General features: G+C 69.7%; 117 protein-coding genes, 3 tRNA genes and 1 other RNA gene (2 of these 121 running past the window's edge). 64 read left to right on the top strand and 57 right to left on the bottom strand.

From position 1 onward, the window contains the following. The 3 genes in view from RN607_RS05820 to RN607_RS05810 are tightly spaced (at most 22 nt apart) and all read right to left on the bottom strand, a layout consistent with a single transcriptional unit that may run on beyond the window. Positions 1–461 carry the 5' portion of a hypothetical protein gene (locus RN607_RS05820; RefSeq protein WP_313544993.1) on the bottom strand. 412 nt of this gene lie to the left of the window's left edge, so only the first 461 of its 873 coding nucleotides appear in the window; the start codon lies at positions 459–461; its stop codon lies beyond the left edge, outside the window. Further along, positions 458–3,451, bottom strand: coding sequence for a bifunctional [glutamine synthetase] adenylyltransferase/[glutamine synthetase]-adenylyl-L-tyrosine phosphorylase (locus RN607_RS05815; RefSeq protein ID WP_313544991.1), 2,994 nt, complete (start codon positions 3,449–3,451; stop codon positions 458–460). Before RN607_RS05815 ends, RN607_RS05820 begins: the two co-directional genes overlap by 4 nt. Before the next feature lie 22 nt (positions 3,452–3,473). Then, entirely contained in the window at positions 3,474–4,808 is a 1,335-nt protein-coding gene (locus RN607_RS05810; RefSeq protein WP_313500835.1) for a glutamine synthetase family protein, read from the bottom strand. A 109-nt stretch (positions 4,809–4,917) separates the two neighbouring features. On the opposite strand from RN607_RS05810, the gene RN607_RS05805 reads away from it, so the two are divergent. The 4 genes from RN607_RS05805 to RN607_RS05790 all read left to right on the top strand — a co-directional run bounded on the left by RN607_RS05805 (position 4,918) and on the right by RN607_RS05790 (position 8,784). Beyond that, complete coding sequence (locus tag RN607_RS05805) at positions 4,918–6,564, top strand: NAD+ synthase (RefSeq protein WP_313544988.1); 1,647 nt, start codon at positions 4,918–4,920, stop codon at positions 6,562–6,564. A gap of 215 nt (positions 6,565–6,779) precedes the next feature. Further along, positions 6,780–7,070, top strand: coding sequence for a hypothetical protein (locus tag RN607_RS05800; protein WP_313544986.1), 291 nt, complete (start codon positions 6,780–6,782; stop codon positions 7,068–7,070). A 12-nt stretch (positions 7,071–7,082) separates the two neighbouring features. Continuing rightward, entirely contained in the window at positions 7,083–7,886 is an 804-nt protein-coding gene (gene panB, locus RN607_RS05795) for a 3-methyl-2-oxobutanoate hydroxymethyltransferase (protein WP_313544984.1), read from the top strand. Between the two features lie 43 nt (positions 7,887–7,929). Next, on the top strand, positions 7,930–8,784 hold the full coding sequence (locus RN607_RS05790) for an NAD-dependent epimerase/dehydratase family protein (RefSeq protein ID WP_313544982.1): 855 nt from the start codon (positions 7,930–7,932) through the stop codon (positions 8,782–8,784). A 10-nt stretch (positions 8,785–8,794) separates the two neighbouring features. On the opposite strand, the gene RN607_RS05785 is transcribed toward RN607_RS05790, so the two are convergent. Then, the gene (locus RN607_RS05785) at positions 8,795–8,998 is read right to left on the bottom strand and encodes an SPOR domain-containing protein (RefSeq protein ID WP_313544980.1); all 204 of its coding nucleotides are present in this window, start codon (positions 8,996–8,998) and stop codon (positions 8,795–8,797) included. A 31-nt stretch (positions 8,999–9,029) separates the two neighbouring features. Here RN607_RS05785 and map point away from each other — a divergent pair, with 31 nt between their 5' ends. The 3 genes from map to RN607_RS05770 all read left to right on the top strand — a co-directional run bounded on the left by map (position 9,030) and on the right by RN607_RS05770 (position 12,715). Continuing rightward, positions 9,030–9,911, top strand: a complete 882-nt coding sequence (gene map / locus RN607_RS05780; RefSeq protein WP_313500820.1) for a type I methionyl aminopeptidase — start codon at positions 9,030–9,032, stop codon at positions 9,909–9,911. Then, positions 9,908–10,756, top strand: a complete 849-nt coding sequence (gene ppgK, locus RN607_RS05775) for a polyphosphate--glucose phosphotransferase (protein WP_313544978.1) — start codon at positions 9,908–9,910, stop codon at positions 10,754–10,756. Before map ends, ppgK begins: the two co-directional genes overlap by 4 nt. A gap of 147 nt (positions 10,757–10,903) precedes the next feature. After that, the gene (locus tag RN607_RS05770) at positions 10,904–12,715 is read left to right on the top strand and encodes an AMP-dependent synthetase/ligase (protein WP_313544976.1); all 1,812 of its coding nucleotides are present in this window, start codon (positions 10,904–10,906) and stop codon (positions 12,713–12,715) included. Positions 12,716–12,934: 219 nt separating this feature from the next. Here RN607_RS05770 and RN607_RS05765 read toward each other — a convergent pair whose 3' ends face one another. Then, complete coding sequence (locus RN607_RS05765) at positions 12,935–13,564, bottom strand: PadR family transcriptional regulator (protein WP_313544974.1); 630 nt, start codon at positions 13,562–13,564, stop codon at positions 12,935–12,937. A gap of 200 nt (positions 13,565–13,764) precedes the next feature. Between RN607_RS05765 and RN607_RS05760 the strand changes: the two genes are divergently transcribed. The 3 genes from RN607_RS05760 to RN607_RS05750 all read left to right on the top strand — a co-directional run bounded on the left by RN607_RS05760 (position 13,765) and on the right by RN607_RS05750 (position 16,966). Then, positions 13,765–14,355, top strand: a complete 591-nt coding sequence (locus RN607_RS05760; RefSeq protein WP_313500810.1) for a GNAT family N-acetyltransferase — start codon at positions 13,765–13,767, stop codon at positions 14,353–14,355. A gap of 58 nt (positions 14,356–14,413) precedes the next feature. Next, on the top strand, positions 14,414–15,331 hold the full coding sequence (locus tag RN607_RS05755) for an oxygenase MpaB family protein (protein WP_313544971.1): 918 nt from the start codon (positions 14,414–14,416) through the stop codon (positions 15,329–15,331). 105 nt (positions 15,332–15,436) lie between these two features. Continuing rightward, positions 15,437–16,966, top strand: coding sequence for an FAD-dependent oxidoreductase (locus RN607_RS05750; protein WP_313544969.1), 1,530 nt, complete (start codon positions 15,437–15,439; stop codon positions 16,964–16,966). A 129-nt stretch (positions 16,967–17,095) separates the two neighbouring features. Here the strand turns inward: RN607_RS05750 and RN607_RS05745 are convergent, their stop codons facing one another. Beyond that, positions 17,096–18,226, bottom strand: coding sequence for an LCP family protein (locus RN607_RS05745; protein WP_313544967.1), 1,131 nt, complete (start codon positions 18,224–18,226; stop codon positions 17,096–17,098). A gap of 374 nt (positions 18,227–18,600) precedes the next feature. Here RN607_RS05745 and RN607_RS05740 point away from each other — a divergent pair, with 374 nt between their 5' ends. Continuing rightward, on the top strand, positions 18,601–19,077 hold the full coding sequence (locus tag RN607_RS05740; protein ID WP_313544965.1) for a CoA-binding protein: 477 nt from the start codon (positions 18,601–18,603) through the stop codon (positions 19,075–19,077). Positions 19,078–19,169: 92 nt separating this feature from the next. Here RN607_RS05740 and RN607_RS05735 read toward each other — a convergent pair whose 3' ends face one another. Beyond that, entirely contained in the window at positions 19,170–19,970 is an 801-nt protein-coding gene (locus RN607_RS05735) for an LLM class F420-dependent oxidoreductase (protein WP_313500797.1), read from the bottom strand. 185 nt (positions 19,971–20,155) lie between these two features. Between RN607_RS05735 and RN607_RS05730 the strand changes: the two genes are divergently transcribed. Together RN607_RS05730 and RN607_RS05725 are read left to right on the top strand one after the other, a co-directional pair. After that, complete coding sequence (locus tag RN607_RS05730) at positions 20,156–20,857, top strand: GTP pyrophosphokinase (protein WP_313544963.1); 702 nt, start codon at positions 20,156–20,158, stop codon at positions 20,855–20,857. Positions 20,858–20,902: 45 nt separating this feature from the next. Further along, positions 20,903–21,952, top strand: coding sequence for an alcohol dehydrogenase catalytic domain-containing protein (locus tag RN607_RS05725; RefSeq protein WP_313544961.1), 1,050 nt, complete (start codon positions 20,903–20,905; stop codon positions 21,950–21,952). 85 nt (positions 21,953–22,037) lie between these two features. On the opposite strand, the gene RN607_RS05720 is transcribed toward RN607_RS05725, so the two are convergent. Beyond that, a complete protein-coding gene (locus RN607_RS05720) occupies positions 22,038–22,922 on the bottom strand; it encodes a helix-turn-helix transcriptional regulator (protein ID WP_313544960.1) in 885 nt (294 codons plus the stop codon). 84 nt (positions 22,923–23,006) lie between these two features. Beyond that, a complete protein-coding gene (locus RN607_RS05715) occupies positions 23,007–23,501 on the bottom strand; it encodes a hypothetical protein (protein ID WP_313544959.1) in 495 nt (164 codons plus the stop codon). Positions 23,502–23,674: 173 nt separating this feature from the next. Here RN607_RS05715 and RN607_RS05710 point away from each other — a divergent pair, with 173 nt between their 5' ends. From RN607_RS05710 to RN607_RS05690, 5 genes are all read left to right on the top strand, one after another. Further along, positions 23,675–24,559, top strand: coding sequence for an aldo/keto reductase (locus RN607_RS05710; RefSeq protein WP_313544957.1), 885 nt, complete (start codon positions 23,675–23,677; stop codon positions 24,557–24,559). 97 nt (positions 24,560–24,656) lie between these two features. Beyond that, the gene (locus tag RN607_RS05705; RefSeq protein WP_313544955.1) at positions 24,657–25,625 is read left to right on the top strand and encodes an aldo/keto reductase; all 969 of its coding nucleotides are present in this window, start codon (positions 24,657–24,659) and stop codon (positions 25,623–25,625) included. 202 nt (positions 25,626–25,827) lie between these two features. Further along, entirely contained in the window at positions 25,828–26,886 is a 1,059-nt protein-coding gene (locus RN607_RS05700) for an LLM class flavin-dependent oxidoreductase (protein ID WP_313544953.1), read from the top strand. A gap of 194 nt (positions 26,887–27,080) precedes the next feature. After that, entirely contained in the window at positions 27,081–27,971 is an 891-nt protein-coding gene (locus tag RN607_RS05695; protein ID WP_313500776.1) for a formate/nitrite transporter family protein, read from the top strand. 229 nt (positions 27,972–28,200) lie between these two features. Beyond that, positions 28,201–29,151, top strand: coding sequence for a PLP-dependent cysteine synthase family protein (locus RN607_RS05690; RefSeq protein WP_313544951.1), 951 nt, complete (start codon positions 28,201–28,203; stop codon positions 29,149–29,151). Between the two features lie 74 nt (positions 29,152–29,225). Here the strand turns inward: RN607_RS05690 and RN607_RS05685 are convergent, their stop codons facing one another. The 4 genes from RN607_RS05685 to RN607_RS05670 form a co-directional block, all read right to left on the bottom strand. After that, positions 29,226–29,606 carry a DUF2255 family protein gene (locus RN607_RS05685; RefSeq protein WP_313544950.1) on the bottom strand — a complete coding sequence of 127 codons (381 nt, stop codon included), beginning with the start codon at positions 29,604–29,606 and terminating at the stop codon, positions 29,226–29,228. An 83-nt stretch (positions 29,607–29,689) separates the two neighbouring features. Continuing rightward, positions 29,690–30,745: a zinc-binding dehydrogenase gene (locus RN607_RS05680; RefSeq protein ID WP_313544948.1), complete on the bottom strand. Its 1,056-nt coding sequence runs from the start codon at positions 30,743–30,745 to the stop codon at positions 29,690–29,692. 53 nt (positions 30,746–30,798) lie between these two features. Then, positions 30,799–31,218 (bottom strand): cupin domain-containing protein, encoded by a 420-nt coding sequence (locus RN607_RS05675; protein ID WP_313544946.1) that lies wholly within the window; start codon positions 31,216–31,218, stop codon positions 30,799–30,801. Positions 31,219–31,229: 11 nt separating this feature from the next. After that, positions 31,230–31,553, bottom strand: a complete 324-nt coding sequence (locus RN607_RS05670) for a carboxymuconolactone decarboxylase family protein (RefSeq protein ID WP_313544944.1) — start codon at positions 31,551–31,553, stop codon at positions 31,230–31,232. Positions 31,554–31,654: 101 nt separating this feature from the next. On the opposite strand from RN607_RS05670, the gene RN607_RS05665 reads away from it, so the two are divergent. Then, a complete protein-coding gene (locus tag RN607_RS05665) occupies positions 31,655–32,536 on the top strand; it encodes a helix-turn-helix transcriptional regulator (RefSeq protein ID WP_313544941.1) in 882 nt (293 codons plus the stop codon). Here the strand turns inward: RN607_RS05665 and RN607_RS05660 are convergent. Genes RN607_RS05660 through RN607_RS05650 form a run of 3 tightly spaced genes read right to left on the bottom strand, consistent with a single transcriptional unit; the run spans position 32,503 to position 34,995 of the window. Then, complete coding sequence (locus RN607_RS05660; RefSeq protein ID WP_313544939.1) at positions 32,503–33,657, bottom strand: acetyl-CoA C-acyltransferase; 1,155 nt, start codon at positions 33,655–33,657, stop codon at positions 32,503–32,505. The genes RN607_RS05665 and RN607_RS05660 overlap by 34 nt on opposite strands. Continuing rightward, the gene (locus RN607_RS05655) at positions 33,654–34,298 is read right to left on the bottom strand and encodes a CoA transferase subunit B (protein ID WP_313544937.1); all 645 of its coding nucleotides are present in this window, start codon (positions 34,296–34,298) and stop codon (positions 33,654–33,656) included. Before RN607_RS05655 ends, RN607_RS05660 begins: the two co-directional genes overlap by 4 nt. 1 nt (position 34,299) lies before the next feature. Continuing rightward, the gene (locus RN607_RS05650) at positions 34,300–34,995 is read right to left on the bottom strand and encodes a CoA transferase subunit A (RefSeq protein ID WP_313544935.1); all 696 of its coding nucleotides are present in this window, start codon (positions 34,993–34,995) and stop codon (positions 34,300–34,302) included. 135 nt (positions 34,996–35,130) lie between these two features. Between RN607_RS05650 and RN607_RS05645 the strand changes: the two genes are divergently transcribed. The 4 genes from RN607_RS05645 (at position 35,131) to RN607_RS05630 (ending at position 38,389) form a co-directional block, all read left to right on the top strand. Continuing rightward, the gene (locus tag RN607_RS05645; protein ID WP_313544934.1) at positions 35,131–35,913 is read left to right on the top strand and encodes an IclR family transcriptional regulator; all 783 of its coding nucleotides are present in this window, start codon (positions 35,131–35,133) and stop codon (positions 35,911–35,913) included. Positions 35,914–36,000: 87 nt separating this feature from the next. Then, the gene (locus RN607_RS05640) at positions 36,001–36,921 is read left to right on the top strand and encodes a LysR family transcriptional regulator (protein WP_313544933.1); all 921 of its coding nucleotides are present in this window, start codon (positions 36,001–36,003) and stop codon (positions 36,919–36,921) included. Positions 36,922–37,038: 117 nt separating this feature from the next. Beyond that, on the top strand, positions 37,039–37,593 hold the full coding sequence (locus tag RN607_RS05635) for a quercetin 2,3-dioxygenase (RefSeq protein WP_313500745.1): 555 nt from the start codon (positions 37,039–37,041) through the stop codon (positions 37,591–37,593). A gap of 16 nt (positions 37,594–37,609) precedes the next feature. After that, entirely contained in the window at positions 37,610–38,389 is a 780-nt protein-coding gene (locus RN607_RS05630; RefSeq protein WP_313544931.1) for an alpha/beta hydrolase fold domain-containing protein, read from the top strand. Between the two features lie 8 nt (positions 38,390–38,397). Here RN607_RS05630 and RN607_RS05625 read toward each other — a convergent pair whose 3' ends face one another. Further along, positions 38,398–39,189 carry an IclR family transcriptional regulator gene (locus RN607_RS05625; RefSeq protein WP_313544929.1) on the bottom strand — a complete coding sequence of 264 codons (792 nt, stop codon included), beginning with the start codon at positions 39,187–39,189 and terminating at the stop codon, positions 38,398–38,400. A gap of 51 nt (positions 39,190–39,240) precedes the next feature. Then, complete coding sequence (locus RN607_RS05620; protein WP_313544926.1) at positions 39,241–39,795, bottom strand: carboxymuconolactone decarboxylase family protein; 555 nt, start codon at positions 39,793–39,795, stop codon at positions 39,241–39,243. 107 nt (positions 39,796–39,902) lie between these two features. Between RN607_RS05620 and RN607_RS05615 the strand changes: the two genes are divergently transcribed. The 12 genes from RN607_RS05615 (at position 39,903) to RN607_RS05560 (ending at position 49,939) form a co-directional block, all read left to right on the top strand. Then, positions 39,903–40,814: an alpha/beta hydrolase fold domain-containing protein gene (locus tag RN607_RS05615; protein ID WP_313544924.1), complete on the top strand. Its 912-nt coding sequence runs from the start codon at positions 39,903–39,905 to the stop codon at positions 40,812–40,814. A 22-nt stretch (positions 40,815–40,836) separates the two neighbouring features. Next, on the top strand, positions 40,837–41,616 hold the full coding sequence (locus RN607_RS05610; protein ID WP_313544922.1) for an SDR family NAD(P)-dependent oxidoreductase: 780 nt from the start codon (positions 40,837–40,839) through the stop codon (positions 41,614–41,616). Beyond that, complete coding sequence (locus RN607_RS05605; RefSeq protein WP_313544920.1) at positions 41,613–42,407, top strand: ABC transporter ATP-binding protein; 795 nt, start codon at positions 41,613–41,615, stop codon at positions 42,405–42,407. The genes RN607_RS05610 and RN607_RS05605 overlap by 4 nt, the downstream gene beginning before the upstream one ends. Further along, positions 42,404–43,162, top strand: coding sequence for an ABC transporter permease (locus RN607_RS05600; protein ID WP_313544918.1), 759 nt, complete (start codon positions 42,404–42,406; stop codon positions 43,160–43,162). The genes RN607_RS05605 and RN607_RS05600 overlap by 4 nt, the downstream gene beginning before the upstream one ends. Further along, on the top strand, positions 43,159–44,193 hold the full coding sequence (locus RN607_RS05595; protein ID WP_313544916.1) for an ABC transporter substrate-binding protein: 1,035 nt from the start codon (positions 43,159–43,161) through the stop codon (positions 44,191–44,193). Before RN607_RS05600 ends, RN607_RS05595 begins: the two co-directional genes overlap by 4 nt. 14 nt (positions 44,194–44,207) lie before the next feature. Then, a complete protein-coding gene (locus RN607_RS05590; protein ID WP_313544914.1) occupies positions 44,208–45,032 on the top strand; it encodes an ABC transporter permease in 825 nt (274 codons plus the stop codon). Between the two features lie 27 nt (positions 45,033–45,059). After that, positions 45,060–45,935, top strand: coding sequence for a fumarylacetoacetate hydrolase family protein (locus RN607_RS05585; RefSeq protein ID WP_313544912.1), 876 nt, complete (start codon positions 45,060–45,062; stop codon positions 45,933–45,935). After that, entirely contained in the window at positions 45,932–46,783 is an 852-nt protein-coding gene (locus RN607_RS05580) for a fumarylacetoacetate hydrolase family protein (RefSeq protein WP_313544910.1), read from the top strand. The genes RN607_RS05585 and RN607_RS05580 overlap by 4 nt, the downstream gene beginning before the upstream one ends. Before the next feature lie 197 nt (positions 46,784–46,980). Next, on the top strand, positions 46,981–47,883 hold the full coding sequence (locus RN607_RS05575) for a ketopantoate reductase family protein (RefSeq protein ID WP_313544907.1): 903 nt from the start codon (positions 46,981–46,983) through the stop codon (positions 47,881–47,883). Continuing rightward, a complete protein-coding gene (locus tag RN607_RS05570; protein ID WP_313544905.1) occupies positions 47,883–49,058 on the top strand; it encodes an aminotransferase class I/II-fold pyridoxal phosphate-dependent enzyme in 1,176 nt (391 codons plus the stop codon). The genes RN607_RS05575 and RN607_RS05570 overlap by 1 nt, the downstream gene beginning before the upstream one ends. Positions 49,059–49,167: 109 nt before the next feature. Beyond that, on the top strand, positions 49,168–49,446 hold the full coding sequence (locus tag RN607_RS05565) for a hypothetical protein (RefSeq protein WP_313500709.1): 279 nt from the start codon (positions 49,168–49,170) through the stop codon (positions 49,444–49,446). 211 nt (positions 49,447–49,657) lie between these two features. Beyond that, positions 49,658–49,939 (top strand): hypothetical protein, encoded by a 282-nt coding sequence (locus tag RN607_RS05560; RefSeq protein ID WP_313500707.1) that lies wholly within the window; start codon positions 49,658–49,660, stop codon positions 49,937–49,939. Between the two features lie 13 nt (positions 49,940–49,952). Here the strand turns inward: RN607_RS05560 and RN607_RS05555 are convergent, their stop codons facing one another. After that, positions 49,953–50,330, bottom strand: a complete 378-nt coding sequence (locus RN607_RS05555; RefSeq protein WP_313544903.1) for a hypothetical protein — start codon at positions 50,328–50,330, stop codon at positions 49,953–49,955. A gap of 221 nt (positions 50,331–50,551) precedes the next feature. Here RN607_RS05555 and RN607_RS05550 point away from each other — a divergent pair, with 221 nt between their 5' ends. Further along, the gene (locus RN607_RS05550) at positions 50,552–52,159 is read left to right on the top strand and encodes a methyl-accepting chemotaxis protein (RefSeq protein ID WP_313544901.1); all 1,608 of its coding nucleotides are present in this window, start codon (positions 50,552–50,554) and stop codon (positions 52,157–52,159) included. A 75-nt stretch (positions 52,160–52,234) separates the two neighbouring features. On the opposite strand, the gene RN607_RS05545 is transcribed toward RN607_RS05550, so the two are convergent. After that, on the bottom strand, positions 52,235–53,536 hold the full coding sequence (locus RN607_RS05545) for a S1C family serine protease (protein ID WP_313544899.1): 1,302 nt from the start codon (positions 53,534–53,536) through the stop codon (positions 52,235–52,237). Positions 53,537–53,773: 237 nt separating this feature from the next. Here RN607_RS05545 and RN607_RS05540 point away from each other — a divergent pair, with 237 nt between their 5' ends. Beyond that, positions 53,774–55,909 carry a sensor domain-containing protein gene (locus RN607_RS05540; protein ID WP_313544897.1) on the top strand — a complete coding sequence of 712 codons (2,136 nt, stop codon included), beginning with the start codon at positions 53,774–53,776 and terminating at the stop codon, positions 55,907–55,909. Here the strand turns inward: RN607_RS05540 and RN607_RS05535 are convergent. After that, positions 55,901–57,079, bottom strand: coding sequence for an alpha/beta hydrolase family protein (locus tag RN607_RS05535; RefSeq protein ID WP_313544895.1), 1,179 nt, complete (start codon positions 57,077–57,079; stop codon positions 55,901–55,903). The two genes, RN607_RS05540 and RN607_RS05535, sit on opposite strands and share 9 nt — an antisense overlap. A 235-nt stretch (positions 57,080–57,314) precedes the next feature. Here RN607_RS05535 and RN607_RS05530 point away from each other — a divergent pair, with 235 nt between their 5' ends. Beyond that, positions 57,315–58,331 (top strand): VOC family protein, encoded by a 1,017-nt coding sequence (locus RN607_RS05530; RefSeq protein ID WP_313544893.1) that lies wholly within the window; start codon positions 57,315–57,317, stop codon positions 58,329–58,331. 83 nt (positions 58,332–58,414) lie between these two features. Here RN607_RS05530 and RN607_RS05525 read toward each other — a convergent pair whose 3' ends face one another. After that, positions 58,415–59,350, bottom strand: coding sequence for a LysR family transcriptional regulator (locus RN607_RS05525; RefSeq protein ID WP_313544891.1), 936 nt, complete (start codon positions 59,348–59,350; stop codon positions 58,415–58,417). A 121-nt stretch (positions 59,351–59,471) separates the two neighbouring features. On the opposite strand from RN607_RS05525, the gene RN607_RS05520 reads away from it, so the two are divergent. The 8 genes from RN607_RS05520 (at position 59,472) to RN607_RS05485 (ending at position 65,710) form a co-directional block, all read left to right on the top strand. Further along, a complete protein-coding gene (locus tag RN607_RS05520) occupies positions 59,472–60,458 on the top strand; it encodes a cyclase family protein (RefSeq protein WP_313544889.1) in 987 nt (328 codons plus the stop codon). 42 nt (positions 60,459–60,500) lie between these two features. Next, positions 60,501–61,634 carry an FAD-dependent monooxygenase gene (locus RN607_RS05515; protein ID WP_313544888.1) on the top strand — a complete coding sequence of 378 codons (1,134 nt, stop codon included), beginning with the start codon at positions 60,501–60,503 and terminating at the stop codon, positions 61,632–61,634. After that, positions 61,631–62,605 carry a fumarylacetoacetate hydrolase family protein gene (locus RN607_RS05510; RefSeq protein WP_313544886.1) on the top strand — a complete coding sequence of 325 codons (975 nt, stop codon included), beginning with the start codon at positions 61,631–61,633 and terminating at the stop codon, positions 62,603–62,605. Before RN607_RS05515 ends, RN607_RS05510 begins: the two co-directional genes overlap by 4 nt. Positions 62,606–62,631: 26 nt before the next feature. After that, positions 62,632–63,870, top strand: coding sequence for an MFS transporter (locus tag RN607_RS05505; RefSeq protein WP_313544884.1), 1,239 nt, complete (start codon positions 62,632–62,634; stop codon positions 63,868–63,870). A gap of 412 nt (positions 63,871–64,282) precedes the next feature. Beyond that, positions 64,283–64,654 (top strand): hypothetical protein, encoded by a 372-nt coding sequence (locus RN607_RS05500; RefSeq protein WP_313544882.1) that lies wholly within the window; start codon positions 64,283–64,285, stop codon positions 64,652–64,654. Further along, positions 64,651–64,965, top strand: coding sequence for a hypothetical protein (locus RN607_RS05495; RefSeq protein ID WP_313544881.1), 315 nt, complete (start codon positions 64,651–64,653; stop codon positions 64,963–64,965). Before RN607_RS05500 ends, RN607_RS05495 begins: the two co-directional genes overlap by 4 nt. A gap of 44 nt (positions 64,966–65,009) precedes the next feature. Then, the gene (locus RN607_RS05490; RefSeq protein ID WP_313544879.1) at positions 65,010–65,294 is read left to right on the top strand and encodes a helix-turn-helix domain-containing protein; all 285 of its coding nucleotides are present in this window, start codon (positions 65,010–65,012) and stop codon (positions 65,292–65,294) included. A 173-nt stretch (positions 65,295–65,467) separates the two neighbouring features. Continuing rightward, a complete protein-coding gene (locus RN607_RS05485; RefSeq protein ID WP_313544878.1) occupies positions 65,468–65,710 on the top strand; it encodes a helix-turn-helix transcriptional regulator in 243 nt (80 codons plus the stop codon). Between the two features lie 85 nt (positions 65,711–65,795). Here RN607_RS05485 and RN607_RS05480 read toward each other — a convergent pair whose 3' ends face one another. From RN607_RS05480 to RN607_RS05440, 9 genes are all read right to left on the bottom strand, one after another. Then, positions 65,796–66,770 (bottom strand): hypothetical protein, encoded by a 975-nt coding sequence (locus RN607_RS05480; RefSeq protein ID WP_313544877.1) that lies wholly within the window; start codon positions 66,768–66,770, stop codon positions 65,796–65,798. Further along, entirely contained in the window at positions 66,767–67,258 is a 492-nt protein-coding gene (locus RN607_RS05475; protein ID WP_313544875.1) for a DUF6932 family protein, read from the bottom strand. The genes RN607_RS05480 and RN607_RS05475 overlap by 4 nt, the downstream gene beginning before the upstream one ends. Before the next feature lie 369 nt (positions 67,259–67,627). Further along, a complete protein-coding gene (locus RN607_RS05470) occupies positions 67,628–68,023 on the bottom strand; it encodes a hypothetical protein (protein WP_313544873.1) in 396 nt (131 codons plus the stop codon). 138 nt (positions 68,024–68,161) lie between these two features. After that, positions 68,162–68,947: a hypothetical protein gene (locus RN607_RS05465; RefSeq protein WP_313544871.1), complete on the bottom strand. Its 786-nt coding sequence runs from the start codon at positions 68,945–68,947 to the stop codon at positions 68,162–68,164. Positions 68,948–68,974: 27 nt separating this feature from the next. Further along, the gene (locus tag RN607_RS05460; protein WP_313544869.1) at positions 68,975–69,208 is read right to left on the bottom strand and encodes a hypothetical protein; all 234 of its coding nucleotides are present in this window, start codon (positions 69,206–69,208) and stop codon (positions 68,975–68,977) included. Between the two features lie 50 nt (positions 69,209–69,258). Next, on the bottom strand, positions 69,259–69,837 hold the full coding sequence (locus RN607_RS05455; RefSeq protein WP_313544868.1) for a hypothetical protein: 579 nt from the start codon (positions 69,835–69,837) through the stop codon (positions 69,259–69,261). Then, positions 69,834–70,142: a WhiB family transcriptional regulator gene (locus RN607_RS05450; RefSeq protein WP_313544867.1), complete on the bottom strand. Its 309-nt coding sequence runs from the start codon at positions 70,140–70,142 to the stop codon at positions 69,834–69,836. Before RN607_RS05450 ends, RN607_RS05455 begins: the two co-directional genes overlap by 4 nt. After that, complete coding sequence (locus RN607_RS05445; protein ID WP_313544865.1) at positions 70,139–71,287, bottom strand: AAA family ATPase; 1,149 nt, start codon at positions 71,285–71,287, stop codon at positions 70,139–70,141. Before RN607_RS05445 ends, RN607_RS05450 begins: the two co-directional genes overlap by 4 nt. A 292-nt stretch (positions 71,288–71,579) precedes the next feature. Continuing rightward, positions 71,580–71,780, bottom strand: coding sequence for a helix-turn-helix transcriptional regulator (locus RN607_RS05440; protein ID WP_313544863.1), 201 nt, complete (start codon positions 71,778–71,780; stop codon positions 71,580–71,582). 101 nt (positions 71,781–71,881) lie between these two features. On the opposite strand from RN607_RS05440, the gene RN607_RS05435 reads away from it, so the two are divergent. Together RN607_RS05435 and RN607_RS05430 are read left to right on the top strand one after the other, a co-directional pair. Then, positions 71,882–72,544 (top strand): hypothetical protein, encoded by a 663-nt coding sequence (locus RN607_RS05435; protein ID WP_313544862.1) that lies wholly within the window; start codon positions 71,882–71,884, stop codon positions 72,542–72,544. Further along, positions 72,537–73,667: a tyrosine-type recombinase/integrase gene (locus RN607_RS05430; protein WP_313544860.1), complete on the top strand. Its 1,131-nt coding sequence runs from the start codon at positions 72,537–72,539 to the stop codon at positions 73,665–73,667. Before RN607_RS05435 ends, RN607_RS05430 begins: the two co-directional genes overlap by 8 nt. A gap of 27 nt (positions 73,668–73,694) precedes the next feature. Here RN607_RS05430 and rnpB read toward each other — a convergent pair. Further along, positions 73,695–74,062: RNase P RNA component class A (gene rnpB / locus RN607_RS05425), an RNA gene on the bottom strand. Positions 74,063–74,116: 54 nt separating this feature from the next. Next, positions 74,117–74,995, bottom strand: coding sequence for an SMP-30/gluconolactonase/LRE family protein (locus tag RN607_RS05420; protein WP_313544858.1), 879 nt, complete (start codon positions 74,993–74,995; stop codon positions 74,117–74,119). A gap of 87 nt (positions 74,996–75,082) precedes the next feature. Between RN607_RS05420 and RN607_RS05415 the strand changes: the two genes are divergently transcribed. Continuing rightward, on the top strand, positions 75,083–75,853 hold the full coding sequence (locus tag RN607_RS05415; protein ID WP_313544856.1) for a YaaA family protein: 771 nt from the start codon (positions 75,083–75,085) through the stop codon (positions 75,851–75,853). 18 nt (positions 75,854–75,871) lie between these two features. Here RN607_RS05415 and RN607_RS05410 read toward each other — a convergent pair whose 3' ends face one another. The 5 genes from RN607_RS05410 to RN607_RS05390 all read right to left on the bottom strand — a co-directional run bounded on the left by RN607_RS05410 (position 75,872) and on the right by RN607_RS05390 (position 80,021). Further along, on the bottom strand, positions 75,872–76,633 hold the full coding sequence (locus tag RN607_RS05410; RefSeq protein WP_313544854.1) for an SDR family oxidoreductase: 762 nt from the start codon (positions 76,631–76,633) through the stop codon (positions 75,872–75,874). Between the two features lie 168 nt (positions 76,634–76,801). After that, positions 76,802–77,569 carry a histidine phosphatase family protein gene (locus RN607_RS05405; RefSeq protein WP_313544853.1) on the bottom strand — a complete coding sequence of 256 codons (768 nt, stop codon included), beginning with the start codon at positions 77,567–77,569 and terminating at the stop codon, positions 76,802–76,804. After that, the gene (locus RN607_RS05400; RefSeq protein WP_313544851.1) at positions 77,559–78,290 is read right to left on the bottom strand and encodes a zinc ribbon domain-containing protein; all 732 of its coding nucleotides are present in this window, start codon (positions 78,288–78,290) and stop codon (positions 77,559–77,561) included. The genes RN607_RS05405 and RN607_RS05400 overlap by 11 nt, the downstream gene beginning before the upstream one ends. Positions 78,291–78,308: 18 nt before the next feature. Further along, positions 78,309–79,136 (bottom strand): Nif3-like dinuclear metal center hexameric protein, encoded by an 828-nt coding sequence (locus RN607_RS05395; protein ID WP_313544849.1) that lies wholly within the window; start codon positions 79,134–79,136, stop codon positions 78,309–78,311. A 9-nt stretch (positions 79,137–79,145) separates the two neighbouring features. Then, complete coding sequence (locus tag RN607_RS05390; protein WP_313544847.1) at positions 79,146–80,021, bottom strand: potassium channel family protein; 876 nt, start codon at positions 80,019–80,021, stop codon at positions 79,146–79,148. Between the two features lie 211 nt (positions 80,022–80,232). Between RN607_RS05390 and RN607_RS05385 the strand changes: the two genes are divergently transcribed. Next, the gene (locus tag RN607_RS05385; RefSeq protein ID WP_313544845.1) at positions 80,233–80,532 is read left to right on the top strand and encodes a hypothetical protein; all 300 of its coding nucleotides are present in this window, start codon (positions 80,233–80,235) and stop codon (positions 80,530–80,532) included. Between the two features lie 12 nt (positions 80,533–80,544). On the opposite strand, the gene RN607_RS05380 is transcribed toward RN607_RS05385, so the two are convergent. From RN607_RS05380 to RN607_RS05370, 3 genes are all read right to left on the bottom strand, one after another. Next, positions 80,545–80,621: transfer RNA gene (locus RN607_RS05380), tRNA-Val, on the bottom strand. Between the two features lie 86 nt (positions 80,622–80,707). After that, positions 80,708–81,172, bottom strand: coding sequence for a redoxin domain-containing protein (locus tag RN607_RS05375; RefSeq protein ID WP_313500650.1), 465 nt, complete (start codon positions 81,170–81,172; stop codon positions 80,708–80,710). Further along, positions 81,169–81,597 carry a DUF3052 domain-containing protein gene (locus RN607_RS05370; protein ID WP_313500647.1) on the bottom strand — a complete coding sequence of 143 codons (429 nt, stop codon included), beginning with the start codon at positions 81,595–81,597 and terminating at the stop codon, positions 81,169–81,171. The genes RN607_RS05375 and RN607_RS05370 overlap by 4 nt, the downstream gene beginning before the upstream one ends. A 269-nt stretch (positions 81,598–81,866) precedes the next feature. On the opposite strand from RN607_RS05370, the gene aceE reads away from it, so the two are divergent. Continuing rightward, positions 81,867–84,578, top strand: a complete 2,712-nt coding sequence (aceE, locus tag RN607_RS05365) for a pyruvate dehydrogenase (acetyl-transferring), homodimeric type (RefSeq protein WP_313500644.1) — start codon at positions 81,867–81,869, stop codon at positions 84,576–84,578. A gap of 23 nt (positions 84,579–84,601) precedes the next feature. Here the strand turns inward: aceE and RN607_RS05360 are convergent, their stop codons facing one another. After that, positions 84,602–85,804: a hypothetical protein gene (locus RN607_RS05360; RefSeq protein WP_313544843.1), complete on the bottom strand. Its 1,203-nt coding sequence runs from the start codon at positions 85,802–85,804 to the stop codon at positions 84,602–84,604. A gap of 237 nt (positions 85,805–86,041) precedes the next feature. Between RN607_RS05360 and RN607_RS05355 the strand changes: the two genes are divergently transcribed. The 5 genes from RN607_RS05355 to fabF all read left to right on the top strand — a co-directional run bounded on the left by RN607_RS05355 (position 86,042) and on the right by fabF (position 90,818). Then, positions 86,042–87,211, top strand: a complete 1,170-nt coding sequence (locus tag RN607_RS05355) for a PucR family transcriptional regulator (protein WP_313500638.1) — start codon at positions 86,042–86,044, stop codon at positions 87,209–87,211. A 122-nt stretch (positions 87,212–87,333) separates the two neighbouring features. Then, positions 87,334–88,203, top strand: a complete 870-nt coding sequence (locus RN607_RS05350) for an ACP S-malonyltransferase (RefSeq protein ID WP_376784239.1) — start codon at positions 87,334–87,336, stop codon at positions 88,201–88,203. Further along, positions 88,200–89,201 (top strand): beta-ketoacyl-ACP synthase III, encoded by a 1,002-nt coding sequence (locus tag RN607_RS05345; RefSeq protein WP_313544841.1) that lies wholly within the window; start codon positions 88,200–88,202, stop codon positions 89,199–89,201. The genes RN607_RS05350 and RN607_RS05345 overlap by 4 nt, the downstream gene beginning before the upstream one ends. A gap of 74 nt (positions 89,202–89,275) precedes the next feature. Next, on the top strand, positions 89,276–89,524 hold the full coding sequence (locus tag RN607_RS05340) for an acyl carrier protein (RefSeq protein ID WP_313500629.1): 249 nt from the start codon (positions 89,276–89,278) through the stop codon (positions 89,522–89,524). Between the two features lie 58 nt (positions 89,525–89,582). Further along, the gene (gene fabF / locus RN607_RS05335) at positions 89,583–90,818 is read left to right on the top strand and encodes a beta-ketoacyl-ACP synthase II (RefSeq protein ID WP_313500626.1); all 1,236 of its coding nucleotides are present in this window, start codon (positions 89,583–89,585) and stop codon (positions 90,816–90,818) included. 175 nt (positions 90,819–90,993) lie between these two features. On the opposite strand, the gene RN607_RS05330 is transcribed toward fabF, so the two are convergent. Both RN607_RS05330 and RN607_RS05325 read right to left on the bottom strand, forming a co-directional pair. Next, on the bottom strand, positions 90,994–91,356 hold the full coding sequence (locus RN607_RS05330; protein WP_313500623.1) for a nuclear transport factor 2 family protein: 363 nt from the start codon (positions 91,354–91,356) through the stop codon (positions 90,994–90,996). A gap of 3 nt (positions 91,357–91,359) precedes the next feature. Continuing rightward, the gene (locus tag RN607_RS05325) at positions 91,360–91,857 is read right to left on the bottom strand and encodes a DUF3145 domain-containing protein (RefSeq protein ID WP_313500620.1); all 498 of its coding nucleotides are present in this window, start codon (positions 91,855–91,857) and stop codon (positions 91,360–91,362) included. A gap of 155 nt (positions 91,858–92,012) precedes the next feature. Here RN607_RS05325 and RN607_RS05320 point away from each other — a divergent pair, with 155 nt between their 5' ends. Beyond that, entirely contained in the window at positions 92,013–92,663 is a 651-nt protein-coding gene (locus tag RN607_RS05320) for an NAD(P)H-hydrate epimerase (protein WP_313500617.1), read from the top strand. Positions 92,664–92,712: 49 nt separating this feature from the next. On the opposite strand, the gene def is transcribed toward RN607_RS05320, so the two are convergent. Then, complete coding sequence (def, locus tag RN607_RS05315; protein WP_313500614.1) at positions 92,713–93,210, bottom strand: peptide deformylase; 498 nt, start codon at positions 93,208–93,210, stop codon at positions 92,713–92,715. A 42-nt stretch (positions 93,211–93,252) separates the two neighbouring features. On the opposite strand from def, the gene RN607_RS05310 reads away from it, so the two are divergent. Beyond that, positions 93,253–94,134, top strand: a complete 882-nt coding sequence (locus tag RN607_RS05310) for an NAD(P)H-hydrate dehydratase (RefSeq protein ID WP_313544839.1) — start codon at positions 93,253–93,255, stop codon at positions 94,132–94,134. Between the two features lie 24 nt (positions 94,135–94,158). Here RN607_RS05310 and RN607_RS05305 read toward each other — a convergent pair whose 3' ends face one another. Then, positions 94,159–94,725 carry a hypothetical protein gene (locus tag RN607_RS05305; protein WP_313544837.1) on the bottom strand — a complete coding sequence of 189 codons (567 nt, stop codon included), beginning with the start codon at positions 94,723–94,725 and terminating at the stop codon, positions 94,159–94,161. A gap of 103 nt (positions 94,726–94,828) precedes the next feature. After that, positions 94,829–95,125, bottom strand: coding sequence for a DUF1905 domain-containing protein (locus tag RN607_RS05300; RefSeq protein WP_313500604.1), 297 nt, complete (start codon positions 95,123–95,125; stop codon positions 94,829–94,831). Between the two features lie 167 nt (positions 95,126–95,292). Here RN607_RS05300 and RN607_RS05295 point away from each other — a divergent pair, with 167 nt between their 5' ends. Next, entirely contained in the window at positions 95,293–97,422 is a 2,130-nt protein-coding gene (locus RN607_RS05295; protein WP_313544835.1) for a hypothetical protein, read from the top strand. Positions 97,423–97,485: 63 nt separating this feature from the next. Here RN607_RS05295 and RN607_RS05290 read toward each other — a convergent pair. After that, positions 97,486–97,558 (bottom strand) — tRNA-Asn (locus RN607_RS05290). Positions 97,559–97,711: 153 nt separating this feature from the next. Between RN607_RS05290 and RN607_RS05285 the strand changes: the two genes are divergently transcribed. Then, positions 97,712–97,785, top strand: a tRNA-Ile gene (locus tag RN607_RS05285). A 78-nt stretch (positions 97,786–97,863) separates the two neighbouring features. Here RN607_RS05285 and phnE (RN607_RS05280) read toward each other — a convergent pair. The 5 genes from phnE (RN607_RS05280) to dnaG form a co-directional block, all read right to left on the bottom strand. Further along, the gene (gene phnE, locus RN607_RS05280; protein WP_313544833.1) at positions 97,864–98,745 is read right to left on the bottom strand and encodes a phosphonate ABC transporter, permease protein PhnE; all 882 of its coding nucleotides are present in this window, start codon (positions 98,743–98,745) and stop codon (positions 97,864–97,866) included. Beyond that, positions 98,742–99,548: a phosphonate ABC transporter, permease protein PhnE gene (phnE, locus tag RN607_RS05275; protein WP_313544831.1), complete on the bottom strand. Its 807-nt coding sequence runs from the start codon at positions 99,546–99,548 to the stop codon at positions 98,742–98,744. The genes phnE (RN607_RS05280) and phnE (RN607_RS05275) overlap by 4 nt, the downstream gene beginning before the upstream one ends. Further along, positions 99,545–100,315: a phosphonate ABC transporter ATP-binding protein gene (phnC, locus tag RN607_RS05270; RefSeq protein ID WP_313500594.1), complete on the bottom strand. Its 771-nt coding sequence runs from the start codon at positions 100,313–100,315 to the stop codon at positions 99,545–99,547. The genes phnE (RN607_RS05275) and phnC overlap by 4 nt, the downstream gene beginning before the upstream one ends. A 97-nt stretch (positions 100,316–100,412) precedes the next feature. After that, complete coding sequence (gene phnD / locus RN607_RS05265) at positions 100,413–101,441, bottom strand: phosphate/phosphite/phosphonate ABC transporter substrate-binding protein (protein WP_313500590.1); 1,029 nt, start codon at positions 101,439–101,441, stop codon at positions 100,413–100,415. Between the two features lie 199 nt (positions 101,442–101,640). After that, a complete protein-coding gene (dnaG, locus tag RN607_RS05260; RefSeq protein WP_313544829.1) occupies positions 101,641–103,629 on the bottom strand; it encodes a DNA primase in 1,989 nt (662 codons plus the stop codon). Positions 103,630–103,747: 118 nt separating this feature from the next. Between dnaG and RN607_RS05255 the strand changes: the two genes are divergently transcribed. The 3 genes from RN607_RS05255 to RN607_RS05245 are packed head-to-tail and all read left to right on the top strand — an operon-like array spanning position 103,748 to position 105,035. Beyond that, positions 103,748–104,200: a DUF6941 family protein gene (locus RN607_RS05255; RefSeq protein WP_313500585.1), complete on the top strand. Its 453-nt coding sequence runs from the start codon at positions 103,748–103,750 to the stop codon at positions 104,198–104,200. After that, positions 104,200–104,619 carry a hypothetical protein gene (locus tag RN607_RS05250; protein ID WP_313544827.1) on the top strand — a complete coding sequence of 140 codons (420 nt, stop codon included), beginning with the start codon at positions 104,200–104,202 and terminating at the stop codon, positions 104,617–104,619. Before RN607_RS05255 ends, RN607_RS05250 begins: the two co-directional genes overlap by 1 nt. Further along, on the top strand, positions 104,616–105,035 hold the full coding sequence (locus RN607_RS05245; protein WP_313500581.1) for a hypothetical protein: 420 nt from the start codon (positions 104,616–104,618) through the stop codon (positions 105,033–105,035). The genes RN607_RS05250 and RN607_RS05245 overlap by 4 nt, the downstream gene beginning before the upstream one ends. Positions 105,036–105,050: 15 nt before the next feature. Here the strand turns inward: RN607_RS05245 and RN607_RS05240 are convergent, their stop codons facing one another. The 4 genes from RN607_RS05240 to RN607_RS05225 all read right to left on the bottom strand — a co-directional run bounded on the left by RN607_RS05240 (position 105,051) and on the right by RN607_RS05225 (position 110,119). Beyond that, positions 105,051–106,334, bottom strand: coding sequence for a deoxyguanosinetriphosphate triphosphohydrolase (locus RN607_RS05240; protein WP_313544825.1), 1,284 nt, complete (start codon positions 106,332–106,334; stop codon positions 105,051–105,053). 190 nt (positions 106,335–106,524) lie between these two features. Beyond that, the gene (locus RN607_RS05235; RefSeq protein ID WP_313500576.1) at positions 106,525–106,857 is read right to left on the bottom strand and encodes a hypothetical protein; all 333 of its coding nucleotides are present in this window, start codon (positions 106,855–106,857) and stop codon (positions 106,525–106,527) included. A 215-nt stretch (positions 106,858–107,072) separates the two neighbouring features. Beyond that, the gene (locus RN607_RS05230) at positions 107,073–108,632 is read right to left on the bottom strand and encodes a sugar transferase (RefSeq protein WP_313500574.1); all 1,560 of its coding nucleotides are present in this window, start codon (positions 108,630–108,632) and stop codon (positions 107,073–107,075) included. A gap of 110 nt (positions 108,633–108,742) precedes the next feature. After that, positions 108,743–110,119 carry a hypothetical protein gene (locus tag RN607_RS05225; RefSeq protein ID WP_313500572.1) on the bottom strand — a complete coding sequence of 459 codons (1,377 nt, stop codon included), beginning with the start codon at positions 110,117–110,119 and terminating at the stop codon, positions 108,743–108,745. A gap of 100 nt (positions 110,120–110,219) precedes the next feature. Here RN607_RS05225 and RN607_RS05220 point away from each other — a divergent pair, with 100 nt between their 5' ends. Beyond that, positions 110,220–110,824: the start of a Wzz/FepE/Etk N-terminal domain-containing protein gene (locus RN607_RS05220; RefSeq protein ID WP_313544824.1), read on the top strand. Its footprint extends 844 nt past the window's final position; only the first 605 of its 1,449 coding nucleotides appear in the window; the start codon lies at positions 110,220–110,222; its stop codon lies beyond the right edge, outside the window.

Genomic DNA, 110,824 nt, shown 5'->3' with positions numbered 1-110,824 from the left:
TCCACCGCACTCGCCACTGAGCCCAGCACCGCGACGCCGTTCAGCTGGTCGGCGACCAGCGAGTCGACATCCACGACGACGACCAGAGGTGCAGCAGCGCGCGAGTCATCGGTGAGCGCCTCCGCGATCTGCTGCCGCGCGGCCTCCGCCTGATCGGCGACGAGAGTCTTGAACGCGTCGGAGCCCGCCACGTTCCGAAGAAGGTTCCCCACCACGTCCGACAGCCCGAGACCCTGCAGGTCGACGCCACGTCCGGCGAGCCAGTCGCCGACCTCACCGGTCATGGCGTCCGCGATCCGGCTCTGCACCGCTTCGGAGTCGAGCGCCCGCTCGGTGATCGTCACCACCGCAGTGCCGTCCTCCACCGCCCTCACCGCGACGGAGCTGATCGCCCAGCCGACGATGGACAGCGCGCCCGCGAGGATGCACAGCGCGGAGATGATCGTCCTCAACAGCTTCATCGACGTCCCTCATCCCATCCGAAGAAGACCCGCTCGCACACCGCTCGTGCGCGCCGTGCGGCCCGAGCGTACCGGTCGTCGAGCTCCGGACCCGTCTCCTCGGTGTCCATGATCTCCGCCAGCACCTTGAGCTCGCGCGCGTCGACAGGAAGCACGTCCGCGTCTCCCTGCCTACCGCGCAGCGCGATAGCGCCACGCAGATCCGTCGCGAGCGTCCAGGCTTCGCGAAGCGTCGAGGCGTCCTCGACGTCGAGCAGACCTTCCGCCTCCGCCACGTCCAACGCCGCGCGCGTCTCGGTGGTCCGCAGCCCCACCACGCGGTGCGCATGCTGCAGCTGCAGCAGCTGGACGGACCACTCGACATCCGACAGGCCGCCGGGCCCCAGCTTGAGATGCCGGCGAGGGTCCACTCCTCGCGGCAGGCGCTCGGACTCCATGCGAGCCTTGAGGCGTCGCATCTGCGCGAGCGCGTCCTCGGTGAGCCGCTCGGGGTAGCGCACGGGCTCCACGGCCGCGACGAACCTCGCCCGCAGCTCGGGGTCTCCCGCGCACGGCCGAGCCCTCAGCAGCGCCTGCGCCTCCCACGGGTCGGACCACCTCGCGTAGTAGCCGACGGTCGAATCGAAGGATCGTGCGAGCGGACCGTTGCGGCCCTCGGGACGCAGATCGGCGTCGATCTCAAGCGGCGGCTGAGCGCCGACCTTCTGGAGCAGGCCACGCAGCACTGTCGCGAGACGCTGCGCGTGGGCCGTCGCCTTGTCACCACCGCCCTCGAACACGAACTGCACGTCGGCGTCCGAGAGGTAACCCATCTCACGCCCGCCGTAACGCCCCATCGCGACCACGAGCAGCTCCGGTGGCTCCTCACCGATCTCGTCGCGCACCAGGCTCGTCGCAATGCGCAGCGCGCCCTCGATCAGCATGTCCGCCGTGTCGGTGACGGCTCCCGCCGCCGCCGACGCATTGATCATCCCCAGCGTGTCCGCCGCGGCCACCCGCGCGTTCTCTCGACGGCGCAGGCCTCGCATGGCGGTGATGGCCTGCTCCGCGTCGTCGCTCCGGCGCAGGATGGCGTCCGCCTCTGTCCACAGCCGCTCGTACGTGCGCGGCTTCAGATCCTCGTTCGTGCCGAGCCACCGCACCTGCTCACCGCTCGACAGCAGCGCGCGCGTCACGTACCCCGAGGTGGACAGCAGCCTCGCGAGCCGCTCCGCTGCGGCACCCGAGTCGCGCAGCAGCTTGAGGAACCACTGCTGGTCGCTGAGCTGCTCGGAGAGCTGACGGAAGGCGAGCAGGCCCGCGTCAGGCTCAGGCCCTTCGGCGAACCAGCCGATCATCGCGGGAAGCAGCTGCTGGCGGATCGCCGCGGATCGCGACACGCCTCGGGTGAGCGCGACGATGTGGCGCAGGGCGGCGTCGGCATCCTTGAACCCGACCGCCGCAAGACGGTCCCGCGCGGCGGTGCTGTCCAACCGCGCCTCGCCGGTGCTGAGCCTCGCCACGACGGGAAGGATCGGCCGGTAGAACATCTCCAGGTGCATCGCACGCACCCGCCGGCGGATGTCGTGCCACACCTCCTCCATGTACTCGACCGTGGCGAACCCCGACGCTCGCGCGAGGATGCGCCGGTCCTCCTCCTCGGCCGGCATGAGGTGGGTCCGGGAGAGCTTCCGCAGCTGCAGTCGGTGCTCCCACACGCGGAGCTGACGGTAGGCACGGTCCATGGCCGCAGCCTCGGGACGGCCGACGTATCCACCAGCCCGCAGCGCAGCGAGCGCGGTCAAGGTGGACCGCGAACGGAGGGTCTCGTCCGCACGGCCGTGGACCAGCTGGAGCAGCTGGATGGTGAACTCGACATCTCGCAGACCGCCAGGCCCCAGCTTGATCTGGCGATCCGCCTCATGCGCAGGGACATGCTGCTCGACCCTGCGCCGCATCGCCTGCGCGGCCTCGACGAAGCCCTCGCGAGCGCTCGCGGACCAGACGAGCGGCTGAAGCATCTCGACGTATCGGTCACCGATCTCAGGGTCGCCAGCGATCGGCCGGGCCTTGAGGAGCGCCTGGAACTCCCAGCTCTGTGCCCACCGCTCGTAGTAGGCCAGGTGCGACGCGAGCGGACGCACCAGGGCACCGTCCTTGCCCTCGGGCCGCAGGTTCGCGTCCACCTGCCACAGCGGGGGCTCCGCAGCGAAGCGGTCGCACGCGCGCGCGGCCGCCGCCGCCATGCGCGTCGCGACACGCAGAGCCGCCTGGTCGTCCGCGCCCTCCGCCGGCTCCGCGACATAGATGACATCGACGTCGGACACGTAGTTGAGCTCGCGCGCCCCGCACTTGCCCATGCCGATGATGGCGAGCCTCGTGAGCGCGTGGTCAGGCTCGGCGGCACGTGCGAGCGCCAGCCCCGCCTCGAGCGCCGCGCCGGCCAGGTCCGCGAGAGCGGTGCCGACGGTGGGCATGAGGCCGATCGGATCCGACTGCACCAGGTCGGTCGCCGCGACCCGCAGCAGCTGCCGGCGGTACGCGACGCGCATGGCCGTGATCCCCTCGTCGCCGGCAAGGGTGGCCACCGGCGCCATGGCAGCGGGGTCGGCGCCGACGGCCTCGAGCAGGCGGGCACGCACGTCGACCTCGTCGAGCGGCTCGTCCTCAGGCCAGCTGCTGAAGTCGCGCACCAGCTCGGGGTGACGGACCAGGAAGTCCCCCAGCGCCACCGAGCCGCCGAGCACCACGCCCAGCCGACGACCCGCGGGGGTGTCGATGATGGCCCGCAGCGGCTCCAGCACGCCCGCGTCGCGGGCGGACTCGCACAGCCGGAGCAGCTGCAGGAGCCCGACGTCCGGGTCAGCGTAGAACGACAGGGACACCGCCGGGTCGATGAACCGGATCCCGGCGACGTCCGCGATCTGCTCGATCAGCTGCTCGGCGCGCGTGGAGTCGACGACTCCCGCGCGCCGCAGCTGCGTGGAGAACGAGACCTCGCGTGAGCTCATGCGTCGGCTTCCGCCGCTGCTGTCACAGGACCGGCAGGTTGGTCTCGAGCTCGTAGGGCGTGACCTGCTCGCGGTACGCCTGCCACTCGGCGCGCTTGTTGCGCAGCACGAAGTCGAACACCCGCTCGCCGAGCGTCTCCGCCACGAGCTCCGAGCGCTCCATGGCGGCGATCGCCGCGCTCAGCGACTGGGGCAACGGCTCGTAGCCCATGGCCTTGCGCTCCGACTCCGACAGCTCCCAGACATCATCCTCGGCGCCAGGGGGAAGCTCGTAGCCCTCCTCGATGCCCTTGAGACCGGCCGCGAGCATCACAGAGAACGCCAGGTACGGGTTCGCCGCCGAGTCGAGACCGCGGTACTCGATGCGCGTCGACTGGCTCTTGCCAGGCTTGTGCACCGGGATGCGCACGAGCGCGGAACGGTTGTTCGAGCCCCAGCAGACGTAGCTGGGCGCCTCGGATCCGCCCCAGAGGCGCTTGTACGAGTTCACGTACTGGTTGGTGATCAGCGTGATCTCGGGCGCGTGCTTGAGCAGACCGGCCGCGAACTGACGCGCAGTCACCGAGAGGTCGTACTCGCTCCCCGGCTCGTAGAAGGCGTTGCGGTCGCCCTCGAACAGGCTCAGGTGCGTGTGCATCCCGGAGCCAGGCGATCCGGCGAGCGGCTTGGGCATGAACGACGCGAAGACGCCCTGCTGCAGCGCCACCTCCTTGATGACCGAGCGGAACGTCATGATGTTGTCCGCCATGGTCAGCGCGTCCGCATAGCGCAGGTCGATCTCGTTCTGGCCCGGACCGATCTCGTGATGCGAGAACTCGACGGAGATGCCCATCGCCTCGAGCATCGTGATCGCGTCGCGGCGGAAGCTGTGAGCCGCACCGCGCGGCACATTGTCGAAGTAGCCCGCCTGGTCCACCGGCACCGGCAGCTTGCCGTGCTCGAGCGACTCGAAGAGGTAGAACTCGATCTCGGGATGCGTGTAGAACGTGAAGCCCTTCTCGCTGGCCTTGTCGAGCGTGCGCTTGAGGACGTTGCGCGGGTCCGAGAGCGCCGACGCGCCGTCGGGCGTCTCGATGTCGCAGAACATGCGCGCCGCACCCTGACGCTCGCCCCGCCACGGCAGCACCTGGAACGTCGTGGGGTCGGGCCGGGCGATCATGTCAGCCTCGTACACGCGCGTGAGGCCCTCGACAGCCGAGCCGTCGAAGCCGATCCCCTCGCTGAAGGCGTTCTCAAGCTCGGCCGGCGCGATCGCGACCGACTTCAGGACTCCGAGAACGTCGGTGAACCAGAGTCGGACGAACCGGATGTCACGCTCCTCGACAGTGCGGAGCACGAATTCCTGCTGCTTATCCATAGACCTCATCCTGCCGTATCCCTGTGACGAACGTGTTTCCTTGCTGAGGGCGCGCCGTACCTGGCCGAACGCGCATCGGACGCCAAGCGTTCCGGCGTAGGCTTCCGCCATGACGGACCTGCGCATCGCGATGGCACAGATCAACACCTGCGTGGGCGACATCCCTGGTAATACGTCGCTGATCATGAGCAGCTGCCGGGCCGCCGCCGCGCGCGGCGCTCAGCTCGTCGCCTTCCCTGAGATGACGACCACCGGCTATCCGATCGAGGACCTCGCCCTGCGCGCCAGCTTCCAGCGCGCCGCAGAGCGCGCCGTCCACACGATCGCCACCGAGCTCGAGGCGACAGGCCTGGGCGACCTTACCGTCGTGCTCGGCACGCTCGGCACGAACGACCACGGTCGGCCCACGAACGAGGCCGTCGCCCTCCAGGGCGGCAGGGTCACCGCCCGCTACGCGAAGCACCACCTGCCCAACTACGGGGTGTTCGACGAGAGGCGCATCTTCGCCCCCGGCGACTCCCCCTGCGTCCTCACGCTCGGCGACGCCCGCGTCGGCCTGGTGGTGTGCGAGGACATCTGGCAGGACGGCGGACCGGTCGCCGCGCTCGCCGACGAGGCGATCGACCTGCTCCTCGTCCTCAACGGGTCACCCTTCGAGGAGGGCAAGGGCATCATCCGGACCGAGCTCGCCCGCAAGCGCGCCGCCGAGGTGGGTGCTCCCGTCGCCTACGTCAACCTGTGGGGCGGGCAGGACGACCTGGTCTTCGACGGTCACTCCTTCATAGTCGCCGCCGACGGTGCCTGGATGGCGAACGCCCCGGGGTTCGAGGACGCGCTCCTCGAATGGGAGGTGCCGACGGCCGGCGCTCCCCCCGTGCAGGGACAGGTCGTCGACTTCGCCTCGGACGACGAGCAGGTGTACCGCGCCGTCGTCACGGGTCTGCGCGACTACGTCGTGAAGAACGGGTTCCGATCGGTCGTGCTGGGGGTGTCGGGCGGGATCGACTCTGCCCTCACCGCCGCGATCGCAGCCGACGCGATCGGCGGGGAGAACGTCGTCGGGGTGTCGATGCCCTCCGAGTTCTCCTCCGACCACTCGAGGGACGACGCCGCAGACCTCTGCAGGCGGCTAGGCGCCGATTACAGGGTGCAGCCGATCGCCCCGCTCGTGGACGCATTCCAGGCGCAGCTGGCGCTCACCGGCGTGGCCGAGGAGAACCTGCAGGCGCGAGTGCGCGGCGTGGTGCTGATGGCCGTCTCCAACCGCGAGGGCCACCTCGTGATCGCGCCAGGCAACAAGTCCGAGCTCGCCACCGGCTACGCCACGATCTACGACGCCGGCAGCATCGGCGGCTTCGCTCCGCTGAAGGACCTGGACAAGACCCGCGTCTGGGACCTGGCGCGCTGGCGCAACGCGCAGGCGCGGCTGCACGGGGAGGTCGAGCCGATCCCCGTCAGCTCCATCGAGAAGCCTCCGAGCGCCGAGCTCCGCCCGGGGCAGACGGACCAGGACTCGCTCCCCGACTACGCGCTCCTCGACGAGGTGCTGGACGCATACGTGGAGCATAGGGAGGGCCGCGAGGAGCTGCTCGCACGCGGCTTCGACGAGGCGGTCGTGGAGAAGGTGCTCTCTCTTGTGGACCGCGCGGAGTGGAAGCGCCGTCAGTACCCGCTCGGGCCGAAGGTCACCGCGCTGGCATTCGGACGCGACCGACGTCTGCCGGTCACGTCGCGCTGGCGTGAGCGCGCCGAGTAGCCCCGCTGGCGTCTGGACCATCGCAGCCCAGCCGGTTGCGACAGTGCGTACCGAGACACCGTGACACCGAGGCAGCCAGGCGGCCAAGCGACCAAGCGACCAGGCAGCCAGGCAGCCAGGCAGCCAGGCACATCCTGCCCGCGCCTGCCCCCTCGCTCCACAGATCGACGATCGTGACGCCCCCAGCGACGTCGTGAACCCCGAGATCGACGATCATGACGGGACCCACGACCGCGTCACGCACGGCGGTCGCGGCGCAGACCGTGCGCGCCGACACCCACGCGGCCGTGCGCACCCGCGCGCACACCCACACGGCCGCGCGCACCGAGCACCGCGCATCGGCCACGCCCGAGCGGCCGCGCGCACCGAGCGCAAACGTCACAGATGTCTATGTGTCGCCACAGACTGCCGGTGAGACGTCACGCATGTCGATCCAGAGCACGAGCCGCCAGGGCGGACGGACCATCGACCACGCGCGCGCGTCGGCGGCGCCCGCCGCCCCGTGAGAAGGTAAATGCATGAGCAAGAAGGTGCGGATCCACCACTTCAAGGAGATGAAGCAGCGCGGCGAGAAGATCACCATGCTGACGGCCTACGACTACCCCACCGCGAAGGCGTTCGACGCTGCCGGGGTCGACATGCTGCTCGTGGGTGACAGCCTCGGCGACAACATGCTGGGCTACGACTCGACGGTGCCCTTGACGCTCGACGAGATGATCCCGTTCGCCCGCGCGGTGTCCCGCGCGGCGGAGCGCGCGTTTGTCGTGGCGGACCTCCCGTTCGGAACGTACGAGATCTCTCCCGAGCAGGCGGTCGAGTCGTCGATCAGGATGATGAAGCTGTCCGGCGCGCAGGCGATCAAGTTCGAGGGCGGTCGCAGGATCGCGCGCCAGGTGAAGGCGGTGACCGACGCCGGCATCCCGTTCTGCGGCCATCTGGGCTTCACGCCGCAGAGCGAGAACGCCCTGGGCGGACGCCGAATCCAGGGCCGCGGCGAACAGGGTCTGCAGGACCTCGTGGCCGATGCGCTCGCGCTTCAGGAGGCCGGCGCGTTCGCGGTCGTGCTGGAGATGGTGGTCGCGCCCGCCGCTGCGGCCGTCACGAAGGCGCTGGACATCCCGACGATCGGCATCGGCGCCGGGCCGGCCACGGACGGCCAGGTGCTCGTGTGGCTCGACATGGCGGGAGTGGGCGAGTGGCACCCCCGGTTCTCGCGCCAGTTCGGCGCGGTCGGCGCGGAGATGACGGGCGCGGCAGCGGGCTACGTGCAGGCGGTCAAGGACGTGGAGTTCCCCGCCGCAGCGCACACGTTCGACAGCTGATCCACTCCGCGTCCGCACGGGCGTGGGCCGAAAGGAGCGCTCGATGGCGAGCATCATCGTGACAGGCAGCAAGGGCAAGCTGGGGCGGGTCGTCGCCGACGTGCTCGCGTCGGAAGGGCATACGGTGCACGGGCTCGACGCCGTGCCGGCACCCCCCGCACTCGACTACACGCGAGTCGACCTGCGTGACTACGGCCAGACGATCGACGCGATGTTCGGTGTCCAGGACAGGTACGACGGGGTCGACGCCGTGGTCCATCTGGCAGCGATCCCCGCGCCGGGCCAGGCGTCCGATGTGGCGACGTTCGACAACAACATCCTGGCGACCTCGCACGTGTTCCAGGGCGCGTTGCGCGCCGGCGTGAGGAGGATCGTCTACGCCTCGTCCGAGACGGTCCTCGGTCTCCCGTTCACGCAGGATCCCCCGTACATCCCGGTCGATGAGGACTACGACGCGCGCCCCGAGTCGAACTACTCGCTGGTCAAGCACCTCGAGGAGCAGATGGCGATCCAGCTGTGCCGCTGGCACCCGGATCTGGCGATCACGGCGCTGCGCTTCTCGAACGTGATGTACGAGGACGAGTACCAGGGATTTCCCGCCTTCGACGACGATGTCACGCTCCGACGCTGGAACCTGTGGGGCTATATCGACGCTCGCGACGGAGCGCAGGCGGTGTCGCGTGCGCTCGCGCACGAGCGGCAAGGCTTCGAGCGGTTCGTGATCGCCAATGCGGACACCGTGATGTCGCGCTCGAGCGCCGACCTGGTGGCGGACCAGTTCCCGCACGTCACCGTGACGAAGGAGCTGGGCGAGCATGAGACGCTGCTGTCGATCGACAAGGCGCGCGCCGTGCTGGGCTACGAGCCGCAGCACTCGTGGCGCCGCTACGTTCGGTAGGCGGCCCGGGTCAGCCCTTGTCGCCGCTCCACCGAGCGTCGTCGTCGTCCCACGACGAGCTCCGCTCCTTGGCGATCTCGAACGCCCGCTCCGCCTCCTCACGCGTCGCGTACGGGCCCATCAGGTCGTCCCAGTTGCTCAGCCGGCCCTTCTCCACCATCCGGGTCCGCACGTTGTAGAAGTACTCGACCTTGTCGCGGCCATCAGTGGACATGTCTCTCGCCTCCGTGAATAGACTGCCAGGTATGGACCCGGTCCGCGAGAGCATCGTCAAGGGGGTCGTGTCGCCCATGCGCGACGTGCCCCGCAGCATCGGACGCCCGCCGTACGTGGGGCAGAGGCGCGCTCCTCGTTGGACGGGTGGAGACGTCTACGACGCCGAGACGGTCGAAAGGATCCGCATCAGCGGTCGCATCGCTGCGCAGGCGCTGGCGGAGGTGGGCAAGGCGGTCCGCCCTGGCGTGACGACGGACGAGCTCGACCGGATCGGGCATGAGTTCGTGCTCGATCACGGCGCGTATCCGTCGACGCTCGGGTATCCGGGTTCCGCGGGCCGGCCGCCTTTCCCCAAGGCGCTGTGCACGTCGGTGAACGAGGTGATCTGCCACGGCATCCCGGACTCGACGGTGGTGCGCGAGGGCGACATCGTGAAGGTGGACATCACCGCCTTCAAGAACGGCGTGCACGGCGACAACTGCGGCTCCTTCATCGCGGGCGAGGGCTCGGACCGCGCCAAGCAGCTCGTCGAGGTGGCGCATGAGGCGATGATGCGTGGCATCAAGGCCGCGATGCCGGGCCGCGAGGTCAACGTGATCGGCCGGGTGATCGAGAAGTACGCGGCGCGGTTCGGCTACGAGTCGGTGCGCAGCTACACCGGTCACGGCGTGGGTCCGTCGTTCCATACGGGACTGGTGATCCCCCACTACGACGCGGCGCCGCATCATGACGACGTGATCGTGCCCGGCATGGTCTTCACCGTGGAGCCGATGCTGGTGGACGGCTCCGAGGCGAATCACGAGTGGGACGACGGCTGGACCGTGGTCACCGACGACGGGAGCTGGGTGGCCCAGTTCGAGAACACCATCCTCGTCACCGAGGACGGCCCGGAGGTGTTGACCAAGCCATGAGCAAGCACATCGCCATCGGAGTGGACATCGGCGGGTCGGGGATCAAAGCCGCGCCCGTCGACATGAGGACCGGGCAGTTCACCGAGGACCGCTACCGCATCCCGACACCGCAGCCCGCGACGCCCGAGGCGATCGGCAAGACGGTTGCCAAGTGCATCCAGCGCTTCGAGCCGTCACGGAAGACGCCGATCGGGGTGGCGTTCCCCGGCGTGATCCAGCACGGCGTGGTGAAGACTGCGGCGAACGTGGACGACGCCTGGGTGGGCACGAACCTTCGCGAGCTGATCCGCGACTACGCGGGCCATGACGTGCACGTGCTCAACGACGCCGACGCCGCAGGCTACGGCGAGTACCGCTTCGGCGCCGCGCACGGGCAGGACGGGAGCGTCTTCCTCGCGACGCTGGGGACCGGTGTGGGCACAGCGATGATCGTCGACGGCACGCTGGTGCCGAATCTCGAGCTGGGCCACCTCACCATCGACGGTCACGACGCGGAGGACTATGCGGCCGAGTCCGCCCGTGCGCGCCACGACCTGGACTGGGACACGTGGATCCCACACCTGCAGCGCTACTTCTCCGAGATCGAACGGCTGTTCTGGCCGGATCTGATCATCGTCGGCGGCGGCGTGTCGAAGTCGAGCCACATGTTCCTCCCCCGTCTCACGCTGCGTGCGCCGATCGTGCCGGCCGAGCTGCTGAACGGTGCCGGCATCGTGGGCGCGGCCGCTGCGGCATGCGCCGAGGACTCCAAGGAGAAGGCTCGCGCGAAGGAGCACGCGAAGCGCGCCGACAAGGAGGCGAAGAAGTCCGCGAAGCGCGCGGAGAAGGCCTCCGGCGCCCGCTGAGCGGACCTCGAGACCGCGTGGGACCGGCCTCGTTCCTGGGACGAAGGGCCCTGAATCCCGACGTGGGAGCGCAAGGTTCCCGCAGAGTCGCGGCCGCTACGCCTCCGTAACCTACGCATGCGTAGGTATCGACCTAGACTCGTGGGCATGACCGAGTCCTCGCGCATGACGACCATCCCCCTGGCCGTGCAGACACCCCCCGACCTCACATTCATCGCGCTCCTGCGGCAGCGTGCGGCGGAGTCTCCGCAGCACGTCTACTGCGAGCACAAGGACCGGTCGGGGACCTGGGTGCCGACCACGCTCGCCGCCTTCCTCGCGGAGGCGGAGCAGACTGCCAAGGGCCTGATGGTGATGGGAGTCGGCAAGGGCGACACCGTGGGTCTGCAATGCAACACCCGCTACGAGTGGGTGGTGATGGACTTCGCGATCCAGGCCGCGGGCGCCATCACGGTGCCGATCTACCCCACCTCCTCGCAGTACCAGGTCGAGGGCATCGCGAACGATGCAGAGCTGTCGCTGATCGTCGTCGAGAACGACACGCATGCGACGGTCGCGCGAGCCATCGACGACGCGCCTCGCGTGCTGGTGATCGACGATGCGACGGCGCCCGCTCTCGCGACGCTCAAGGCTGCCGGGGCTCACATCTCGGACGACGAACTCGCCGCCCGCGCGGAGGGGATCACGGCCGAGGACATCGCGACGATCGTCTACACCTCGGGCACCACGGGCAGACCCAAGGGCGTCGCGCTCCCCCACCGTGCGTTCGTCCAGTGGCCCATCAACGGCGCCGCGGACAAGGACTTCGGCACGTTGGCCGACGGTGACGCTCGACTTCTGCTGTTCCTGCCGCTCGCTCACGTGCTCGCACGGCACGTGGAGTTCCTGGCGCTGGCCTGCGGCGCAGTGCTGGGCCTCTCCCCGAACCCGAAGACGCTTGCGGAGGATCTCGGCACGTTCAGGCCCACATGGATCATGGCCGTCCCTCGGGTGCTCGAGACCTTCTACAACGTGGTCGACGCACGCGCGGGCGGGCCGCTCAGGCAGCGCCTGTTCCGGTGGGCGGCAGAGGTGTCACGCGACATCGACCGGACACGCCAGACCGGCCGTCGAACGTTGGGCCTGCACGCACGCGCGTGGCTCGCGAAGCGCCTGGTGCTGAACAAGGTCCAGCACGCGCTCGGCGGCAACCTCAGGTACATCGTCTGCGGCGGCGCCAAGCTGTCGGAGAGGATCTCGCACTTCTACGGCGGCCTTGCGATCCACGTGATGGAGGGGTACGGCTCGACCGAGCTGGCCGGGCCGATGACCTGCAATCCGCCGTCGCACGTGAAGGTGGGTTCGGTGGGCCGCCCGTATCCGGGCGGAGCCATCAGGATCGCAGACGACGGAGAGGTGCTCGCCCAGGGATCCAACATGTTCGTGGGCTACTACCGCAACCCCGACGCGACGGCCGAGGCGATCAGGGACGGGTGGTTCCACACCGGCGATCTCGGGTCGCTCGACGAGGACGGCTACCTCACCATCACGGGTCGGAAGAAGGAGATCTTGGTGACGGCGAGCGGGAAGAACGTCCAGCCGGCCTGCCTGGAGGACGCGATCCGCCCGTACCCGCTGGTGCAGGAGGTGGTCGTCGTAGGTGACGGCAGGCCGTTCATCGGCGCGCTACTGTCGATCGACGAGACGATGCTCCCGTCCTGGCTCAAGACGAAGGGGCTGCCGACGATGTCGGTGACCGAGGCGGCCTCGCACCCCTTCGTGAAGGATCACGTCCAGGGCATCATCGACCAGGCGAACGCGCTGGTGTCCCGCGCGGAGGCGATCCGTGAGTGGCGGTTCCTGCCGCGCGAGCTGTCGGAGAAGCGTGAGGAGCTGTCCGCCTCGATGAAGGTGCGTCGCCAGCAGGTCGAGGAGCACTTCGCCGACGTTATCGCGAGCATCTACGGCGAGATGCGCTGACGCTCGGGCGCTTCGGAGCCGGCCCCTCGTGTCCGCAAGATCCTCGATTGCCGCAGCCGCGTCGTCCCCACGAGCATCGCGCCCCACCGCTTCCAGGCGCACGACGAGGGCCGCCGTCCCGGAGATCACCTCCAGGACGGCGGCCCTCGTCATTCCTGCGGGGCGCCTCTCGGCGTGCCTGCGGGGCGCCTCTCGGCGTGCCCTCGGGGCTCGGCGCCGTCAGTCCTGCTCGGCGAGCAGCCTGTAGAGACGCTTGCGCGCCTCGGCCAGGATCTCGATCGCCTGAGGCGCCAGGTCCCCGCCGGGGACCCGCGCCACGTGCACCGCCGCCTCCTTGAGCGCGCCGAGCTCGGCGCGGAGTGCGCCGAGCGACTCGGCGGCAGCCGACGCCTCGAAGATCCCCTCGTGCTCGGCGGCATGCCCCGCAACCCAGTCGCGGCCGCCGTCGGTGAGCGACGCGGACCTGCGACCGTCGACGGTGTCGATCGACACGAGACCCTCGTCCTCGAGCGACTGGAGCGTCGGGTAGATGGACCCCGGGCTGGGGGTCCAGGCTCCTCCGCTGCGCTCCTGGATCTCACGGATCAGGTCGTAGCCGTGGCGCGGCTGCTCGGCGAGCAGCACGAGGATCGCCGCTCGGACGTCGCCGCGGGGGCGGCCTCCTCCCGGGCCTCGTCGTCCGCCTCGACCGTGGCCGTGCATCGACCCGGGGCCCATGGGCCCCACGCCGTCGCCCTTGCCACCGAAACCACCGTGGCGGCGCCTGCGGCCGCCGTGGCCGCCCTTGCCACCGGGGCCGCGGTCCGGGCCGTCGAACAGTTCGTCATGCACGTGGTCGTGATCTCTCATCATGGACTCCTTTCATATCGCGACGTGTGCACGATATATCGCGATACACGTCGCGTCAACCCCGTTCCGAATCGCGACCCTGGAGCGCACACGACCCGGACGCGCGCAGCACCCGCGCGCAGCACCGGCCGCGTACGCCACGCGGCGCAGGACGGCGGCCTCGCGCAGCCGCCGTCCGCCCGTGGCCGTACGCTCGAAGCATGACCTTCGCCGATACCCCGGTGCTCGAGAACTCCCTGGTCAGGCTCGAGCCCCTGTCGCAAGAGCACCACGACGATCTGTGCGCCGCCACCGGGTCCCTGCCTGCCACCGCCTGGTACACGACCGTCCCCACCCCCGAGCAGATGGCGAAGGAGATCGAGCGGCGGCTCTCGTTGCAGTTCGAGGGCACGATGGCGCCGTGGGCGATCGTGCCGGTCACGACAGGACGCGCCGTGGGCATGACGACGTTCATGAACCTCGACCAGCCCAACCGGCGCCTTGAGATCGGCTCCACATGGATGGGCCCTGAGGCGCACGGCACGGGCATCAATCCGGCGGCCAAGCTGCTGCTGCTCACGCGGGCGTTCGACGAGCTCGGTTGCATCGCGGTCGAGCTGCGCACCCACTGGCACAACCACCAGTCGCGCGCGGCGATCGCGCGCCTGGGAGCCAAGCAGGACGGCGTGCTGCGCAACCACCAGGTGTGGCGCGACGGCACCCTGCGCGACACGGTCGTCTTCTCGATCATCCAGCACGAGTGGCCCGCGGTCCGCAGCGGTCTTGAGGCACGCATCGCGTCGCACGGATGACGCCCGGCCCGGCGTACGCCAGGAATCACCGTCGCAGCGCGCTCGTTCCCAGGGTGAGATGACAGTCCGTAACCCCGTGCACGCGCTCCGCTCCCGCGTCGGCCACCAGGTGTTCCTCAAGATCGCGGGACCCGATGGTGACGCCGCGCGTCTGCGCGTGCACGACACCCCGGGCCCGCGGTGGTTCCCGCCAGGAAGCCCGATCCGGCGCGTGCACGCGGATGTCACCACGTTCGTCGGGGGCCTCCGCGCGCTGCTCCTCCAGTCGTTGCACCCGCTGGCGATGGCCGGGGTGGCCGGCCACTCCGGGTATCGCGGCGACCCGTGGGGACGCCTGGCACGCACATCTACCTTCCTGGCCTTCACGACCTTCGGGGCAGAGTCCGACGCCCTACGCATGGTGCAGATGGTCCGCGACACTCATGAGAAGGTCCGCGGCACCGCCCCGGATGGCCGTGAGTACGACGCAGGCGACCCCCACCTGCTCACCTGGGTCCATATCGCTGAGGCCGACTCGTTCCTCGCGGCTCACCAGCGCTACGGCGAGCGGCCGCTGACTCCCGAGCAGGCCGACGAGTACGTCGCCCAGTCGGGCGAGGTGGCCCGCAGGCTCGGCGCCGTCGACGTTCCCACCACGACTGCGGAGCTGGCCACCGCGCTCGACGCATACCGGCCAGAGCTCCACGCCACCGCGGCCGCGCTCGACACCGCCCGTTTCCTGCTGCGCGAGCCGCCGCTGCCGCAGGTCGCCCGTCCTCCGTACGCTCTGCTCGCGTCGGGCGCGGTCGCACTGCTTCCTGCGTGGGCGCGCTCCGAGCTCGACCTCGATCGCTGGACCACGCGCAGCTTCGGGCCCACCGCCGGGGCGCTCGCGACGCACGGCATCCGATGGCTGATGGGTTCCGCCGACAGACGCGCGAGCACCGTGGACGATCAGTCGTCGGCGCGTGACCTGGATGAAACATCGTCACGCTAGCCTCGCGTCACGCCCCGGGTAATGCGCAGGACATGAGGGTTTCTCCCCGGAGCGCGATCGGTTGCGACCGCCTCCGATCGGCCGTCGCCTAGCTCAGGAGTCCTCATGACCGCAGTCCCCGCCGCGCAGCCGTCGCCCACCGATGTCGAGGCGCGGCTCGACGCGCTTCGGTCGCGGATCCACGACGAGCTGGACCTGCTCGACTACGGAGGCCGCGACTGGGTCCCGTCCCCCGGGCCCGACGTGCTCGACGTCCTCATCGTGGGCGGCGGCCACGCGGGCCAGGCCTTGGCCTTCGCCTTGGCGCGCAAGGACGTCCGCAGGGTGCTCGTGGTCGACGGCGCTCCCGTGGGCCTGGAGGGGCCATGGAGCACGCAGGCCCGCATGCGCACGCTGCGCACGCCCAAGATGCTGAAGGGGCCGGACAACGACGTACCCGCGCTCGCCCCGCGGGAGTGGTTCGTCGCACGGTACGGCCGGGAGCGCTGGGACGCGATCCGCTTCATCCCGCGCCTCGACTGGCAGGAGTACCTGCAGTTCTACCGGGAGGTCACGGGCATCGACGTCGTCAACGAGACCGCCGTCACCAGCGTCGCTCCGCCCGCCCACCCCGACGGCCCGTTCATCGTCACGCTCTCCGGACCGGACGGACAGACCACACGTCTCGCGCAGCGCGTGATCTTCGCCACCGGGCTTGAGGGCGCGGGAGGCGTCTCGGTGCCGCAGCACCTCTTCCACCATCTCCCGAAGTCCGCATGGGGCCACACCAGCCACATGCTCGACTTCGATGCGATGAAGGGCATGCGGATCGGCGTGCTGGGTGGTGGCGCGAGCGCATTCGACGTGGCGGGGACCGCCCTCGAGCACGGCGCCGCGGACGTCCAGCACTTCATGCGCCGTGCCCAGATGCCTGCCGTGAACCCGCTGCGCTGGATGGAGTACGCGTCCTTCGTGGAGCACTTCTGCGACTGGGACGACGCGCACAAGTGGGATTTCATGCGCAAGGTCCTGGAGATCGACCAGCCGTCCACGCAGTCCAGCATCTGGCGCTGCTTCGAGCACGACAACTACAAGTTCGCGCTCGGATCGCCGTGGCTGTCGACGCGGATGGACGGCGACGAGGTCGTCGTCGATGTGGCCGGCACCGAGCACCGCTTCGACTACGTGATCGCCGGCACTGGAGTAGCCGTGGACCTGCGGATGCGCCCCGAGCTCGCGCCCTTCGTGGACCAGGTGGCGCTGTGGTCGGATCGGTTCACGCCGGCATCCGGCAAGGAGCACCTGGGCCTTGCCGCATACCCCTACCTGACGGGCTCGTTCCAGTTCACCGCCAAGAACGCCGACGCGGCGCCGTGGATGGCTCGGCTCTACCATTTCGCTCAGGGTGCGCGCGTGACGATGGGCATCACGGGCCATCAGCTGTCGGGCCTGCCTGCCGGCGTCCAGCGACTGGTCTGGGGGCTCACGCGCGACCTCTTCCGCGAGCACCAGGCCGCAGTCCGTGCGGACTTCGACGCGTACGACGAGCGTGAGCTGATCTCGCTCGGGCCGCGCCCTGCGGATCAGCCCCCGATCCAGAGGCACGCCTCCTCCAGCTGGGCGGAGCGCCTGCATCCAGGCACGATCGAGGTGTGACGGATATGCGTCGGAGGCCGGCGCATGGACGATCAAGACGGAGGGAACTGCTCCGTCGACCGGCGTGGACTCGCCTACGTGTACTGCTCGGCCGCGTTCATCCGAATCGCACGCCGAGAGCCCGGTTCATCAGGGAAGCCCGCCGACCTGCGTGCCGGCGGCGATCTCGCCGTTCATGATCTGCTGCCAGAACTCCGGCGCCTGATCAGCGTCCAGGAGCACGGCCGACTGACCGTCCACGCGGTAGTCGATCGTGGAGATCGGCGGAGTGCCGGTGACGGCATCCCCTCCGATCGCGCTGTGGAAGGTGAGCGCGGCCTGCGCGAGATCCAGGGCATGAGTGTCGTCGTCGACGCGGAACGCATTCAGGCCCACGTCCGCTACGCGATGCGCGGCGAACGGGTTGAGCAGGATCGACGGACTGAGGATCGCCGACGCGACCGCTGACATCACCTGCTGCTGGCGCTGGGTGCGCCCGATGTCGCCCAGCGGGTCGCTGTACCGCATGCGGGAGAACGCGAGCGCGGTCGCACCGTCGGCAACGTGGCATCCCGCGGTCCAGTTCAGCTCGCTCTTCTCATCGTTCACGTCGGAGTCGTAGCAGAGCTCCACGCCGCCGACGGCGTCGACGATGTCGACGACGCCCGTGAAGCCGACCTCGACGTAGTGGTCGATCGTGAGGCCCGTGAGCTGCTCGACGGTCTGGACCAGCAGCGGCGCGCCACCCCAGGCGAACGACGCGTTGATCTTTCCCGAACCGTTCCCGGGGATGTCCACCCAGGAGTCCCGGGGGATGCTGAGCAGCGCGACCTGGCCGTTCACCGGCTTGTGGAGCAGCATGATCGTGTCCGTGCGCGCGCCCTCGGTGCCGTCGTCGAGCCATCCGTCGCGCGAGTCGGAGCCCACGATGAGGTAGGTCTCGCCAGGGGTGTCTGCCGCTCCGCTCAGCGCGTCCACGTGGATGAGCCTCGACTCGACCCACCGCCATGTCCCGCCGACGACGAGCACGACGATCAGCAGCAGCGCGATCACCGAGTTGCGGAGCAGGTGGCGCTTGCGACGCGGTCGGGCGGTCGTGGCGACCGGCCGCGACTCCCCGGCGGCGGTGCTGCGCGGCGGCACGGGCGCTGCGGACGCGGATCGGCGAGGCGCCTGAGCCGGCGCACGCGTGTCGCCCGCCGCGGCAGGCGCCACCACATCGGGCCGCTGACGGTGCGGGGTGCTCGGCGTCGTGGGGCGCCGGCCGGAGCCCGGCGTCACCGAAGGCGGCGGTGCACCCTGGGCCCGTGACCGCGAGGGCGACGAGGCAGACGGCGCCGGCTGCTGCGGCGCGGGGCGGGTCGAACGTCGCGTCGGCTGGAAGGGATCGCCCGGGCGCGCGGTGCCGCCCTTGGGCTGGATCGATGGCGGCGCGGGGCGACGGGGCCCGGGCGCGCCTGCGGTGCGGTCTCGGCGGTCGTCTCCCCCAGCATTGCTCACGGGCCGAGGCTACCGCCGTGGCACTCGGTTCCCGTGGAGGTTCGCCCGGTGAGGCTTCCCGGGATGCCCCCAGAACACCGTTCCCCGTTGCGCGACGACGTGCGCGGCGTGACGATGGTGGGCGGGTCCCCTCCCCCCGCACCGAGGAGCTTGCGATGACCAGCATCGCCGACGCCGCCCAGCAGTTCCTGTCCCACCGACGGATCGCCGTCACCGGCGTCTCCCGCAACCCCGAAGGTCACGGGTCGAACGCCGTGTACGTGCGACTCCGGGAGCGCGGCTTCCAGCCGTTCGCGATCAACCCGAACGCCGAATCCGTCGAGGGCGACCCCGCCTACCCGTCCCTGGCCGCGGTGCCTGGGGGCGTGGAGGCCGTGGTGATCGGCACGAGCCCACAGCACGCCATGGCCACGGTCGAGGAGGCTGCGGCGCTCGGCATCACCGACATATGGATGCATCGATCGTTCGGCGCAGGAAGCGTCGACGAACCGGCTGCGGCCTGGGGCCGCGCGAAGGGCATGACGGTCATCGCCGGCGGCTGCCCGCTCATGTTCGGGGATGCCTCCGACGGGGGCCACAGGTTCATGTGCAGCGTCATGAAGCTCACAGGCAAGGTGCCGCGCGAGGTCTGACCCGCGCAGTCCGCGCAGTGCTCGCACTCCGCGTCGGCGCGTCTTCCCTGGGCTCGCTTCCCGCGCGCCCGCGCGCGGATCGGTGCGGCGGCTCAGCGACCCGCGTTCTTCCCGTCCCTCCACGACAGCCACTCCGCGACGCCCGACATGTCGTACTCCGGGCCGGTCATGCCGATCGTGAAGAGCGTGGCACCCAAAGCCACCTGCTCCTCGACCTCCGCGAGGGTGCGCTTGCCGATCTCGGTGGAGATCTCCACCTCGGAGACGTCGCGGCCCACGTCCTCGGCATGCTTGGCGAGGATGCCGAGCTTGCGCTCGAGCGTCTGCGCGTCGGAGAAGCTGTGCCAGATGTCAGCGTGCTTCGCGACGAGCCGGAGGGTCTTCTTCTCGCCCCCGCCGCCGATGAGGACAGGGATCTTCCGCGTGGGGGCCGGGTTCAGCCTGGCCCAGCGCTCCTCGATGCGCGGCAGCGCCTCGCCGAGGTCGTCGAGCCGTGACCCGACGGTGCCGAACTCGTAGCCGTACTCGTCGTAGTCACGCTCGAACCAGCCCGAGCCTGTGCCGAAGATGAACCGGCCCGTGCCACCCTTGGCGCTGATGTGGTCGATCGTGCGGGCCATGTCCGCCTGCAGGTCCGCGCCCCGGTAGCTGTTGCAGTTGACCAGTGCGCCGATCTCGACCCGCGTGGTCTGCTCGGCAAGCGCGGCGAGCATGGTCCACGACTCGAAGTGGAGCCCGTCCTTCTCCCCGTACAGGGGGTAGAAGTGGTCCCAATTGAAGAGGACGTCCACGCCCGCGTCCTCGAGCTCGGCGGCCACGTCGCGGATCTTCTCGTACGGCGCGTGCTGAGGCTGGATCTGGACGGCGATACGGATGGGACGGTCGGCTGGCATGACTCTCCTCGGGGAGCGGGACTGTGACACGGGGACGTGCGCCCGCACCGTGCCCGACGCGGATCCGCCCCGTCGGCCACTGTAGCCCCGACCTCCCCACCCGGTGGGCGGCGCCGCACGGGAACGCCGCAGTGCCGCCGCACGTCCTTCACCATGACGCCCCCGGCCCTCCGACGAAGGACACCATGACCCAGGAGATCCCTGATGCGCTCGCGCTGGTCCAGACGGGCTCGGTCGGAGCTGCGACGCCCGACCAGGTGCGCGCGTGGAGGCGCGAGATCCAGCGCTTCCTGCTGCAGTACGAGTTCGGGCTCAGGGAGATCGACACGAAGCTGTCCATCCTGCGCGACGAGTTCCTGGAGCTGCACGACTACAACCCGATCGAGCATGTCTCCAGTCGGGTGAAGTCCCCCGAGAGCCTGCTGGAGAAGATCGCGCGCAAGGGCGTGTCGCACGATCTGGACGCGGTTCGCGAGCACATCACGGACATCGCTGGGATCCGCGTGACGTGCGCCTTCGTGTCGGACGTCTACCGCCTGTTCGACCTGCTCACGCGCCAGGACGACGTCACGGTGCAGACGGTCAAGGACTACATCGCGAGTCCCAAGGCGAACGGCTATCAGAGCCTCCACGCGATCGTCACGGTGCCTGTGTTCCTGTCCTCCGGCGCGGTGCCGGTTCCGGTGGAGGTGCAGTTCAGGACGGTGGCGATGGACTTCTGGGCGAGCCTGGAGCACAAGATCTACTACAAGTACCGCAGGGCGGTGCCGCCGGCGCTGATCGATGAGCTCCGCGAGGCTGCCGACACCGCGGCGGAGATGGACGCCCGCATGGAGCGGCTGCACCGGCAGGTGCGCGCGGACACCGCGCACGCGGAGCAGAGGTAGCGTGCAGGGTGACGGCGGAGGCCGTCGCGAGAGAGAGGGCGACGCGTGCGCGCAGCAGTGATGCATCAGGCCGGGGACGTGCGTGTGGAGACCGTGCCGGACCCGCGGATCGTGAGCCCGACGGATGCGATCGTCCGGTCCGTGCGCGCCTGCATCTGCGGGTCCGACCTGCACCCCTATCACTCGCTTCCCGCGTCGGATCCAGGACGGCCGATGGGCCACGAGCTGATCGGGGTGGTCGAGGAGCTGGGCGCGGAGGTGACGGCGCTGTCGGTCGGCGACCTCGTGGTGGTCCCGTTCGCCTACTCCGACAACACGTGCCCCGCTTGCCGGGACGGATTCCAGGCCGCGTGCCATCACGGCGGCTTCTACGGCTCGAACGGCGTGGGTGGCCTGCAGGCGGAGCTCGCACGCATCCCGCAAGCGGCCGGCACGCTCGTCGCGGTGCCGGGCGTGGACCCCGCGACGGCTGACGACGCGCTGCTGAAGTCGCTCCTGACGTTGTCCGACGTGTACCTCACCGGCTATCACGCGGCCTTCATGGGCGGGGTGACGGCGGGCTCTACCGTGGCCGTCGTGGGCGATGGCGCAGTCGGGCTGTCCGCCGTCCTCGCCGCCAGACGGATGGGCGCCGAGCAGATCATCCTGATGGGCCGCCATGCCGAGCGCACCGATCTGGGCGTCGCCTGGGGCGCCACCGACGTCGTCCCCGAACGAGGCGACGAGGGAGTCGCACGGGTGCTGGAGCTCACCGGCGGCCTTGGCGCCCAGGTGGTGCTCGAGGCGGTCGGCCTGATGCCCGCCTACGTGCAGTCGTACTCGATCGCACGGACGGGCGGCACCATCTCACGCGTCGGCGTGCCTCAGTACTCGGATGCGCCGGTGGGTGGAACCTCGCTGTTCCGCCGGAACCTCACGCTCACCGGCGGCGTCGCGCCTGTCCGCGCCTATCTGGAGGACGCCATCCAGGACGTGCTGAACGGCGAGATCGATCCTGGGAAGGTGTTCGACCGCACCATCGGGATCGAGGACACACCTGCCGGCTACGCTGCGATGGACGCGCGCGAGGCGCTGAAGGTGATGATCGAGTTCTGACGTCCGCCCGCGCGCGGTGCCACTGCTCGACGCAACCGGTCTCACGCAAGGCGACCCGTCGCGTCGCCAGCGACGCATCGCACCGTCAGCGACGCGTCGCGCTCACATCGGACAGCAGGCCCGCGGCCTCCCGCTCATCGGCCCAATGCTGAAGCAGCTCCAGCTGGTCCGCTACCGGCGTGCCCGCCGTGACCGCGTACACGAGCAGCGTGAGATCAGGGTCGGACGGCAGCTCCATCCCCTCGAACTCGAGCTCCATCACACCCACCGCGGGGTGCCGCAGCCGCTTCGCTCCGGAACGATGGAACTTCACGTCGTGCCGGGCCCACAGGGCACGGAACTCGTCCGACCGGGTGGACAGCTCGCCCACGAGCTGCGTCAGCGCCTTGTCCCGGGGCCGCTTGCCGGCCTCCATCCTCAGCAGCGCCGTCACGTCGGCTGCCGCCTGATGCCAGTCGACGAAGAAGTCGCGCGAGGATTCGTCGAGGAAGACATACCTCGCAGTGTTGGTGGGGCGCTCGGGGCTGTCGAGCAGCGGGGCGTACAACGCTTGTGAAGCACGGTTGTGAGCCAGGTGGTCCAGGCGACCGTTGCGCACCCACGCAGGTGCCGAGATCGAGTCGAGGATCGCCTGGATCTGCGGACGCACCACCCCCGCAGGCGGACGGGCCGACGCTCGCGACGAGCCGGGGCCGGCGGCGCGCGCGAGATCGAACAGGTGGGCACGTTCCGCATCATCGAGCCTCAACGCGTTCGCGAGCGCATCGAGCACCGAGTCGGAGGCGCCTGCGAGGTTGCCGCGTTCCAGCCGCACGTAGTAGTCCACGGAGACGCCAGCGAGCATCGCGACCTCCTCGCGGCGCAGGCCGGGCACCCGCCGGTTGCCGCCGAAGGCAGGCAGCCCCGCGTCCTGGGGGCTGATGCGCGCACGGCGCGTGCGAAGGAACTCGGTGACCTCGGATCGGTTCATGCTCACACGGTAGGGCGAAGCGCCACCGTCAGGGAGGGCGGGACGGTACCTCCCGGCACCGGCCGACCGCCCGCCCTGCTCAGGTCAGGCGCCGAGCTCCCGCACGACCGCTCCCAGGGCGCCGACGGCGTCCACCTGCGCCTGGTCTGTCGTGAGGAACACGAAGCCGTCGCCTGTGAGCACTGCAGCGTCGGGGTAGGCGGCCTCGTAGTTCGCGACGTCCATGTCGCGATTCGCGTTCGAGGAGTAGATCGCCAGCAGGTCGTTCCATTCGCCGTCGTCGTCGGCGTCGCACGTGTACTCCCAGCCGGCCACGATGCCTTCGCCCGCGACCTTGCCGCCGATCCATGAGTCGCACCCGGATGCGACACGCACGCTGTCGAGCAGCTCCGACACGTTGACCGCGCTCGACGTGGTCGCCGCGCCGGAGGTCGCCGCGCCGCCGGTCACTGCATCCGCTGCGGTGCTGGCAGAGTCGCCGGTGCCGTCGCCGGCAGTGGTGTCGGAGCTGCAGGCCGCGAGCATCAGGCTGGCAGATGCCATCAGTGCAATGGTGGTCGCGGTCGTGGTGGTTCGCATGGTCGTTTCCTTCTCGATAGGTCCCCGGCGGGGACGGACCCGGCTACGTTACGGCGAGCCGTTTAGGACGTTCGTCCAAAAGGTCCCAGTTCAGCCTGCGCGCCACAGGAACTGGCGTTCGGGGTATCGGCAGTGCCTCCCCTGGATCGCGCCGAGGTGCCTACGGTGAGGTCATGATCACCCTCACCCTGAACAACGGCGTCGTGATGCCCGCCCTGGGCTACGGCGTCTTCCAGACCCCCGCCGACGAGACCGCCACCGCGGTGGCCGAGGCGCTTCGCGTCGGCTACCGGCATATCGACACCGCAGCCGCCTACTTCAACGAGGCGGGCGTGGGCGCCGCGCTCGCCACCTCGGACGTGCCGCGCGAGGACGTCTTCATCGAGACCAAGGTGTGGGTCAGCGACTACGGCTACGACCAGGCGCTCCACGCGTTCGACAAGGCGTCGGCGAAGCTGGGAGTCGAGCAGCTCGACTTGCTGATCCTGCATCAGCCAGCACCGTCACGGTGGGATCGCACCGTCGCGGCGTACAAGGCGCTCGAGACCCTGTACGCCGACGGCAAGGTGCGGGCGATCGGCGTGAGCAACTTCATGCCCGACCACCTGACCCGCCTGCTCGACGCGACCGACGTGGTGCCCGCCGTGAACCAGATCGAGGTGCACCCGTACTTCCAGCAGAAGGAGCTGCTCGCAATGGATGCCGAGCACGGAATCCTGAGCCAGGCGTGGTCACCGATCGGCGGCATCACGTTCTACCCGGGTTTCACTGACGGGAAGCAGTCGACGCTCAACGACCCGACCATCGCCGCGATCGCCGCGTCGCATGGCAGGTCGCCTGCGCAGGTGATGCTGCGCTGGCACCTGCAGGAGGGCCGCTCGGCCATCCCCAAGTCGGTGACGCCGTCCCGCATCGCCGAGAACTTCGACGTGTTCGACTTCTCGCTCGACGCCGACGAGGTCGCAGCGATCGATGCGCTCGACACAGGCGTGCGCAGCGGTCCCGACCCGGACGTGGCCCGCGAGTCCATGTTCGACCGAGTCATCCCCGAGGCCTGAGCACCGGGCCTCGTCACGCGGGCCCCGACACGCGTGCAGAGGCTCATCCGCCACACCCCCGCACCACCCGGACAATCGCGTCAGAAGGAGCACACGCATGAAGTACACACAGTTGGGCCGTTCGGGCCTGCGCATCAGCAGGCTCGCGCTGGGCACGATGAGCTACGGCGATCCGTCCAAGGCGTTCCCCGCCTGGGCGATGCCTGAGGAGGACGCCCAGCCGTTCTTCAAGCAGGCCGTCGAACTCGGCATCAACTTCTGGGACACCGCGAACGTGTACTCGGCAGGGTCGTCAGAGGAGATCGTGGGCCGCGCGATCCGCGAGTACAGCCGCCGCGAGGACATCGTCCTGGCCACCAAGGTCCACTTCCGCATGCACGACGGACCCGGAGGTCAGGGCCAGTCCCGCAAGGCGATCATGGAGAACATCGACGCGTCCCTCAAGCGCCTGGGCACCGACTACGTGGACCTATACCAGATCCACCGCTTCGACCCCACGACCCCCATGGAGGAGACCATGGAGGCGCTTCACGACGTGGTCAAGGCGGGCAAGGCCCGCTACCTCGGCGCCTCGGCCATGTGGGTGTGGCAGTTCGCCGAGCTGCAGCACACCGCGGACCTCAACGGCTGGACGCGCTTCGTGTCCATGCAGGACCAGTACTCGCTGCTGTACCGCGAGGAGGAGCGCGAGATGTTCGGCCTGCTCGCCCACCAGGGCGTCGGCTCCATCCCCTACTCGCCGCTGGCGAAGGGCCGCGTCACCCACCCGTGGGGCACCACCACTGCCCGCAACAGCAACGACCCCGTCGCCGACGCGACCTTCCTCGACACAGACAAGCCCATCGTCGACGCCGTCCAGAAGATCGCGGAGACCCGCGGCGTTCCGATGGCACGGGTCGCTCTCGCCTGGGTGCTGCGCAACCCGATCGTCTCCGCACCCATCGTCGGCGCCACCAAGGTCACGCACCTGGACGACGCGGTCGCCGCGCTCGACATCGACCTCACCGACGACGAGGTGACCGCCCTCGAGGAGCACTACCGGCCCCGCAACCCGGCCGGGTTCTAGGCCTGGGGTCAGAGGGTGCTGGACACCGACCGGTGTCGGGCACCCTCTGACCTTCCACGCGCCGATCCATCGCCCTGTTCGCGCACGAGGCGCACCGAGGGGTGCTCCCGTCGGGAGCGCGCACGGGGAATAACCATCCGGCGGACTACGCTTCTTAGTTGACGATTCAAGCACCTGAGCCGCGACCAAGGAGCACTCCCCGATGAGCACCCCCGCCCTCCCCGTCTCCTTCGGCATCGAGACGTTCGGAGACCTGCCGCTGCACGACGATGGAGAGCCGATGTCGCACGCCGCTGCGCTCAGGCAGGTGGTCGAGGAGGCCGCGCTGGCAGACACGGTCGGGATCGATGCCGTCGCGCTGGGAGAGCACCACCGGTCGGACTTCGCGATCTCTTCCCCCGAGATGGTCCTGTCCGCCATCGCGGCGCGCACCGAGCGGGTCCAGCTCGGCTCTGCGGTCACGGTGCTGTCCTCGGACGACCCCGTCCGCGTCTTCGAGCGCTTCGCCACGCTCGACGCTGTGTCGAACGGACGCGCTGAGGTGATCCTGGGCCGCGGCTCGTTCACCGAGTCCTTCCCCCTCTTCGGCTACGACCTGGCCGACTACGAGGTGCTCTTCGAGGAGAAGCTCGAGCTCTTCGCGCGCCTGCTCACCGAGCAGCCGGTGACCTGGTCCGGCACGACTCGCGCCGCACTGAAGGATGCGGACGTGTACCCGAAGACGGACTCGGGCGCCCTCACGACCTGGGTCGGCGTAGGCGGTTCACCGGAGTCCGTGGTGCGCACCGCGCGACACGGTCTGCGACTGATGCTGGCGATCATCGGCGGCGATCCGGGACGGTTCGCTCCCTACATCGATCTCTACCGGCGGGCCGCCGAGCAGTTCGGCACGATCGCACACCCCGTCGGCATGCACAGCCACGGCTTCATCGCACCCACCGACGAGGAGGCCAACGAGTCGTACTTCCCGGGCTACAAGGCGATGCGGGACCGCATCGGCAGCGAACGAGGCTGGCCCGCGATGACCCGTGCGCAGTTCGACGACGAGGTCGCGTACGGTTCGCTCTACGTCGGCTCCCCTGAGACGGTGGCCGCCAAGATGGCGGCGGCGATCGACGCGCTCGGGGTGGGCCGGTTCGACTTCGTCTACACCGGCGGCGGCGCGATGCCTGCGTCGTCCCGGCTGCGCGCCGTCGAGCTGTTCGGCACCCGGGTGATCCCCAGGGTGCGCGAGATCCTCGCCGACGGCGCCTCGGGATGACCTCCGCCGTGACCTGCGCCGGGGTCGGCCTGCCAGCGGAGCCGCGCGAGGGCCCTCGGCTGCATCGCAGAGGACCTGCCCTCGGCGAGAACCTGCAGGTCGGCGAGCTGCTCCCGCTTGTCCAGGCGTCTCACGCCTCGCATTTCCGACCACCTACCAGGGCATCCCGACGCCGCGGTGGGTAGCGTGGTGCCATGACGGATCAGGACCAGCTGTTCCCCGGCAAGCACTTCATCTCGACGGTGCTCGATGCGCTGGAGACCAAGACACGCATGAGCGGCGGGCTTGCGCGCGTGTACCTGATGCGCGCCGCGATGGCGGGCGTGCTGATCGGCATCATGTATGTCACGAACTACACGGTGCTCGCGGCGTTCGCAGGCGTGGGCGATGGATCGCTCGTGGACGTCGGGAAGATCGTGGGCGCGCTCATCTTCGGGTTCGCCCTGGTGTTCATCTACTACTCCAAGTCCGAGCTGCTGACGTCGAACATGATGATCGTGGCGATCGGCGCGTACTACCGCCGCACGACCATCTGGCGCTCGGCCCGGATCCTGCTGCTGTGCTACGGCGGCAACATCCTCGGCGGACTGGTGGTGGCACTCATCGTGCTGGGCTCGAGCCTGGGCGGCGGCGCGGTCGGCGAGCAGATGCAGCACAGCGTGGACGTGAAGCTCTCCTACGTCGCCGGTGGCGCGTCAGGCTGGTCGGACCTGTTCCTCCGCGCGGTGCTGTGCAACTTCATGATCAACCTGGCGATGCTGCTCGTGTACAACGGCCTCATCAAGGACGACTTCACGAAGTCGCTGGTGATGATCATGAGCGTGTTCATCTTCGCCTTCGTCGGCTTCGAGCACTCGGTGGCGAACACGGTGCTGTTCACGATCGTGGGGCTGAAGGACGGCATCGATGTGGGGCTCGCGCTGGGGAATGTCGGCATCGTGCTGCTCGGCAACTTCGTCGGGGGCGGCCTGCTGATCGGCTACTACTACGCGTACGCGAACGACGACCGCAAGTATCTGCGTCGCCAGAGTCTGCGCGGCCCGCAGCTGACGTCGCCCGGCGACCCTGAGCAACCGGAGTCGTGACGGCCGCGTTCGGGGTGCGTGAGTGTCGGATCTGAGGCGCCGCCGCATCCTGCGGGTACGCGAGTGTCGCGTCTGAGGCACCGCCGCATCCTGCGGGTACGCGAGTGTCGCGTCTGAGGCACCGCCGCATCCTGCGGGTACGCGAGTGCCGCGGGAGCGCGGAGCGGGCGTGCAGGACGGGCAACGCTGCCGGTTGCCAGTCCAACAGAGCGGAACGTAGCCTGGCGGGGTGGCAGGGTCGTCGATGCCCCGGACGGGCGACCACAGCATCCTCACGGCCATCGGCGGCACTCCGCTGATCAGGCTGGGCGGGATCGTGCCCGACGGCGCCGCCGAGGTGTGGGTGAAGCTGGAGGGCGGCAATCCCACGGGCTCCTACAAGGATCGGATGGCGCTGTCCGTGATCCGTGCGGCGCTCGAGCGGGGCGACGTCCGCCAAGGTGACACGCTCGTCGAGTTCACCGGCGGCAGCACGGGCATGTCGCTGGCCCTCGTCGCCGGCGTCCTCGGGCTCAAGTTCACCGCCGTGTTCTCGGACGCGTTCTCGCACAGCAAGCAGCAGGCGATGGAGGCGTTCGGCGCGACGGTGGTCGTCGAGCACAGCGACGACGGCCTGATCACCACGGCGCTCGCGGAACGCATGAGGGAACGTGCGCACGACCTCGCGGCGCAGCCGGGCCACCACTACGTCGACCAGTTCGGGTCGCCAGACGTCCCTCCCGGCTACGTCCCGATGGGCACGGAGATCGCCACGTCGCTCGGTGGCGAGTTCGACGTCTTCTGCCACGGCGTCGGGACCGGCGGTGCGCTCATGGGGGCGCTCGACGGCATGCGCGCGGCGGGGGCCTCGCCGCAGGTGGTGGCGCTCGAGCCGACCCAGGCTCCGCTGCTCTCCGAGGGTCGCAGCGGAGCCCACTCGGTCGAGGGCATCGCGGTGTTCACCGATCCCGCGTTCCTGGACCGGTCGCGGCTGGACGACGTTCGCGTCATCGATCAGAACCGGGCGTTCGACACGTGCCGTCGTCTGGCATGCAGTGAAGGCGTGTTCGCCGGTGCGTCGACAGGACTCAACGTGGCCGCGGCGATCGAGCTCGCGGAGCAGCTCGGCAGCGGCCACCGCGTCGTCACGATCGCGTGCGACACGGGCCTGAAGTACCTGGGCGAGCAGCCGTACGTCTGACCCGCGGCACGCAGGGCGACGCGGAGGGACTCGCATCGCGCCTCGCGTGCGCAGACCGCACAGAGACGTAGACCCTATTCAGGGACGACTTGGAACGTCCCCTCGTAGGTGGACGCACCGGTGATCGCGCCCACGTACGCGGGACCGTACCGGTCGTACTTGGCGTGGAGCTCCGCGTCGATGCGCGGATGCTCCGCGGCGTCCGCGGGCACGAGCTCGAGCACCACGTCCCGCTCGACTCCTCCGGCGCTGACGCGACCCCGCCCGGAGCGGCTCGCGCGCCTGAACCACGGGTTGTCGACGCCGTGCGCCGACCTCACATAGATGTCGTCGCCTTCGCGCGCCACCCAGATGGTGACCCAGGGACGCAGGGTCCCGTCGGGCCGTCGGGACGCGATGCGCAGCTCGTCGGTCTGCGCGATCGTCGCCAGCTCGTGGGAGGTCCATGCGCCCATGCGGGGCTCCTTTCGTCACGTTCAAGGATGGGGCAGGGCCCCACGCGGCACCTCGCGGCGGCGCGTCGGACCCTGGGTGCGGCTCACAGCGACGGGTCGACCATCACTTTGAGGGACTCGCGCGAGTCCATCGCTGCATAGGCTGCGGGGACGTCGTCGATCGACACGACGCGGTCGAAGACCTTGCCGGGGTTGATGGTGCCGTCGAGAACCTGCCGGATGGCGTCCTCCAGGTACGCACGGACCGGGGCCGGACCGCCGGCGAGGCGGGCGTTCTTCCCGAACAGCGAGCCGAAGCCGATCGGAGCCTCCTCGTACTGGGGCACGCCCACACGGGAGATGACGCCGCCGGGGCGGACGATGCCGTACGACTGCTCGTACGCAGGCATGTGGCCCACTGCCTCGAGCACCGCGTGCGCGCCCTCGCCGTTCGTGATCTCCATGACCTTCGCGATGCCTTCGGCGCCACGCTCGGCGACGACGTGCGTCGCACCCCACTCTCGTCCGAGATCGGTGCGCGACTCGTGACGACCCATGAGGATCACGGTGTCCGCACCCAACTGCTTGGCGGCCAGGACGGCGGACAGCCCGACGGCACCGTCGCCCACGACCGCGACGGTCTGGCCAGGCTTGATCTGGGCCATGTACGCGGCGTGGAAGCCTGTGAGATAGACGTCGGAAAGCGCGAGCAGCGACGCGAGCAGGTCGTCGGACGCCGTCTCGGGGTCCACGCCGGGGACGATGACGGCCGAGCCGTCCGCCTGCGGGATCCGCGCGTACTCGGCCTGGAGACCCGCAGCCTGAGGAGTGCCGTACCATCCGCCGTGCACGCAGGCGGTGTGCATCCCCTCCTGGCAGAACACGCAGGTGTTGTCCGAGAACGCGAACGGGACGACGACGAAGTCGCCCTTCGTGAGGGTCTTCACCTCGGCGCCGACCTCCTCGACGACCGCGATGAGCTCGTGACCCATCGACAGGCCCTCCTCGGTGGTGGGCAGCGAGTGGTACGGGTGGAGGTCGGAGCCGCAGACGCAGGCGCGCACGGTGCGCACGATCGCGTCGGCGGGCTGCTGGATGACGGGCATCGGCGCGTCGATGACGCGGACGTCGCCGGCGCCGAACATGTAGGTGGCCTTCATGAGGCGTGGTTCTCCTAGGGGTGGTGGGGGTTGAGGGATCGGGCTGCGCAGGCTCAGCGACTGTCGCGAGGGGATGCGCCGCCCGGGAGGAACGAGTCGGCGACGTGCTCCTTCCATACGGTCGACTCGGCGGGTTCGTCGGCGCTCTCGACCACGGCGATGTGCTCCATGAAGCTGCCGCCCGCGGCATGGAAGTGCTCCTCGCCGGGCTCCGTGTACAGCGTCTGGCCCGCGTGCACCTCGATGAGGTTGCCGTCACGGTCACCGAAGTAGGCGGTTCCCGAGGTGACGTGCAGGAACTGGCCACGGGCGTGCGCGTGCCACGCCGTGCGTGCGCCTGGCGCGAAACGCACCTTCGCGACGGTGGCGCGCTGCGCGTCGCCCTGCGGCGTCGAGATGAAATCGAGCCAGACGTCGCCGGCGAACTGCTCCGGCGGGTTCTTGATGGTGGGGACGGCGGGAAGGATCTTCATGGCGTGCTCCTCTACCGGGCGAACAGCTGCTTGGCGAGCGTCAGGGCGGACACTGCGCGCGGCCACCCGGCGTAGAAGGCGACGTGGGTGATCGCCTCCTTGATCTCGTCCTCGGCGAGTCCGTTCGCCAGGCCCAACGGGATGTGGGCGTGCAGCTGCTCGATGTTGCCATTGGCCACGAGCGAGGTGATCGTCACGAGGCTGCGGTCGCGTGCCGACAGGGCGTCGGTGCGCGACCACACCTTCCCGAACAGCACCTCGTCGGTGAGCTCCACGAACGTCGGAGCGAAGTCGCCCATCATGCGCTGCATGGGGGCCGTGTCTGAATCGGTCATGCCTCCATTGCAGCGCGATGCCGGAGCAGGAACCAGGTGCTGTCAGGGGTGGCTCCACCAGTACCCCCTTCGGGCGGGTGGGCGGACGTACCGTGGAGCCCATGACGACCAGAGACGATGTGCGCGACTTCCTGGTGAGCCGCCGCGCCAGGATCACGCCCGCCATGGTCGGCCTGCCGTCGGGAGGCAGCCGGCGCGTTGCCGGCCTGCGCCGTGGTGAGGTGGCGATCCTCGCCGGCGTGAGCGTCGAATACTACACGAAGCTGGAGCGCGGCGACCTGCGTGGCGTGTCCGACGAGGTGCTCGAGGCGATCGCCGCCGCACTGCGGTTCACCGAGGCGGAGCATCGTCACCTGTTCGATCTGGCGCGCACCGCCAACGCAGGAGCGAAGGCACGCAAGCGCGCCACGACTCGCACGGGCATCCGCCCGAGCCTCCTGCACCTTCTCACGTCCATCACGGACGCTGCGGCAGTGCTCGGGGACCGCACGAGCGGAATCGTCGCGGCGAACAGCCTGGCGCGCGCGCTGTACGACCCGCTCTACCGCACCATGGGCGACCACGTGACGTACGCCCGGTACATCTTCTTCGATCCGTCGTCGCAGCAGTTCTACCCCGACTGGGAGGACATCGCCGACGCGTCGGTGGCGAGCCTGCGCACCGTCGCCGGACGGAATCCGTTCGACCGCGAGATCAGCGACCTCGTGGGCGAGCTGTCCACCCGTTCGGAGGCGTTCCGGGTCCGGTGGGCACGGCACGATGTGCGCCTCCACATCGAGGGCGTCAAGCGCATCCAGCATCCTGCCGTCGGCCTGCTGGAGCTCGAGTACAACACGCTCGTCCTGCCCGGCGACGAGGATCTGACGCTCACGGTGTACACGGCCGCCCCGGGGAGCGACTCGGCGGACAGGCTGCGGCTGCTCGCAACCTGGTGGGCCACGGAGAACGTTCAGAACGCCTCCACCACCACGGCCGAGCCCTGACCTCCCCCGCCGCAGATGGCGGCCACGCCGAGCGCTCCCCTGCCGACGGCGGCCGCGGTGCGCGCCACCGTGCCGACGATGCGGGCGCCCGACGCACCGATGGGATGGCCGAGAGCGATCGCCCCGCCGTGGATGTTGACGATGCCAGGGTCGAGCCCCAGGCTCCGGGTGGAGGCGAGCGAGACCGCCGCGAACGCCTCTGAGATCTCCCATGCGGCGACGTCACCCACGGCGAGGCCCGCGCGGGAGAGCGCCGCACGGGCGGCGTTCGCAGGTTGCACATGCAGCGACACGTCGGGCCCGGCCACCAGCGCCCAGGAGGCGACTCGCGCCAGGGGGCTTTCCACCACTCCCTCGCGCGCGAGCACCAGGGCGGCGGCGCCGTCGGAGATCTGGGAAGCGTTGCCCGCGGTGATCGTGCCGCGCCCGCCGAACGCCGGCCTGAGTCCTGCGAGCGACTCGACGGTGGTCCCCGGGCGCACCCCGTCGTCCGTGGCGACGGGGACCGCACCCGGCTTGGGTGCGAAGGGCTCGATCTCCTCCGCCTGGTGCCCGGCCGAGGCGATCAGGCGTCGATGCGACTCGGCGGCCCAAGCGTCCTGCTCCTCGCGCGTGAGGTCGTAGCGCTCAGAGTGCTCCTCCGTCGACGCGCCCATCGCGCGATGCTCGAAGGCGTCGGTCAGCCCGTCGTGAGCCATGGTGTCGAGCAGCTCGATCGCACCGTACTTGGCGCCCAGCCGCGAGCCGACGTACGCGTGCGGCGCCATCGACATGGACTCCATGCCGATCGTGAGCACCACGTCCGCCTCACCTGCCTCGATGAGCCGCGCACCTTGCGCGACCGCCTCGATGCCCGACAGGCACACGACGTTGAGCGTCGACGCGGGGACGGTCATCGGCACGCCCGCGCCCACGGCGGCCTGGCGGGCCGGGTTCTGTCCCGCGCCTCCCTGCAGCACCTGCCCGGCGACCACCCGGTCGACGCGTCCGGGCGCGAGGCCTGCGCGGCGTAGCGCCGCGGCGGCCGCATGCGCGCCCAGCACCGAGGCAGGGGTGCGCGCGAACTGGCCGCAGTACTTCACGAAGGGCGTGCGGGCGTAGCCCGCGATGACGACGCTCATGAGACCTCCAGCTCGACCCGCACCGGAGCTGCGGTGGACTCGGCGATCCGCTGCTCGGTGACGTCTGGCGCGAGCCGCCGCAGCACGAGTCCGCCGTCGACCACGTCCAGCACGCAGAGGTCGGTGACGATGCGATCCACCACGCCGACGCCGGTGAGCGGCAGGGTGCAGCGCTCGACGATCTTGGGAGTGCCGTCCTTGGCCTGATGGTCGGTGATGACGACGACGCGCCTGGTGCCCGCCACGAGGTCCATCGCGCCACCCATGCCCTTCACGAGCTTGCCGGGGATGGTCCAGTTGGCGAGATCTCCCGTGCAGGAGACCTGCAGCGCGCCCAGGATCGCGGCATCCACGTGGCCGCCGCGGATCATCGCGAACGAGGTGGCGGAGTCGAAGAAGCTTCCCCCGGGGAGCACCGTGACGGTCTGCTTTCCCGCATTGATGAGGTCCGCATCCTCGTCGCCTGCCACGGGGAACGGACCCATGCCGAGCATCCCGTTCTCGCTCTGCAGGGTCACGGTGACTCCGGGCGGCAGATGGTTCGCCACGAGCGTCGGGATGCCGATCCCCAGGTTGACGTACTGGCCGTCCTCGAGCTCCTCGGCTGCGATGGCCGCCATCTCGTCACGTGTCCAGGGCATGTCAGGCCTCCCTCGTCGTGCGCTGCTCGATGTCCTTGACACGCGGTGCGGACCTCACGAGCCGGTGCACGAAGATCCCGGGCGTCTCCACGGTGTCGGGGTCCAAGGGGTGGGGGTCCACCGCCTCGGCCTCGGCGATCGTCACGCGACCGGACATGGCGACAAGCGGATTGAAGTTCCGGGCCGTGAACCGGTAGCGGAGGTTGCCGGCGGTGTCCGCCCGGTTCGCCTTGACGAGCGCCACGTCGGCGACGATGCCGCGTTCCAGGATGTACGGGACGCCGTCGAAGGTGGCCTCCTCCTTGCCCTCGGCTACCGGCGTGCCGACGCCGGTGCGGGTGTAGAAGCCGGCGATGCCCGCCCCTCCCGCGCGCATGCGCTCGGCGAGCGTGCCCTGCGGCGCGAACTCGACATCCAGCCGGCCCGCCAGGTACTGCTCTGCGAAGAGGCGGTTCTCCCCCACGTACGAGGCCACGACCTTGCGGACCTGACCGGACTCGAGCAGGATGCCCAGACCCTTGCCGTCGACCCCCATGTTGTTGCTGACGATGGTGAGGTCGCGGACGCCCGTGTCCCTCAACGCCTCGATCAGATCGGTGGGGTTGCCGCTCAGGCCGAAGCCTCCCACGGCGATGATCTGCCCGTCCCTCACCACGCCTTCGAGCGCCTCCGCTGCGCTCCCGTACAGCTTGCCCATGACGTCCGACTCCTTTGTCTGACCACATCGTGGATTCCTCGGACAGTAGTTCCGAGTAGATGACCGGTCAATCGAGTGGCACGATGTGGTCAGACAACATCGCGATGACCACAATATGGACGCAAGGGAGCGGGCATGGCGGAGCAGGGCGCACAGGTGGTCTCGCGGGTCGCGGCACTGCTGCGCACGCTCAGCGCGAGCGCGGGAGCGCCGGTCCCCACCGCGCGGGCGGCCGCGCTCACGGGTCTCACCCGACCCACCGCGCATCGTCTGCTCTCCGGCCTCGCCGCCGAGGGCCTGGTGGACCGCGACCCGGATCACGGCTGGCTGCTGGGGCCGGAGGCATACATCCTCGGAGCCGTCGCTGCGGAACGGTACGACATCACCGCGCTGGCCGCCGAGGCGGTGCGAGAGGTGGCTCGCCTCACCGGAGAGAGCGCCTTCCTCTCTGCGCGACGCGGCGACGAGACGGTCTGCCTGCTGCGCGAGGAGGGATCGTTCCCCCTGCGCTCGCACGTCCTCTACGAGGGCATCCGCTTCCCGCTCGGGGTGGCGAGCGCGGGCCTCGCGATCCTCGCCATGTCGCCTGCCGCCGAGCGGGAGGCGTACCTGGCACGCACGGACCTCACCGACACATGGGGCGCCAGCCACGGCATCGTCCCGCTGCGCGAACGGCTCGAGGTGGCGCGTCGGACCGGATACGTCGTCAACCCCGGCCTGATCGTCGAGGGAAGCTGGGGCATGGCTGCGGCGATCTTCGACGCGTCGGGTCGGCCGAGCTGGGCACTGTCCGCCACCGGGGTGGAGGCTCGCTTCACACCCCCGAGACAGGCGGAGATCGGCCGGGTGCTGCTGGAGCAGGCGCATGCGGTGGGCCGGCTCATCGCCGATCGCGGGGCCGCCCGGCGCACGCGGTGATCCCGCGTTCCCGTGAACGGATGACACGACGGATAGGCTGTGCCTCACGATCGGAGCACTGTGGCTTCGAGGAAGCGGAGGCCGCCGATGGACGTCGCGATCCCCACGCTGCGCTACTTCACCGTGCTCGCGGCGGAGCTCCACTTCGGGCGCGCCGCCGAGCGCCTCTCCATCTCCTCCCCTTCGCTGAGCCAGCAGATCTCGGGCTTGGAGCGCTCGATCGGCGGCCAGCTCTTCGAGCGGACCTCGCGGTCCGTGACCCTCACCGCACTGGGCGCCGCCTTCCTGCCGCACGCGACGAAGGTCGTCGAGGCGCACGACGAGCTGTGCGAGTGGGTCGAGCGGCGACGGGTCGCGACCGGACCGACCCTGCGGATCGGCGTCGTCGCCGCGGGCGCCGCCCCCCTGACCGCGGCGATCATGAGCGCCGTGGGCTCGATCCCGGACCTGGGCCTCGAGATGCGCCGCGTCGGATTCTTCGACGTCGTGGGCGAGCTGCTCAACGATCGCGCCGACGTGGTGCTCGCCGCCGCGCCGCTGCCCCACGACCCCGCGACGGTCGAGGCGAGCCCTCTGTGGACGGAGCCGCGGGTGCTCGTGGTCCCCGCCGGCCATCCGTTGGCGGACCGCTCATCGATCGAGATCGCAGAGACCGCCGGGGAGACGTTCGTCGCCGCGTCAGGCGCAGACCCGCAAGCGCTCGCGTGGTGGGTAGTGGATCCCCGACCTGACGGCAGCCACCCCCGCATCGGGGCACGCGCAGACGACATCGAGGGGATCCTGGACCTGGTCGAGGCAGGGATGGGCGTGAACATCGCCGCGGCGTCGGCGGCGACGCACTTCCCGCGCTCCACCCTCGCGTTCGTGCCCGTGCGCGACATCGAGCCCGCGACGGTGCTGCTGTGCACGCGAGCGCAGCGCTCGCCGATCGCGGAGACCTTCGTGCGGATCGCTCAGACGGAGGCTCGCCGCGCATGGGCCGCAGGCGGGATGCTCGCCGATCGTTAGGCGACACCTCACGATCCATAGGCATCTCGAACTTCCCAACGCGGAGGGGCTCCGGCCATGCTGGACCCACCCGGACGACAACGGCGTCGTCCGAGAACCGACAAGGAGGTTGGCTCGATGTCCCCGAACGACGCCACCACGCTCGCACCCCAGCACGCAGGAATCCTTCCCGGGAAGCCGCAGCCCTTCTACCTGGACAACGGTCAAGGTGAGAAGTCCGTCGTCTTCGACACCCTCTTCACGATCCTCCTCACGGGCGACGAGACGGACGACCAGTACGACGTCTTCAGCTGCGAGGGCAACGCGGGCGACATCATCCCCGCCCACATCCACCCGTTCACCCACGAGATCTTCTTCGTCATGGATGGCGCCGTGCACCTGTGGATGGACGACGAGAAGGGCTTCAAGGACGACCACGTGCTCACCTCGGGCGGCTTCGGCTACGTCCCGAAGGGCACGATCCACGCCTTCCGCATGGAGGCCACGTCCAAGATCATGGGGGTCAGCTCCGCAGGCTTCGCACGGTTCTTCCACGCGATGGGCCGCCCGACCGACAAGCCGGGGATCCCTTCGCCCGAGGAGTTCTACATCCCGCCGTTCGAGCAGATGAAGGCCGCAGGAGAGCTGTACGGCACGGTCTTCCGCCCCGACTACAACTTCCTTGAGGACTGAGCGCCAGGAGGCGACCGTGCTCCGCGACGTGGTCTACGCGGAGCCGGTCGGCTTCCGGCCCCTGTCGCTCGACCTGTACCCGGCCTCCGTGCCTGACGCGCCCGTGGTGCTGTTCGTGCACGGTGGCGGGTGGCGCCTGGGCGGGCGGACGACGTTCGTGCCGACCATGCCGGGCGGCGACCCGTTCGTGCGGATCGCCTCGGCGGGGCTCGCGGTCGCCTCCCTCGACTACCGGCTGAGCGGAGAGGCGCGCTTCCCTGCGCAGGTGGACGACGTCGCGGCGGCGCTCGCGTGGGTGCGCGTGCACGCCACCGAGCTCGGCGTCGCGGCGGACCGCGTGGTGCTGTGGGGCGAGTCCGCGGGCGCCACGCTCGCCGCCCTGGTCGCGCTGCACGACGACCCCGCCGTCCGGGAGGGTGTGCGCGGCGTCGTCGACTGGTACGGGCCCTCAGATCTGATCGCGCTCGCCACCGCACAGGACGCGCTGGACGACTTGACGACCCGCGAGGCGGGCTGGCTCGGTCACACGGTGGGCGCCGACCTCGCACGCGCCCGCGACGCAAGCCCGGTGTCGCACGTGCGCGCGGGCGCACCGCCCTTCCTCGTCGCGCACGGCGCGGACGACACGGCCGTGCCTGCCTCCCAGAGCGTCGAGCTCGCTCAGGCGCTGCTCGCCGTCGGGGCCGACGCGCAGCTCACGCTGGTGCCGCACGCTGGGCACATGTGGCAGGGGGAGGTGGACCGGGAGGCGCTGCTCGACTCCGCGATCGCCTTCTGCAAGCGCGTCACGCGATGAGCGTGCGCTCAGCCGGCGGCGAGGCGCAGCGAGATGTCCTGGGCGGTGGCGCGCAGCGCGTCCAGCAGCGTCCCCCGCAGGTCGGCGGCGTCGTGACGGTTCGCCGCGACCGCGATGTTGATGGCCGCGACGGGTCGCTCGCCACGCCCGAACACCGGCACCGAGACCGACCGGAGACCGATCGCGACCTCCTGGTCCTGGATCGCGAACCCCTCCGCCCTGATCGCATCGGCTGCCGCGTCGACCTCGGCGAGCGAGCGGGCCGCGTTCGGCCCCACCGCCGCGGTGAAGTCGTGGGTGCGCAGCGCCTCGCGTCGCTCCTCGACCGAGAGGTAGGCCAGCAGCAGCTTGCCCATGCTGGTGTACGCCGCCGGGAGGGTGGATCCCACCTGGACGTTGGCCGTCACCAGATCCGAGTTGCGCAGTCGTACCAGGTAGAGCACCTGATCGCCGAGCAGCACACCCAGGTTGACGGTCTCGCCGGTCGACTCGGCGAGCCTCCGGAGGGGCCGTTCCGCGACCTGGACGAGGCTCGAGCCGCGCAGTGCGGCCGATCCGAGAGTGAGCACTGCGACGCCTGGGCGGATCGTGCCGTCGTCCGTGCGCTCCAGGAAGCCCTCGCCCTCGAGCGTCGCCACCACACGGAATGCGGTAGGCATGGGGATCCCGGTGCGCTCGCTGATGTCGCGGAGCTTGAGCCCGGTCACCGTCTCGTCGAACAGCCGGAGCACGGCGAGACCCTTCGCCAGTGCCTCGATCCGGTAGCGGCCCTCCCCCTTGACACCGTCATTGGCTTTCATGGAGTGAGACGCTATCTCGACGACCGAGCAGGTGCAATGCGGCACGCCATGTCAGGCCGCCACCCGGAACACGCGCAGCTGCAGGGCGAGCGTCGCGTAGTAGCCGACGAGCGCGGTCAGCTCGAACACGACCTCGGCGCCGAGCGCCGCCTCCGCCGTGGCCCAGGCCTCGTCGTCCAGGTCACCGGCCAGGAGCGCGAGCACCGCGTCCGCCACGGCGGCCTCGACACCCGAGAACGCGGAGGCATCGCGCATGCGCAGCGCCTCGATCTCGCGATCGGTGAGCCCATGCGCGCGCCCGACCGCCTCATGGGACACCTGCTCGAATGCGCTGCGCCAGTGCGCCGCCACCAGGAGGATCGCGATCTCCCGTGCCCGGTCCTCGAGCGAGCCGCGGTAGCGCAGCGCGGCGCCGACCTCCTGCAACGCGCCACCGATGCCGGGTGCGAGCAGCATCGCGTTGAAAGGCCCTCGCAGAGAGCCGTCCTGCCTTGTCAGGGCGAAGTGCTGAGGGCCGGCCGCGCGGGGCCCTCCAGCGATCGCGTCGTAGAGCGCGCGCGCCTCGGCATCAAGCCGCTCGGGCGTCAGATCAGGGACTCGACCCACGCCCCACCTCCTCGTCACGGTCGGCGCGCCCGCCTTGACGCGGGCGATTCGCCGTCTTAGATTCAATCATTGAAAGTTCTTTTTGGTCAATGAAAGCGAGATCAACGATGATCCCGACTGGAGCCGAAGAGGTCCACCTCCACGCAGGAGGCCACGACTTCACGGTGCGCGTATACCCCGCCGCGCATCCCGACGGCACTGCCCTGGTGTGGCTCCACGGCGGCGCCTTCATGTTCGGAGACCTGGACGTGCCGGAGGCGGACGGCACCTCGCGCCACCTCGCGCAGCACGGCACCACCGTCGTCTCGGTGGACTACACGCTCGCACCCGTGGACGCGCTCACCTCGATCCCCCTGCCCCCGCCACAGGACGGGATGCCCGACCCCGCAGAGCTCGTGAAGGCGCTGGGATCCGACCGACCCCGCGCGGCCTATCCCGCCGCCTCCCTCCAGGCGGTCGCAGCCTTCGACTGGGCCGCACACCACGCCACGACCTGGGGAGGGTCGCCGGACGCCATCGCCATCGGCGGCGCGAGCGCCGGTGGCAACCTCGCTGCGGGCGCCGCCCTGCGACTGCGCGATCGTGGCGGGATCTCACCGAGCGCCTCCTGCCTGGTCTACCCCGTGCTCCACCCGGTCCTCCCGGAGCCGGACGCCGAGCTCGCAGGGCTGCTCGCGGACCTCGACCCCGCGCTCGACATGTCGCCCGAAGCCACCGCGGCGATCGCCACGAACTACCTGGGAGGCGCCGCACCCACGGAGGCGTACGCGTTCCCCGCCGGTCACGATCCCCGCGGAGTCGCTCCCACTCTCATCGTGAACGCCGAGATCGACCGCCTCAGGGCCTCAGGGCAGGCCTACGCCGCCGAGCTCGCGGCGGCGGGCGTCGACGTCGAGCTCACGCGCGAGATCGGCGCAGAGCACGGCTACCTCAACGGCCTCGACCACCCCGCACGCCTGCGCACGCTCACCCGCATGTCGCGCTTCATCCACGAGCACGCCGCAGCCGCGCGCGCCTGAACCCACCCACAAGGAGAGACCGATGACCCAGATCTTCCCCCGCTTCGCAGGCAAGACCGTCCTCGTCACAGGAGCAGGCACAGGCTTCGGCGCCGAGATCGCCGTGCGAGCAGCCCAGGAGGGCGCGAAGGTCGCGATCCACTACCGGAGCTCGAAGGCGGGCGCCGAGCAGACGCTCGCCCGCGTACGGGCGGCCGGCAGCGACGGGATCCTGGTGCAGGCGGACATCATCAGCTGGGAGCAGATCAAGCGGATGGCGGACGACGTCTGGGCCGCCTTCGGCACGCTCGACGTCCTGGTCAACAACGTGGGCGACGTGTCGAGCGAGCAGATGTCGTGGAAGGAGCTCACGCAGGAGGCGCTCGACGCAGTGATCGACGTGGACGTCAAGGGCACCCTGCTGATGACACACGAGTTCGGCGCACGCATGCTCGACCAGGGCCACGGGGCGATCGTCAACGTCGGCTCCACCGTGGTGGTCAAGGGATCGCCGCGCGCACCGCAGTACGCGGCTGCCAAGTACGCGATCCTCGGCATCACCAAGTCGTACGCGAAAGCGTTCGCGCCTGCCGTCCGTGTCAACACCTTCGCGCCCGGATTCATGGAGACAGAGCGCCTGCTGCAGCGCGAGGACTGGAAGAGCGGACGGCGTGAGGTGCTCATCTCCCAGACCCCCATGGGCCACATCCCGCCGCCCGAGTTCGTGGCCGGCGCCTGCCTATGGCTCGCGACCGAGGAGTCCGCACACCTCACCGGCGGCTACATGCTCGCGGATGGCGGCTTCAACATGGTGGGTGCATGACGATGACCCTCGACGCGCCCACCGCCACCGATGCGCTGATCTCGCTCCGCGACGTGACGCTCGCCTACGGCGATGTCGTGGCAGCGAAGGACATCACCTTCGACGTGCGGCCGGGCGAGTTCGTGAGCCTCATCGGGCCATCCGGCTGCGGCAAGAGCTCCGCGCTGCGCGCCATCGGCGGCCTCCTGGATGCGAACGTCGGCAGCGTCGCCGTGGACGGCACCCCCGTCACAGGTCCTCGCCCGCAGGAGATCTCCTACGTGTTCCAGGACCTGGCGCTCTACCCCTGGCGCAGCGCGCTTCGCAACGTGGAGATCGCGCTGCAGTTCGCTGGAGTGCCGCGCCGCGAGCGCAAGGAGCGCGCGATGGAGGCGCTGCGCCGCGTGGGTCTGGGCGACGTGACGGAGCGCATGCCGTCGCAGCTGTCTGGCGGCATGCGCCAGCGTGTCGCGATCGCGCGTGCGCTGGTCTCGGACGCGCGCATCCTGCTGCTCGACGAGCCGTTCGCCGCGCTCGACGAGCAGAGCCGGCTCAGCATCGGCGCCCAGCTGGTCCGCATCCTCGAGGAGGAGGGCAAGACCGTGGTCTTCGTGACGCACAGCCTTGCCGAGGCCGCGTTCCTCTCGGACCGCGTGGTGGTCATGGGCCCGCGACCCGGGGTGATCCGCGAGGTGATCGACGTCCCGCTCGAACGGCCTCGGCATGCCTCGCTCATGCGCGATCCCGTGTTCCACGACCTTACCGACCGGCTCAGCGCGCTCCTGATCGACGACTCGCAGGCGCACTCATGATCCTCACGCGTCGCGCGGCGGTCTACGGCAGCGTCCTCGCCGTGACGATCGTCGCCTGGATCCTGCTGACCGCGTCCGGCGCGGTGAAGCCGATCCTGCTCGCGGCACCCCTGGACGTGCTCGGTGAGCTGGGCCACCTGCTCTCACACCCCGCGAAGGTCCTGGAGCCGATCGGGGTGACGCTCGCGGAGGCGACCGTGGCGTTGGCCGTCGCCGCCGTCGCGGGCATCGTCACCGGATTCGCGATCGGGCCGTCAGAGCTCGGAGTCCGGGCGTACGAGCCGCTCATCACGACGCTGAGCGCGCTGCCGCTGGTCATCCTGTACCCCGTGCTCGCGGCGACCCTGGGCATCGGCTCACCGTCGAAGGTCGCGATCGGTGCGCTCTACGGCTACTTCCCTGTCGCGATCGCCACGCTGCGCGCCGTGCACCGGGTGGACCGAGGTCTGCTGACGGCGGCCCGCACCATGGGCGCGCGGCGCATCGCACTTGCGACGTCCGTGGTGCTCCCGGCTGTCAGCAGCCCGGTGATCGCGTCGATGCGGGTGGCCATGTCGCTCTCGCTCGTGACCATCATCGCCGCCGAGTTCATCTCCGGCGCGGCCGGGGTCGGCTATCAGCTCGCCACCGCAAGCCAGGGGCTCGACACCCCGGCACTCTTCGCTTGGGTGGTCATCGCGATCGCCCTCACAGTCGTCGTGAACATCGCGTTCACGATGGTCACCACACTCACGAGCAAAGGTATAGAACGATGAAGATCTCACCTCGACTCGCGCTCGGCAGCATCGCCGTCGCAGTGCTCGGACTGACAGCGGCGTGCAGCAGCACGCCGTCCGCCTCCGAATCCTCCGGCTCTGCCACTCCGGACACGTCCACGAGCACCACCCAGGCCATGGAGACCGTCTCGATCAACCTGGGCCTGGTGCAGGGGCAGGACTTCATCCACGCGATGCCGGCCCGCGTGGCGGAGGAGAAGGGCTTCTTCACCGATGCCGGTCTTGACGTGACGGTGATCGACTTCACCTCGGGATCCGATCTGACCAAGGCGATCGCGGGTGGCACGGTCGATGTCGGCGCCGCCACCGGGCTCGACGCGGTCGCCGCAGCGGCGCACGATGTGGACATCCAGGCCTTCTGGGGCATCTACGGGCCCAGCCCCATGGCGCTGATCGTCGGCGCCGACTCGACGATCACCGGCTTCGCGGACACCGCCGGCACCAAGATCGGCATCTCGCGCGTCGGATCCCTGACCGACTACACGCTCCGCGCCGCTCTCGACGCGTCAGGCGTCTCGATCGACGATGTGACCGAGGTGCCGCTGGGCGACCCAGCCACCACGATGGCTGCGCTCGCGAACGGCGACGTCGACGGCTTCGTCCTCCCGGTGACGTTCGCGTACATCGTGCAGGCGCAGGGTACCGGCAAGCTCGCCGAGGTGGCGGGCGACGTCATCGGCGGACCCGACCAGTTCGCGATCCTCATGGCACCGTCCACCTACATCGCGGACAACACGGACACGTTGAAGCGCCTGACGGACGTGTACACGCAGACCATCGAGTGGATGCAGGCGAACCCTGACGAGACCGTCGCGATCGCGATGGACAAGCTGGGCATGTCCGACTCCATCGCACAGGGCACCTACGACCAGCTCATGAGCAACTTCACCACCGACGGCTCGATCGACGTGGACGGCCTCGCCGCGTACGCCAGCGCGCTGCCGTCGCTGGGCATCGCCGACACCAGCCCCGACCAGTCCGCCTACTTCAACGACGCCCTCCAGGGCTGAGCGGAGCGATCACCGTGACCGTGTCCCCCATCGTGACGGGCCCCGCCAGCCATGTGCGCCCCCCAGGTCGGCACGCACCGACGCTGCGGACGCAGGCGGCGCTCGTCCGATGGGGGACGATCGCGGTCGCAGTGCTCGTCTGGGAGGTCGTCACCCGCACGGTGCTGGCCGACGACCCGTACCTGGCCCCGCCGAGCGCGGTGCTCACCACGGGGCTGTCCCAGGTGCTCCAGCCGGACGCGCTCGGCGAGCTGTGGAACACCACCGCGCGCTTCCTCGTCTCCTTCGCCGTCGTGGCAGCGCTCGGCATCCCGCTCGGCATCGTGCTCGGCCGCATCTCGCGGGCGTTCTACGAGGGTTCGCGGGACGTCGTGACGATCCTGTACGCGACCCCCCTCGTGCCGTTCTATCCGCTGCTCGTGCTCTGGGTGGGCCTGGGCGCCCCTTCGGAGATCGCGTTCGGCGTGCTTCACGGCATCGTGCCCGTGGTGCTGATCGTCATGACCGCCAGCCACGGGGTGAGGAGCGACCTGCTCGAGGCGGCGCACACGATGGGCGCGTCGCGCATGGAACGGCTCGCGGCCGTCGTCGTCCCTGCATCCCTGGGGGAGATCGTCGGAGCGCTCAAGATCGGCGCGTCCCTCACCATGCTCGGCGTGCTGCTCGCCGAGCTCATGATCTCGATCGACGGCGTCGGCTCGTTCATCGCCCGCCAGATCGTCAACCACCAGGCGGAACGCCTCGACGCCATGATCCTCGTGGTGTGCGTGGGCGTGGTCGCCGTCAACAGCCTCCTCTCCGCCGTGGAGAGGCGCGTGTCCCACGACGGCGGCCGCTGAGCCGCCGACCCTACAGAAAGGCAAGCAATGAAGCTCATCACCTTCGACGAGGGCCGCGTCGGCCGCCTCGAGCTCGAGGAGGGCGTCGTCATCGAGCTCGACGTGCCTTCCACCAGGGAGTACTTCGAGCGTGGAGGCAAGGTCGGCGAGACGGGCGAGCGCCTGCGCTACGAGGACGTGACGCTGCGCGCACCCATCCGTCCCAAGAAGTTCTTCCACACGGCCGGCAACTTCATCGACCACCACAACGAGCTCACGGCAGTGGACTGGTCCCACCCCGTCCACAAGGGCATCGTCTTCTTCCAGAACCTGGACGCGATCATCGGCCCCGACGACGACATCGTCTACCCCGAAGGGCTCACCAAGGAGCTGGACTACGAGCTCGAGCTCGCGATCGTGATCGGCAAGAGCGGGAAGTTCTTCGGCCCTGACGAGGCGGAGGACTACATCGCCGGCTTCACCGTCTTCAACGACATCACCGCGCGCGACATCCAGCGCAAGGAGATGGAGTCCGGAGTCTTCTCGTTCTCGAAGGGCATCGACACGTTCTGCCCGATCGGGCCGTGGATCGTCACCAAGGAAGAGGTGCCGGACATGCACAACCTGCCGATGGAGCTGCGCGTCAACGGCGAGGTGCGCCAGCAGGGCAACACCAACAAGACGCGCATCACGTGGCCGCACCTGGTCGCGTACCACTCGCCGCAGGTGTACTCCGCCGGAGACCTCATCACCACCGGCACCATCTCGGGCGTCGCCGCGGTGCAGCCGAACCCGTTCGACTTCTACCTGCAGCCCGGCGACGTCGTCGAGGCGGAGATCAAGGGCATCGGCACCCTGCGCAACAAGGTCGTGTCCTGGGAGGAGGCGTACGGCGAGCCCGCACCGAAGCGGGTGGACTGGTGAGACTGGGCAACCTCGACGATCGACTGGTGCTCATCGCGGACGACGAGCACGCGGTCGACGTCGCCACGGCCTCCGGCGGCACGTTCGGTCCCGACCCGATGGATGCCTTCGCCGACTGGCGGACCTTCACCGCATGGGCGTCCACCCTGGACCTGACCGACGCGGCAGGCACGGGCCGGTGCTCGGTGGACCTGGCGAGGCTCGGGCCGCCGGTGCCTCGGCCTGCGCAGATCTTCGCGATCGGCGTGAACTACCGGGAGCACGCCGACGAGGCCGGCTACCCGCCGGACAGCATGCCCGTGACCTTCACCAAGTTCCCCTCGAGCCTGACCGGCCCGCAGGCCACGGTGACGCTTCCCGAGGGCCACGTGGACTGGGAGGTGGAGCTGGTGGTGGTCATCGGCACCGGCGGGCACCGGATCGCCCGCGACGACGCGTGGAGCCATGTGGCGGGGCTGACGATCGGCCAGGACCTGTCCGAGCGGGTCGCGCAGCTCGAGGGCTCCAAGCCTCAGTTCTCCCTCGCCAAGTCGCATCCGGGCTTCTCCCCCACTGGCCCATGGCTGGCCACCCCCGACGAGGTGCCCGACGCGATGGACCTGGCGATCAGGTGCGCCGTCGGCACGGAGACCATGCAGGACAGCCGCACCTCCCGCATGATCTACGACGTGCCGGAGCTGATCGCGCGGCTGTCCGCGGTCGTCACCCTCCTGCCCGGCGACCTCATCTTCTCGGGGACCCCTGCCGGGATCGGGAACCGACGCACGCCTCCCCGATTCCTGCAGGCGGGCGAGGTGCTCACCAGCACGATCGAAGGGCTCGGCGCCATGGTCACCCGCTTCGCCTGACACCGACCTCCGGCGGTCGCTCCCCTCTCCTCCTTGCGGCCACCGGAATCGACGCTCCATGCCATTCAAGGCGGCATGGAGCGTGGAGGGCCCCGTCCGACGGCCACGGACGGGGCCCTCGCTGCGCGGGGCTGCAGGCGAGACCCTGGATCGCGGGTAGGTTTCTGGTGAGCCCCGCCACCGAGTCTGGAGGTCACGTGCACGCCACACCCAAGGTCGCAGTCGTCGGAGCGGGAGCGATCGGCCTCGCGATCGGCTCCGCGTTCGCACGTGCCGGCAGCACGATCCTGCTGTGCGGCGGCCGCACGCCTGTCGAGTCGATCACCATCGTCGAGGACGGCGTCCCGCAGACGTGGGAGGCGACGCACCTGGACACGCCCGGCGAGCTCGGCGACGTCGACGTGCTGGTGCTCGCGGTGAAGGCGTACGCGACCGACGCGATGGCCGGCTGGCTCCGCACAGGTGCCGACGCAGGGGCCACCATCCTCGTGGCCCAGAACGGCGTGGAGCAGGTCCAGCGAGTCGCGCCGCACATCGGCCAGGCGGACGCGATCCCCGCGATCGTGTACCTCAACGTCGAACGCACCGCCCCTGGCGTGGCGACCATGCGGCGCGTCGGAGAGCACGACATCGCGCTGCCCTCGGCCGGTGCAGGCGCGGCTCTCGCGGCCACGCTCGCCGTCGGCGGCATGCGCATGAACGCCGCAGCCGACTTCCCCGAGGTCCTCTGGACCAAGATGATGATCAACTGCGCGGGCAACAGCCTCACCTCGCTCACGCGACGCCGCAGCGAGGTGCTGCTGGACCCCGCGATCGCCGCGCTCGCACGATCCATCACCCGCGAGGTCGCCGCGGTCGCACGCGCGGAGGGTGCCGCCGTGACCGAGGCGGACGCCGACGCCGTCGTCGCGTGGCTGCAGGCGGCAGCGCCCGCGAACAACACGTCGTCCATGCGGGAGGACGTGATGGCGGGACGCCCGATCGAGCACGACGCCCTCACCGGCGCGGTCGTCCGCATCGCGGCCTCGCACGGAGTCGACGTGCCTGTGAACACCATGATCCTGGCGCTCCTCGGAGCGCTGCGACCTGAGGAGGGGTGATGCGCATCTCCCAGCGCGCCATGACCGCCGAGCCGTTCCACGCGATGGGCCTGATCCAGAAGGCCACCGCGATCGAGGACGCGGGCCACCCTGTGGTCCGCCTCAACATCGGCGAGCCCTCCTTCGGCGCCCCGGAGTCGGTGCGTCAGGCCATGGTCGACGCGATGGACGGCCGCGCGCTCCCCTACAGCTTCGCGCTCGGCATGCCGGCGCTGCGCGAACGGATCTCCTGGTTCTACAAGGACCGGCACGGCGTCGACGTGGACCCGGCACGCATCGCGATCACGTCCGGTGCGTCGTCCGCTCTCCTGCTCGTCACAGCCATCACCGTCGATCCGGGCGCGGACGTGCTGCTCGCGGACCCGTCCTACCCGTGCAACCGCGAGTTGGTGCTCGCGTTCGGCGGCCATCTGGTGCCGATCCCGACCACGCCCGCCACCCGCTACCAGCTCACCGTCGAGTTGCTCCGCGAGGCCTGGACCGATGCGACCCAGGCCGTCATGATCGCGACCCCGTCCAACCCGACGGGCACGTCGCTGCCCGCCGCGGAGCTGGCGGCCATCTGCGAGCTGGCGAAGGCGCGCGGCGTCTGGCGGATCGTCGACGAGATCTATCTGGACCTCGCCGACCCCGACTCCGACGGCGCAGCGCCGCAGACCGTGCTGGCGCACGACCCCGACGCGATCGTCGTCAACAGCTTCTCGAAGTACTTCGGGATGACGGGGTGGCGCCTTGGATGGTGCGTGCTGCCCGAGGCCTTGGTGGGCCCTGCCGAGACGCTCGCGATGGACTTCTTCCTCAGCGCCTCGACGCCGGCCCAGCTCGCGGCGCTCGCCTGCTTCGAGCCTGAGGCGCTCGCCGAGGCGGAGGCGCGGCGAGTCGAGCTGGTCGCCCGCCGTCACCTCATGGTCGACGGACTCGCCAGAATCGGGCTTCCAGTGGACTCGGTCCCGGACGGCGCCTTCTACGTGTACCCGGACGTGTCGTCCACCGGCCTGGACGCCTGGACGTTCTGCGAGCGGGCGCTCGCGGAGGCGCACGTGGCGCTCACACCGGGCAAGGACTTCGGTCGGACGCACGGCGACACCCATGTGCGGCTGTCCTACGCGTCGTCCCGCGAGGACATCGTCGAAGGGATCGCCCGGCTGGGCCGCTGGTTGGCCACGCTAGGGTGAGGTGGTCACGGTCCGCGCGCCGCCCTCGCGACGACACGGCACCCATCGATAGCATCACCGCATGGACGGCGCTTCCATCCCGGACGCCGCACGGCGAAGGGGGACGCGGATGGACGGACCGAAGCGTGGCGGTGGCGAGATCATCACGGGCCTGCTGATCGCCCTGATCGGTGCGCCTGTCGCCGGAGTTCCGTTGGCGTTCCTGGGGCTGCAGTCGGGTGCGGTCGCCCTCGTCGTGCTCGGCGCGATCGCCGCGATCGTGCTGTTCTGGTGGGGCGTCTGGAGAGCCGTGACGGGTGCGCGGATCTATCTCCACACCACGGAGACGGCCGCGCTGATCGCCATCCACGGCGCCGATGCCGTCGCCCGGCTCGACGCGGGAGAGTAGCCTCCGCGAATCCCACGGACGCTGTGCGAGCGCGCGGGCGTGCACGAGTGCCTCTCTGCCAGGTGCGTCGATGGAGCTCGATGCGCCACGGCGCGGGTCCGCGAGCGCCGTCTCAGGGACACCGATCCCGCTCGTGCGGTGGGGCGGCACCCTGGCTAGCATCGGAATGAGCAGCGGACAACGGCGTCCGACCGCCTGTAAGGAGTGCGGCATGTTCAAGCTGAAGCGTGGTGCCGACGAGATCGTCCAGGGCCTGCTCCTCGCCTTCGTGGGAGCGCCCGTCGCGTACTCGGCGGTGGCGATCGTGTCGATGTTCGTGTGGCCCGACCTCGTCTCGATCGGAGTGGTCCTGGGGCTCGGCCTGTTCGCTCTCGGACTGCTGCGGGCACTCCAAGGCGCCAGGCATTTCCTGAGGAACCTGGAGACCGCGGCGCTGGTGAGGGCGCTGGGCCCCGACGAGGTGCTGCGCCGCGATCGCGCGCACGACCTGTGACGTCGCGTGCGACCTACCGTCTGCCGTCGCCGAACGCGTCGGTCAGGCTCGCTGCGGTCCCTTCGTCGACCACCAGACGGTGGGGCTCGTTGACGGCGTCGACCAGCGTCAACACCACGGCACCATCCTCCTGATCCGAGTCGACTGCGAGCAGCGCGCGTACAGGACGCGACGCGGCCCTGCCTCCGAACAGATACACGACGACACCTGCGACCGGGAGCACGATCGACCAGATCAGCACGGTGGCGAACGTGGTGCCTTGCATGGCGTGCGCTGCGGCGGCCGCGCCCATCGCCACCACCAGCAGCGCCCACGCGGACACGAGCGCCAAGGCGCTCAGGCGCGGCCACCGTCGCCGCCGCTCGACGAGCCAGCTGCCGTCGCGATTCACCACTGCCCACCCCACGTGACCCCCCGGTTCGACGTGATCCGAACATATCCGATCTTGGGAATGTCGCGCGACGGCAACGCCGTCCGCAGCAGCGCGCCGCTCGCGGGATGACGCACCGCCGCACGCCGCCGATCCCTCACATCCGCACCTGCGCAGTCGAATGACCGGGTGAGATCCGACCTTGCGCAAGCCGCGCGCCCCGGAGAAGGAGCACCCCAGTCATGATCACCCTCGTGTCACGTCTCAAGGTCGGCGCGCGCATCACCGTCGCGCTCGCGGTGCTCGGCGCCCTGATGCTGGCTCTCGCGGCCACGGGGATCGCGTCCTCGCGGTCCCAGCAGACCGCTCAGCAGATGGTGAGCGGGATGCAGCACGCACGCGCGGGCATCCAGGACATGCGCTACCACGACGCGGAGATCAACGGCTGGCAGGCCTACATGTCCGCAGCCGCGAACGCGGGCGAGGATCAGGGCCTCACGTCGGACAACGCGGTGGGCACCCTCGCCGCGATCGACACCGCGGATCAGACCATGACGCAGCTCGCGAGCATGCCGTGGGAGGGCGACGAGGCCGCGGCGTTCCAGTCTCTGCAGGCGGCATGGCAGGTGTTCACGGATGACAACGACGCATACCTGGCTCTGCTCGACGACGGGTCTCCCACGGCCGTCGCTCAGGCGTACGACATGCTCTACAACGAGCTGTGGACCTCGTGGGAGAACCTGCTCAACGCCACCGAGGCGCTCGATGCGCTCGTGGCCGACCACGTGACCGCGACCGAGGCGACAGCCACGGCGACAGCCCACACCGCGACCCTCGTGCAGCTCGTGGTCGCCGCGGCGGCTCTGGTGCTCGCGGTGCTGATCGGGATCGTGCTCGTGCAGTCGATCGTGCGCCCGGTGCGCCGATGCGTCACCGCTCTCGAGACGATGGCGGGCGGAGACCTCACCGCCGACGCCGCCGTCGACACCAGGGATGAGCTGGGGCAGATGTCTCGTGCTCTCGCCACCGCCCAGGCCTCGCTGCGGGCGACCCTGTCCGGCGTGGACCGCAGCGCGACGTCGCTCGCGCAGGCGGCCGAGGACCTCACCGCGGCCAGCGCCGAGGTCGCACGCGAGTCCTCGGAGGCGAGCTCCCAGGCGGGCCGCGTCGCGGAGGCGTCCGAGCATGTGTCGCTGAACGTCCAGACGGTTGCGTCGGGCGCCGAGCAGATGGACGCCTCGATCCGCGAGATCTCGCAGAACGCGAACGAGGCCGCCCAGGTCGCCGCCCAGGCCACGGACGTCGCCGCCGCGACCAACGCCAGCGTCTCCAGGCTGGGCGAGTCGAGCCGCGAGATCGGCAACGTGGTGAAGCTCATCACCCAGATCGCGGAGCAGACCAACCTGCTCGCGCTCAACGCCACCATCGAGGCGGCCCGTGCCGGTGAGGCGGGCAAGGGCTTCGCCGTGGTCGCCGGCGAGGTCAAGGAGCTCGCGCAGGAGACCGCGAAGGCTACCGAGGACATCTCGCTCCGGGTCGAGGCGATCCAGGCGGACACGACCGTGGCGGTGGAGGCGATCGACCGGATCACCGAGATCATCGCTCAGATCAACGACTACCAGATGACGATCGCCTCGGCGGTCGAGGAGCAGACGGCCACCACGAACGAGATGTCGCGCGGGGTGGCGGATGCCGCGGACAGCTCCGGCGAGGTGTCGTCCAACATCAACAGGGTCGCGACCGGCGTCGCGAACTCGGTCGAGGTGGTGAACCGCATGACAGGGTCGGTCGAGTCGGTGCGCACCATGGCCGAGGAGCTCCGTTCCGAGCTGGACAAGTTCGTCGTCTGACGACGCGTGCGCTGCACACGACGGCGCCTGCCGCTCCCGAGGGGGTGGCAGGCGCCGTCTGTGGCGCTTCCTGCGTCAGGCAGCGGGTCCGGAGGCGAGCGTCACGGTCGCGGTCTGAGCGACGCCGCTCGTATCGGTCCACGTGAGTGTCACGGAGTCACCGGGGCTGTGCTCGGCGATGAGGGTGGACAGCTGGTCTCCACTCGTGATGGCTGTACCGTCGATCGCCGTGATGACGTCGCCCGCCACGAGTCCGGCGCTGGCTGCGGGGGTGCCGTCGTAGACGTACGCGATCTGTGCTCCTGCGGTGCTCGAACCGGAGCCGCCGGGCATGAGCGCCATGGTCGCGTCGCTCGCGATGCCGACGCCGAGGAACGCAGGGTATCCGAGCGTGACGTCGCCGGACGCGTCGCCGGCGAGGATCTGGTCGACGATCGACATCGCGTCCTCGATCGGGATCGCGTATGCGGTGACCGTGGCGCTGCCGGTGGATGCGGCGGTGGTCATGCCGACCACCTCGCCCTGGGAGTCGAGCAGCGCGCCGCCCGAATCGCCGGAGACCACGTCGGCCTGGAACTCGATCATGCCGGTGAGCGTCTCGCCTGACACCCAGTACTCGGAGGACGTCGTCACGGACGAGTTGACGGAGGTCACGGTGCCGTCGGCCGCCATCAGCACTCCCCCGCCGGAGGCGTTGCCCACTGCGGTCACATCGTCGGCGACGGCGGGGTCGCCCTCGTTGTCGAGCGTCACGGTCGTCAGGCCGGAGGCGTCCTGGAGCTGCAGCAGCGCGACGTCGGAGGTGGCGTCGGTGCCGACGACCGTGGCGGTGTACGTCTTGCCGGTCGACGCATCGGTGACGGTGATCTCGGTCGCGCCGTCGATCACGTGGTTGTTGGTGAGCACCAGGCCGTCGGAGGTGAGGATCATGCCGGTGCCGGCGGCCTGTGCCTGGTCGTATCCGAGCACGGTGTCGATCAGGACGATGCCGGTGGACTCGGAGCTGCTCGCGGTCGTCGCATCCTGTTGCACCGACGCGGTCGAGCTGGACGATCCGGAATCGCTGCCGGGCCAGGTCCCGGTGCCGCCATACCCTCCGCGCGGACCGGCGTAGGTGCCGCCCGAAGCGCCGGACGACGAGTCGCCGAGGCTCGGCAGGTTCGCCGTCTGCGCGGACGAGCCGCTGGACAGCGCCGTCGTCGATTCTCCGTTCGCGCCGACGACCAGGCCGGTGATGGCGAGCGCGGACACGGCTGCGGCGCCGACGGCGCTCCCTATCACCTTCCGGCGCCGGGAGTGCCGCGCCTCGGGCACCAGCGCGATCGTCAGGTAGCCCGTCTGCGCACCGTCGTCGTGGTGCATGTTCTGAGCGGTCATGGTCATCTCCCTCGCTGAGCTTCTCCCCCTAATCCACTCCTCGAACCGGGGAGGACCCCGGGAGGAACCACAGAGATTGCTAAGAATCCCCGTGGCCGACACGGCACGCAGTTCCCCATGAATAGAAGGCTCCGCGGCGCGATCCACGCGAGGATGATGCCTTGAGGCCGGAGACTCTCACTCCGGCCGCTCGCGGGACGATGAGACTCGCAAGGTCTCGGGCTGAGGAGGGCAGGCGTGAGCGAGACGGAGAACGGGTCCGCCCTGCAGGGCGTCGACGACCCCGCGGCGCGCGTCGCGCAGCTCGAGATGATCCTGCAGCTCGCGCCCGTCGGCATCGGCCTTGTCGACTCGGTGGGGCGCACCAGCATGACCAACGGCGCGCTGCATCGCATGCTCGGGTACACGCCCGAGGAGTTCGCCACGCTGTCATGGTCCGACTACACGCATCCTGACGACATCCCGGTCAACCTCGAGCTCTCCCGTCGGCTCGCCGCCGGGGAGATCGACAGCTTCGAGATGGAGAAGCGGTTCCGCCGCAAGGACGGTGGCTGGATCTGGGTGGCGCTCACCGTCTCGCTCGTGCGCCAGGCGGACGGCAGCCCCGCCTACGAGATCGGCATCGCGATGGACATCACCGAGCGCAAGCGCCTGGTGAGCGATCTGAGGGCCGCCGAGGAGCGATACCGCGTGCTCGTCGAGCGGGTGCCCGCCGTCGTGTACTCCGCTGCGCCAGGCGCGTTCGGCCGTTGGCACTACGTGAGCCCCCAGATCGAGACGATGCTGGGCTTCACGGCGCAGGAGTGGATGTCGGACCCAGGCCTGTGGTGGCGCCAGGTGGACCCCGCGGCCCGCGAAGGTCTCATCGCGGGCGAGCACCTCATGCTCGCCGACGGGTCCTCGACGGAACGGCGATCCGACACCTACCGCATGTTCCGCCGCGACGGCTCGTCGCTGTGGGTCCGCGACGACGCGGTGGTCCTCTACGACCACGCGGGCACGCCGACGATCCAGGGTGTGCTGGTGGACGTCTCCCAGGAGAAGGACCTCGAGGCTCAGCTGGGCCACGACGCGTACCACGACTCGTTGACAGGCCTGCCGAACAGGAGCCGCTTCCGCGAGAGCGTCGACGAGGCGCTCGCCGCGCCGACCCGGGAGGGCCGTGGCACCGTCGTGCTGTTCGTGGACCTCGACAACTTCAAGACCGTGAACGACAGCTTCGGTCACGCGACGGGCGACGAGGTCATCATCGCCGCCGCGGGCCGCATCCGGTCCTGCGCGAGGGAGCGCGACGTCGCGGCACGCCTGGGCGGGGACGAGTTCGGGCTGGTGCTGCGGGACGCGACCGTCGAGGAGGCGTCCGCTCTGGCCGACAGGATCCTCGACTCCCTCCATGGGGCGCCGATCGCATTCAGCGGTGGCACGGTCATCGTCGGGGCAAGCATCGGCATCGCCGTCGCCTGCGCTGACGAGACAGCCGGCACCTTGCTGCGCAACGCGGACCTGGCGATGTACCAGGCCAAGGCGCGCGGCCGGGGACGTCACGCCGTCTACGAGCCCAGCATGCACGAGGGCGCGGTGGAGCAGTTCCGGCTCGCCGAGGCGCTGCAGCTCGCCGTCGCCACCGGTGCCATCACGCTCGAGTTCCAGCCGATCGTGGAGCTCCACTCGGGTGCGACCGCGGGCATCGAGGCGCTCGCACGCTGGCACGACCCGGAGCTGGGCACCGTCCCGCCCTCGATCTTCATCCCGGTCGCGGAGCAGGCAGGACTGATCCACGAGCTCGGTCGGCAGGTGCTGGTCCGAGCGTGCGCCGAGCTCGCGCAGTGGCGCGAGCACACGGGAGGCGACGCGTATGCGGCCGTGAACGTGTCCCCGCTCCAGCTCGAGGACGACACCTTCCCTGACTTCGCGATGACGGTGCTGCGCGACCAGGGCTTGGAGCCACGCGACCTGGTGCTCGAGGTGACCGAGGGCCTGCTGCTGGAGGAGCGCAGCCGCACCACGCTCGGCGCGCTGCGATCGCACGGCGTGCGCGTCGCGATCGACGACTTCGGCACCGGCTACTCGTCCCTCAACCGGCTTCGCCAGCTGCCGGTCGACATGATCAAGATCGACCAGGCATTCGTCAGCCCGGTGGGATCGGATGAGGGCGACGGCGCCTTCCTGCGTGCGATCATCGGGCTCGCACAGACGCTCCACCTCACGATCGTGGCGGAGGGCATCGAGACCCCGCATCAGCTGGACGAGCTGAAGGCGACGTCGTGCTCCTTCGGGCAGGGCTACCTGCTGGCGCGGCCGGGACCCATCACGGCGATCCCCGTCACGCTGAACCGCTCCTCACCGCTCACCGTCGAGGACGGGTCACAGTAGCGCCGCGTCGATGTCCGGGACCACCTCCGCGATCCAGTCGGCGATGAAGGCCGCGACGTAGGCCATGTGGTCGATCGAGATGTGCTCGGTGCCGCCCTCGGGGTCGTCGAAGATCTTGAGCTCGCGCTTGGGGCTGTTCACGGCCTGCTCGTAGGAGCGGTGAGCCATGTCGACGGGGATCTGCCGATCGTTCGCGCCGTGGGTGATGAGGAACGGCACGGCGATCCGCTCGACGACTCCGTCGAGGTGCATGTGCTGGGTGCGCTCCATGAAGTCGTCGAGGTCGCTCGCGTTCCAGACCCAGAACACGTGCTTCCAGTAGTGCGGGACGGGATTCTCGCCTTCCCGATCCACCCGCCGACGCTGCACGGCGGCCCAATCGTGGTTGGCTCCCCAGGCGACGACGAACGTGAGGCGCTTCTCGAACGCAGCCGCACGCGGCGCGTAGTAGCCGCCGAGCGACCAGCCGACGATGCCCGCCCGGCTCGCGTCGACGTCGTCCCTGGTCTCCAGGTAGTCCATGCACGCTGCGGCCCACACCTCGGTGTCGTAGCGCGCGGTGAGCCCGCGCATGCGCAGCGCCTCCCCGGATCCTGGGGTGTCGACCATGAGGGTCGAGATGCCGCGTCGGGCGAGCATCTGCGGGAACTGCGAGTAGTACATCATCTCCTTGGTGGAGTCGAGGCCGTTCCACTGGATGACGACGGGCGGCTTGGTACCAGGGACGACGACGTCGGGGTCGGCGTGCAGGAGGTAGCCCGGCAGGCTTGCCTCGCCGTACGGGATCTCCACAGTCTCGAAGCGGGCGCCCGCGAGCTCGACGTGCTTGAGCAGCAGGTCGATCGAGCGCTGATACGCCGCCTTGCGCCCCTCCCACTCGGGCGACTGGAGGCGTTCGGCCTGGGAGACGTAGAGGCTGGCCCGGTAGTACTTGTCGCCGGCACCGATGCGTCGGCCCCGTGCCTCGTCGTCCTTGGCCGAGGCGACCAACCGGTCGGCGACCGCCGCCCACGAGGCGTACAGCAGTTCGGTTCCCACGTCGTCACCGTTGCGGGAGGCCTCCAGCACGGGTTTGCAGGCCCGGTCCACCTCGTCGATCAGGCCACCGTTGTTGAGCGCGGCCACCGCCGCCATGCTCCACACATAGTTGGTCGGGAAGTACATGAACATGGGGACTCCAGCCGGTTCGCGCCGTTGCGTACGGCTTCACCCTAGGAACCACAGGTCCATCAGCACAGTCGAATCTGTCGATGCGAACTATCAGCGCGAGCGATGCCTCACCGGCCGCCGAGTATCAGCATGAGTGATGCAAGACATACCCAGATAGGGATTCCCTGATATCCGTGGCGTGGCGATAGTGGACCTGAACCGGCAACGGCGCCGGGTACCCCGGAAAGGATCGACGATGATCTCGCTTCTCTCACACCTGTCCTACGTGGCGATCACCTCCCCCGACGTGGAGGCCTCCGTCACGTTCTACGAGCAGCAGGTGGGCCTCGAGGTCGTCGACCGCATCGGCGACGACGTGTACCTGCGCTGCTGGGGCGACTACTACCGCTACAGCGTGGTCGTGAAGCCAGGGCCTGAGCCGTCGCTCGCCTCGATGGCGTGGCGCACCTCCAGCCCCGAGGCGCTCGAGGAGGCGGCCCGGCGCGTGGAGGCCGCAGGCATCGAAGGCGCCTGGGTCGAGGAGAACGCCGTAGGCAGGACCTTCCAGTTCGTCGGACCCTGGGGCCACCCCATGACCCTCCACTGGGACGTCGAGCACTTCCACGCCACCGGCGCCAAGGCCTCGATCTACCCCGACCGCCCCCAGCGCCGCAGCCGACACCTCGGCGCCCCTCGCCAGCTGGACCACGTGACCATCGCCACCAGCGACGTCGACGCGTTCGCCGCCTGGTACCGCGACGTCCTCGGCTTCCGCATCATGGCCCGCACCGTGCTCGACGAGGCCCCGATCTCCGTCTTCTCCGTCATCACCACGAACGAGAAGTCTCACGACCTGGGCGTCGTGCTCGACGGGTCCAGCCGCGCCGGTCGCGTCAACCACTACGCCTTCTGGGTGGACACCCGCGAGGACCTGCTCCATGCTGCCGACGCGCTCATGGAGAACGGCACGGACATCGAGTACGGCCCGTCGATCCACGGCATCGGCGAGCAGAACTTCCTGTACTTCCGCGAGCCGTCGCACCTGCGCATCGAGGTCAACACCGGCGGCTACCGCAACTACGTGCCCGACTGGGAGGTCCAGACCTGGAAGCCGTCCCTCGGCTCCAACAACTTCTATCGCAACAGCCAGATGCCGATGTCGATGACCGAGTCGTTCCCCGCCGCCGACGGCCCGTCCGCCACCGAGGAGGGCGTGCCGGACGAGATCAAGGACGTGCTGCTCAACCCCTACGCCATCCAGGGCCGAGGCTGATCTCCTCCCAGCCGCAGCACTCACGTCGGGGACGGCTCGAGCGACGGCCAGCGCTCAGCCGTCGCCGACGCACGACCCGACCGTCACGCCTCGGCGCGACCGTCCACCTCGCCTGCCATCGACTCGGCGACCTGTGCGAGCATGCCTCTCAGCCACACGTGGCCGGGATCGGCGTCGTACATGCCGTTCCACCAGAACGCATCCTTGATCGGAGCGATCGGCACCGGGAACTCCAGCACGCGAAGACCGTGAAGACCCTGCACTGCCAGAGCGAGCCGTTCCTGCAGCAGCCCGAGGCGGCGAGTCCCGGAGACGAGCGCCGGAAGCGTGACGAAGCTCGGCGTGACGACCTCCACCAGCGGCTCGATCCCCAGCGTCTGCATCTGCCGTATGGCCGGCGTGAACTGCGTCGTGCGGCTCATCGCGAGCACCCACGGCAGCGTCGCCAGATCGTCCACCGTGAGCTCGTCCCCCAGATCGGGGTTGTCCCGCGCGGCCACCACCACCCAGCGGTCGTCCAGCAGGTCCATGTAGCGGTCGGAGCTGATGAACCCGTGCGGGAGGATCATGCCGTCGCAGTCCCGCAGCGACTCGGGCGCCGCCTCCATGGTCTCGCGGGAGAGCGTCTCGAAGGTCAGCCTGACTCGCGGCGCGACCGCGGACACCGCCATCGCGAGCTCGCGACCGGCCATCCTGAACGCGTAGTCAGCTCCGAGTATCCGGAAGTCGCGGTCCGACGTGGAAGGCTCGAACTCGGCCTCTGCGGAGAACAGCCGTTCCATGGTCTGCACCGCGACCCACGTCCGCTCCCGGAGCGAGACTGCGAGCGGGCTGAGCTCGTAGGAGTTGCCGTGCCGCACGAGCAGCTCGTCGCCGAACAGTCGGCGCAGCTTGGCGAGCGAGGCGGACAGCGCGGGCTGGCTGAGGCTCAGGCGTTCCGCGGCGCGGGAGACGCTCCTCTCCTCCAGCAGCGCATGAAGCGGCAGCAGCAGGTTCATATCAAGACTGCGAAGGTCCATGCGCCGACCCTAGCCCCCTATCGGCGACACGAATAGTCGATATCCGAGAATTCGCCTTGGCTGATGCCTTGACGTGGGCTTGACTGGAGCTGGACGCAATGGAGCGTCCCAAGGGAGAGACATGACCGTCACATCCGCACGGCTCGATCCGAGCGCCCCCGAGGCAGCCATCGCCGCCATGGCGAGCGCCGTCACGAACTGGGGCCGGTGGGGCCAGGACGATGCGCTCGGCACCCTCAACCTGATCGACGAGACGGCGCGCACCCGTGCGGCAGGCCTGGTTCGCACCGGCGTCAGCGTCTCCCTCTCCCTGCCTTTCGACATGAACGGCCCTCAGCGGGGCTGGCGCCGGCGCACGAATCCCGTCCACACGATGCTCGACACCGGCACCGACGCGGAGCGCGGTGTCCAGGGCTTCCCTCATGGCATCGGTGGCGCCGACGACGTGATCGCCATGCCCCTGCAGTGCTCCACCCAGTGGGACGGGCTAGGCCACATCTTCGACCACGGCGTCGCCTGGAACGGACGACCCGCCGGCGACGTCGTGACGTCGGACGGCGACCTGGTCACCGGCATCGAGCACGCCGCCTCCGTCATCACCGGCCGGGGCGTCCTGCTCGACCTGGGAAGGCACGTCTCCCCCGCCACGGGCGAGCTGGAAGACGGCTACGCAATCACCGTCGACGACCTCGAGTCATGCGTCGACGCGCAAGGTCCCACCAGCACCGTCGGCCCCGGCGACATCCTCCTGGTCCGCACGGGACAGCTCACCCGGGCCCGCCGCGACGGTTGGGGCGAGTACGCAGGAGGCCCCGCGCCGGGGATGTCCTTCACCACCGCACCGTGGATCCGCGCACGCGACATCGCTGCGATCGCCACCGACACGTGGGGCTTCGAGGTGCGCCCCAACGAGTTCGATGACGCCTTCCAGCCGCTCCACCAGGTCGCGATCCCCCACATGGGCCTCACCATCGGCGAGATGTGGGACCTCGACCGCCTCGCGCAGATCTGCGCCGCCGAGCGACGCTACGAGTTCCTCCTCACCGCAGCCCCCCTGCCGATCACCGGAGCCGTCGGCTCCCCCATCAACCCCATCGCCCTGCTCTGACCGATCCCACCCACCTGCCCCGGAAGAAGGAAGGGAAGAACCATGACCGCAACGACGCGTGTCGCCATCGCCGGAGGTGGCGTCGCCGCCACCGCGCTCGCCATCCAGCTCGCCCGGGAGGGCGTCGAGGTGGACATGTTCGACAAGGCCGACTGTGTGAGCGCGCTCGGCTCGGGCATCACCCTGCAGGGCAACGCGCTGCGCGCCTTCGTGAACCTGGGCGTGTGGGATCAGATCAAGGACGCCGGCTACGCGTTCAACGGCCTGACGCTCCGTGCGCCCGGACCCGGCGCGGCGATCGTGGCGGACATGCCGGAGATCGCCATGGGCGGGCCCGACCTGCCGGCAGGCATGGGCATGTACCGCCCCGACCTCGCACGCATCCTCACCGACGCGGCCGTCGCCGCCGGCGCGCGCCTGCACCACCACGCCGAGGTGACGGGCTGCACCACCGGCGACAGCGAGGTGGAGGTCGAGGTCAACGGAGAGAGCGTCGGCACCTACGGACTGCTCGTGGGCGCCGACGGCCTGCATTCGAAGGTGCGGGAGTCGATCGGCATCGAGGTGCAGCCGGAGCGCACCGGGATGGGCATCTGGCGCGCATTCGTGCCGCGCCCCGCCGAGGTCACCCACACCGAGCTCTACTACGGCGGCCCCATGTACATCGCGGGCTACACGCCCACCGGCGAGGACACGATGTACGCGTTCCTCGTGGAGGACGCTGCCGACCACGTGGACGTCACCGACGAGCAGGCCGTCGAGATCATGCGAGGCCAGTCGATGGCGTACGACGGACCCTGGAACCACATCCGCGAGCACCTGAGCACCGCGTCCCACGTCAACTACACCTGGTTCACCGCCCACATCATCCCTGGCAGATGGAATCGAGGACGGGCCGTCTGCGTCGGCGACGCCGCCCACTCCTGCCCTCCCACCATCGCCCAGGGCGCGGCTCAGGCCCTCGAGGACACGGAGGTGCTCGGCGAGCTGATCCTCAAGCGCGACACGATCGACCAGGACTTCTGGGACGAGTTCCACGCCCGCCGCGTCGAGCGCGCCACGATGGTCGTCGAGTCGTCCACGCTGCTCGGCTCGTGGCTGCTTGAGGGACGGCGCGACGCGGACGTGCCCGGCCTCGTCGCCAGCGTGGCGCAGACGGTGAGCGTGCCGGCGTGAGGCTCGGCCGCTGGACCGTCGGCGGCGTCGTCCACGAAGGGCTCCTCATCGACGACGCCGCGGTCCCCTTCACGGACGGACGCACCGTCGCGGATGCGCTTGCGCTGGGGCGCGACCACCTGGACCGCATCGCCGGATGGGCCGACGGCTCACCCGCCGCGGCCCTGGCCGAGGTCCAGCTGCTCGTGCCGCTCATCGCCGCCTCGGTGCGCGACTTCGTCACCTTCGAGGAGCACGTCGAAGGGATCAGCGCGTCCGTGGACGGGGCCAGCCACGTGGCGCCCGAGTGGTACGAGGCGCCGACGTTCTACTTCACCAACCCGCACACCCTGCTCGGCGACCACGCGACCGTCCGCCCGCCCGTGTCGTCCCGGATGGACTTCGAGCTCGAGGTCGCCGCGATCCTCGGAGGAGCCGCCGGATCCGACGGCCGCGACCTCACCCCTGCCCAGGCCGCAAGGCACGTCTTCGGGTACACGATCATGAACGACTGGTCGGCACGCGACGTCCAGAGCCGGGAGATGCAGGTGCGGCTCGGCCCGTGCAAGGGCAAGGACTTCGGCACGTCGCTCGGCCCCTGGATCGTCACGGCCGACGAGCTCGACCCGCACGCCCACGCCGAGGGATTCCTCGAGCTCGAGCTCGAGGCGTACGTCAACGGCACTCGGGTCGGCCACGACCTGCTGTCACACATGGGCTGGCCCTTCGCGGAGCTGGTCGCCTACGCGTCCCGGGACTCGATCGTCGTCCCGGGCGATGTGCTCGGCTCGGGCACCGCCGGCAACGGTGGATGCCTGGCCGAGCTCTGGGGTCGCTCCGGCGACCTCTGGCCCGCACCGCTGTCCGCCGGGGACGACGTGGTCCTCCGGGTGGAGGGCATCGGTGCGCTTCACGGCACGGTCGGGGCGTCCCAGCCCGCGGCCGCGATCCCGCCTGCACGGTCGCACGACCGCGTCCGCACGCGGGCCTGACACCCCCTCTCACCCCGGGAGATTCAATGTCGAATCCGCTCACCGAGTCCGCGGCTGCCGCGGTCTCCCCCCGCCGCGCCACCTCCTGGCAGGCTGCGCTGCTGCTGGCAGGCAGCTGCATGCCCGTCATGGGCTCCGTCCTCATCACACCGATCCTGCCCCAGCTGTCCGAGCATTTCGGGTCCGTCCCGGGCGCCGAGGTGCTGGTGCCGATGATCGTCGCGATCCCGGCGCTCATGATCGCCGTGTTCGCGCCGTTCGCGGGCCAGATCGTCGACCGCCTGGGCCGACGCAACCTGCTCGTGATCGCCATGGTCGCCTACGCGCTGGCCGGCACCGCGCCCGCGTACCTCGAGTCGCTCCAGTCCATCCTGCTCAGCCGCGTCCTGGTGGGAGTGTGCGAGGCGGCCATCATGACTGCCTGCACCACGCTGATCGTCGACTACTTCCACCAGCCGGAGCGTCGCAACAGGTACCTGGGCCTGCAGACCGTGGCGACCACGCTCGGCGCGACAGCGTTCATCGTTATCGGAGGCGCGCTCGGCGTCGGCGGCTGGCACACCCCCTTCTGGATGTACTCCGTGGCGATCGTCCTCGCGGTCCTCATGGTGGTCTCGCTGTGGGAGCCGACGCGCGAGGGCTCCACCGACTCGCACGTGGCAGCCGATGAGAAGGCCCGCATCCCGTGGGGCCGGATCGGCGTGCCTCTCGCAGTCACGCTCTTCGGCGGCTTCACGTTCTACGTCATGGTGATCGAGGCCAGCTATCTGGTGGTCGGCACGGGAGTCTCAGCCGACGACACGGGGACGATCGGCCTCATGGCCGCCATCGCCTCGTTGGCCACCGCGGCCGGAGCGTTCACGTTCGCCAGGGTGGCACGCCTCCAGGCGAAGGTGCTGCTCCCCGCTGCGTTCGGCCTTCAGGCCGTCGGCATGATCGTGATCTGGCTCGCAGGCTCGTCCTTCGCTGGTGTCGGCGTCGGCGCGGTGATCGCCTCAGCGGGATCCGGGCTGCTGCTGCCGACCCTCCTCACATGGACCATCGCTCCGCTCCGCTTCGAGGAGCGCGGACGAGCGACCGGCATGTGGAACTCGGCGTTCTTCCTGGGCCAGTTCCTCACGCCGCTGCTGATGGGCGGTTTCACCGCGGCCGCAGGCGGGCTGACCGTCGCGGTGGGCGTCGTCGGCGTGGCCGCAGCGGTGATGGGGCTCGGACTCGCGGTGGCGCTGCGCCGCCGGGAGGCGACCGCGCCCGTCCTCGCCTGATCCGGCCGCTCGGGCCGGGGCGCCACGTGGCGGCCCGACTCCTCGAAACGCAGATCGGCCCGCGTCGTTCGATTCGCCAAGGAGCGCTCGATCGCAGGGCGGAGCTGCAGCCGTTCCGGCAGGACGGCGCCCACCCCTTCGCACTCGCGGCGGGGTCGGCGCAGGCAATGCGCAAGGCGGATGAGCTGGCCGATACGCCGGGTTCGCTTCACGCACTGATTGGCGTTGGTGGCCATTGGTGGCGTTTGTTGATCTACCAGGCTCGACGCTCCATTCGACTGGTGGCTATTGGTGGCCGCTTGTGGACTTCTTGCGGACTGTGTGCGGACTGGCGCGAATTAGCGCCCTTTGATCTTCGGGGGCGTCGTGCCTCCGGGGCCGGGCTGAGGCTCGGACAAACCATGGAGAAATCATGACCAGCACAATCAACCTTGACGTGACCGTCGACGAGATGCCGACGAGCACCGACGCGCCCAGGTGGGCGACGATCCAGCGCTCCTACACCGACGAACCCGACAGCCCGTGGTTCGTGGCCCCGGTCGGCCGTGGCTACTTCGTCCCCGGCGTGGGCCAGGAGGTCGACACGATGCTCGCCGACGGCGACCCGGTGACGTTCGAGATCCTCGAGGACCGCGACAGCAGGTGGAGCGACGCGGGGACGTTCATCGACCAGCAGGGGCACTTCAACGCCGCGTTCGCCAGCCCCGACGCGATGCGCCGCTACGCCCGCATCCTGCTCGAGGTGGCTGACGACGCTGAGCGCATTCTTGGCGGTGCAAGGTGAGCGCCGTCAAGACGATCCCCGACGTTCCAGCCCCTGCCTGGGCGACGGAGGCAACCGAGTGGGAGAGCGAGCTGGACGGAACGGCCCACCGCCACGTCAAGCGCCCGCTCACCTACGACATCGTCAACCTCGAGGCGTTCCAGACATGGAACCCGATTACAGGTCAGGTGACTCTTAACGAGCAGCAGGTCACCCTCGAGGGGTGGCTGTACGAAGGTGACGGCAAGACTCTTGCCGAGGAGGCGCGCGGTCTCGCGGCACGCCTGCTCGAGGCGGCGGACCTGCTCGATCGCGAAGGCGGGGCCTTGTGACGGCGCACGTCGGCGCGAACCTCGCGCGCTCTATCGGGGCGAACGTGCTCGAGGCGGCCGACCGGTGCGGGTGGGACGTGCACCGGCTCGGCGATGCCGCGGGCATCCGCAGCACGCAGCTTGCTTCCATGATCAGCGGCGAGCAGGCGTTCAACACCGATCACCTGGTGAAACTGGCGCGCGCGCTCGACATCACGGTCGGCGACGTTCTCAGCGGGATCGCACCCGACGTGGAGCCAGTCGACGCACCTGAGAGCGAGGTTGACTTCGAGACGCTCGTCTACCAGGCACACCGTGAGGGCTGGGCAATGAGCGCACGAACGGCGTAGCCACTACTCGCGGTGGAGGACACGAGAACACGAGAGCGCCCCGGGGTTGACCGCCCGGGGCGCTTTCGACTTCTCTGTTGCACTGTCTGGCCCCACGCTGCGCGTCCGTGCAGGAGTGGACAGCGTCAGGCGGGCGGTAGATCGGGCACGGTCGCAGCGCGTAGGTTCGGTCTATGCTCGACTCGACCGAAGATCGATGGCTTCCGCTCAAGGATGCCTGCGCGTACGTCAGCCTTTCGGAGAAGACGCTTCGAAAGGCCATCAACGACCCGAACGAACCCGTCCCGCTCCAAGCGCTTCGGATCAACCTGAATGGCGCGATTCGCATCAAGCGCAAGGATCTCGATGAGTGGCTCGAGGCTCGCGACGCGTGGGTCGATGCGCAAACCGAAGGTCCACGATTCACGATCTACTAGGTGCGGTTGCGCTCCGTCTCACTTCGGTGGGGCGGGTCGCCTGTCATGCACTGCTCCGCCCGGCGTTACGCAATGTCCCCTCGCGCTAGGCGAGCGTCCCCTGCTCTCCGAGGACGCGGATTGACTCCAGAGTGTGGGAACTCCGGACCACCGAGTCGGTTCCGGCGGCTATGACTGTGTCCACACGGAACTTGCAGGTAACGCGTAGGTCCGGAGCGTCCATTCCGACCACTGACTCGTATAGCTCGGTGTCTGGCACCGCGGCAGCGAAGGGCCGACCCTTGTCCGGCTCAAAGTACATGACCAGGAGCGACCGTCGGCTGCCATCGACGCGGCCCGAGAGTTCGATCCGCTTGGATTCACGATGTGAACTCGAGAGCGCAATGCCCACACGTCTGGCACTGGTCGCGTCGAAAGCAATGTTCTCTAGCGGCTTGCCAGGCCTGGCGAGCGAACCCGAAACCCGCCAGTTCTCCTTCGCGATCTGCTGAGAGGCCTTTCTCAGACCAGCGCGCGCCCGAAGCGGAAGGGACGCGGCCAGGGCTTCAAGGGCTGTGCCATCGGCGTCGACATTGACGCTCAGCAGAGCCGTAACGAGTGCAAGGCTTCGCGCGTCCGCGTCTTCAACGAACGTACGTTCAAGAATGTCAGCGTTCTTCACGACCTTCTGGGGTGGAGTCGCGAGCGACACCTTCACCGAGCCGAACTCAACACCCGTCAGAAGCAGGTTAGTCCGATAGCGCTCCCGCTTCAGGGTGGACTTGGATATCTCCTTGACCGCCTTCGCGAGACCATCCACGAAGGCGGTCAATGCCGTCGCCGCAACACTGTGCGACGGCGCACTATCGTCTTCTAGGTGTAGGTCAAGCAGGGAGCCGAAGGCAGCACCCTCGTCAGCAAGCGCCGCATGGGTCTCGGGGTCGTCGTGAGCCATGGAGCGCATCGACTGCCGCATCACCTCGGCGAACGAATCGTCACCGAAACCTCGCCACGCTACCCGAGCAAGCTGGCGACTGTCGTCGAGGGGCGCCAGCGGCTCCGGCTCCCGACTGACGGTCATCGGATCACCTCCACGAACCCCTTTTGCACGCCAAGCGCAGTGTTTCTGTCACGTCCGCGGACCTTGCCCCACTGATTCCTCCAGTATTGCCTCGCAGCGGGATTGTCGCTTGCGAAGAAGAAGGCATCGACGAGGCCACCCATGGGCTGAGTACCCGCGTCCCGATCGGTGAAGTAGCTCCTGAATACGGGCACCAAGGCAGGATTCCACCGGGCCATGACCGGGCCAGATGCGTGAACGGCCACATCTACATCATGGGGCGCCGCCCAATCCTTGTGAGTGACGAAGCCACCGTCAAGCCAAATGGTGGTGCCAGGGAACAAGGAGTCGAAGCCTTCCATCCAGCTTCGGAAGGCGTCGAAGATCGCACGACGCTCGTCAACGTGCGGGGCACGCGTGACAAACATCTCTTCGATCTCCGCAAGCGATGCGGGGTAAATGTAGGCAGGGAGCAGGGCCAACGGTCCCCCTGGTGCCGGCAGTGCCATGGTCATGAACCATATCGGCTCGCTCCTTTCAGCACTACCTTGAACGTACCGGTATGGCCTGACATTTCCGAAAAGACATGGAGCGGCACAGTCGAGCTGCACTGGGATCAAGACTCCACGGCTACGCAGATCGCACATGCCTACCCCGTGCCGACTGCTCGAGGCGCACGTCGCGCGGGAGTAGGTTCATCCAGCCGTTGAGGTTGCCGAGCACTTGCCGTGACCACTCAGCTCCAGCGGTTTTCCATGCGGCTCGGGCGTCGCGGTCGTCTGGGTCGCCGTTGCCTCCCCACGCGCGATGCGTGGGGCCAGCGGCGAGCTCGCGCGGCAATCCTGACGGGTCCAGTAGTGCGCGACGAATGCGGGCCATCAGGGACGCTCCACGGCTCTGAGCGCACGTTCGCTCGTGTGCCCCTGCCAGCGGGCCGAGTTGGCCGCCTGAGACGCCGCGGAGCGCGCGGACGGGAGTGCTTCGCCGTCCTCGTCCGGAAGGGCGAGCGCCGTCAGGAGCCGGTGCAGTGCAAGGCGTTGGCCGCGAACCTCGGTGAGTGCGGCGTTGACGACGGGCTGGCCCATGCTGCCGGTGACCATCACGCCGTGAGTCTGGATCGCTTCGGCGAGGGCGTCGAGGTTGTCGAGTGTGCGGCACGCCTCGAGCAGCATCGCCGTCTCGGAGTCGGTGAGCTCGTAGGCCGCGAGCGTCGCGGTCCAGAATGCTGCGCCGCGGGTGCCGAGGCCGGCGGGCGGGTCGGTGGGGTCGGTCATGGGCTTGTCTCCCTTCGGGAAAATCGAGCGTTTCGGAGTGGCGCACTTTCTTGAGTCCTCCCCGGCGGGCCGGAGGTCGCGCCGCTGCCCCTCACCCCCTGGGGTAGTCCCCGCGGAGGGCGAGGGGCACTGTGCAAGTCAGTTCGACAGCGCGAACGTGACGGGCTTCATCAGTTGGGGCTTGTCGTCGAACGGCTCCCACTTAGACAGCCTCGCCGCCCTGAGCTTGGTGTCCTTGCGATCCAAGATGGCGCCCCATCGTCCGCCCCGCGCGTTCGTGTTCCATGCCGCGTCGACGTGCACCAGGCGCATCCACGCGGTTTCAGCTGCGAGCGTGACGAGGTGTTCGGCGTTGCCCTTGACCTCGTGACCCGCCAGCCGTGCGGCGGTGGCAAGCAGTGCCAGTGCAGCGTCCACCTCGAGCGCGAGCGCGGGTACCTCGAGCCACGCCTGCTGAACAGCCTTCGGTTCGGCGACGATCTGCGCTGGATCAAGCGCATTGCCGTGTGACAGTCGCCAGGCCTTCGTGAAGGTGTCTGCCGCCTTGTCGTACCGCTTGGCCATGGCGTCGTAGTTCTCGACCGCGACGGTGCCGTATGCCGCCGCGAGGGCGCTGTGCGTGGCGGCGTATACGTGGTTCTGATAGCTGCCCTGCACGTCTGCGCCGACGGGAGTGCCGAGCATCGCGGCGTTGCGGGCGTGCTGGATCAGCGTGCCGAGCTCAAGGTCGTCCGGCTCGTCGATGTCGGTGGTGATGACGCTCGTCAGGCGTGCGATCGCGGAGTCTGCCGTGAACGACTCGACGCGCTCGTAGCGGGATCTGATGCGCTGCCAGGCGTCGGGGATGTGACCACCGGCGGCGACGATGGTGTCGACATTGCGGAGGTGGTCGATGAGCATGAGGTCGGGTGTGGCGAACAGCATGGGATTCTCCTGTCTTGGTGCGGTTGTCTACCAGCGCCGCATCGAGCGGCGCGGCATGTTCTCCATGAACTCTGTGAAGCCCTGGAGAGCCGAGCGCTTGCCGCGACCACCTCCCTGGCCCTGGGAAAGATCCGGCTTCGGTCCGGTGCGTTCGGGCTCTGCGAGGTCGCCGGTCTGGGCCGGCTGCATCTCCTCGGCGCTCGGAGTGAACAGTGCGTTGACAGATGCGGCGAACATCTCGCCGGTAGTGCGTTCAGGCATGGGGGCCTCCTGGTTCGTCGTTGTCGTAAGGGCGCCGAGGTGCGTGGACATCACGAGGCGACCTTGAGCGCGGCGGCGACAGCTCGAGTGCACTCACACTCAGGCTCCGCGGTGGTGCCGTGGACGTCGCAGCGCCAGCGGCGATGGTCGTAGCGCACGCGGACGCTGTGCTCGTCTGTGTCCACGAATCCGATACCGACCCTGACAAGCCTTGCCACGGACTTGGATGCCTCGCCGGAGACGATCCGAGGCCGTGCCCGAAGCGCCGCCTTGCGTTCACGCTCTGCCAGCTCCTTCGCGAACCTGCGCGCGTGCTCACAGACGGCGACAGCTTGGTAGCCGCAAGCGGTGCACGCGACCGCATCGTCATCCATCCGCCGCACGCGCACCTCGTCACCGTTGCGCAGCGCCAGCCACGCGATGCGGCGGTCTGCGGTGATCTTCACGGAGTCCACGTAGTTGCCTCCCCTGTCGTCCCGCGCGCCTCGAGCGCGTGCGATCGCCAGTGCGAGGCCCTCTCCCATGGGTGCGACGTAGGGGTGCTCACCGGCTCGCAGCCGTGCCGGTCGGGCACGTCGGCGACCACGGGCCTTGGCGCGGTGCTTGGGCCAGGAAACGGGCTTGCTCATGAGCGGTTCTCCTTCGTCTGTCGAGCCGTCGCGCGGCGCTGTTGGTAAGTGAGCCCGCCGTAGACACCTGGCTCGCGTAGGTGCTCGAGGCCGTAGCGACGGCAGGCAATCAACGCGGGGCAGGTCCGGCACTCGGCTGCGGCATTCGCCTGCTCGCCTTCGTCGTCGCCGATCCATGCGCCCGGCATGGGGCTCATGCGGCACGGGATCGGCTGACGCTCGCTGTACGCGTCCACGAGCGCCGTGAGTTGGGGCCAGTCATGCTCGAGGGCTTTGGGAAGCCCGCCCGCTGTCGAGCCGGTCATGCGGTGGGCTCGCAACTCGGATGGGTGGTGAATCCACCCATGACGTCGATGTCCGTCAGGGCGGTTCCGCATGTGGTGCAGTCGGTGTTACCCGTTTCCGCACCCTTACTGTCGGTAACGCGGTAACGCTTCCAGTCGCGGAACGCGACGGTGGTTCGCTGGTTGTTCCATCGCAGGCGGGTACGTGCGTCCCTGACAGATGTGGGCGGCGGGTCGAGCTTGTCCATCTCGTCTACGTCTGACGCGGGTGCAGCCTCGAGCGGGTTGCGGTCGGTCGTCGTCGGTGCGATGAGTTCCCAGGGGTTCGCGTAGTCGGCGGTCATACGGAAAGTGGCCGCGAGCGGTTCCTTGTCGCCAGTGGGTCGATGTGCTCGCAGCCCACCGTGACGGTCCTTCGCGATCGTCACGTGAGCGGAGCCACCCTTGCCGGGGGTGAAGGCGTCGGCGACTGTGACGCGGAGCATCGTGCCGCCGATGGCCCGTTTCTTCGCGGCGGTGCCGGTGGCTCCCATCGCGCGCGATTCGGTGTTCTTCGCCAGGTGGTCGATCGCGACGACGCACGCGCCCGCCTTCGCCAGTGGGGTGAGGACCATGCGGTGAACGCGGGTGTAGTCATCGGGCGAGTTGGACGCGCCGCCGAAGGCCGGCACGAGCTCGCCAATGGAGTCCACGAGCACGTAGTTGACGCCCCAGGCGGTGAGGTCTTTCACAACGTCGAGCACGTGACTTCCGTCGTCGGGGTCGACGTAGCGGAAGTGCTCGAGGCCTCGCAGGTTGTCCTCGTCGGCTCCCAGGTCGATGAGACGGTCGACGATGGCGTGCGCGCCGTTGTGGTCCAGGTCGATGATTGCGACGCGATAGCCGCGAGTGACAAGTGCCGCAGCGACGGCAAGGGCGAGCATCGTCTTGCCAGACTCGGGATCGCCGAATAGGACGTTGACCTGGCCGGCGTAGAAGATCGCGACCCCATCGGAGCAGTACCCGTAGACGGGCTTCGCACCTCGAGGCTCGTCGCCGTCGAGCACCTGGGACACGTCGGCGTAGAGCGTTACCGGCGTTCCCACAGTAGGGGGTGGGTAACCGGTAACGCTCTCGTCGGCGGTGTTACTCGTCGTTTCTGCGGCGTTACCGGGAAACGTGGTCACACGGCCCTCCCGGTGTTGATCGCGAGCCGTGCGAGCACTTCCTCTCGCGTCCAGCCTTCGCCTAGCAGGAAGGTGCCGTAGGCGCGGAGGACCGGCTGAGGCATGCCGTAGGTCGATGGCTCGCGGGACGGCCGTGTCTCGCATATCCCGTCGAGCTCGCGAGCGGCGCTCCTCCGAATTCGGCCACGCGCAAGGCGGGCGCGTCGCTGGGCGCGAGCCGTCACGACCGGGCGCGTTGCGTCAGCGGCCCACGCCGCCCATTGGCTCGCCTCGTCGACTTCCTCTCGATCGGTCACGAAGCATCACTGCTCCCGGCGGGCACCCGTGCGGCGTCGAGCCATGCCTGCACGTCGTTCTCGCGATACCTGACCGACCGACCGATCTTGAGATACGCCGGCCCGCGGTCACCGCAGTGCCTGAACCACCGCAGCGTGTTGACGGGCACTCCGGTCCATTCCTCGACGGCGAACTCGTTCAGCAGCCTCTCGCCCATCGCGCCTCCTCTCTTGTGGCCACCCCTCGTGGCTGTTGCCATTTTGCGGTCAGTGACGTACAGTCTGGAAATAGGCGCAGGACAATCTTCGGGAGGCGCAGATGGACGTGGAACTCGTGACAGTGACCGAACTCGTCGACGACCGCCGAGACGGGCGCGTGAGGTGGGCAATATCCGCGACGTTCGTCTCCGCAGAGACCTCCGAGCCGCGATGCATCGACTACCGAGTTCGCGTTGTGCCTCGGGCAACGCACAAGATCGGCGACTTGCCGCTCGCGATCGAGACGGTAGACAACATGCGAGGCGCTGCGATGTCAGTCGCCGACGCGCGAGGGCTTGGCGAGTTCCCATCCGCAGGCATTCCGGGATACGTGTTCGAAGAAGCGTCGCAGGCGCGTCTGCTCGCCAAGGCGCGCGATTGGGTTGCGACTGAACCTGAGCGCTTCTCCATCGAGGTCGCCAACCTGATTCGCCGCACACCCGTAGATCGCGGAGGCAAGGTGCGGCGCGGCCGTCCGCCAAGCATGTCGCTCCACCGGAAGCTCTTGGTCCTCGAGGACGTCGAGCGCGGTTACGCGGAGGGAACCACGCGAGCGGAGATCGCAAGGCGAAACCTCATCAGCGAGTCGGGACTGCGAAACCTCCTGACGTGGGCTCGAAAATCAGCCGACCCTCAGCTCTTCACTGACGACGGCGCGGGCAAGAAAGCAGGACGCCTGACGCCAGCGGCGAGACAACGGCTCATGGAGGGCACCGATGGCTAGCATCACGAAGCGCGACAACGGCAAGTGGCGCGCCCGCTACCGGGACGCGACGGGCAAGGAGCACGCGCAGCACTTCGCTCGGAAGGTCGACGCTCAGCGGTGGCTCGACGAGATCACCGCAGACACGCTAACGGGCCGCTACGTCGACCCGGGCGCGGGCAAGGTCACGCTCAAGACATACGCGGAGACGATCTGGAAGCCATCTCTCCATCACCGCGCCGGCACCGCGCGGCAGGTCAAAGGGCACCTCGACCGCTACGTCTACCCCGCGCTCGGCGACATGCGCCTCGATGCGATCCGCCCCGAGCACATCAACCAACTGGTGGCGAGCGCGAGCATGAAGCTCTCCCCTGCCACTGTGCGGGTCATGTACCGCTACACATCGTCAATCTTCGCGTCGGCGGTGCGGAACAAGCGGATCGCGGAGACGCCATGCAACAGCATCAAGTTGCCTGAGGTGGTGCGCAAGACGCTTGTGCCGCTCGAGCCTGAGGCTGTCGAGCGCATCCGCAAGGCCGTGCCGGAGCGCTACCGGGCGCTCATCACCGTGGCAGCGGGCACCGGGATGCGTCAGGGCGAGCTGTTCGGACTCACGACCGATCGTGTCGACTTCCTCGGGCGTCGGATCACCGTCGACCGCCAGCTCGGCTCAGTGTCCAACGAGCGGCCCGTGTTCGGACCTCCCAAGACCAAAACGAGCGTGCGCAAGATCCCGCTTCCCGTGTCCGTGGGCGACGCCCTGCTCGACCACCTGGCGAAGTTCCCCGCCGGGCCTGACGGGCTGATCTTCACCAACGAGTACGGCGCTCCCCTGCGACGCTCGGGCTTCAATCAGATGTGGACGAAGGCACTCAAAGAGGCGACGATCGAGCACACCGTCTTCCACTCTCTCAGGCACTTCTACGCGAGCCTGCTGATTCGACACGGCGAGTCCGTCAAGACGGTGCAGGACCGCCTCGGGCACGCCTCCGCGACCGAGACTCTGGACACCTATAGCCACCTGTGGCCGGACTCTGACGACCGCACCCGCGAGGCCGTCGACGCGGTGCTCGGACTGGCCTCTTTGGCCGAGCGCGCGAATCCTACTGCGGACTCTGTGCGGACTGAGGGGGTCTCGTCATGACTCCATACCTGGTAAACAGGCAGAAGGCGGATGAGCTGGCCGATACGCCGGGTTCTGTCTCTCAGACCGAAGCCTGAGGGGCGGCCATCCATCTAGGCCCTGGATTGCTCCAGGGCTCGAGCAGCCTACCCGGGAGCATCGGGCGAGCAGCCCTCGAACGCTCCCTGTCTGGCCTTGCTTCGGGTGGGGTTTACCTTGCCGCTCCCGTCACCGGTCGCGCGGTGAGCTCTTACCTCACCCTTTCACCCTTACCCCCGCCGTGAGGCGAGGGCGGTCTTCTCTCTGTGGCACTGTCCCGCGGGTCACCCCGGGTGGCTGTTAGCCATCACCCTGCTCTGCGAAGCCCGGACGTTCCTCGGGATCCCGAAGGATCACGCGACCGCCTGGCCAGCTCATCCGCAAGACAAGGGTACCTGGCGGTTCGTTCGGGCGACACCGTGCAGAGACCGTCAGGACCCTGACGACAGAGGTAGGCGCTGCCACGGCGCGGCCGGGATTCCATGGACGCCGGGCCGGCACCACAGCAGCCGACCCGCGGGCCCGATCGTGGGCTCACGGTCGTCCGTCTCCAGGCCGACGGCCGTGGTGATCACCAGGATGTCGAGCTCGGGCCCGGCGAACGCGCAGCTCGTGGTGAGCGGCGCCCCGGTCCGGACCACCTGAAGCAGCGTCCCGTCGGGCGTGTAGCGGCGCACCTGCCCCGCCCCCCAGAATGCGACCCACAACGCTCCGTCGGAGTCGACCGCGAGACCGTCGGGCAGGTCGCCGCCGCAGTCGACCACGACGCTCGGCTCACCGACGTGATCGGTGCCGTACGCGCGTGTGGTCACCACGTGGGAGAAGGTGTCGGCGTGGTACATCTGCGTGCCGTCAGGGCTCCATCCGATCCCGTTCGACGCGGTGATGCCCGAAGCGATCTCGGCCACCGTGCCGTCCGCCTCGAGCCTCCACAGGCTCTCATCCGCCCGGTCCCACGTGGGCCCCACCGTGCCCACCACGAACCGGCCTGCGGGGTCGCACGCTCCGTCGTTGAGGCGACGGCCAGTGCGATCGGAGACCATCTCCACGCGCCCCACTGTCGCGCCCGAGGAGTCCACATGGATCAGATGCCTTTCGCCCACCAGCAGAAGGCCCCCGTCGTCACCATGAGTGACGGCAGCCACGATGCCCTGCACCCGCAGCACCTCCCTGGGTTCGCCGACGCCGGCGACCGCGACGGGAGCCTCGAGCAGACGGCCGCCGGTGAGGTCCACCCACCTCAGCACGCCCGCGTCCGCATCCCAGCTGGGCGACTCTCCGAGGCTGCACTCGCTCCCTGGGACCGCCACGATGCCGTCTGCTTGTTCTAGGGCGCGCACCTCGCCACCCTATGCCGTGTCGATCGCCCGCCTGCGACGGCAAGTAGCCTGTCCCCCGTGCTCGTGCTTCTCCCGCCCTCCGAGGGCAAGACGGCTCCCGCCGGCGGCGACCCCATCGACCTGGCATCCCTGTCCCACCCCTCCCTCACGGAGGCGCGCCGACGCGTGGGTGACGCTCTCGCGAAGGTGAGCGGTCAGCGCAACGCGTTGAAGGTGCTCGACGTGGGCGCGAGCCTCGCAGCCGAGGTGGCGCGCAACACGACGGTGTGGACCAACCCCTGCGATGCCGCGGCGCGCGTCTACTCCGGCGTCCTGTACGACGCGGCCAGCATGAGCTCGTGGGACGACGCGACCCTCACCAGGGCCGCGTCGCGCCTCCGGATCGTCTCCGCGCTCTGGGGTGCCGTCTCCCCTGCCGACCCGATTCCGGCCTACCGCCTCTCGATGGGCACAACGCTGGGGCGGCTCGGGGGCCTCGCCGCCTTCTGGCGCAAGCGCATGGCGGACGAGCTGGACACCTTGGCGGACGGTGGCCTCGTGGTGGACTGCCGAAGCGCCTCGTACATCGCCGCCTACCACCCGTCGGCTCCCTGGGTGACGGTCAGGGTGATGAGGGAGCAGGATGGCAAGCGGTCGGTGGTGAGCCATATGGCCAAGCGCACCCGTGGGCTGCTGGCGGCGCATCTGATGCGCGCCGACGAGGCGCCCGAGTCGGCCCAGGACCTGGCGGACGCCGCAGCGGGGATGATCGGGGACTCGCTGGTGGACGTCGCCCTGACGGCCAAGGCGAAGGCGCCCGACGAGCTCACGCTCGTGATCGCCGGCTGACCGGCGTCGCAGGCTCCGTCAGAGGAGCGAGACTCCCCCGTCGACGGCGATCGTCTGTCCGGTGATGAACCCGCAGGTCATGAGGAACATGTACGCCTGTGCGACCTCGCCGACCTCGGCCGTGCGGCCCAGCGGGATCGCGTCGGACATCGAGGCGTGCGTCTCGGCGAGCGCCTGGGCGTCGAGTCCGCGCCAGAGACCGGTCTCGGTCCACGTGGGCGCCACCGCGTTGACCCGCACGCGCGGCGCCAGCTCGACCGCGAGGCCCTTCACCATCGTCGCGATCGCCTCGTTGCCGAGCGTGGCGCCCGACGAGGTGGACGGGGATCCGCCGGAGCCGCCGGTGAAGGTGAGCGATCCGCCTGCGGCGATACGAGGCGCGAGCACGCGCGCGACCTCCAGGTTGGCGAAGAGCTTCGACTCCACGGTGTCGCGGATGAGCGCGGTGTCGGCGTCCAGGAAGCCGCCGCCCATCGCACCGCCGAGGGTGGAGACGACGTGGTCGACCTCGCCTACCTCCTTGGCGAGCGCCTCGAGCGCGCCCGGAGCCGTGGCGTCGAACGCCGCGCCTCCAGCCGCCGCGCCGATCGCGCGGAGTGCCGACACCGCGCCCTCGAGCCGGCCGCGGTCACGACCGATCAGCACCACCCGAGCACCCGCCTGGGCCGCCTCCCGTGCAACCTCCAGGCCGAACCCGGAGGTGCCGCCCACCACCAGGACTCGGGACCCACGCAGCGCGGCGCGGAGAGGGTCGGAGGCGGTGATGGCAGGGTCGGGCATGGTTCGCTCCAAGGGGTCTGAGGGGTCTCACGTGCGGAACGTTGCGGGCTCCATCCTAGTTCCCCCTCGGGGGTCGTTCTCCCAATTGAGAACTCTTGGCGCTGGGCTGCGGACGTCTCGGCGCCCGTCGCTTCCGAGAGCTCGGCGAGGCCTCCACTGCGCGGCCGCTCAGCTCGTGGGCGCCCCCACACACAGCAGGTGACGCTCCGCCACCGTCCCGTCCGTCGTCACCCTGAGCTGCACGATCGTCAGCGAGGCAGGGGACGGCCACAGACGTGACCACCGGCGCTCGGGAGCCTCGAGCGACAGCCCCACCACCGACTTGATCGCGACAGCGTGGGATGCGAGCGCGATGGACCGTCCGTGATCCCCGTCGCTCACGCAGAGGCGCGCATGCTCCGCTGCCAGATCGGCCACGAGCCCATCCACACGGACCGCGACCTGGGCAAGCGACTCTCCACCGGGCGGTGCGACCTCACCATCCCGCCACTGAAGCAGCGCCCCTCCGTCGCGCGCGACGATCTCCTGCGCCGTCAACCCCTCCCACCGCCCGAAGTCGACCTCCTGCAGACGCGCATCCGTCTCGACATGCGCACCCACGCGCCGCCCGATCGCCGCACCCGTCTCCTGGGTCCGCGTCATCGGAGAGGCCACCACACGGTCGACCGAAGGAAGATCCTGCCAGGTACGACGCCCGATCTGGTGGACCGCGTCGGCAGCCTTCGCCACCTGCACCCGACCGGCCGGCGTCAACGAAGGACCGACGACGCCCGAGCCCGAGAACCGGTGCTCCAACGTCATCGGGGTCACCCCATGGCGCACCATCACCAGCGTCAGCGGCGCGACGAGGTCACCACGATCCGACGGAGCGAAGGCCGAGGCTCCACCCGAGGCGCTCGACGACACCGGCTCCGGCTCCACCTGCTCAGGCGCCACGGACCAGGATGCGCCCGCACTCCTCACAGCGGACCACACGGTCCGCGGGCGCATCGAGGATCGCCGCGAGGTCGCCCGCGTTGAGGGACATGTGGCACCCCTGGCAGGTGCCGCCCAGCAGGGCTGCGGCACCCACTCCCCCGTGCTGCTCACGCAGCTTGTCGTACAGCGCGAGCAGACCCGCGTCCAGGTCGCGAGCGGCGGTTCCGCGCTCGTCATGCACGGTGACCAGCTCGCCGTCGATCTCGCGCACCTGCGCGTCGCGCTCCTCGGTGACCTGCGCCACCTGAGCATCGAGCGCCTCGGCCTGCTCCGTCGCGGACGCGAGCGCGGCCTCCGCCGACTCGACCTGCTCCATCGCCTCGATCTCCACGTCCTCCAGCGCGCTCAGGCGCCGGCCTAGCACCTCGAGCTCGGACTGGAGCGCCTGAAGATCCTTCGCCGAACCGCTCCCGGAGTCGAGCCGCTGCTGGTCCCGATCCTTCCTGGCGCGCACGGCCTGCACATCGTCCTCGGCCTTCTGCACGGCGCGGCGCAGGTCGCCGACCTCGGCGTTGCGTGCGATGCGCTCCTCGTGCAGGTCCGCACGACGAGCGGCGAGCTCCTCGAGCTGGGCGTTCTGCGGCAAGGTGTCGCGCTTGTGGCGCAGCTGCTGCGCGCGAAGGTCGGCGTCCTGGACGTCGAGCAGTCGACGCTGGTCCGCTGCGGGGGCGGTGGCCACGATGGGTCTCCTTATGGATCAGGAACCTGTCGCGCCGAAACGCGCGGTCCACGGGTCTGTGGTGAGGGTGCTCACATGGGTGGAGACGCCGAGCGCCTCCTCGAGGTACCGCGCTGCGCCACGCAGCCACGACCACTCCGAAGCGGAGTGTGCCACATCCACCAGGTAGGGCCTGCCATCGCCGAGCAGCGCCTGTTCGCGCGCGTCGGAGGCGGGGTGATGCCGGAGATCTGCGGTGACGTACACGTCGGCGTGGGCGGCACGCACGGCCTCGAGGAACGAGTCGCCGCTCCCGCCGAGCACCGCGACGGTCTCGATACGTCCCGTCAGGTCGCCGGCCACGCGCACGCCATGGGCGGTGGGAGGCAGCGCGTCGGCCGCGCGCTCCACGAACTGGTGCAAGGTCATCGGCTGCGCCAGGCGCCCCACGCGCCCGATCCCCAAGGACGGGTCCACGCTGTCAGGGACCAGGGGGACCGTGTCGACGACGCCCAGGTCGGCGGCGAGCGCATCGGCCACTCCCCCCGCCGCGGCGTCGGCGTTCGTGTGCGCGTTGAACAGCGCGATGCCGCGCTCGATCAGCTCGTGCACCACGGCACCCTTGGACGAGTCGGCGCGCACGGTGTGCACGCCGCGCAGCAGCAAGGGGTGATGCGTGAAGATCAGGTCGCAGTCCTGGTCGACTGCCTCGTCGACCACCGCCATCACGGGGTCCACCGCGAGCAGGATCCGCTCGACGGCCGCATCGGGACGCCCGACCACCAGACCGTTCCTGTCCCAGTCCTCTGCCAGGCGCGGCGGGTACCGCTCGTCGAGCGCGGCGATGACATCGGACACCTGGGTCATGGCTCCACGCTACTGCCCCGGCCCCTCGTCGGCGCCAGCCGACGGTGCGCCGTCGCGCGACGACCTGCGCGGCTTCTTGCCCAGGATGGCCTCCGGGGTCTCTCCATGGGCGAGCAGCACGTCGATCTTCGCCTCGAGGGTCTGGATGCGGGTGAGCATCTCGGCCTGACGACGTTCCGCGACCTCGAGCGCGTGCCTGTCCCTGTCGGCCTCCTCCGCCTCGCGCTTGTCGTCGTCCTCGCCGGCGGTGACGGACACGAACCATGCCGCCACCGAGGCGGTCACGACACCGATGAGGGCGATGCCGAGCAGCATCATCCCGCCTGCCACGATGCGCCCCGTGACGCTGACGGGCGCGTAGTCGCCGTACCCGACGGTGGTGACCGTCACGAACGCCCACCAGACCGCGTCGCCGAAGGTGTTGATGGCCGAGTCCGGGACCTCGCGCTCGGCTGACAGCACCCACACGGAGCCGATCCACAGGAGCAGCACCGTCGACAGCACGACCGCCTGCATGGTCTTCATGCGTCCACGGGAGGACAGGATCGAACCGCCCTGGGCGAACACCGACAGGATCTTGAGAGGTCGCGCCGCGGGCAGCAGCACCGCGATCACGTCCAGCGGGTGCGTCCAGATGTAGCGCCACGACTTCTCGGACAGCACCGTGCGGATGATCAGGTCCGCGAGGAACACCATCCAGATGAGGATCTGCACCGTCTCCAGGACCACCCGCACGTGGGCCGAGAAGGTCACGAACCCGATGATGCGCGCCGACCAGGCGACCAGGAAGATGAATGCGAGCGCCGCCATGACGCCGTCGGTCCGCTCGCGGTACCCGTGATACCGGCTGCCGTCGGTGATCGTGCTCAGCTGCTCGAACGCCATCGCGGCCTCCCCACGTCCTCGGTCTCCCCCCGAGGCTAGCGCGGGACGCCGCACGGCGACCGACGACTCCTCGGTCCGCGCGCGAACGCATGGTCTGGTGGCGTCCGTTTCCTTCACCGATCGCGGAGCACGGCCGATGAGGGTCCCGACGCCGGTCCACCGCGCAGGCTCCCTGCGCGCCGGACCAGGAGGAAGGGACAGGGACCGACCGATGAGATCCGAGACGGTGCTGATGCTGTCGGTGCGGCCATGGACCTCGCAGGAACACACGCGGTTCTGGCTCGCCACGCTCGCGCCCGCGTTGACGGTCGCGGCGGTGACGATGCTCGCTGCGACGATCGTGTCGGCTGTGGTGGACGGCACCGCGGGCCAGGTCGCCTCCGCGGCGATCGCGCTCTGCGGCCTGGCATACCCGGCGGCCGTGGCGGGAGATGTCGCCAGGCGCAACCCGCCCCCAGGCTTCGACGTGGTGGCGACGGAGATCCCCGCCGCGGAGCACGTCGACTCGTAGCCGGACTCGCAATGGTGGGCCCTGCCGGACTCGAACCGACGACACCTGCGGTGTAAGCGCAGTGCTCTAACCAGCTGAGCTAAGGGCCCTCGGGGAGACATTCTCCCCTAGATCCTCGCGACGTCGCGCCGTCGGCCGACCGCCCTGGAGCTGCGGCGGGAGTCCGACCGGCGCGTCACCCGAGCAGCGCCGCCACCTCCCGGCGGTAGTCGTCCACGTCGCGCGCCTCACCCGTCGGGTTGACCACCGCCCACCTGACCACGCCGTCGGCGTCGATCAGGAAGGTACCCCGCGTCGCCAGGCCCTTCTGGGCGTTGAACACGCCGTAGTCCCGGGACGCGTCGCCGTGCGGCCAGAAGTCGCTCAGGATGGTCCCGCGGTACCGGTGGGTGTCCGCCCACGCCTTCAACACGTAGATCGAGTCGCACGAGACGACCACCACCTGCAGGTCGTCCCGGGCCGCCAGGTCCGGCGCGTCGCGCAGGTCGACAAGCTCGTTGGTGCAGGTGTCGGAGAACGCGAACGGCACGAACACCAGCAGCACGGCCTTGCCGCGCAGCTCCGCCAGCGAGACCTTGCGGCCGTTCTGGTCCGTGAGCGCGAACGCCGGTGCGGGCCGACCCACCAACGGATGGGTCACTTGCTGCGCCCCTTCTCGACGAGCTGGGTGGCCCACCAGCCCGTCCCCACCACGAAGGTGGAGGTGGCGTGCAGGCCGGCCAGGGACGACGCCTCCTCGACATCACGCGGCACGACGGCGCCCGCGCTGCCCGCCTTGGGGGTGAGCAGCCACACGGGCCGCCCGTCGTCCAGCAGCGACTGCACGTCCATCAGCAGGTCGGCGAGGTCGTCGTCGCCGTCGCGGAACCACACGATGACACCGTCCGTGACATCCCCGTAGTCCTCATCGACGAGGGACTCCCCCGTCGCCTCCTCGACGCTGGCGCGAAGCGCCTGGTCGACGTCGTCGTCGTAGCCGAACTCCTGGATGACATGGCCATGCTCGATACCGAGCCTTGCGGCGACTCCGCTGTCAGCGGCTGTCGCGCCCTCCTGTGTCGCCACGGTGGCGGCGCTCCCTTCCTCGTCGAAGCCGCGCCAGCCGACGCGCCTTCGGACCAGCGTAGAGGTCCGCGCGCAACAGGTGCAATCGGCAGGTTCGGGACCTTGGTCCTCGCAGTGATACTGTGCCTCGGTCCCCGCGCGTACCTCCGTGCCCAGGCCGGCGTGACAACGCACCGGATACAGACCAGAATGGCTCGGAGAGCGGCCACACCCGCATTCCCCGATACACAGCGGCGCAGCACCCCGCGCCCGCGACAGGAAGAGGACCCGTGACAGAGCACGGCGCTATCGACAAGGACCCCACCGAGACCGCTGAATGGCTCGAGTCCATCGATGACATGATCAAGTCGGGCGGCGAGAGCCGCGCCGAGTACGTGATCGAACGCATGGTTGACCACGCGGCCAAGCGCCAGCTGTCGGTCCCGCTCAGCCTCAACACCCCCTACGTCAACACGATCCACGTGGACGACGAGCCGGCGTTCCCTGGCGACGAGGAGCTGGAGCGCCGCTACCGCGGCTGGATCCGCTGGAACGCCGCGGCCATGGTGACGCGCGCGCAGGCGCCCGGCAAGGGCGTCGGCGGCCACATCTCGTCCTACGCCTCGGTGGCCACGCTCTACGAGGTGGGCCTCAACCACTTCTTCAAGGGCAAGGACCACCCCGGCGGCGGCGACCAGATCTACTTCCAGGGCCACGCCGCGCCCGGGATGTACGCGCGCGGATTCATGGAGGGACGCTTCTCCGAGGAGGACCTCGACTCCTTCCGCCAGGAGAAGTCCGCCTCCGGCCGCGGCCTGTCGTCGTACCCGCACCCGCGCCTCATGCCCGACGTGTGGGAGTTCCCCACCGTCTCCATGGGCCTTGGCCCCGCCTCGGCCATCTACCAGGCCTGGACCAACCGATACCTGCACCTGCGCGGCATCAAGGACACCTCGCAGCAGCACGTGTGGGCGTTCCTCGGCGACGGCGAGATGGACGAGCCCGAGTCGCGCGGCATGCTGCAGCTCGCCGCCAACCAGGGCCTCGACAACCTCACCTTCGTCGTCAACGCCAACCTGCAGCGCCTCGACGGCCCCGTGCGCGGCAACGGCAAGATCATCCAGGAGCTCGAGGCGTACTTCCGCGGCGCCGGCTGGAACGTCATCAAGGTCATCTGGGGCCGCGGCTGGGATCCGCTGCTGGCCAAGGACGACGGCTCGCTCGTCAACCTCATGAACACCGTCCCCGACGGCGACTTCCAGACCTTCAAGGCGGAGTCGGGCGCGTTCATCCGTGACCAGTTCTTCGGCGGCGACCCGCGCGCCAAGGAGCTCGTTAAGGACATGACCGACGACGAGATCTGGGCGCTCAAGCGCGGCGGCCACGACTACCGCAAGCTCTACGCCGCCTACCTGAGCGCGACTCAGATGAAGAACGGCAAGCCGACCGTCATCATCGCGAAGACCGTCAAGGGGTACGGCCTGGGCCCCAACTTCGCGGCGCGCAACTCGACGCACCAGATGAAGAAGCTCCACGTGGCCGACATGAAGGTGCTGCGCGACACGTTCGACCTGCCGTTCACCGACGAGCAGCTCGAGGCCGACCCGTACAACCCGCCGTACTTCCACCCCGGCTTCGACGACCCGGCGATCAAGTACATGCTCGAGCGGCGCCGCCAGCTGGGCGGCTGGGTGCCCGAGCGCCGCGATCCCGGAAAGCAGATCCCGCTGCCTGACGACAAGGCGTTCGAGCTGCTCGCGAAGGGCTCCGGCAAGCAGGAGGTCGCCACCACCATGGCGATCGTCCGCCTCTTCAAGGACCTGGTGAAGGACAAGGAGTTCGGCCAGCGCCTGGTCCCGATCATCCCCGACGAGGCCCGCACGTTCGGCCTCGACGCGATCTTCCCCAGCGCGAAGATCTTCAACACCCAGGGGCAGAACTACCTGCCCGTGGACCGCGAGCTCATGCTCTCCTACAAGGAGTCCGCGAGCGGCCAGATCATGCACACGGGGATCAACGAGGCCGGCTCCGCCGCCGCGTTCCAGGCCGTCGGCACGTCCTACGCCACGCACGGCGAGCCGCTGGTGCCGTTCTACATCTTCTATTCGATGTTCGGCTTCCAGCGCACCGGCGACCAGTTCTGGGCCGCCGGCGACCAGATGACCCGAGGGTTCATCATCGGCGCCACCGCCGGGCGCACCACACTGACCGGCGAGGGACTCCAGCACGCCGACGGCCACTCGCCGCTGCTCGCCGGCACCAACAGCGCGATGGTCCACTACGACCCGGCGTTCGGCTACGAGATCCGCCACATCGTCAAGGACGGCATCGCGCGGATGTACGGCCCCGAGGACGGCCGCGACAAGAACGTCATGTACTACCTGACGGTCTACAACGAGCCGATCCAGCAGCCGGCCGAGCCGGACGACGTGGACGTCGAGGGCATCCTCAAGGGCATCTACAAGCTCGCCGACGCTCCCGCCGGAGACGGCCCCGAGGCGCAGATCCTGGCGTCCGGCGTGGCGGTCCCGTGGGCGCTTGAGGCGCAGGAGCTGCTCGCCGCGCATTGGGGCGTCCGCGCCACCGTGTGGTCGGTCACGTCGTGGAACGAGCTCCGCCGCGAGGCCCTTCAGGCCGACGAGCAGGCGTTCCTGCACCCCGACCTGCCGGTGCGCACGCCGTACCTCACGCAGAAGCTCGCCGGCGCGAACGGCCCGTTCGTCGCGACGACGGACTACGACCACCTGGTCCCCGACCAGGTGAGGGCATGGATCCCTGGCACGTACGCCACGCTCGGCGCCGACGGCTTCGGCTTCTCGGACACGCGCGCCGCCGCACGTCGCTTCTTCAAGATCGACGGGCCGTCCACTGCGGTGAAGGTGCTGCAGCAGCTGGCCCGCCGCGGGGAGATCGACCCGTACGTGGTCGGCCAGGCGATCGACCGCTACGAGCTGCACGACGTCACGAAGGGCTCCTCCGGCAACGCCGGCGGCGACGCCTGACCTGACGACCCACGTGGGGCCCGTCACGCATCGCGCGTGGCGGGCCCTTCGTCGTCGCCGGTATCGGCCGGGGCGTCATCGCTGTCGGCTGCAGCCGCGCCGTCGACCTCGCTGACGCCGACGGCCTCGACCTCGCCTTCGAGCGCGCTCGGTCCGCTCGTCGCGTTCTCCGAGGGCGCCACGATGTCGTGGCCGTCCGCCGCCTGGCCGTCCGCCGCGTCGACCATGGAGCCCGACCGCTCCGGGGAGCCGGCCCGGTCCGCACGCGAGCCCGAACGTCTTCCGCTCGCGCCGCGCGCGCTGTCGCGGGCAGGGGCAGACCGTCCCCGCGCCGACCGCTCATCCCGCGACGGCTCGGTCGTCACCGCGTCACCCGCCGCGTCCACCTCGCCGTCCGTGCTGTGCCGTGCGGCACGTCCCCGAGGCTGGACGTCTCCACCGTGAGAAGCCGCCGCGAACGCGTCGGCATCCCGGATCGAGCCTCGCACGTCCCAGGCGAGCACGAGCAGCGCGAGCAGCACCCCCGCACCGACCGCCCACAGGCCCACCAGCAGGAACCCGTCCAGCGCGTGGCTGGGCTCGACGCGCATGTACAGGTCCACCGTGCAGGAACCCTCCACGGCGTCGAGGGTTCCCACCAGGTGGTAGACGCCGGTGAGCGGGAAACCGTACGTCTGCTCGAACGCCTCGACGCGGGCGGCGACATCCTCGCGCGCGGACAGCTCGGTCACCTGTGCCTCGTTGGCATAGGTGCCGGTCCACAGCGGGATCTCGAAGCCGCCCACCCGGACCGCGATGGCGCTGTTCCAGTCGGTGAGCACGCTCGACGATGTGGCGGTCCACACGATGGTGTCGGATGAGGAGACGTCGAACGGATCGGTGGCCGACGTCTGCTGCGGGGACACCGGGGCAGTCTCGAGGTCCGAGGTGGCGACGAGCGTGCAGCCGTCGCTCAGGGAACCGCCACCGACCACCTCGGAGATGCCCGTCACGGCGATCCCGGCGGCAAGTCCGGCGACGACCACCATGGTGAGCACGCGCTTGCGTGCGAGGGACGTGCGCTGCGTCAGCATGACCGTGCCGAGCAGCACGCCCACCGCGGCCGCGCCCCAGACGACCGCGCGGTCCGCCGCGATCACCCCGAGCACCGTGAGGAGCGTCACCGCCACCGCCGCGAGGAGCAGCCCCAGGATCCCTCCGAGCAGCGGCTTCGGTCGTGCTCCCATGCGCCCTCCTCCGTCCCGATCCACGCTAGACGGGTCCGCCTGCACGTGCACGGCATGGGCAGGCACTCATGACCTTCAGGTGGAGGGTGAAGGCTTGCACCTTCGTCGATATCCACAGCCAGCTGGGGAAACGGCAGGCTCTCCACCAGGCACTACGTGTCGCGACCGACGCGTTATCCCCCCGAATGGGGGGCACCTGCTTGTGGACTCCATACAAGGCGGCGGTAGTATCGGCGCATGCCCTCGACCGACGCGCGCGCCGAGACCCTGCGCCGTCTGAGAGCAGGCTCCGGACAGCTCGCCACTGCAGCCCTCAAGTCGCTCGACGCCGACTACCACTGGTTCCGCGAGCTTCCCGCGCGCGAACGCTCATGGGTCGGGATCGTCGCCCAGGCCGGCATCGACTCGTTCGTCGCCTGGTTCGCCGACAGGTCCGAGACCACGCGCTCCGCGATGGAGGTCTTCGCCGCCGCGCCCCCGGAGCTCACGCGAGTCATCTCGCTCCAGCACGCCCTGGCGATCGTGCGCACCGCCGTCAAGGTCGTCGAGGGGCACTCCGACGACTTCGCCGCGCCAGGCGCGGAGCAGATGCTCCGCGAGGCGGTGCTCCGCTACTCCCGGGAGATCGCCTTCTCCGCCGCAGAGGTGTACGCGCGCGCAGCCGAGTCCCGCGGCGCGTGGGACGCACGCATCGAGGCCCTGGTCGTCGATGCCCTCGTCCGCGGCGAGGTGGACGACGCGATCCCCTCGCGTGCCGCAGCGCTCGGGTGGAAGCCGGGACCCACCCTGGTCATGGTCGGCACGACAGCGAGCGCGCTCGGCGAGGTCGAGTCGGCCGAGGTGCGCCGCAGCATCCGCCGCGCTGCCGGGAACGCGCTCGTGGGCATCCACGGGGACGACCTGGTGGTGGTCGCCCGCACCGACGAGTCCCACGAGGCTGTGGCGAAGCAGCTCCTGCACGTGTTCGGCCCTGGTCCTGTGGTGCTCGGCCCGCCTGCGGTCACGCTCCTGGAGGTCGCGCGCGCCACCCGCGCCGCGATCGCGGGCGCCACCGCGGCGCCCGCCTGGGCGCTCGCGCCGCGGCCTGTGCACGCGGACGATCTGCTGCCCGAGCGGGTGCTGGTCGGCGATGCCGCCGCACGCGACCGGTTGCTGGCGATCGCGTACGACCCGATCCAGCGCGCCGGCGGAGCGCTGCAGGAGACGGTCGCCACGTTCCTCGACTGCGGGCGCTCCCTCGAGCTCACTGCACGCACCATGTTCGTCCATGCCAACACCGTGCGCTACCGCCTCAAGAAGGTGGCGGAGATCACGGGCTGGGATGTGCTCCACACGCGCGACGCGCACGTTCTCAGCACGGCGATGGCGCTGGGGCGTCTCCGTGAGTCCACGCCTCCGTCTTTGTAGGAAATCGACAGAATCTCATGCGTGATTCTTCGTCGAGCCTGCCCCATGCCGACGCTCCCGTGGGGCACCCTAGAGGCATGCTTGCTGTCCTGTGCCCCGGTCAGGGTGCCCAAACTCCTGGAATGCTCACCCCTTGGCTCGAGATCGAGTCGGTGGCGCAGACCCTCCATGCTTTGTCGGATGCCACAGAGGTGGACCTCATCGCGCATGGCACCACGTCGGACGCGGACACCATCAGGGACACGGCCATCGCGCAGCCCCTGCTCGTCGCCACGGCGATCGCCACGGGTCGCGAGGCCCTCGCGGGCGCGGCTCCGGGCCTGGTCGCGGGTCACAGCGTCGGCGAGTTCGGTGCGGCGGCGCTGAGCGGGGTGCTCTCGGACGCCGACGCGATGTCGCTCGTCACGGTACGTGGCCGCGCGATGGCCGACGCCGCAGCGGCGGCCGAGCCGACCTCCATGGCGGCGGTCCTCGGCGGCGACGCGGAGGAGGTGGCCTCGCTTCTCGCGCAGCTGGGCCTCACCCCGGCCAACGCGAACGGAGGCGGCCAGGTGGTCGCCGCGGGCGCGAAGTCCGCGATCGAGGCGCTCGTGGCCGCACCGCCGGCCCGCGCCCGCGTGATCGAGCTTCAGGTCGCAGGCGCGTTCCACACCTCGTACATGGAGCCTGCGGTCCAGGCGCTCGCCGCCGCGGCGCAGGACGTGGTCCGTCACCAGCCGAGCGCGACCCTGCTGTCCAACGCCGACGGTGCGCCCGTCGCGTCAGGTGACGACGCGCTGTCGCGCCTCGTCACGCAGGTGGCGAACCCCGTGCGCTGGGATCTTTGCATGGAGCGGATGCTGGAGCTCGGAGTGACGGGCATCCTTGAGGTGGCGCCCGGCGGAGTCCTCACCGGGCTCGCCAAGCGTGGGATGAAGGGCGTGTCGGCAGTCGCCCTCAAGACACCCGACGATCTGCCTGCCGCACGAGAGCTCCTGGAGGCACACGCGTGACCACCCTCAACGTCCGTCGAGGACCCGAGTACACCCGCATCCTCGGACTCGGAGTCGCCCGAGGCGAGAACGCCGTGCCGAACGACGACCTGATCGAGCCGATCAACTCGTCGGACGAGTGGATCCGCAAGATGACGGGCATCGTGACCCGTGTGCGCGCGAACAAGGACACGTCGGTGATCGACCTGTCGGAGCGCGCCTCCCGTGACGCGATCGCGAAGGCTGGGCTCGAGGCCACCGACATCGACGCGGTGATCCTGTCCACCATCTCGTACCCGCACATCACCCCTGGTGGCGCGCCCGTCCTCGCCGACAGGCTCGGCGCCACCCCCGCCGCCGCCTTCGACATCTCCGCCGCATGCGCGGGCTACTGCTACGGCATCGGCCAGGCCGACGCGCTCGTGCGCTCCGGCAGCGCCCGCAACGTGCTCGTCGTCGGCGCCGAGAAGCTCAGCGACTGGGTGGACCCTGCGGACCGTTCCATCTCCTACCTGCTGGGCGACGCCGCAGGTGCCGTCGTGGTCGGCGCGTCTGACACGCCCGGCATCGGCCCCACCATCTGGGGCTCCGACGGCGCTGGAGCAGAGCTGATCCACCAGACGTCCTCATGGCTCGACGTCCGCGACGTGCCTGGCACGCCGTTCCCGACGCTCCGCCAGGAGGGACCCAGCGTCTTCAAGTGGGCGTCCTTCAAGATGCCCAAGATCGCCCTCGAGGCCATCGAGGCCGCCGGCCTCACGCCGGACGACATCGACGTCTTCATCCCGCACCAGGCGAACGTGCGCATCATCGACCAGATGGTGAAGCAGATCGGCCTTCCCAAGAAGGTCGTCGTGGCCAAGGACATCGTCGATTCCGGCAACACCTCTGCCGCGTCGATCCCTCTCGCGACCGAGCGGGTGCTGCGCGACGGCGATGCAAGGTCCGGCGACCTCGCGCTGCAGATCGGCTTCGGCGCCGGTCTGGTCTACGGTGCGCAGGTCATCGCGCTGCCGTAGCCGCACCACTAGATTTGTCAGGGTTCACCCACGAGCACGGCGTCGCAGAGGCGCCGACGAACAAGGAGAGAAAGATGGCTCTGTCTGAGAACGAGGTCCTTGAGGGCCTGGCCGAGATCGTCGTCGACGAGACGGGCATCGACGCCGCCGAGGTCACCGCTGAGAAGTCCTTCACGGACGACCTGGACATCGACTCGCTGTCGATGATGACGATCGTCACCCTCGCCGAGGAGAAGTTCGACGTCCGCATCCCCGATGAGGACGTCAAGAACCTCATCACCGTGGGCGACGCCGTCACCTACATCACGGGTGCCCAGGACTGACCACAGCACCACCCAGCGTCACGCACCACCCAGCCCCCGCATCACGAAAGGCTCACCCATGACTGTCGTCGTCACCGGACTCGGCACGACCTCTCCCCTAGGCGGAGACGTCGCGAGCACCTGGGAGGCCGCGCTCGCGGGACGCTCGGGCGTCCGCACGCTCGACAACGACTGGGCTGAGACGTACGGCGTGCCCGTCCACTTCGCTGGACAGCTCGCGGTGCGGCCGGAGGAGGTCCTGTCACGTCCAGAGACCAAGCGCATGGACCCGTCCGCCCAGATGGCGATCGTGGCAGCGCGCGAGGCGTGGGCGGACGCGGGCTCCCCCGACGTGGACCCTGAGAGGCTCGGCTCGATCGTGTCCTCGGGCATCGGCGGGGTCTGGACGCTGCTCTCGGCATGGGACACGGTGAAGGAGCGGGGCGCGTCGCGCGTCCTGCCCCTCACCGTGCCCATGCTGATGCCGAACTCCCCCACCGCGTACGTGTCGCTCGAGTTCAAGGCTCGTGCCGGTGCGCACTCCCCGGTCTCCGCATGCGCCTCCGGCGCCGAGGCGATCGGCATGGGCCTCGAGATGATCGAGTCCGGCCGGGCCGACGTGGTGATCGCGGGCGGCACCGAGGCGGCGATCCACCCGCTGCCGATCTCGGCGTTCGCCGCCATGCAGGCGCTCTCCAAGCGCAATGACGACCCTGCCGGCGCCTCCCGTCCGTACGACGTGACGCGCGACGGCTTCGTCCTGGGCGAAGGGGCCGGCGTGGTGATCCTCGAATCCGAGAGCCACGCGAAGGCGCGCGGCGCTCGCATCTACGCCCGCCTGCTCGGGCGGGGCATGACCGCCGACGGTCACCACATCGCGGCGCCTGAGCCGACCGGCGCCGGCCAGACCCGCGCGATGGAGCTGGCGCTGCAGGACGCGGGTCTCACGACGGCCGACGTGGTGCACGTCAACGCGCACGCCACCTCCACCCCGGTGGGCGACATGATCGAGGCGCGCGGCATCCGCACCCTGCTCGGCTCGCACGCGGACTCGGTGGCGCTGTCCGCCACGAAGTCCATGACGGGCCACCTGCTGGGCGGCGCCGGCGCGCTCGAGTCCGTCTTCACCGTCAAGGCTCTGGAGACGCGCACCGCGCCTCCCACGATCAACGTCACGCAGCCCGATCCGGAGCTGCAGGTCGACCTGGTGCGCGATGTGCCGCGCGCGCTCCCCGCCGAGGGCCAGATCGCCGCGATCAACAACTCGTTCGGATTCGGCGGCCACAACGTGGCGCTGGTGTTCGCCAGCATCTGACACCGCTCACCACGTGCGAAAGGGCCGGGCTCCTCGAGAGCTCGGCCCTTCGTCGTCCCCTCCCCCGACAGTGCGAACCAATCGGGACGGCAACACGCCGGAGATCGACGCCACGATGCTCCCCCACCGGCGTGTCGACCTGCATAGTGGTTCGTACTGGTGGGGCGCCTCAGCCCTAGAGGTCGACAGCGGTCGCCTGGTGATACCTGAGGCGCCATCGATCCGTCAGGGTCCAGATCGAGCTGCGATGCGCTGCACCGCGAGTGCCGTGCTGAGGCATCGAGGTGTAGAGCACCAGAGCGCCGTGCGCGCAGACGGCCTCGACACGGAATCCGGTGAGCGGGAGCACCACGTCGATCTCCTGGTACGGCGCATCGATCGATTCGTCACGCGTGTAGACCCGGCCCGACTGCCCCACCTCGGTGAATCCAGGCGCGAGCACGGCCTCCATGTAGGCCCTGTCGAATCGTGTCTCGGGTCGCCACATCGCCTCCTCCATGGCCTGCAGGAGAAGCGCGTCGTCCCGGGAGAGCTCCATGGGCTACCCGACGCGGTGCAGCCAACGCACGGGGGCACCGTGGCCCGCATAGCGGAACGGCTCGAGCTCCTCGTCCCATGCGGTGCCGAGCGCGAGGTTCATGGCTCGTGACAGCTCGGCGGCGGAAGCGCCTGCCTCGAGCACGGACCGGATGCGGTCCTCGGGTACCACGATGTTGCCGTGCACGTCCGTGACCGCGTGGAAGATGCCGAGCGACGGCGTGTGCATCCAGCGTCCGCCATCGCAGCCGAACGACGGATCCTCGGTCACCTCGTAGCGGACGTGCTCCCAGCCACGCAGCGCCGACGCGAGCGTCGCACCCGTGCCGGGGCGTCCCTGCCACGCCACCTCGGCGCGGAACATGCGGTTGCCGGCAGGCTGGTCGGTCCATTCGAAGTGGGCGCGCGAGCCCAGCACTCCTTGCGCGGCCCACTCGATGTGCGGGCACATCGCGCGAGTAGCGGAGTGCACGAAAAGAACACCACGGGTGATGGCAGCCATGACCCTTCCTTCCTCTGAGGTGCGTCTTCCCCTACGACCTCGAAGGCGGCCCGCTGAGCCGGGTGTGCCTCTATGGTGCCCCAAGGTGGGCCAAAATGCCAGCACACCGGCCGGACGAGGGTGTGTTCGCGTGCCGTTGTGCCACCCTGGACAGCATGGCGACGACGGACGAGCCGATGACCGCGGGGCAGATGCGGGACGCCGAGGACTGGACGATGCTCACCACGCCGGAGTCCGCGCTCATGGATCGGGCGGCCTCCGCCGTCGCGCACGAGTGCGGACGCCTGCTCGCGAGCAGGCCCGATGGCGTGGAGGGTGCGGCCGTCGTCGTGCTGGCCGGGAGCGGCAACAACGGCGGTGACGCGCTCCTGGCCGGTGCGCTGCTCGCGGAGCGAGGAGCGGTGGTGCGGGTCGTCCCGTGCGCTGAGCGCCTCCACGAACGCGGAGCGGCCCGGCTGAGCGGCGCGGGCGGCGTCCAGGCGGAGCTCTCGTCGGGTGCGCTTCTTGTCGCGGGCGCGGATCTTGTGATCGACGGCATCGTCGGGCTGGGATCCCGCGCGGGGTTGCGCGAGCCGGTCGCCGGCGTGGTCGCACTGATCCCGCGCACGACGCCGGTCGTGGCGGTGGACCTGCCTAGCGGTCTCGAGGCCGACTCATCGGCCGACGAGGCCCCTCACGTGATCGCGACCTCCACCGTGACGTTCACGGCGCCCAAGCACTGCCTGGTCGAGCATCCCGCTGCCGCAGCAGCAGGGCGCGTGGTGATAGCCGACGTGGGCGTGGACCTGGGATGGAGGAGCGCCTGACCATCCGGCTCGCGCCGGGCTTCGCAGACCCGCAGCCCTCAGCCCTGTGTCAGGACGCCTCGAGCGACTCCCGCAGCTCCTTCATCGCCTTGCGACGCACGCCCTTGTCCAGGCGGTCGAGGTACAGCTTGCCGTCCAGGTGGTCGCACTCGTGGTTGATGAGGCGGGCCCAGATCTCCTCGCCCTCGACGACCACGAGGCTACCGTCGAGATCCGTTCCCTCGGCGCGTGCGAACGCCGGGCGTTCGCACGGGTACCAGAGGCCGGGGACCGAGAGGCAGCCCTCCTCGCCGAGCTCCTGCATCTCCTCGGAGTTCTCGGTGATGACGGGGTTGAGGATGTAGCCGATGTCGCCGTCGATGTTCCACGAGAACGCGCGAAGGCTGACACCGATCTGGTTCGCCGCGAGGCCGGCCCGGCCCTCGTAGTCGACGGTCTCCAGCAGGTCCTCGACGAGCTGGCGGACCCGGTCGTCGATGTCGGTGATCGGCTCGCAGGGGGTGCGGAGCACGGGATCGCCGGTGACACGGATGTCTCGCATTGCCATGCCGCCATTCTTCCACGCCGATGCGTGTGCCAGGCTGGTCTCATGGTCATGGGCGCGTCGGTGGACGAGGACGACGTCGTCGCGCTGTGGCCGCGCCCGCTGGCGGAGGACGACAAGTACTCGCGTGGCGTCGTCGGCGTCGTGGCGGGCTCGGACGCGTATCCGGGCGCGGCCGTGCTGTGCGTGTCAGGAGCCGCACGCGCCGGCGCGGGGATGGTGCGCTACGTCGGTCCGCGGCGCGCCCAGGACCTGGTGCTGGCGACACGCCCGGAGACGGTCGTCCACGCGGACGCCGACGCGGTGGACCGGCTGCCGCGCGCGCAGGCGTGGACCGTCGGCTCGGGCGTGGCGGACGACGCGGGCCAGGAGGCCGTGATCGGGGCCGTGCTCGCGAGCGGCGTGCCGTGCGTGGTAGATGCTGGGGCGCTCGAGGACTGCGCTCGGGCTCGCCACTCGGGTTCGCGCCGCACGCCTCCTGACCGCGTGCTGATGACGCCTCACGAGGGTGAGCTCGTGCGCGCGCTGGGCGCCATCCGCCACGACGTGACGGCCGCCGACGTGCGTCACGATCGCGCAGGGCACGCGCGGCTGCTCGCGGAGATCACGCGTGCCACCGTGCTGCTGAAGGGCTCCCGCACGCTCATCGCCTCCCCGGGCGGCTCGGTGCGCGAGCTGCCGGTGGCGACGCCGTGGCTCGCGACGGCCGGCGCGGGAGACGTGCTCGCAGGGATCGCCGGGGCGCTGCTCGCCTCAGGATTGGACGCGGCTGACGCAGGCGCCTGCGCGGCGTGGGTGCACGCGCGAGCGGCCGCCGCCGCCGCGGGCGACGACCCGCTCGCCCCCACCGGGCGCGGCGGTCCGATCACCGCGATGGACGTCGCCGCCGCCGTCCCTGAGGTCATCAGGGGCCTTCGCGAGCCCTGAGGCCCGGTCAGCGCGGGGACACGGTCACAGTGGCCACCCGAAGAGCACCACCGCCGCGAAGACGCCGGCAGCGACGAGCGCGACGGCGGCGAGCGCTGCCGCGATGGCGGGGCGTCGCCCGGTCGACATGGCCGGAAGCACGAGCCGGGTCGCGCCGGCGGTCATGGCGCAGGGCAGCACCAGGCCCACGAGCACGAGCACGAGCGCCGCGCCGGCGTGCGGCTGGTCGATGAGGAACAGCGGCGAGGGCACGAGCGCCAGCAGCCCGCCGAGCACCGCGAAGGACGCCACCCCGGTGACGCGGCTGCGGTGGGCGGTCGCGGTGGCGACCACGCGCCCGAGCGTGTGCGACACGAGCGCGATGCCCACGACCAGGATCACCAGGTGGACCAGTGCGAGCGCCACCCCTGTGAGCACCTGCAGGTCGCCGTCGCCGGCCCCGTCGATGAGCGCGCCGTAGGCCCATGCGCCGAGCGGGCCCCACGTCAGGGCGAGCAGCGCGTGGATCGGGATGCCCACGCTGGTCGCGCGCCACGCACCTCGTGCGCCCGTGGGGGCTTCGACCGCCGCAGGCGCCGTCGACTCGCTCATGGTTCCCACCGCCTCAGCTCGGGGGGATGCGGGACATCCCGTCGCAACCAAGCGTAGGCGCGTGGTCGCCCGCCGTCGCCTCGTCGCACGACCTGGAGGCCGCTCAGACGGTGTGGAGGCTGAGCGCGACGCGAGCGGTCGGCACGACGCCTTCGGCGTCGAGCACCGCACGCTTGACGGGAAGGATGTACGTGCCGCGGCCCTTGGAGGGGAAGATGCTCGTGCGCCAGGTCGTCGTCCCGAGCGTGACCTCGACCCTGACCGCTCCGAAGCCTCGGCGGGGTCCGGTCTGGGCGTCCTCGATCACGTCCGCGACATCGTGCGGAAGGTCGGCGAAGACCCAGGTCTCTCGCCTGGATTCCCAGAGGTAGAGGTCGGCGTCGAAGTGGAACTGCGTCACGCGTCGACGCTAGCACCGGGCGGACGGGACACTCGAAGTATTACGCGGAGGTAAACTTCCGCTTTTCCTGTGGCAATGTGAGATGCGTCACATTATTGTGCTCAGAGAGGGAGCTCGGTCGCGTCCACACCCGGGTGGCGCGCGAGACCCCGCTGAGGGAGGCTCTGATGGCGCCTGCACGACTTTGGCGTCGAAGGGGGAACGTCGCGATCGCCGCGGCGACGCTGACAGCGATCTTCACGCTCGCGCTCGGATTCGCGCTCACCGTGCTCACCAGCCCGGTCGCCCGCGCCGATGCGCCCGGCAGTCCTCCCGGACAGTCGAAGGTGGCCGACGATACCGGGCAGGCGGCCTCCGCCGCTCCGCGCTTCAAGGCGCACGGCCCCATCACCGTGACCACCGCGACGCCCACGCTCACCGGCGTCGGCTTCCCCGGCGGCGACTCGACGCTGACCCTTGTCGTGTCCGGCACGTCGAGCTCCGGCGATGACATGACCGGCAGGAGCTGCACGGCGACCAGCTCCGGCAACGGTGGATGGAGCTGCACGTTCGCCACACCCCTGGCGTCCGGCACGTACAAGGTCACGCTCGACCATCACCTTGGCAACGGCAAGACCGTCGAGACCACCTCATGCCAGCTGATCGTCGCCCTGCCCGCGGCCACGCCGCCGGTGATCGAGACGACGCCTCCCGTGGTCGAGACGACACCCCCGGTCGTGGACCAGACGCCGGAGCAGACGGGCGAGGTGTCCACCCCCAAGTCCGAGGTGAAGACCACCGCACCCGCGCCGCGGGCCACCACGCCGCCCGCCGCTCCCGCAGCGGTTCCGGCCGCCGCTGCGGCCCCGCAGGCGACGAGCACCACCACGCCGAGGAGCACCCCGCGCGCCACCCATGCCGCGGTGGTGGTGCCTCCTACCATCGAATGGTCGTTCTCGATCGTGGACGCCGACGGCAACGACATCGGCGGACGCCCGCTCGTGCCAGGTGAGCACCTGTCCGTCGTCGCGTCCGGGCTCCCCGAAGGTGCTCAGGTCGACGTGGAGATCCACTCGACGCCTGTCTCCCTGGTCTCGGCCACGGTCGACGGCACCGGCAGCCTGGTCGCGCCCTTCACGCTCCCGGTCACGACGGAGGCGGGCGCGCATGACCTGGTCGCGACGCTCAGGGCCGACGGCATCTCCGCCTCGGTCTCGTCGCTGCCGGTGATCGTGGCGCCGGCGAAGACGGAGACCATCGTGCTCGCCGAGGGTCCCGCTCCTGCCGTCACCTTGACGCCGGTGCCGCCGGAGCTGACGGTCCACCGCCTGTCGGACGTGCTGCGCACCTGGAGCGACCTCACCGTCACCCCGTTGACCGTGGCCGCAGCGGGCGGTCTGGCAGCCGCGTTCGTGCTGCTCGCGGCACTGCCCGCCGAGCTGCTGCAGAACACCCTCACCGAGAACTACGGCCGAGCGTTCGGATGGCTCACCCCAGTGCGTCGCCGCACCCGCAGCCTGCGGAGGTTCGTGCCGAGCAGGCTCGACAACCCGTGGGCCGGAAGCGCCGTCTCAGTGGCGCTGAGCGCCGTCATCCTGGGCTTCTCCGAACCCCAGTTCGGATTCAACGCCTGGTCCATCCGCACGTTCCTGGCGCTGTACCTGTCGCTCTACGCGATCAACGTGGTCGTGAACGTGCTCAAGCTCGGGTACGCCGCCAGACGCTTCGACGTCAACGGCGTGATGTCCCCCCTGCCCGGCGGCATGATCATCGCCGCCGTGTCGGTGCTCGTCTCGCGCTGGCTGCACATCGAGCCGAGCCTGCTGTTCGGTCTGGTCGTCGGCATCACGCTGGCGCGGGTGCAGTCCAAGGAGGCCGAGGGACGTATCGCACTGTTCGGCGCTGCGACCATCCTGGGACTCGGCATCGTCTCCTGGCTGGGCCTGTCCGCCGTCGAGACGTTCCTGGGGCATGACACCAACTTCGTGGTGGGCCTCACCGAGGACACGCTCGCGGCGACCGCGCTCGAGGCCCTGACGATCCTGCTCGTGGGCCTGCTGCCGTTCGACTATCTGGAAGGCAAGGCGCTCCACGACTGGGATCAGCGGATCTGGGCGGCCAGCTACTTCGTGGCCGCGGCGGCCTTCGTGTTCATCGCCGTGCCGCTGGGCGAGACGTGGGACCAGTCGCAGCAGCCGGTGCTGATGTGGGTGCTGATCGTGGCAGGGTTCGCGGCGATCTCGATCGCGGCCTGGCTCGCCTTCCACGTCCTGCCGGAGCACCGCCACCAGCGCGACGACGAGCACGCTCAGGTCTGACCCGCGGGGCAGCGAAAAGGCCTCCCACCTGCGTTTCCGCGGGTGGGAGGCCTTCCCGTTTCGCTCCCCCGACTGGACTCGAACCAGTAACCTGCCGATTAACAGTCGGCTGCTCTGCCAATTGAGCTACGGAGGATCGCGCGGTAAGACTCTACACGATCCTGAGGCCGGAAAGAACCACCTGCGCCTCCCCTGCGCAGGCGTGACGCCGGGGACGCGTACGCCGCGGTGACCTGCTCCGGGAGGCGCTCCGGCTAGGCTGTGTGCGGCGCGCGCGGACGCACGCCACGGGCCAGTAGCTCAGCCGGTTAGAGCAGTGGACTCATAATCCATCGGTCGCGGGTTCAAGTCCCGCCTGGCCCACCCGCGGAACGCCGATATTCCAAGCAATCACGCGCCTGCGTGCAGCCAACGGTGCAGCCGATCACTCCCGCTCGGATCTCAGAGCCCCACGGGTTCGGTGACGATGTCCCTGTCGGTGACTCCCGTGCCCGCGATGATGCGGTGACGCACCGCCCCGGAGATCGTGTCGACGAGCACGGTCACCACGATGATCACGAACAGCAGGATGCCGATGTAGTCCCACTCGCGATACCGGAACGCCTGGTTCAGCACCGCGCCGATGCCCCCCGCGCCGATGACGCCCAGGATGGCGGACGCGCGGATGTTGATCTCGAAGCGGTAGAGCCAGAACGCGAGCACCTCAGGCAGCACCTGGGACCAGTAGGTCCAACGCAGGATCGCGCCGTGCGATGCGCCCGCTGCGCGGGCAGCCTCCACCGGCCCCGGGTCGATGCCCTCGAGCGCCTCCGCGGTCAGCTTGCCGAGCGTGCCGATGGCGCCGACGCCGAGCGCGAGCGCGCCCGCGTTGGGGCCGAAGCCGAAGATGGGCAGCAGCAGGATGATCGCGAAGATCAGCTCGGGGATGGTGCGCACGATGTTGAGGAACACGCGCGTGACCTGCACGACCACAGGGTGCGCAACGTTGCGGGCGGCGAGGAATCCGAGCGGCACGGAGAGCACCGCGCCGATCATGGTGCCGATCCACGCCATGGAGATCGACTCGAGCATCCCCTTCACCGCCTCGGTCCAGTACCCGCTGTACGGATCCGAGAACGGGTTCTGCATCACGCCCTTGACCATCAGGTAGAAGTACTTCCACCCGTCGGTCAGCAGGTCGGACAGGTTGCCCCATGCCGCGTTGGAGAAGCGGCCGGCAGCGATCACGACGAGCACCAGCACGATCGCGCCGACGGTGGCGCGGATCTTGCTCGGCTCCGCGGGACGGACGACGCGAGGACGCGTCGTGGCCTCGGTGCTCATACGAGCCTCCTTCGCAGGTACTGCGAGAGCTGGTCGATCACGAGCACCACCAGGAACATGCTGATCACCAGGGCGGACACGTTCTCGTAGTTGAAGCGTGCGAACTGCACCTGGATCAGGTGCCCGATGCCTCCACCGCCGGCATAGCCGATGACGACCGACGCGCGGATGTTGAGCTCGAACACGTAGAGCGCGTACGAGAGGAAGTTAGGGAGGATCTGGGGCTGCACGGCCCACCGCGCACGCGAGAACGTGCCTGCACCGGATGCGTCTGCCGCCTCGAGCGGACCTGGGTCGACCGCGTCGATCGTCTCCGACGTCAGCTTGGCGGCGATGCCGATGTTGAACACGAACAGGGCGAGCATGCCGGCGAGCGATCCGACGCCGACGATCGCGACGAAGATCAGCACGTAGGCGACGTCGGGCAGCGACCGGAGCACGGACAGGAACCACTTGGTGGCGCGGTACAGCCGGGCGTCACGGTTCGTGACGGACGACGCCATGTACGCGAGCACGAGCCCCAGCCCGACCCCGAAGAAGCTGGCGATGATCGCGATCGACACGGTCTCGACCCATGCGTCCCACGAATCAGTGAGGAACGACCAGTGCGGGTGCAGGAACTGCTCGACCACCACCCAGCCGTTCGCGAAGTCGGTGAACAGCGGCGCAAGCGTGAAGTCGATCTGCCATGCGGCCCAGGCCGTGATGAGGACCGCGACGACGAGCCCGACGATGAGGCCACGGCTCGGAGCGGGCTTCCGTGGTCGCACCGCCGCGGTGGGGACCGCGGACGCGACCGTCATGCCTGCCCCGGGAGCACGTCGTCGGCGGTGAGGGAGCGTCCGTAGATGTCCTCGAACACCTTGTCGTCCGCCTCGACGCCGGTGCCGTCGAAGACGACCTTTCCCCCACGCATGCCGATGACCCGGTCGCCGAACTGTCGGGCGAGGTCGAGGAAGTGCAGGTTCACGAGAGTCGTGATGCTGAGGTCGCGGTTGATCCGCTGCAGGTCCTTCATGACCATCTGCGCGGTGGGCGGGTCGAGCGAGGCTACGGGCTCGTCGGCCAGCATCACCTGCGGATCCTGGGCGAGCGCGCGCGCGATCGCCACGCGCTGCTGCTGACCGCCGGAGAGCTGCGACGCCCTGGTCCACGCCTTCTCGACGATGCCCACGCGCTCGAGCGACTGGTACGCGATCTCCTTCTCCTCCGCGCTCCACGCGCCGAGGAACGACCTCCACAGGGGGATGTCGTGCATCTGGCCGATCATCACGTTGTTCATCACGGAGGTGCGCTTCACGAGGTTGAAGGACTGGAAGATCATCCCGATGCCGGAGCGCACCTCGCGCAGCTTGCGGTTCGACGCGCCTGCGACCTCGACGCCGTTGACGACCAGGCTGCCCTCGGTGACCGGCACCAGTCCGTTGATCGTCCTGATCAGGGTCGACTTGCCTGCTCCTGACAGACCGACGACCACCACGAACTGACCGTCGGGGATCGTGAGGGAGACGTCGTCGAGGCCGACCACGCCGTTGGGATAGCGGACGGTGACGCCCTTGAGCTCGATCATGTTCTCTGCCTACCAGGGGAATGGCACCGGCGGCCAGCCATACGGCCGACCGCCGGTGCGGGTGTCCTTGACGGAACTCGACTGCCTACGCGGCCTCTCAGCCGAAGTTGGCGTAGGTCGACGCCACGATGCCGGAGAACGCGTCCTGGTTCGCGGCCTCGAGCCCGTCGATGTCGTACACGGCGCTCAGCGCGGCCGCGCCGTCGTCGGTGGCGGCCACGTCGAGCAGCGCCTGGGTGATCTCGTCCTGGGCGGACTGGCTGAGGTCGCCGGAGACCACGACGCCGTCGTTCGGGATGTTCTCGGTGTACGCGAACACCACGACCTTGGTGCCGACGTCCGGGAACTCCTCCGCGAGGTTCGAGCGCGCATCGTTGTACGACACGCCGATGCTGGCGCTGCCGTCGTACACGGCCTGGACCGACTGCGGGTGCCCACCCGCGAAGAAGCCGTTCGGGAACGCGGACGACGGGTCGTCGATGCCGAGGATGCCCGCGAGCTGCGTGGCCGGGAAGTAGTAGCCCGAGGCGGAGGTCGCGTCGACCCACGAGATCGAGGCGTCCTCAGGGATGAGCGCGAGCGCGTCGGCGCCTGCGGGGCCCGAGCCGCCGGTCGCGCCGTTGCAGTACGAGTACTCGACGCCCGAGTCGTCCGTCTCCGTGGTGACGTCGTCGAGGCAGTAGGTGTCGGGGTCGTTGGTGAGCCACTGGCCGACGTACTCCGAGGAGCCGTAGCGGACGGACTGCAGCACGATCGAGGCGTTCGCCTCCTCGTGCGCCTGCCACATCGCGATCGGGCCGAGGAAGCCGATGTCGGCCTGACCGGTCTGAAGGGCGACGACGACGGCGTTGTAGCTGTCGGGCACGAACACCTTCACGTCCACGCCGAGCTGGTCGGACAGCACGGTCGCGAGCGCCTCGCCGTCGGTGGTGATCTGGTTGACGTCGTCGGACGGCACGAGCGCGAGGGTCAGCGTGTCAGGGAGGTCCGAGCCCGCGTCAGCCGACATGGTCGCGGTCGCGGAGTCCGAGGACTCTGCGTCGCCGCTCGAGGAGCACGCGGCAAGGAGCAGCGCGGACGCGCCGACAAGGGCCGGCAACGCGTAGCGCTTGGGGAACTGGATCACTTTTCTACCTCTGCATCTCATCGAAATGCTCGCAACCCCCCCGGGCAGCGGCAGTCGCTGGGCGACCCTTCGACGCTAACCGACGGAGAGTCGGATTCGGACAGACCAGCCCAGAATTAACGTGACGGTTACCTGGCCTTCACCGAATCGTGTCCAAAACGGTGCCGAATCGTGGACGATGCGTCCAGACGGGCCCGGGTCACTCGTCGCGAAGCGCCCGTCGGCGGGCCTCGAGCGCGATCAGGCCCGCGAAGGCCTCGTGCGCCGCGTCGGTGCCCTCGCCGGCGCGCTGCATCGCGCCTCGCAGGTCCGCGATCCGCCGGGTGAGCACCAGGTCGAGCAGGCGCGCGAGGACCGAGGCGGCGTAAGGGCCGTCGTCGCCGCCGTCGTGCGGCAGCGGTGTCACGGCGAGCTCGGAGATGGTCGCGGCGAGCGTCGGGCCCGCCTGCTCGACCACCGCGTCCACCCAGTCCGGTGACGCGGAAGGACCTCCCGCCGCCATGATCGCCTCGAAGACCGCTCGGTACTGCGGCACCGTGAACGCGTCCCCCGCCAGGTCGGCATAGACGCTCATCGCCACCGAGCTGCGCGAGATCGCACCCCCGAGCTGCAGGAGCACGCCGAGCGACAGCGCCTCCATGCGCACCACGGGATCGCGCCGCTGAGGCCGTGCCGGCCCGGCCACCACCTGCATGACCGCGCCCGTCTCGGGGTCCATGGGCGGCGGCCCGTCGTCGTACCCGGACTGGGACGGCTGCTGGGCGGTGCCGCGCCCGGCGGCGCTCCCCTGGCGCGGCGGCGCCTGCCTCGACGGCGCCGGAGCCGCGCGCCCAGCACCTGACCTCGCCGCCTGACCGACCGAGTCGCGCACCGCCTGGACGTCCATTCCCAGCCAGCCCGCGAGCCGCCGTGCGTACTCGGGCTGCAGCACGCGGTCGCGGATGCCCGCGACGACCGGCGCCGACGCACGCAGCGCCGCCACCCTGCCCTCGGCGGTGTTCAGGTCGTGGCTCGCGAGCGTGGTGCGGATCACGAACTCGAAGAGCGGGATCCGGGCCTCCATCAGCGCGCGGACCGCGTCGTCCCCCCGATGCTGACGGATCTCGCACGGATCCTGACCCTGGGCGTCCACCGCCACGAACGTCTGCGCCAGGAACTGCTGGTCGAGCGAGAACGCCTTGAGCGCCGCGTTCTGACCCGCCTCATCGCCGTCGAAGGTGAAGATCACCTTGGAGCCGGTCGAGCCGACCTTCAGCTGCGCGCCACCCGTGTCTCCCATGAGGCGCCGCACCACCTTGACGTGCTCCTCGCCGAACGCGGTGCCGCAGGTCGCGACCGCGTTCGTGACGCCCGCCAGATGGCAGGCCATCACGTCCGTGTAGCCCTCGACCACCACGACGGTGCGGTCGGAGCGGATCGCGCCCTTGGCGAGGTCCAGGCCGTACAGCACCTGCGCCTTCTTGTAGAGCGGAGTCTCAGGGGTGTTGAGGTACTTGGGTCCCTGGTCGTCGTCGTAGAGGCGGCGGGCGCCGAAGCCGATGACGTCGCCCGTGACCTCCCTGATCGGCCACACCAAGCGACCGCGGAAGCGGTCGTAGATGCGGCGCGCACCCTCGGACACCAGGCCCGACAGACGCAGCTCCGCCTCGGTGAAGCCGTTGCGCCGCAGGTGCTCCGTGAGCGCCTGCCAGCCTTGGGGGGCGTAGCCGACGCCGAACTGCGCCGCAGCCTCCCGCCCGAAGCCGCGCTCCGTCAGGAAGTCGCGTCCGACCTTCGCCTCCGGCGAGCCCAGCTGCGCCACGAAGAACTCCGCGGCCACCCGGTGCGCATCGAGCAGGCGCTTGCGCTGCCCCTGCGTGCCTTCCTTGCGAGGGGCGCCGCCCGCCTCGTACCGCAGCGTCACGCCGGCGCGTTCCGCCAGATACTCGACCGCATCCACGAACGAGAGCCCGTCCATGCGCATCACGAACTCGATGACGTCACCGCCCTCGCCGCACCCGAAGCAGTGCCAGCGCCCGGCCTGCGGGCGCACATGGAACGACGGGCTGCGCTCGTCGTGGAACGGGCACAACCCCTTGAGGGAGCCGACGCCGGCGGGCTTCAGCGCGACGTGCTGCCCGACGATGTCCTCGATGGGCGCGCGTTCACGGACCACTGCGATGTCGTCCCTGTTGATAGTGCCCGCCACGTGGCTCACGATACCGGCGCCGCGGGCACCCGTCCGCGCCGCCGCACCGCACCGCAGCCGTGCACCACCCGCAGGGATGGGTAGGCTTGAGCGCGGTCACCGACGAAAGGACACCCCCGTGCGCGTCAACGCCTTCCTGTGCGACTCCGCCGAGGTCGTGCAGGGCAAGATCTACGCCCTGGGCGCCGGCTGGAACGTCATCAACGTCCGCAGCTTCCCCGCGGTCCACCGCCGCCTCACGCTCGCCGCGACGGTCCACGTGCCGTTCACCGCGACGAACGAGCCGCACAGGTTCGAGGTCAAGCTGGTGACCGAGGACGGCAAGGACCACGCGATCGGCCTGCGCATGGGCGAGGACGGCAAGCCCGTGCCCGTGCACGGAGTCGGCGGTGAGTTCACGCTCGGCCGCCCGGTCCAGCTCGTCGACGGCGACGAGCAGGTGGCCCCGTTCGCCTTCCCGTTCGACGGCCTGCGCTTCACCGAGCCGGGCATGTTCTCGTGGGTCCTCTCCATCGACGGCGAGGAGGCCGCGCGCCTCGCCATGCGCGTGCAGCAGGCGCCTCAGGCCTGATGGAGCTGTACTCCGGCATCGTCTACCCGACGGTGCTGATCGTCGCGGCCGTGCTCGTGGCGGTCGGCGTCGTGACCCTTCTTGCCAGCGGCGCGCATCGCGTCCTCAAGGTGGTGGTGAGCGTCGCGTGGGTGGCGACCGCGATCCAGGCGATCGGCGTGATCGCCGCGCTCGTGAACGGCGTGCCGGCAGGGATCGTGATCACGGTCGGCTACCTGCTCGCCTCCGTGGCGCTCCTGCCCCTGCTCGGCATCGGACGGCTCGGCGAGCCGCCCGCACCCGGCGAGCCCGTCGACCCCGACCGCCCTGTGCTGCGCCCCGACCAGATCGTCCGGCTCGACGCCATCGCCGCGGTGGTGATCGGGCTCGCGATCGCCGTGGTCGCGTGGCGCCTCGACATGATCCTGGAGGCAGCGTGACCCCCGAGCGCCGCGTCATGAACCCCGTCGCCCGCATCAGCCTGATCGCCGTGTACGCCGTGCTGTGCCTGGCTGCGACGGGCCGCGCGTCGTACCAGATCGCCACCAAGTTCGCGGAGGCTCCGCTGCCCTACTCGATCTCCGCGGTGTCCGCGGTGCTCTACGGGGTCATCGCCGTCGCGCTGTGGCGCGGCTGGCGCCGCATCGCGCTGATCGGCTCGGCCGTCGAGCTGATCGGCGTGCTGATCGTCGGCGCGCTCGGCTTCCTCGAGTCGTCATGGTGGCCGGACGAGACGGTGTGGACCGGCTTCGGCTCGGCCTACGGATGGGTGCCGCTGCTGCTTCCGCTCGCCGCGCTCGTCACGCTCGTGCGAGCCCGCCGGGTCGAGCCGATCGCCGGGCCCGCCGCCCCCTGAGAGCCGTCGCGTCGCTCAGCGCTCGCCGCGCGAGCGGCGGGGGCTCACCACGAAACGGTGATGCCAGTCGTACGCCGACTTGTCGGTGAGCGAGGCGACCTGGTCCACCGCGGCGCGGAGCCTTCCCGCATCGTCGGACGCGGCGCTGTAGTCCGCGCCGAACTGCGGCTCGAACGCCTCTGGACCCCGGTCGGCGAGGGCCGACACCAGCTGCTTGAGGACGCGCCTCTGCTTCGCATAGGACGGAGACGCCTCACGAGGCGCCATCAGGAAGTGCACGGCGATGCCCTTCAGCAGCACGATCTCCGCATGGGTCTGCGACGGCAGCACCAGCCGGGCGTTGTACCTGGTGAGCGGCCCGTCGCCGTGCGCTGCACGGGTAGCCGCGATCGTCGCGTCGCACATGCGCCCGATCAGCTGGCTGGTCATGTCCTTGAGCGCCGCGAGCGCACGCCGGGAACCGTCGTACTCGTCCGCCCACCATCCGGACGCGCGCAGCCGGTCGAGCGCGTCGAGCAGGCTCTGCTCGTCCTCCCAGCCGTACCACTCGCGGGCGCGCGCGGCGACCTCCCTGGCGACGCCCGGGTCCCGCATCACCGACAGCGAGACACCGTTGTGGACCACGGAGTCCTCGACGTCGTGCACCGAGTACGAGATGTCGTCCGCGAGGTCCATCACCTGTGCCTCGAAGCTGGGCTGGCGCTCCGGCGCGTTGCCGCGCAGCCAGTCGTAGACCGGCCGATCGTCCTCGTAGACGTTGAACTTGCGGATGGGTCGGCCGTGCGCGTCGAGCCGAAGCTCCTGCTCGCCCCACGGATACTTCACCGTCGCATCGAGCACGGCACGGGTCAGGTTGAGCCCGATGCTCTCCCCCGTCTCCGGGTGGATGGTCTTCGGCTCGAGCCGGGTGAGGACCCTGAGCGTCTGGGCGTTGCCCTCGAAGCCGCCGGCGTGGCGGATCGCCTCGTCCAGCGCCCGCTCGCCGTTGTGGCCGAAGGGCGGGTGGCCGAGGTCGTGCGCGAGGCACGCGGCGTCCACGACGTCGGGATCGCATCCCAGCGCCTTGCCGAGCTCACGGCCCACCTGCGCCACCTCGAGCGAGTGGGTGAGCCTGGTGCGCACGAAGTCGCCGCTGCCTGCGCCCAGGATCTGGGTCTTCGCACCGAGCCGTCGCAGGGCGCTCGAATGGACGATGCGTGCGCGATCGCGGGCGAACGACGTGCGGTTCGCGGTCTTCGCGGGCTCAGGTACCAGCCGTTCCTTGTCGGACTCGGTGTAGCCCGTGCTGACGTCGCTCACAGCCCGATGCTATCGGTCATGCGCCGGGCGAGGTCCTGAGTGCCTCGGGGAAGGCAGCGCGACCCGCCCGGGAAGCAGAGGGATTGTTCCCGGGCGGGCCGGCCGTGCTGCTCGACGGGTGCGACGCTCGGGGTGATGCTGGTCCTCGAAGATCGCCTCCGGAGGCACGCTTGCGCGCGAGCCCGCGCACTCAGTGCGCGGCTGCCTCGCGCGGCGATGCCGACGGTGAGCGCAGACCGGCAGGGCTCGCCTGCACCCGGCCAGGCGTGCGGGCCGCGTGCTGGCGCCGTGCCGCGATCAGCAGCGCGGCGACCGCCGCGCCGAGACCCACGACCCCTAGCCCCAGCCAGATCATGAAGATCGCGAAGCCGTCGCTGTGGGCGCCCGTGGCGGCCGACCGCCCGATCACTCCCCAGGTCGACGTGAGGACCGCAGGCATGCCGAACGCGGCATAGCCGACGACCAGCCCCGCGCCGCCGAACAGCCGCAGGCCGATCCGTGTGTCCGATGATGTCAATGCCATGGTGTCCGCCCCTCGCAGCACTCCTGGTCACCCGAGATCGTGCGGTACGATGCGCCCCTCGCGGCCGACCCCCCGGTCGGCCCGTCCGGGAACGGAGCCACCGCTCCCGTTGTGACATTTCTCACACTAACCACGGGAGATGTGGGCCAGAATGCGCCAAGGTAACAAGTAGGTTAACTCCGCGGTGTGCACGTGGACCCGTGCGCGGGAGGTCCCTAGTGCGCCGTCTCCCCTGGCAGCACGACCGCCTTGACCGTGCGGGCCAGGATCCCGACGTCGCCGAGCAGCGACCAGTTCTCCACATAGAAGAGGTCGAGGCGCACCGCATCGTCCCATCCGAGGGAGGACCTGCCGCTGACCTGCCACAGCCCCGTCAGGCCGGGCCGCGTGAGCAGCCGGCGGCGAGCCGAGTCCGAGTACATCGCCACCTCCGCGGCGATCTGGGGTCGCGGCCCGACGAGGCTCATCGAGCCCGCCACGACGTTGAGCAGCTGCGGAAGCTCGTCCAGCGAGTACTTCCGCATGAACCGTCCGAGCGGCGTGATCCGCGGGTCGTCGTGCACCTTGAACAGCGGTGTCTCCGACGTCCCCTGCTCGCGCAGCAGGTCCGCGAGCTCCAGGTCCGCGCCCACCCGCATCGACCGGAACTTCAGCATCGGGAACGGCTCACCGCGCAGGCCGATCCGTTGAGAGCGGTACAGCACGGGCCCAGGACTTGTGAGCCTCACCGCAAGCGCCAGCCCCAGCAGCAACGGTGAGGCGACGAGCACCAGCGCCGCCGACGCCGCCACGTCGAACGCCCGCTTCGTGACACGGTCGGCGGGCGACAGCTGCGGCGTCTCGACATGCAGCAACGGCATGCCTGCGATCGCACGGGTGTGGATCCGCGTGCCCGCGACTCCCACGAGGCTCGGCGCCAGCACCAACCGCTGCGTGGCAGGCTCCAGGCCCCAGGAGATCTCCTGCACCTTGTCAGGCGCCAGGACGTCGGCACTGGTGATGATGACCGTGTCCGCACCGGTGCCTGACGCGATCTCCTCGACGGCGTCGGCACCTCCCATCACGGGGATCCCCGTGCCCGCCACCTCCTCTCCGACCCTGCCGCCCGGGATGCAGGCGCCCACCACCCGGTAGCCCGCAGCGGGCGTCCGCGCAAGCTCGGTGGCGACCTGGCGCACCGACGGCGCAGAGCCGATGAGGAGGACGGTCGCGCTCAGCTCGCCCGCCCGCCGCTTGATCAGGAGCCACTGCCGCCACAGCCACCGCTCGGCCAGCAGCATCACCAGCCCGCCTGGCATCGCGACGAACAGGAACGGCTTCACCGACTCGACGTCGAAGACGTAGGCGACGGTCGCGACGGATCCGAACACCAGCAGCGTCGCGTCGAGCACGCCCTGGTACTCGAGACCGCCCCAGCCCAGCACCCGGTCGCTCCGGGTGTCCGTGAGCTCGAGCGCCACGTGCCACACCGCCACGAGGGCCAACGGGAATCCGAACACGAACCAGATCTGACGGCCCGCGATGCTGCCCCCGTCGAAGCTCGCTCCACCGATGAGGACGATCTGCGTGCCGACCACCACCCACAGCAGCGCGGCGACGTCGCTCAGGACCAGTCGCTGGGCGTGCGCACGGCGCCAGTCAGGTTCGGGCGACCGCGGAGCGAACTCGGCGTCCCCGTCCTCGATCCCTCGCGCGAGGAGGGATTCTCCCTCGGTCATCTGCCCGACCCCCCAGTCGGTCGTCTCGCGACGCCGGGCGCCGGAGAGGCTTCTCATTGACTTGTCAATGACAGATGGTGCGTGACCGATGGTAGCCGTCGAATGTGTCGTCCGTGTGAAATCTTGCGAGCCTCCGACGTGCTCCCGCCCGTGCGCGAGAGGCGATCTCAGGCGGGCGTCGCATGCGAGCGGTGCCTCGCGCCCTCGATCTGCGCCGGACGATCCAGCGCTGGACCGGCCGCCGACGCGGCGGCGTCGAGCGCGCGCTGCTCGACGACGATCCGCGCGAGCACTCCCACGCACAGCCACAGGAGGCCGCTGGGGGGCGTCAGGTCGGGCCCCGAGACCATGCCGGACAGTGCGACAGTGGCGAGCACCCAGAGCACCGGCCGGGCTCGCCGTACGCGCAGCGCAGGGATCACGACCGCCGCGAGCGCCGCGACCAGCAGCACGGCCCCCACGAAGCCGACCGTGCTCAGCACCGTGGGTATCAGCGACGACGCGCGTCCGCTCCCTAGTCCCACGCCCCACCCGTAGGTGTCGAGGAACACCTGGTAGGAGGCTGCATCGGTGCCGGAACGGGCGTCGTACGAGTCCGAGTCGATCTTCACCGACAGCGCCTCCTGCACGAAGCGGTACAGGAGCGGAACGAACCACAGCGCCGCGAGGCCCGTGACGAGCAGCGCGTAGGCGCCGGCGGGAGGCAGGGCGACACGTCCGCGCAGGAAGTCCGCGACGGCGACCACGGCGAACAGCGCGAGCATCCCCATGCCGACCACGAGGAACGTGGTCGACGTCGACACGATGCCGAGCTGGATGGCGATCCCTGCCACCAGCAGGTGACCCAGCCGGCGCAGCCCACGCACCTGGAAGGCCGCGGACACCGAGTAGACCGCCGAGGCGGCCGCGACGGTCGCGAGCGCGGCGGGCTCGGGATAGATGCCTCGGAATCGCAGCGCCCCGCCCGGTGCCGTCTCGATGTAGGCGAATGCCGGGGAATTGTCCAGCACACCATAAGGGAACGGGATTCCCAGGTTGAGGCCCAGGAATCGCCAGAATGACAGAAGCACCGATGCCGTCAGCAGCAGCCCGATGGTCTGCGGTCCCACCCCTGCGGTGTGCGCGAACATGACGACGATCGCGACGCTGAGCGCCAGGTACAGCATCTGCGCGATATTCGACGTGGTGAGCCGACCAGGCTCGAGCGGCGCGGACGACGCGGTGACCGTGGCGAGGCCAGGGAACATGAACGGAGCGGTGAAGGTCACCAGCACGGCCCACACCACGAATGCGAGCAGCAGGCTCGCCCCTGGCACACCCTCGAGCAGGGAGGTTCTCGGGCGACGTCGGCTCGCCAGACGGTTCACCCCCAGCACCGCGACGAGTCCGACCGCGACCGCGTAGAAGGTCGGGACCGCGACAGGCCCGAGCACGAGCGCCGCGCCGGCGGAGGTCACGCCGCCCCACGCGAGCGCACGGTCGTACCTGCGCGACACGAGCCCGTACACGATCAGCAGCACAGAGCCGATCGTGAGGAGCGTCATTCCCGTAAAGTACCCTGCGTCTAAGAATTCCGACATAGATCTTCGCAATTCGCTGTGGTAATGCCGGTGGTGATCTCCCTTCCACGTCTGGAGGCAGTCGATGGAGTTGCAGGACTATTCGCGAGCGATCATGCGGAGCTGGTACGTGCTGCTGCTGTCCGCGGTGGCAGGCGCGGTCATCGGCGCCGTCTACCTGTCGTCGGCGCCGGTCGTCTACGAGGCGACGGCACGCCTGGTGATCGCGGCGAACGATCCGCTGGAGATCCCCGACGCGGCGTCCGGCGCGACCTATGCGGCCTCGATGGCGTCGACGGCGGCCGCCGTGGTGAGGTCGTCCGTCGTGCTGGAGCCCGCCGCGCGCGCGCTCGGCGACACCGTCACCGCCGCCGAGCTCGCTGAGCACGTCTCCACCGCGACCCAGACCGGCACGGGGCTGCTCACCGTGACGGTGTCCGCGTCCGACCCCGACGTCGCGGTCGCGATGGCCGCCGCCGTCTCCGATGCCACCCGGCTCACCGTGCCGAGCACCGTAGGCGGCACGAACGCCGCGGGCGCGCCCACGCTCCGGATCGAGGTGTTGAGCGCTCCCGCCACGCCGGGTGCCCCCGTGTCTCCCGACGCGAAGGGCGTCATGGTCGTCGCGATCCTGATGGGCGTGGCGGTCGGGCTCGCGATCGCCATCGCCAGGTACGCGACCGACCGCCG

Source organism: Demequina capsici (assembly GCF_032102965.1).
Lineage (GTDB): Bacteria > Actinomycetota > Actinomycetes > Actinomycetales > Demequinaceae > Demequina > Demequina capsici.
This window is presented reverse-complemented; position numbering and strand designations above follow the sequence as displayed.

What these genes read in the sequence shown, in the direction of transcription:
- RN607_RS05570 (WP_313544905.1), top strand. Translation starts at nt 47,883, where the DNA reads ATGCGCATCTCCCAGCGCGCCATGACCGCCGAGCCGTTCCACGCGATG.
- RN607_RS05390 (WP_313544847.1), bottom strand. Translation starts at nt 80,021, where the DNA reads ATGGCGTTCGAGCAGCTGAGCACGATCACCGACGGCAGCCGGTATCAC.
- RN607_RS05635 (WP_313500745.1), top strand. Translation starts at nt 37,039, where the DNA reads ATGTCCCCGAACGACGCCACCACGCTCGCACCCCAGCACGCAGGAATC.
- phnE (WP_313544833.1), bottom strand. Translation starts at nt 98,745, where the DNA reads ATGAGCACCGAGGCCACGACGCGTCCTCGCGTCGTCCGTCCCGCGGAG.
- RN607_RS05325 (WP_313500620.1), bottom strand. Translation starts at nt 91,857, where the DNA reads ATGGCTGCCATCACCCGTGGTGTTCTTTTCGTGCACTCCGCTACTCGC.
- phnC (WP_313500594.1), bottom strand. Translation starts at nt 100,315, where the DNA reads ATGATCGAGCTCAAGGGCGTCACCGTCCGCTATCCCAACGGCGTGGTC.
- def (WP_313500614.1), bottom strand. Translation starts at nt 93,210, where the DNA reads ATGGCAATGCGAGACATCCGTGTCACCGGCGATCCCGTGCTCCGCACC.
- RN607_RS05755 (WP_313544971.1), top strand. Translation starts at nt 14,414, where the DNA reads ATGACAGTCCGTAACCCCGTGCACGCGCTCCGCTCCCGCGTCGGCCAC.
- RN607_RS05305 (WP_313544837.1), bottom strand. Translation starts at nt 94,725, where the DNA reads ATGAGCGAGTCGACGGCGCCTGCGGCGGTCGAAGCCCCCACGGGCGCA.
- RN607_RS05625 (WP_313544929.1), bottom strand. Translation starts at nt 39,189, where the DNA reads ATGAAAGCCAATGACGGTGTCAAGGGGGAGGGCCGCTACCGGATCGAG.
- RN607_RS05610 (WP_313544922.1), top strand. Translation starts at nt 40,837, where the DNA reads ATGACCCAGATCTTCCCCCGCTTCGCAGGCAAGACCGTCCTCGTCACA.
- RN607_RS05615 (WP_313544924.1), top strand. Translation starts at nt 39,903, where the DNA reads ATGATCCCGACTGGAGCCGAAGAGGTCCACCTCCACGCAGGAGGCCAC.
- RN607_RS05685 (WP_313544950.1), bottom strand. Translation starts at nt 29,606, where the DNA reads ATGGGCGCATGGACCTCCCACGAGCTGGCGACGATCGCGCAGACCGAC.
- RN607_RS05535 (WP_313544895.1), bottom strand. Translation starts at nt 57,079, where the DNA reads ATGTTCATGTACTTCCCGACCAACTATGTGTGGAGCATGGCGGCGGTG.
- RN607_RS05435 (WP_313544862.1), top strand. Translation starts at nt 71,882, where the DNA reads ATGGACGTGGAACTCGTGACAGTGACCGAACTCGTCGACGACCGCCGA.
- RN607_RS05485 (WP_313544878.1), top strand. Translation starts at nt 65,468, where the DNA reads ATGCTCGACTCGACCGAAGATCGATGGCTTCCGCTCAAGGATGCCTGC.
- RN607_RS05530 (WP_313544893.1), top strand. Translation starts at nt 57,315, where the DNA reads ATGATCTCGCTTCTCTCACACCTGTCCTACGTGGCGATCACCTCCCCC.
- RN607_RS05665 (WP_313544941.1), top strand. Translation starts at nt 31,655, where the DNA reads ATGACGACCAGAGACGATGTGCGCGACTTCCTGGTGAGCCGCCGCGCC.
- RN607_RS05465 (WP_313544871.1), bottom strand. Translation starts at nt 68,947, where the DNA reads ATGCTGTTCGCCACACCCGACCTCATGCTCATCGACCACCTCCGCAAT.
- RN607_RS05810 (WP_313500835.1), bottom strand. Translation starts at nt 4,808, where the DNA reads ATGGATAAGCAGCAGGAATTCGTGCTCCGCACTGTCGAGGAGCGTGAC.
- RN607_RS05360 (WP_313544843.1), bottom strand. Translation starts at nt 85,804, where the DNA reads ATGGGAGCACGACCGAAGCCGCTGCTCGGAGGGATCCTGGGGCTGCTC.
- RN607_RS05740 (WP_313544965.1), top strand. Translation starts at nt 18,601, where the DNA reads ATGACCAGCATCGCCGACGCCGCCCAGCAGTTCCTGTCCCACCGACGG.
- RN607_RS05710 (WP_313544957.1), top strand. Translation starts at nt 23,675, where the DNA reads ATGATCACCCTCACCCTGAACAACGGCGTCGTGATGCCCGCCCTGGGC.
- RN607_RS05640 (WP_313544933.1), top strand. Translation starts at nt 36,001, where the DNA reads ATGGACGTCGCGATCCCCACGCTGCGCTACTTCACCGTGCTCGCGGCG.
- ppgK (WP_313544978.1), top strand. Translation starts at nt 9,908, where the DNA reads ATGAGCAAGCACATCGCCATCGGAGTGGACATCGGCGGGTCGGGGATC.
- RN607_RS05680 (WP_313544948.1), bottom strand. Translation starts at nt 30,745, where the DNA reads ATGAAGGCCACCTACATGTTCGGCGCCGGCGACGTCCGCGTCATCGAC.
- RN607_RS05440 (WP_313544863.1), bottom strand. Translation starts at nt 71,780, where the DNA reads ATGGGCGAGAGGCTGCTGAACGAGTTCGCCGTCGAGGAATGGACCGGA.
- RN607_RS05480 (WP_313544877.1), bottom strand. Translation starts at nt 66,770, where the DNA reads ATGACCGTCAGTCGGGAGCCGGAGCCGCTGGCGCCCCTCGACGACAGT.
- RN607_RS05655 (WP_313544937.1), bottom strand. Translation starts at nt 34,298, where the DNA reads ATGCCCTGGACACGTGACGAGATGGCGGCCATCGCAGCCGAGGAGCTC.
- RN607_RS05410 (WP_313544854.1), bottom strand. Translation starts at nt 76,633, where the DNA reads ATGCCCGACCCTGCCATCACCGCCTCCGACCCTCTCCGCGCCGCGCTG.
- phnE (WP_313544831.1), bottom strand. Translation starts at nt 99,548, where the DNA reads ATGACGGTCGCGTCCGCGGTCCCCACCGCGGCGGTGCGACCACGGAAG.
- RN607_RS05330 (WP_313500623.1), bottom strand. Translation starts at nt 91,356, where the DNA reads ATGGAGCTCTCCCGGGACGACGCGCTTCTCCTGCAGGCCATGGAGGAG.
- RN607_RS05295 (WP_313544835.1), top strand. Translation starts at nt 95,293, where the DNA reads ATGGCGCCTGCACGACTTTGGCGTCGAAGGGGGAACGTCGCGATCGCC.
- RN607_RS05560 (WP_313500707.1), top strand. Translation starts at nt 49,658, where the DNA reads ATGTTCAAGCTGAAGCGTGGTGCCGACGAGATCGTCCAGGGCCTGCTC.
- RN607_RS05460 (WP_313544869.1), bottom strand. Translation starts at nt 69,208, where the DNA reads ATGCCTGAACGCACTACCGGCGAGATGTTCGCCGCATCTGTCAACGCA.
- RN607_RS05675 (WP_313544946.1), bottom strand. Translation starts at nt 31,218, where the DNA reads ATGAAGATCCTTCCCGCCGTCCCCACCATCAAGAACCCGCCGGAGCAG.
- RN607_RS05660 (WP_313544939.1), bottom strand. Translation starts at nt 33,657, where the DNA reads ATGAGCGTCGTCATCGCGGGCTACGCCCGCACGCCCTTCGTGAAGTAC.
- RN607_RS05650 (WP_313544935.1), bottom strand. Translation starts at nt 34,995, where the DNA reads ATGGGCAAGCTGTACGGGAGCGCAGCGGAGGCGCTCGAAGGCGTGGTG.
- RN607_RS05790 (WP_313544982.1), top strand. Translation starts at nt 7,930, where the DNA reads ATGGCGAGCATCATCGTGACAGGCAGCAAGGGCAAGCTGGGGCGGGTC.
- RN607_RS05225 (WP_313500572.1), bottom strand. Translation starts at nt 110,119, where the DNA reads ATGACGCTCCTCACGATCGGCTCTGTGCTGCTGATCGTGTACGGGCTC.
- RN607_RS05475 (WP_313544875.1), bottom strand. Translation starts at nt 67,258, where the DNA reads ATGGCACTGCCGGCACCAGGGGGACCGTTGGCCCTGCTCCCTGCCTAC.
- map (WP_313500820.1), top strand. Translation starts at nt 9,030, where the DNA reads ATGGACCCGGTCCGCGAGAGCATCGTCAAGGGGGTCGTGTCGCCCATG.
- RN607_RS05695 (WP_313500776.1), top strand. Translation starts at nt 27,081, where the DNA reads ATGACGGATCAGGACCAGCTGTTCCCCGGCAAGCACTTCATCTCGACG.
- RN607_RS05545 (WP_313544899.1), bottom strand. Translation starts at nt 53,536, where the DNA reads ATGACCGCTCAGAACATGCACCACGACGACGGTGCGCAGACGGGCTAC.
- RN607_RS05770 (WP_313544976.1), top strand. Translation starts at nt 10,904, where the DNA reads ATGACCGAGTCCTCGCGCATGACGACCATCCCCCTGGCCGTGCAGACA.
- RN607_RS05705 (WP_313544955.1), top strand. Translation starts at nt 24,657, where the DNA reads ATGAAGTACACACAGTTGGGCCGTTCGGGCCTGCGCATCAGCAGGCTC.
- RN607_RS05700 (WP_313544953.1), top strand. Translation starts at nt 25,828, where the DNA reads ATGAGCACCCCCGCCCTCCCCGTCTCCTTCGGCATCGAGACGTTCGGA.
- RN607_RS05455 (WP_313544868.1), bottom strand. Translation starts at nt 69,837, where the DNA reads ATGAGCAAGCCCGTTTCCTGGCCCAAGCACCGCGCCAAGGCCCGTGGT.
- RN607_RS05715 (WP_313544959.1), bottom strand. Translation starts at nt 23,501, where the DNA reads ATGCGAACCACCACGACCGCGACCACCATTGCACTGATGGCATCTGCC.
- RN607_RS05785 (WP_313544980.1), bottom strand. Translation starts at nt 8,998, where the DNA reads ATGTCCACTGATGGCCGCGACAAGGTCGAGTACTTCTACAACGTGCGG.
- RN607_RS05310 (WP_313544839.1), top strand. Translation starts at nt 93,253, where the DNA reads ATGGTCATGGGCGCGTCGGTGGACGAGGACGACGTCGTCGCGCTGTGG.
- RN607_RS05515 (WP_313544888.1), top strand. Translation starts at nt 60,501, where the DNA reads ATGACCGCAACGACGCGTGTCGCCATCGCCGGAGGTGGCGTCGCCGCC.
- fabF (WP_313500626.1), top strand. Translation starts at nt 89,583, where the DNA reads ATGACTGTCGTCGTCACCGGACTCGGCACGACCTCTCCCCTAGGCGGA.
- RN607_RS05520 (WP_313544889.1), top strand. Translation starts at nt 59,472, where the DNA reads ATGACCGTCACATCCGCACGGCTCGATCCGAGCGCCCCCGAGGCAGCC.
- RN607_RS05500 (WP_313544882.1), top strand. Translation starts at nt 64,283, where the DNA reads ATGACCAGCACAATCAACCTTGACGTGACCGTCGACGAGATGCCGACG.
- panB (WP_313544984.1), top strand. Translation starts at nt 7,083, where the DNA reads ATGAGCAAGAAGGTGCGGATCCACCACTTCAAGGAGATGAAGCAGCGC.
- RN607_RS05355 (WP_313500638.1), top strand. Translation starts at nt 86,042, where the DNA reads ATGCCCTCGACCGACGCGCGCGCCGAGACCCTGCGCCGTCTGAGAGCA.
- RN607_RS05600 (WP_313544918.1), top strand. Translation starts at nt 42,404, where the DNA reads ATGATCCTCACGCGTCGCGCGGCGGTCTACGGCAGCGTCCTCGCCGTG.
- RN607_RS05250 (WP_313544827.1), top strand. Translation starts at nt 104,200, where the DNA reads ATGGAGCTGTACTCCGGCATCGTCTACCCGACGGTGCTGATCGTCGCG.
- RN607_RS05815 (WP_313544991.1), bottom strand. Translation starts at nt 3,451, where the DNA reads ATGAGCTCACGCGAGGTCTCGTTCTCCACGCAGCTGCGGCGCGCGGGA.
- RN607_RS05585 (WP_313544912.1), top strand. Translation starts at nt 45,060, where the DNA reads ATGAAGCTCATCACCTTCGACGAGGGCCGCGTCGGCCGCCTCGAGCTC.
- RN607_RS05505 (WP_313544884.1), top strand. Translation starts at nt 62,632, where the DNA reads ATGTCGAATCCGCTCACCGAGTCCGCGGCTGCCGCGGTCTCCCCCCGC.
- RN607_RS05605 (WP_313544920.1), top strand. Translation starts at nt 41,613, where the DNA reads ATGACGATGACCCTCGACGCGCCCACCGCCACCGATGCGCTGATCTCG.
- RN607_RS05720 (WP_313544960.1), bottom strand. Translation starts at nt 22,922, where the DNA reads ATGAACCGATCCGAGGTCACCGAGTTCCTTCGCACGCGCCGTGCGCGC.
- RN607_RS05670 (WP_313544944.1), bottom strand. Translation starts at nt 31,553, where the DNA reads ATGACCGATTCAGACACGGCCCCCATGCAGCGCATGATGGGCGACTTC.
- RN607_RS05750 (WP_313544969.1), top strand. Translation starts at nt 15,437, where the DNA reads ATGACCGCAGTCCCCGCCGCGCAGCCGTCGCCCACCGATGTCGAGGCG.
- RN607_RS05760 (WP_313500810.1), top strand. Translation starts at nt 13,765, where the DNA reads ATGACCTTCGCCGATACCCCGGTGCTCGAGAACTCCCTGGTCAGGCTC.
- RN607_RS05565 (WP_313500709.1), top strand. Translation starts at nt 49,168, where the DNA reads ATGGACGGACCGAAGCGTGGCGGTGGCGAGATCATCACGGGCCTGCTG.
- RN607_RS05340 (WP_313500629.1), top strand. Translation starts at nt 89,276, where the DNA reads ATGGCTCTGTCTGAGAACGAGGTCCTTGAGGGCCTGGCCGAGATCGTC.
- RN607_RS05550 (WP_313544901.1), top strand. Translation starts at nt 50,552, where the DNA reads ATGATCACCCTCGTGTCACGTCTCAAGGTCGGCGCGCGCATCACCGTC.
- RN607_RS05470 (WP_313544873.1), bottom strand. Translation starts at nt 68,023, where the DNA reads ATGACCGACCCCACCGACCCGCCCGCCGGCCTCGGCACCCGCGGCGCA.
- RN607_RS05645 (WP_313544934.1), top strand. Translation starts at nt 35,131, where the DNA reads ATGGCGGAGCAGGGCGCACAGGTGGTCTCGCGGGTCGCGGCACTGCTG.
- RN607_RS05350 (WP_376784239.1), top strand. Translation starts at nt 87,334, where the DNA reads ATGCTCACCCCTTGGCTCGAGATCGAGTCGGTGGCGCAGACCCTCCAT.
- RN607_RS05735 (WP_313500797.1), bottom strand. Translation starts at nt 19,970, where the DNA reads ATGCCAGCCGACCGTCCCATCCGTATCGCCGTCCAGATCCAGCCTCAG.
- RN607_RS05395 (WP_313544849.1), bottom strand. Translation starts at nt 79,136, where the DNA reads ATGACCCAGGTGTCCGATGTCATCGCCGCGCTCGACGAGCGGTACCCG.
- RN607_RS05730 (WP_313544963.1), top strand. Translation starts at nt 20,156, where the DNA reads ATGACCCAGGAGATCCCTGATGCGCTCGCGCTGGTCCAGACGGGCTCG.
- RN607_RS05230 (WP_313500574.1), bottom strand. Translation starts at nt 108,632, where the DNA reads ATGAGAAGCCTCTCCGGCGCCCGGCGTCGCGAGACGACCGACTGGGGG.
- RN607_RS05525 (WP_313544891.1), bottom strand. Translation starts at nt 59,350, where the DNA reads ATGGACCTTCGCAGTCTTGATATGAACCTGCTGCTGCCGCTTCATGCG.
- RN607_RS05385 (WP_313544845.1), top strand. Translation starts at nt 80,233, where the DNA reads ATGAGATCCGAGACGGTGCTGATGCTGTCGGTGCGGCCATGGACCTCG.
- RN607_RS05595 (WP_313544916.1), top strand. Translation starts at nt 43,159, where the DNA reads ATGAAGATCTCACCTCGACTCGCGCTCGGCAGCATCGCCGTCGCAGTG.
- RN607_RS05765 (WP_313544974.1), bottom strand. Translation starts at nt 13,564, where the DNA reads ATGAGAGATCACGACCACGTGCATGACGAACTGTTCGACGGCCCGGAC.
- RN607_RS05320 (WP_313500617.1), top strand. Translation starts at nt 92,013, where the DNA reads ATGGCGACGACGGACGAGCCGATGACCGCGGGGCAGATGCGGGACGCC.
- RN607_RS05800 (WP_313544986.1), top strand. Translation starts at nt 6,780, where the DNA reads ATGACGGGACCCACGACCGCGTCACGCACGGCGGTCGCGGCGCAGACC.
- RN607_RS05450 (WP_313544867.1), bottom strand. Translation starts at nt 70,142, where the DNA reads ATGACCGGCTCGACAGCGGGCGGGCTTCCCAAAGCCCTCGAGCATGAC.
- RN607_RS05235 (WP_313500576.1), bottom strand. Translation starts at nt 106,857, where the DNA reads ATGGCATTGACATCATCGGACACACGGATCGGCCTGCGGCTGTTCGGC.
- RN607_RS05430 (WP_313544860.1), top strand. Translation starts at nt 72,537, where the DNA reads ATGGCTAGCATCACGAAGCGCGACAACGGCAAGTGGCGCGCCCGCTAC.
- RN607_RS05805 (WP_313544988.1), top strand. Translation starts at nt 4,918, where the DNA reads ATGACGGACCTGCGCATCGCGATGGCACAGATCAACACCTGCGTGGGC.